This is a genomic window from Bradyrhizobium sp. CIAT3101 (assembly GCF_029714945.1).
GTDB lineage: Bacteria > Pseudomonadota > Alphaproteobacteria > Rhizobiales > Xanthobacteraceae > Bradyrhizobium.
In genome coordinates this window covers 5,945,689-6,061,031 of sequence record NZ_CP121634.1, presented here as the reverse complement: position 1 = coordinate 6,061,031, position 115,343 = coordinate 5,945,689, and the positions used below count along the sequence as shown (strand labels likewise).

Below are 115,343 nucleotides of genomic sequence, written 5' to 3'. Positions count from 1 at the left end.
CGCCGGTCTGCCCGCCGATCTGGCGGATCGCGAGCCGCGCCAGGATCAGCCCGGCAAGCGACAGCAGGACCAGGCCGACCAGCGCCTTGGCGGGTCCGAGCGCAAGGGCGAGGGCGAGCGTTCCAACTGCGAAGGCGATGGCCACGCTGCGGCCCGGTGGCGATCCGGCGCGCGCGGAGAGCCCGTCGGGACGTGCCGGGGCGACCAGCGACATGAAGGCCGGCAAGCCCGCGCGAGCCGCCGCATGCGCGGAGACGAGCGCCAGCATCACCGCCCATGGATTGCCGATCGCGGCCAACGCACTCCAGCGCAGGCCGAACGACAGGATCAGCGCGCAGACGCCATAGCTGCCGATCCGGCTGTCGCGCATGATCTCGAGCTTGCGTTCGCGCGTCCGTCCGCCGCCGAGGCCGTCGGCGGTATCTGCAAGGCCATCCTCGTGCAGCGCGCCGGTGACGAGAGTCGTTGCGGCGAGGGCGAGCAGGGCGGCCATGCCTGACGCCAGTCCCAATTTGCTTGTGAGCGCGTAGACCACAGCGCCCGCAAGGCCCACCAGCAATCCCGCGACCGGCAGCGCCCAGGTCGCGCGCGCGATGGCGCTATCGCCGGCCGGCTCTGACGAGGCCACCGGCAGGATCGTGACAAAGGATGCCGCGATCCTGAGGTCGGCAACGATGTCTTTTGGAATGTCGGCGCGCGGCGTCATTTCAGTTTCATCGGCAGGCCGGCGACGACGAACTCGACTTCGTCGGCGGCCGCCGCAAGGGTCTGGTTCATGAGTCCGGCGGCGTCGCGAAAGCTGCGCGCCAATGCGTTGTCGGGCACGATGCCGAGTCCAACTTCATTGGTGACGAAGACGACCGGGCTCGTGAGGCGGGGCAGCGCGGCGGCGAGCGCGGTGACCTCGCGTTCCCAGTCGCGCTCCGCATGCATCAGGTTGGAGAGCCACAGCGTCAGACAGTCGACGAGCCGCGCGCCGCCGCCGTCGGTAGCAGTCAGCGCGTCCACAAGATCGAGCGGCACCTCGCGCTCGATCCAGTCGGTTCCGCGGCGCGCGCGGTGTCTGGCGATGCGCGCGTCCATTTCCACGTCGAGCGCCTCGGCCGTCGCGACATAGACGGGCCGCCCCGGAAAGGCGCGCGTGCGCGTTTCCGCACGCTTGCTCTTGCCCGATCGCGCTCCGCCCGTGATCAAGATGACGGCCATAAAAGTCTCCTGTGAGGCTGACTAATCACCAATCGCGGCCAAAGACAAAGCCGAAATCAGGCGGGTAGGGGCTTGCGCTGGCCCCTCGCTTTGCGCAACAGGGGCGGGACAGGAGGCAGGCGTGGGCTTTGCGGGCGCGATGGTGGTGGCGATGGCGGTGGATGCCCTCACGGGTTGGCCAGCGCCGTTGTTCGCGCGGATCGGCCATCCCGTCACCTGGCTGGGCCGGCTGATCGCCGCCATCGACGCCGGCTGGAATCGCGAGTCTGACCCGCCGGCGCTCCGCCGCGCCGCCGGCGTTGCCGGCGCGCTTCTGGTGATTGCGCTCGCGGTTGCTCTTGGCTGGCTGCTCCAGTCCTTGCTTCGGTTCCTGCTTCCTTGGGGCTGGATCGGAATCGTGCTGGTCGGCATTCTGGCCTGGCCGCTGGTCGCCTTGCGTTCGCTGCATGATCACGTGGCGGCGGTCGCAAATCCTCTGCTGGGCGGTAACATCGCCGCTGCGCGCGAAGCGGTCTCGCGCATCGTCGGCCGTGATCCCGCCGCGCTCGATGAAGCTGGGATTGCGCGCGCGGCGATCGAGAGCCTCGCCGAAAATGCCTCCGACGGCATCGTCGCGCCGGTGTTCTGGGGCGCGCTGTTCGGCCTGCCGGGCATCCTCGGCTACAAGGCGATCAACACACTGGACTCCATGATCGGCCATCGCAGCGAACGCCACGAGGCCTTTGGCTGGGCGGCAGCGCGCATCGACGATGTCGCGAATTTCATTCCGGCTCGCCTGACCGGATTTTTGTTCGTGTTGCTCGCACAGCAGCGCTCCGAGGCGCTGTCATGCATGACGCGCGATGCGCGCCGTCATCGCTCGCCCAATGCCGGCTGGCCCGAAGCCGCGATGGCAGGCGGGCTCAGCGTGCGGCTGAGTGGCCCCCGCATCTATCACGGCAGCGCGACCGAGGAGCCCTGGCTCAATGAAGGCGCGCGCGATCCGCTTGCGGCCGACATCGTCGAGGGCTTGACCGTCTACCGCCGCGCCATGCTGCTGCTCGCTGGCGTCCTTGCGATCCTGGCCTTCGCGTGAAAGAACAGGGCATGCGCGAGCACGGTGGAAATCTCGATCTGGCCCAGCAGCGGTTTGGCGGACGCGCGGAGGATTGGATCGATCTGTCGACCGGGATCAACCGGCTGCCATATCCCGTGGGCGGGATCGACGCGCATCATTGGCAGGCTTTGCCATCGCGATCCGAGATCGAGGCCCTGCACCAAGCGGCCCGGCACGCCTATCGGACGAGCGAACCGATCGTTGCGTTGGGCGGCGCGCAAACCGCCATTCAAATGCTGCCGCAGCTTGCGCCGCGCGGCCGGGCGCGCATTCTCGCGCCGACCTACAACGAATATGCTCCCGTTCTCTCGACCGCGGGATGGGAGGTCGAGGAGGTGAGGGCGCTCGACGCGCTGGCGGGGGCGAACCTTGCCATCGTCGTCAATCCCAACAACCCGGACGGCCGCCGTTACACGCCGAAGGATTTGCTCGCGCTGTTGCCGCGCGTCGGTCACCTCGTCATCGACGAGAGTTTTGCTGACGCGGTTCCCGAGCTCTCGCTGGCCTCGGAAGCGGGACGGCCGGGGCTGCTGATCCTGCGCTCGTTCGGAAAGTTCTATGGTCTTGCCGGCCTGCGGCTTGGGTTCGTGATCGGCGACTCGGCCGACATCGGCAAGCTCGCGGCGGCGTCAGGTCCATGGCCGGTCTCCGGAGCCGCGATCGCGATCGGCTGCCGTGCCTTGCGTGACGATGTCTGGGCCAAGGCGACGTCGGAGCGGCTTGCGCATGACTGTGTTCGTCTCGACGCCATGGTGCAGCCTCACGGCTGGCGGCTGGTCGGCGGCGCGCCGCTGTTTCGTCTCTACGAAACGCCGGACGCGCTTGCCGCGCAGGAAAAGCTGGCGCACGGCCAGATCTGGTCCCGCGTCTTTGCGCAAAACCCCTCATGGTTGCGCCTGGGTCTTCCGGGCGCCGAGGCCGAATGGTCGCGCCTTGCCGAGGTCCTAGCGCGCTAGCGCGAGCAGGCCTTCGACGTCGAGATGCTGCTCGATGTGATCGGCCAGCGCATCGAGCGCGCTCTCGACCCTGGCGTGGTACGGCTCGTTGCCCACGGGAATGTCGAGCTGCGCGAGGTACGCCCTGCGAAACTCATCCGATGTGAACAGGCCGTGCAGATAGCTGCCTTGCACGCGCCCATCGCGCGAGATCGCGCCTTCCGGCTCGCCGTTCAGTTTGGCGAATGGCCGTGCGCGATCGGTCCCGTCGGTGCGACCGATGTGGATTTCGTAGGCCTGGATCGGCTGATCCGTCGCCGCATGCACGGCCGCGACACGCGTCAGCGTCTTCTGCGGGCTCATCACCGTCTGGACATCCAGAAGGCCGAGGCCCGGCGTGTCGCCCGCGGGCCCTTCAATGCCATCAGGATCGGCGACGCTGCGTCCGAGCATCTGGTACCCGCCGCAGAGGCCGAGCACGTGGCCGCCCCTGCGGTGATGCGCGAGCAGATCTATGTCCCATCCCTGCGCGCGCAGGAAGGCAAGATCGCCGCGGGTGGATTTTGAGCCGGGGATGATGACGAGCCTGACGTCGCCGGGAATCGCTTCGCCCGGACGCACCATCACGAGATCCACGCCCGGCTCGAGCTTGAGCGGATCGAGGTCGTCGAAATTGGCGATCCGCGACAGCGCGAGGCAGGCGATCTTGCATTGTCCGGGCTTGCGCGCGTCGCTCAGGCCGAGCGCATCCTCGGCCGGCAGCTCGCCGGCGCGCGGAAACCAGGGCAGCACGCCGAAGCCGCGCCATGCGGTCTTCTGCGCGATCAGCTTGTAGCCATCGTCGAACAGCGCGGGATCGCCACGGAATTTGTTGATGACAAACCCCTGGATCATCGCGGCATCATCGGGGTCGATCACCGTCCTGATGCCGACGAGTTGCGCGATGACGCCGCCGCGATCGATGTCGCCGACCAGCACGACGGGGACGTCCGCCTTGCGGGCAAAGCCCATATTGGCGATGTCGGCCTTGCGCAGATTCACTTCAGCCGGACTGCCGGCGCCTTCGACCAGCACCAGATCGGCGCGCGCCTTCAGGCGCTCGAAACTCTCCAGGACCGCGCCCATGAGTGACGGCTTCATCGCCGCATATTCGCGCGCACGTGCGGTCGCGATGCGCTTGCCATGCACGACGACCTGTGCGCCGACATCGGTCTCGGGTTTCAGCAGCACCGGGTTCATGTCGGTGTGCGGCTCGACGCCTGCGGCGAGCGCCTGCAGCGCCTGCGCACGGCCGATTTCGCCGCCATCGACGGTGACGGCGGCATTGTTCGACATGTTCTGCGGCTTGAACGGGAGCACGCGCAGGCCGCGTCGCGTGAACGCGCGCGCGAGGCCGGCGACGATGAGCGATTTGCCCACGTCCGAGCCGGCCCCCTGGATCATCAATGCGCGTGCCATGGTTTTTTCAGAGCTTGGCGTCGTCAGAACTCGACGCCGGCCTGCGCCTTGATGCCCGAGCGGAACGGATGTTTCACCAGCGTCATCTCGGTGACGAGATCGGCGATCTCGATCAGCTCGTCCTTGGCGTTGCGCCCGGTGAGCACGACATGCGTCATCGGCGGCTTCGAGGTCTTCAGGAAGTCGACGACCTCCGCGATGTCGAGATAGTCATAGCGCAGCGCGATGTTGATCTCGTCGAGCACGACCATGCGCAGATTGGCATCGAGGATCAGCTCCTTGGCCTTCTCCCAGCCGGCGCGCGCCGCCGCGATGTCGCGGGCGCGGTCCTGCGTCTCCCAGGTGAAGCCTTCGCCCATGGCGTGGAACTGGCAGAGCTCGCCGAAATGCCCGGTCAGCAGGCGCCGCTCGCCAGTGTCCCAGGCGCCCTTGATGAACTGCACGACCGCGCAGGGAAAGCCATGGGCGACGCAACGGACGATCATGCCGAACGCGGAGGAGGACTTGCCCTTGCCGGCGCCGGTGTGGACGATGACGAGGCCCTTTTCGCCGCTCTTGGTCGCCATGATCTTGTCGCGGGCGACCTTGATTCTCGCCATTTTCGCGGCGTGCTTGGCGTCGGTTTCCTCGGCCGTCTGGGTGTCCGGCTCAGGCTTCATCTGACAGGGTCCTTCGGCTTGACAAGAGGCGGCCGGGGGCAAATGGTGACCCGGCGTTGGTTCCTGTCCTATGACAGGCGAAGAGGGAATGCGATAGGGTCCGAATCGGCAAGATTTGGGTCCAAACTGCAGCCGCCCCCGCGACCGTGACCGGAGAGATGCCCAAAGCCACTGATCCTACTTGCGGATCGGGAAGGCGGGGATCGAAGGGGAAACCCTGCTCCGCAAGCCGGGAGACCTGCCAGCGCGGACGATTTTTGGACCGGCGGACGGGGTGTTCCGCGACGGGGAAACGGGCCTTCGCAGAGAAGGTTCGTGAGCCTCTTCGCCTCCCGCTGTTACTTCTGGAAGAGGCGATGACCGTCACACTGCATGTCTGCATCACCTGCCGCGCCGGCCAGACGCTTGGCGAGGGCGAGGTTACGCCCGGCAAGCGTCTGCATGGTGCGATCCTCGAGGCCGGCGTGCCCGACGGTGTCAATGTGGTTCCCGTCGAATGCCTGTCTGCATGCAGCCAGGGCTGCTCGGTCGCGCTGAGCGCGCCCGGCCGCTGGTCCTATGTCTATGGCCGGCTGTCGGATGCCAACGCGCAGGACGTGGTCGCGGGCGCTGTCGCCTATGCCGCCGCGCCCGACGGCCTCGTGCCCTGGCGCAGTCGGCCGGAAATCTTTCGCAAGCAGTCGCTTGCCCGCATTCCCCCCATTGCCGTGTTGCCGGAGGCCGCCGAATGAATTCGCTCGCAAAAGTCCCTGTGACGGTCGTCACCGGTTTTCTCGGCTCTGGCAAGACCACGCTGATCCAGCATCTGCTCAGCAATCCCAACGGCAAGAAGCTCGCGGTGCTCGTCAACGAGTTCGGCAGCGAGGGCGTCGACGGCGAGATCCTGAAGTCCTGCGCCGATGCGAACTGCCCGGAGGAGAACATCGTCGAGCTCGCAAACGGCTGCATCTGCTGCACCGTCGCCGACGACTTCATTCCGACCATGGAGAAGCTGCTGGCGCGGCCGGTGAGGCCCGATCACATCCTGATCGAGACCTCGGGGCTGGCTCTGCCGAAGCCGCTGCTGAAGGCGTTCGACTGGCCGGAGATCCGCTCGCGGATCACGGTCGACGGCGTGATCGCACTGGCCGATGCCGAGGCTGTCGCCGCCGGTCGCTTCGCGCCGGATCCGGTTGCTGTCGAAGCACAGCGCGCGGCCGACGAAAATCTCGATCACGAGACGCCGCTGTCGGAGGTGTTCGAAGACCAGATCGCCTGTGCCGATATCGTGCTGCTGACCAAGGCCGATCTGGCCGGCAGCGCCGGCATCGAGGCCGCCAAGGCGCTGATTACCGCCGAGATGCCGCGCCGCGTGCCGATGCTGCCCATCACCGACGGCGCGATCGACGCGCGCGTCATTCTTGGTCTCGGCGCCGCCGCCGAGAACGATCTCGCCGCGCGCCCCTCGCACCATGACGGCGAGGAAGAGCACGAGCACGACGATTTTGCTTCGGTCGTGATTGATCTGCCTGAAGTGACTGACGTCGATGCGCTGGTCGCATCCGTCCAGAAGCTGGCCCGCGAGCAGAACGTGCTGCGCGCCAAGGGCTACATCGCAGTGGCGGGCAAGCCGATGCGCCTGCTGCTGCAGGCGGTCGGCGAGCGCGTGCGCCACCAGTTCGACAAGCCCTGGGGCGCGGGCGGCAGGCAATCGAAGCTCGTCGTGATCGGCGAGCACGGCGATATCGATGAGGCCGCGATCAAGGCGGGATTGGGAGTCTGATGCACGTCGTCTTCCGCGAGAGCCGCGGTCTGGAAGAGACCGCGACGCCAAGGGACATCGGCCAGGACCCGGCCGATCTCGTGGTGCTCTCGTACTCGGATTCCGATCTGGCGGCGTTTGCGGCCGGCTGGCGGCGCGGCCGCAACAGCCTGCCGTCGCTGCGCCTGGCGAACCTCGCGGAGCTCCGTCATCCCCTCTCGGTCGATACCTATGTCGAGCGCACGCTGTCGCAGGCGCGCGGCATTCTGGTGCGGCTGATCGGCGGTGAGTCCTATTGGCCCTATGGCCTCGCGGCGCTCCAGCAGCTGGCAAGAGATCGCAACATCGTGCTCGCCGTGCTGCCGGCCGATGGTCGCGACGACACGCGGCTCGATGCGTACTCCACCTTGCCGGTCTCGACGCTGCGCCGGCTGAAAGTGCTCTGCGACACCGGTGGTCCCGTTGCGGCGCAAGCCGCGATCGCGCAGCTCGCGCTGGCCTCGGGTCTCTATGCCGGGCCCGTCGTCGGCGAGATGAACGTGCCCGAGATGGGTTTCTACGATCCCGCACGTGGCGTGATCGCCGCGCCGTTGACGGGCGAAGGAAAGCCGCGCGCGCTGGTGACGTTCTATCGCTCCTATCTCACCGCCGCGGACACCGGCCCGGTCGATGCACTGATCGCTGCTCTGCGCGAGAAGGGCTTTGACGCGCACGGCGTGTTCGTGACCTCGCTGAAGGCTGCGGGCGTCGCAGATTGGTTGCGGGACCATCTCGCCAAGAATCCTCCGGCTGCGATCGTCAATGCGACGGCGTTCTCGGCGATGGGCGACGACGGCACGACGCCGTTCGATGCCGCGTCATGTCCGGTGTTCCAGGTCGCGCTCTCATCGGCGCGCCGTGAGGATTGGGCGGAGTCGCTGCGCGGCCTGTCGCCCGGTGACCTCGCGATGCATGTGGTTCTGCCCGAGGTCGACGGCCGGCTGTTCGCGGGCGTGGTGAGTTTCAAATCGGCTGCCGCGCGCGATCCGGATCTGCAGTTCTCGCATCTGGCGCATCAGCCGGACGAGGAGCGCGTGAATGCCATCGCCGCCCGCGTTGCGGCCTGGCGGCGGCTTGCGGAGACACCGGCCGCCGAGAAGCGGCTGGCCATTGTGCTCTCGAACTATCCCGGACGTCCGCACCAGATCGCGCATGCGGTCGGTCTCGACGCGCTTGCCTCGGTCGAGGCGATGGTGGCCGATCTCGCTGAGGCCGGCTTCGATGTCGCGCCGGTCCGTGCGCTGGGCGAGACGTTGCTGAACCAGCATCTGAGCTGGAGCGTCGCCGCGTACCGCGCGATGCTCGCGCGTCTTCCTCAGGGCCTGCAGGACGATCTCGCGCAAGCGTGGGGCGCGCCGGAGAGCGATCCGAGCTGCCGCGATGGCGCATTCCACTTCGCCGCGATTGCCTGCGGCCAATCGATCTTCGCGGTCCAAGCCGAGCGCGGCGATGCGACGACACGCGATTCCGACTACCACGATCTCGCCCGCACGCCGCGTCATGCCTATGTCGCGTTCTATCTTTGGCTCCGCGGGCAGGGGTGTGATGCCGTCGTGCACATGGGGGCGCACGGCACGCTGGAATGGCTGCCGGGAAAATCCGTGGCGCTGTCCGCAAGCTGCTGGCCGGAAGCGCTGATCGGCGATCTGCCCGTCATCTATCCCTTCATCGTCAACGATCCCGGTGAGGCCGCGCAGGCCAAGCGGCGCATCGGCGCCGTCACCATCGGCCATCTGCCGCCGCCGCTCGCGCAATCCGCGGTGCCGGAAGGCCTGCGTCGGCTGGAACGCCTGCTCGACGAGTATTCGACCGCCGATGGTCTCGATCCCGCCCGTCGCCAGCGCCTGATCGCCGCGATCCGCGAGGAGGCGCGCGCAGCCGGCCTCGAAGACGATCTCGGGCTTGATGCCTCGGCGGCTCCGGCCGAAGCGATCCCGCGGATCGACCGCTTCGTTTGCGATCTCAAGGAAAGCCAGTTCGGCGACGGTCTGCATGTGTTCGGTCGCGGTGACTGCGGCGACGCCGAGCGGGACGCATTGCTTGCCGCGCTTGGGGGGCAGCGCGTTGCGCCCGGCCCATCTGGCGCGCCCTATCGCGGGCGTCATGACGTGCTGCCGACGGGACGCAATCTCTTTGCCGTCGATCCGCGCGCCGTGCCGACGCCGCCGGCGCATGCACAGGGGATAAAACTCGCCGAAGAGCTGTTGCGCCGCCATCTGCAGGATCACGGCGATTGGCCGAAGGGCCTCGTGGTCGATCTCTGGGGCTCCGCGACCATGCGGACCGCAGGCGAAGAATTCGCGATGGCGCTGCATCTCGCCGGTCTCGCGCCGCGCTGGGATCACGCCTCCGGCCGCGTCACCGGCTACGACATCATCGCGCCGGCCGAACTCGGCCGTCCTCGCATCGACGTTACGCTGCGCGTGTCAGGCCTGTTCCGCGATGTCTTCGCAGGCCTTGCGCAATTGTTCGGAGCCGCCACCGAAGCGCTGGCATCGCGCGAGGAGGAGGGCGAGGAAAATCCCTATCGCCACCGCGCCTCCCGCGTGTTCGCGCCGCGGCCCGGGCAATACGGCGTCGGCCTCTCGGCGATCCCCGATGCGTTCACGCCCGAGACGCGCGATGCCGCCGGCGAGGCCTGGCTGTCGGCATCGTCGTGGGCGTTCTCGGCCGATGGGGAGATCAAGCCCGATCGCGCCGGCATCGAGCAGCGGCTCGCATCCGCCGATGCGTTCGTTCACGTGCAGGATCTGCCGGAAACCGATCTGCTGCTCGCCGCCGACTATGCCGCGCATGAAGCAGGCATCGCGGCTGCTGCTGCCCATCTCGGTGCTGCCGGACCATCGCTCTATCATCTCGATACGACCCGCCCTGAGCAGCCGCATGCGCGCACGCTGACGGAAGAAATCTCGCGCGTGGTCCGTGCGCGCGCCGCCAACCCGGCCTGGATCGCCGGCATGATGCGCCACGGCTTTCGCGGCGCCGCCGAAATCACCGCAACGCTGGAGCACATGGCCGCCTTCGCCCATCTCGCCGGCGCGGTGCCGCCGCATCTGTTCGATCTCTACTATGACGCGACGCTCGGCGATGCCGAAATCCGTGCCTTCATGGCGCGCGAAAATCCGGCGGCGCTGGCCGCGATGGAGACCTGCTTTACGCGCCTGCATGAGGCCTCGCTCTGGCGAACGCGCCGCAACTCGATTGCGGCTGCGCTGAAGGAGGCGTCATGAGCGCGGCTTCGGTGAAGGGCTGGTGTCCCGGCGCGCTGCGGCCGATGCAATCGGGCGACGGGCTCGTGGTCCGCGTGCGCCCGTTCGGCGGCCGGATCGATGCGGCACAGGCCGCCGGGCTTGCGCATCTTGCCGAGCGCCACGGCAATGGTCTGATCGACGTGACCAGCCGCGCCAATCTCCAGATCAGGGGCGTCAGCGAGAGCAGCCACCGGCTGCTGCTTGATGGTCTGGCGCAACTGACGCTGCTGGACCCTGACGCCGACACCGAATCCCGGCGCAACATCCTGGTCACGCCGTTCTGGCGCGACGGCGACGAGACCCAGGCACTTGCGGCCGAGCTCGAAGAAGCGTTGGCAGACTCGATGCTCGAGCTGCCGACGAAATTCGGCTTCGCCATCGATGACGGCAAGTCGCGCGTGCTCGCCGGCAATTCCGCTGACGTGCGGATCGAGCGTGACGCCGTCGGCCGCCTCCTTGTGCGCCCGGACGGCGCCAGGTTCGGCCGCAGCGTTGCACGTGGCGAGGCCGTGGCGACCGCGCTTGCTGTTGCACGCTGGTTCGTCGCGTCCGGCGTCAGGGATGGACGAGGGCGGATGGCAACGCATCTTGCGGCCGGCGCGAAATTGCCCGAAGTGCTGCGTGGTGAGGCGGAGCCTGCGCCCATCATGGCAGCCGTGCGTCCCGGCCTTTATCCGCAAGGGGCCATGGTCGGCGTTGCCTTCGGGCAGATGCCACATGCGACGCTCAATCAGCTTTCCGGCTGCGGGCACGCGCTGCGGATGACGCCGTGGCGGATGGTCCTGAGCGAGGGCGAGCGGACGATGCCGTCCGCGTCCGGCCTGATCACGGAGGCCTACGATCCGGCGCTGCGCGTCATCGCCTGCAGCGGCGCGCCGCGTTGCCGCGAGGCGCATGCCGACACCCGCGCGCTTGCCGCGGCGCTGGCGCCGAACATCGGCGCAGCCTCGCGGCTTCACGTCTCGGGCTGCGCCAAGGGCTGCGCCCATTCCGGTGCAGCCGCGATCACGCTGGTCGCGACGGGCGCAGGATTCGATCTCGTGCGCGGCGGGTCGACGCGCGATGAGCCGATCCTGCGCGGGCTCGACCGTGACGACATCGTTCGCGATCCCTCCATCCTGATGGGAGGGCACTGATGCCGCACACATATGAGACCGACGGCGCGGCGATCTACCGGCAATCCTTCGCGACCATCAGGGCCGAGGCCGATCTGGCGCGCTTCGCGCCTGATGAGGAGCAGGTCGTGGTGCGGATGATCCATGCCGCCGGCATGGTTGGCCTGGAGACGTACATCCGCTTCACGCCGGGGATGGCCACCGCCGCGCGCGCGGCGTTGCAGAAGGGCGCGCCGATCCTGTGCGATGCGCGCATGGTCTCGGAGGGAATTACGCGCGCGCGGTTGCCCGCGGCCAACGCCGTCATCTGCACGCTTGGTGACGAGACCGTTCCCGCGCTGGCGCAGTCCATGCGCAACACGCGTTCGGCCGCGGCGCTGGAGCTGTGGCGGCCGCATCTCCACGGTGCGATCGTCGCGATCGGCAATGCGCCGACGGCGCTGTTTCATCTGCTCAACATGCTCGAGGACCGCGACTGTCCGCGGCCCGCGGCGATCATCGGCTGCCCCGTCGGTTTCGTCGGTGCGGCCGAATCCAAGGCTGCGCTGATGGCCGATCCGCCGGTGCCGGCACTGACGGTCGAAGGCCGCCTCGGCGGCTCCGCGATTACGGTCGCCGCCGTGAACGCGCTCGCAAGCCGGAGCGAATAGAGATGGGACGGATCATCTGCTGCGGTCTCGGCCCTGGCGATCCCGATCTGATGAGCTTGCGCGCCGATCGCACCGTGCGCGGCGCGAAGCACGTCGCCTATTTCCGCAAGAAGGGCCGGCCGGGTCAGGCGCGGCGCATCGTCGAGGGTATGCTGGCGACCGACGTCACCGAATATCCCATGGAATATCCGGTCACGACCGAGCTCGCTTTCGACAGCCCGGACTACGTCCAGCTGCTGGCCGGCTTTTACGACGAATGGGCCGAACGCCTCGCGCGACTGGCCCGCGCCGTCGATGTCGTCGTGCTCTGCGAAGGCGATCCCTATTTCTACGGCTCCTTCATGCATCTGCACACGCGCCTGCAAGGCCGCGTCGAGATCGAGGTGATCGCCGGTATTCCCGGCATGGTCGGCTGCTGGAACGGGGTGGGACAACCGATCGCGCTTGGCGACGACGTGACGACGGTGCTGATGGGCACGCTTCCCGAGGCCGAGCTCGAAAGGCGCATGCGCGATTCCGACGCGCTCGTGATCATGAAGACCGGCCGCAATCTCGCAAAGGTGCGCCGCGCGCTCGCGTCCGCCGGCCGGCTCGATGATGCCTGGCTGGTCGAGCGCGGCACCATGCCGGGCGAACGCGTCGCGCGGCTCGTCGAGATCGATGCCGCCGATTGTCCGTACTTCGCGATCGTTCTCGTGCACGGCAAAGGCCGGCATCCGGACGCTGCCGAATGACGGGAACGCTGACCATTGCGGGCCTCGGGCCGGGCAGTGATGCACTGGTGACGCCGGAGGTTTCCGCCGCGCTCGCCGCCGCGACGGATATTCTGGGTTACGCGCCCTATGTCGCGCGCGTTCCGCCGCGCCCCGGGCTCTCCCTACATCCGTCCGACAACCGCGAAGAGCTGCAGCGGGCGGCCGAGGCTCTGCGGCTTGCCGCCGCAGGCGGACAAGTCGTCGTCGTGTCCTCCGGCGACCCCGGCGTCTTTGCGATGGCCTCCGCCGTGTTCGAAGCGCTCGAGCAGGCGCCGCAATATCGGGAGCTGCCGATCCGTGTGCTGCCGGGGATCACCGCGATGCTGGCCGCGGCCGCGCGCGCCGGTGCGCCGCTCGGTCACGATTTCTGCGCGATCAATCTCTCCGACAATCTCAAGCCATGGGCCTTGATCGAGCAGCGCCTGCGGCTTGCCGCCGAAGCTGATTTTTCGATTGCGCTGTACAATCCTCGCTCGGCGAGCCGGGCGGAAGGATTTGGCCGCGCGCTCGCGGTGTTGAAGGAGGCCGGCTGCGGCGAGCGGCTGGTGATCTTCGCACGCGCGATCAGCGCAGCCGACGAGACCATCGTGACCGTGACGCTGAACGACGCAACGCCCGAGATGGCCGACATGCGCACGCTCGTCATCGTCGGAAATTCGCAGACGCGCCGTGTCGGGCGTTGGGTCTATGCGCCGAGGCGGTCGCCATGAGCGAGCCACTGCATCACTTCAGCGACGCTCTCCACCCGCAGCCGCTTCGGCAGCGTTGGTCGCGAGATCATGATCACGGGCAGGCCGAGCCTACGGGCGGCATCGATCTTGGCGCGCGCGCCGTCGCCGCCGGAATTGCGGGCGACGACCCAATCGATGCCGCGCTTGCGCATCATGTCGAGCTCGCCGTCGAGTGTGAACGGCCCGCGCGACACGAGTACATCGGCAGTGAAGGGCAGCGGCGCTTCGGGCGGATCGACGAAGCGCAGCGTGTAGGCGTGCTGCGTCTTCGCCGCGAACGGCGCGATGTGCTGACGGCCGATGGCGAGGAACACGTGTGCGGGCGCTTCGGGAAGGGCAGCGGCCGCGGCGTTGACATCCCCGGTTTCAATCCACTTGTCGCCAGGTGCGCTGGTCCAGGGCGCGCGCTCGAGCGCGATCAGCGGCGTGCCGGTGTTCGCGCACGCCTCAACGGCATTGCGGCTCATCTCGGCTGCGAAGGGATGCGTCGCGTCGATCACATGCGTGATGGCTTCGCGCCTGATGTAATCGACAAGCCCGCTCACGCCGCCGAAGCCGCCGATGCGGGTCGGCAGCGGTTGATCGGCAGGCATCCGTGTACGGCCGCCGTAGGAGTACACGGCGTCAATCCCCGCGTGCGCGATCTCGGCGGCGAGCAGGCTCGCATCGGCAATTCCGCCCAGAATAAGGGCGCGCATCATGGTTGATCCCTGGCTGACCATCATCGGTATCGGCGAAGATGGCCTTGCCGGGCTGTCGGAAGCAAGTCGAAAGGCGCTGGCTAACGCGGAAACCGTGTTCGGCGGCGAGCGTCATCTCGCGCTCGCGGATGTCGGCGACCGCGGCCGCGCGTGGCCGGTGCCGTTCGATGCTGACATCGTGCTGAGCTGCCGCGGCCGGCCGACGGCGGTGCTCGCTTCCGGCGATCCGTTCTGGCATGGCGCCGGAGCGGGCCTCGCCGAGAAATTGGCTGCTGGTGAGTGGATTGCGTACTCCGCACCATCGACCTTCTCGCTCGCCGCCGCGCGGCTGGGCTGGCGGCTCGAATCCGTTGTCTGCCTCGGGCTTCATGCTGCGCCATTCGAGCGTCTCGCGCCGCATCTGGCTCCGGGCGCGCGGATCCTTTGTCTTATGCGCGACGGCAAGGCTGCCGGCGATCTCGCAAGATGGCTGAGCGGTCGCGGATGGGGCGCCTCGGCATTCTGGAGCCTCGTAGCGCTCGGCGGGCCGCGCGAAAGTATTGCAGAGCATCGTGCGGACCGCCTTGTGGGCGATCTCGCGGGAAACCTCGTTGCGGTCGCAATTGAGGCGAGGGGCGGGCAGAGCATTCCTCGCAGCTCCGGACTTTCGGACGATCTCTTTGTTCACGACGGCCAGATCACCAAGCGGCCGGTGCGCGCGCTCGCGCTCTCGGCCCTGGCGCCGCGTTCCGGTGAGCGTCTGTGGGACATCGGTGCTGGTTCCGGCTCGATCTCGGTGGAGTGGGCGATGTGCGGAGGAACTGCGATCGCCGTTGAGATCCGAGAGGATCGCGTCGCGAACATCCGCAGCAATGCTGCGACGTACGGATTGGCGCATCGGATCACCGTCGTCACGGGACAGGCGCCGGAAGCGCTCGTAACGCTGGATGTGCCCGACGCCGTCTTCGTCGGTGGCGGTCTCGATCGTGCGATGTTCGATGCAATTTGGGCGCGGCTTGCGCCGGGCGCCCGGCTGGTTGCACATTCGGTGACGCTGGAGACGGAAGCGCTGCTCGGCGAGCTGCATCAGCAGTATGGCGGCGAGCTGATGCGGGTCGAGATTGCGCATGCCGCTCCGCTCGGCCGCTATCGCTCCTGGGAGGCCGTGCGGCCGGTGGTGCAGTGGAGTGCGGTCCGATGAAGGTCGCCGGGCTCGGATTCAAAAAAGATGTTACGCTCGCCTCGTTACGCGATGCGCTTGCGGCGGCGGGCGGTGCCGATGGCCTCGCGGCCGTGGCAACCGTCAGCGACAAGGCTGATGCCGAGGCACTGAAATTGCTCGCGCACGAGTGTGGCGTTCCAATCAAGGCCATCGCTGCCGACATGCTGGCCGGTATCGCGACGCCGACGCAGTCGCAGCTGGTCGCCGAAAAGTTCGGCACGGGATCGGTTGCCGAAGCGGCGGCGCTCGCCGCCGCCGGCCCACGCGCGCGGCTCATCGCACCGCGCGCGGTCTCGCAGGATCGCACCGCGACCGCGGCGATCGCGGAAGGAGACGGTCCATGACGGTGCATTTCATCGGCGCCGGGCCGGGCGCCGCCGATCTTCTCACCTTGCGGGGGCGCGATCTCATCGCGTCCTGTCCGGTCTGCCTCTATGCGGGCTCGCTGGTGCCCGAGGGCGTGCTGGCGCATTGCCCGAACGGTGCGCGCATCGTCAACACCGCGCCTCTGTCGCTCGACGAGATCATCGCGGAGATCACGGCCGCGCATGCGGAGGGCAAGGACGTCGCGCGGCTGCATTCCGGCGATCTCTCGATCTGGTCAGCGATGGGCGAGCAGCTTCGCCGCCTCCGTGCGCTCGGCATTCCTTTCACGGTGACACCTGGCGTGCCGTCGTTCTCGGCGGCCGCAGCGGCTATCGAGGCCGAGCTGACATTGCCCGGTCTTGCCCAGACGGTGGTGCTGACGCGCACACCGGGCCGCGCCAGCGCAATGCCCGAGGGCGAGAAGCTCGCAGCCTTTGCGGCGACCGGCGCAGTGCTGGCCATTCATCTGTCGATTCATCTGCTCGACAAGGTCGTCGCCGAGCTGACGCCGCATTACGGCACGGATTGCCCGGTCGCGATCGTCTGGCGCGCGAGCTGGCCGGATCAGCGCATTGTTCGCGCTACGCTGGCGACGCTCGATGCGGCCGTCGGCGTCGAGATGGAGCGCACCGCGCTCATCCTGGTGGGCAAGACGATTGGTGCGGCGGATTTCGACGAGAGTCGTCTCTATGCCGCCGACTACGACCGCCGCTATCGCCCTGTCGGCACTGAGCCGCGTTTTCCGGAGGCGTCGTGATGCCGGCGGGTCTCGTCATCTCCGCGCCGGCCTCCGGCGTCGGCAAGACCACGCTGACGCTGGCGCTGGCGCGCGCCTGGCGCAATCGCGGATTACGCGTGCAGTGCTTCAAGAGCGGGCCTGACTATATCGATCCCGCCTTCCATGCCGCAGCCACGGGGCGCGCCTCCGTCAATGTCGATAGCTGGGCGATGGATCGCGCCAGTATCGCGCATCTCATCAGCCGCGGCACTGATGCCGACATCGTGCTCACCGAGGGCTCGATGGGCCTGTTCGACGGCGTCGCCACGCGCGGTGTTTCCGGCACCGGCGCCACCGCCGACATCGCGGAGATGCTGGGCTGGCCGGTGGTGCTCGTGATCGATCCCTCCGGACAGGCGCAAACAGCCGCGGCGATTGCCGCGGGCCTGCGTGACTACCGCCCCGGCGTGCGCCTTGCCGGCGTGGTGCTTAATCGCGTTGCCAGCCCGCGCCACGAGGATCTTGTGCGGCGCGCGCTCAATGACGTCGGCATCGCTGTGTTCGGCGCGCTGCCGCGCCATGCCGAGATCAGCCTGCCGAAGCGGCATCTCGGCCTAGTTCAGGCCGAGGAACAGGCCGAGATCGGAAAACTGATCGACGAGGCCGCGCGCTTTGTCTCAGGGCACGTCGATCTCGACGCGGTGCTGCGAGCCGCAGCCGCGTGGTCCGTGCAACCAGCGACAAACGGCCTGAGCGTGACGCCGCCGGGCCAGCGCATTGCACTCGCCCGCGATGCCGCGTTTTCCTTCGTCTATCCGCATATGCTGGAAGCCTGGCGCGCGGCGGGCGCGGAAATCTCGACCTTCTCGCCGCTCGCCGACGAAGCACCCGACGCCAACGCCGACGTGTGCTGGCTGCCCGGCGGCTATCCCGAGCTTCATGCCGGCAAGATCGCCGCCAACGCGCGCTTCCGCAGTGGCCTGCGCGCCTTCGCCGAGACACGACCCGTGCACGGCGAATGCGGGGGGTATATGGTGCTGGGGACTGCCTTGACCGATGCCGACGGTCTCCGTCATGAGATGACGGGCCTGCTCGGACTGGAGACGAGCTTTGCCAAGCGCCGCATGCATCTCGGCTATCGTCTTGCCGCGCTCGCGGCGCCCATGCCGGGCCATCAGGTTGGAGCGCGCCTGCGCGGTCATGAATTCCATTACTCGACGATCGTCGCCCAGCCCGATACGCCGCTGGCGGTCGTGCATGATGCGACAGGCGCCGTCATCGCTGAGACCGGCTCGCGGCGGGACCACGCGACTGGCACCTTCTTCCATCTGATCGCGGAGGACCGGTGAGCGGCTTCGTCTCCTTCATCTCCGCCGGCCCCGGCGACCCCGAGCTTCTCACGCTCAAGGGCGCCGCGCGGCTGCGCGAGGCCGACGTCGTGCTCTATGACGATCTCGCCTCGGGCGCGATTCTCGATCTGGCGCGTCCGGGGGCCAATCTCGTCGCGGTCGGGAAACGGGCAGGGCGGCCGTCGACAAAACAGCATCACGTCAATCGCCTGCTCGTGGACTATGCCGCCACCGGCGTGCGCGTGGTCCGGCTGAAGTCTGGCGATGCCGGCATTTTTGGCCGGCTCGAGGAGGAGCTGGAGACGCTGCGCGAAGCCGGCATCGGCTATGAGATCGTTCCCGGCGTCACCTCGGCCTGCGTCGCCGCGGCGCAAGCCGGGATTCCCCTGACCCGTCGCCACACCTCGCGCCGGGTGCAGTTCGTCACCGGGGCCGACGTCACCGGCGAGTTGCCGCAGAATTTGAACTGGGCGGCGCTGGCCGATCCTGATGCGACGACCGTGGTCTATATGGGTCGGCGCACCTTTCCGGCGCTGGTCGCGAAATTGATCGAGCACGGGCTCTCGCCCGATACGCCGGCGCTGTTCGCGGAGTCCCTCGGCCGCGCCGACGAGCGGCTGGTGCGCACCACGATTGCCGAGCTTGCCGAGCAGCTCGCGCGTGGCGGTGCTGCTTCCACGGCGGCCGTAATCATGTTCGGCGCGCTGGCGGAGGACGGATCGTCATGATGACGCTCTCCCTGATCGGCATCGGCTGCGGCGATCCCGGGCAGCTCACGCGCGCTGCGATTGGCGCGATCAACGCCGCCGATCTTGTCCTGATCCCACGCAAGGGGACGGCAAAATCCGATCTCGCCGATCTCAGGCGGACCATCTGCGCGGATGTACTCGCCAACGGCACCACGCGCATCGCCGAGTTCGATCTGCCCGTGCGCGATGCCGGTGAGGCCGACTACCGCAAGGGCGTGGACGATTGGCATGACGCGGTCGCGGCGACCTGGTCGCGGTCGATCGTTGATCATCTCGGTGGTGACGGCAAGGTCGCGCTGCTGATCTGGGGCGATCCCTCGCTGTACGATTCCTCGCTGCGCATCGCGCGGCGGCTCAATCCGTTGCCAGAAATCGAGGTCGTGCCCGGCATCACCTCGATCCAGACGCTGTGCGCGGCGCATGCGCTGCCGCTCAACGACATCGGCGAGCCGTTTCTGGTCACGACGGGACGCCGCTTGCGTGAAGGCGGCTGGCCAGTGGGCGTCGATACGGTCGTCGTGATGCTCGACGGCGGCACGGCGTTCCAGTCGCTCGATCCGGCCGGACTTCACATCTGGTGGGGCGCCTATCTCGGCATGGCCGATCAGATCATCATGTCCGGCCGGCTCACCGAGGTCGGCCCGCGCATCGTTGCCGCACGACACGAGGCGCGCGAGCGGCATGGCTGGATCATGGACAGTTACATTCTCAAGCGCAGGCCGTAAGCGAGGCAGCATGCTCCCTGAATGGGTCACCCGGAAATGCCCCGAGATCTCCGTTGCGCATCGCGATGCGGCGATCGCGCGACAGACACAACTGACAAAGCCGACCGGCGCGCTTGGGCGGCTCGAGCAGCTTGCGATCGAGCTTGCCGGCTTGCAGGCGACTGAACGCCCTCGCGCCGCGCGCGTGCCGATCATCATCTTTGCCGGCGATCACGGCATCGTCTCGCAGGGCGTGTCGGCCTATCCGCAGGCCGTCACCATCGCGATGATGGCGAATTTTGCTTCGGGCGGCGCCGCGATCTCGGTGCTGGCGCGCGAGCTCGGTTCGAGCCTCGAAGTGGTCGACGCCGGAACGCTGGCACAAGAGGCGATGCCTGATATCGTCACCGACAAGCCACGCCCTGGCACGCGCGATTTCAGCGTCGAAGCTGCGCTCACGCCGGCGGAGCTGGCGTTCGCCTTCGAGGCGGGACAGCGCGCAGTGGTGCGGGCGAAGGCCGATCAGCCCGATCTCCTGATCTTCGGCGAGATGGGTATCGGCAACACCACGACCTCGGCGGCGATCGCCGCGAGCCTGCTCGGCGTCGCTGCCGAGGAAATTGCGGGCCACGGCACCGGCGTGGATGCGGCGGGCCGTGCGCACAAAGCGCGGGTGATCGATGGGGCGATCGCGCGTCATGGCGTTACGGGTGCGGCGCCCGAGAAGATCCTGTGCGCCGTCGGTGGCCTCGAGATCGCGGCGATCTCGGGCGCGATCATAGCGGCTGCGCAGGCGCGCATTCCCGTGCTGATCGATGGTTTTATCGTGTCGGTCGCGGCGCTCGCGGCGGTGCGGCTCAATCCGTCGTGCCAACCGTTCCTGCTGCCGTCGCATCAATCGGCGGAGCAGGGGCACCGGCTGGTGCTGCGCGCGCTGAACGTGCAGCCGCTGATCAGCCTCGATCTCAGGCTTGGCGAGGGATCGGGCGCTGCGATCGCGCTGCCGCTGGTGCGCTCGGCCTGTAGCCTTCACAACGACATGGCGACGTTCGCACAGGCCAACGTCCCGGACCGGCCGTCCTAGGCCACGCGCTGATTGACCGAGACGACGCGCCAGCCGGTCGCGAGCCGGTCGATCCGGGTCAGCGACAGCGGATCGACGACGAAGCGCAAGGCCGCGTGCGGCGTCAGATCCAGCGCGATGCACAACGCGGCGCGGATGGTGCCGGAATGCACGATCAGCGCTGCCTGACGAGCGACGATCCGCGCAAGGCCCAACCGCACGCGCGCGACTTGTTCTTCAAAGCTCTCGCCGCCGGGCGGCCGCCCGCACGCCGGATCGCTCCAGAATTGCGCATAGGCCTCGCCGCCGTTCGCTGCGAGCTCGTCATGGCGCCGGCCGGTCCAGTCGCCGAAATCCTGCTCGCTGAATTCGGGCAGCAGGTCAGGCTCGAGCCCCAGCGCGCGCGCCGTCTCGGCCGTGCGTCGCGAAGGGCTCGCATAGCTCGCCGCATCCCGTGGCAAGCACCGTCGTAGCTTCTCGAGCTGCACGCGATCGCCGAGATCTGCGGGCGCGTCGGCGGCGTGGATCGTCCCCTTGACGCCCTCGACCGGCGCATGCCGGATCAGCCAGAGGAAGGTCTCGCCTTCCATGCTTATCTCCAAAGAAGTTGGTCGCTGTGGCAATAACGCCGCAGCTTGTACATTGACTCTGTCTTGATCGTAACCCTAGATGACTTTGACGGTTTCCCCGAGAGGGGATGAAAAGGGAATGCGGTGCGGGGACATGGTCCCCAATGCCGCAGCTGCCCCCGCAACTGTAAGCGGTGAATCCTTCGTCACAAGCCACTGGGTCCTCGGTCCCGGGAAGGCGACGAAGCGGTCACGACCCGCGAGCCAGGAGACCTGCCGTCAGCCGTGGTCACACGCGAAGATGTCGGTCGGGGAGTACAGACATTCGGCTTCATCGGAGGGCTTACCAGCCGGAAGATGGGACCTTGGTTCGCGGTGACGTGCCACTGACGTCACACCGAGGTCCAAGACCGTGTCTTCCATCCGTATTGTACGATCACGCCGTTTCCTGCTGGCGTCCGCCGCTCTCACATCTTTTGCCGCCACCGACATGTCAGCTGCCTTGGCGCAGCAGGCTCGCGAGCCCCTGCCTGCGGTGGAGGTCTCGCCGCCGCAATCCCGTCAGCAGGCCAAGCCGGGCGGCCGGGACGCGGCAAGCGCACGCCGCACGGCCGCACGCAGGCCCGCCGCGGCAGCGGCCGCGCCAAAGCCGGTCGTGCCGAACGCCACAGTGCCGACACCGCTCAACAGCAATGCGGTCGCCGAGAGCGCCTCGCGTCTCGGCCTGACCGTGCGCGAGACCCCCGCGACCGTCGAGGTGATCTCGGCCGAAACCATCCGCGAGCAGGGCTACCGCACCGTCTCCGACGTCGCCCAGGGCGCGGTTGGCGTCACCGCCGGCGACAATCCGTCCGAGCCGTCGGCCTTCTCGATGCGCGGCTTCACCAACAGCCAAATCAACACGCTCTACAACGGCATCAAGATCGGCCCGCAGAACATGACCTCGCGGGTCATGGATACGGCCAATCTCGAAGCCGTCGAATTTTTGAAAGGCCCGGCCTCGCTGATCTCGGGCGAGGGTGCCGCCGGCGGCGCCATCAACTTCGTCACCAAGCAGCCGCACACGGGTGCGATCCAGAACGAAGCCGACTTCTCCTATGACTCCCTGAACTCGTTCCGCGCGCATTACGGCTCCGGTGGCAGCACCAACGTCCAGGGGCTGGACTATCGCTTCGACATCAGCCGCTCCTCGCTCAACGGCTTTGCCGACGACACCAACACCAAGACGCTCGACGTCTCCGGCCAGCTCAACTACCGGATCTCCGACAGCCTTAAGGTGTGGGGTGCGATCGAGTACCGCGAGGACCGCTCAAAAGCCTATTGGGGCGCGCCGCTGGTGCCGGTCGCCTTCAGCGGCTCGCACGCCACGGCAGGAATCGTCTCCGGCACCTATGTGTCGGATTTCACTAAATCGAACCTCGGTGCAATTACGATCGACGATCGCACCTTCAACACCAACTACAACGTCCTCGATAACCGCAACGTAGCGCAAGAGGTCTGGCTGCGTGGCGGCTTTGAGTTGAAACTGGCGCCTGACCTGACGCTGAAGAGCCAGGCCTATGGTTACGGCGCCGAGCGCAGCTGGTTCAATAACGAGGTCGAGGCGTTTGATTCCACAAAAAACCAGGTTTATCGCGAGCGCTTCTATGTTGCGCACAGCCAGCGCCTTGTCGGTAACATCACCGACCTGGTCTGGGACGCCAATATCGCGGGCTTCGACAATCGCATGGTCACGACGCTGTCGTCGAGCTATCTCGACTTCGTCAGGCCGGGTTCCGCAACTTTTCCGAATGATTTCGTCTCGCTGGTCGATCCCGATCGCGGCTTCTACGGCACGCTCCTGACCAAGCAGCAGACCGCGCGTATCGACAACGAGGCGCTGTCGTTCGAGGACCGGCTGAAGTTGACGCGGACCTTCTCGTTGATCGGCGGCCTGCGCGTCGAACATATCGGGCTCGATCGCAACTCGACCGACCAGTTCGGTCTGGAGAATGCAGGCTTTCCGTTCTCGAAATCATGGGCGCCCGTCACCGGCCGCATCGGCTACACCTGGGAGGCCGTGCCCGGCCTGACCTTCTTCAGTCAGTACGCCACCGGCGCCGACATCTCGGCCAACAACATCTTCCTGCTCTTGCCCACCCAGAACCTGGATCTCACGACCGCGCGCACCTATGAGACCGGCGTCAAGCACGTGTTGTGGGACAACAGGGCGGAGTGGTCGTTCTCGGCCTACGACATCGTGCGCAAGAACGTCTACGCGGCAGCCGGCGGCCAGACGCTCAACATCGCGGGACGGCAGGAATCGAAAGGTGTCGAGCTTGCCGGGGCGATCCGTCCGATCGAGTCTCTGCGGCTCTGGGGCAACATCGCCTATGTCGATGCGCGCTATGCCGACTATGATTTCGCCGGCGGCTCGTTCTCGGGCAACACGCCGCCGAACGTGCCGCGCATCGTCGCCAATGCCGGTGCGTCCTGGCGCTTCTTCACGCCGTGGCCGGTGGAGGTCGGCATCACCGGCCGCCATGTCGGCGACCGCTACAACACCGACGCCAACACCGTAACCATGAATGCCTACACCGTCGGCGATGTCTACGCCTTCGTCGATATCCCGAAGACCGTGTTCAACGCCGTCGACCAGGCCCGCCTGACTTTCCGGGTGCGCAACTTCACCGACAAGCGCTACGCAATCTGGGGCGACCCGTTTTATCCCGACCAGATCCTGCTGGGCGCACCGCGGACCTACGAAATCTCCGCGGCGTTCAAATGGTAGGGCGCTGACCACATGATGGGCGCGATCGTCCTGTTGCACCGCTGGCTCGGGATCGCGTTCTGCCTCCTGTTCGCGATGTGGTTCGCGAGCGGCATCGTGATGCACTTCGTTCCGTTTCCGTCGCTGACGGAAGCGGAACGCTTTGCCGGGCTTGCGCCGGTGCAGGGCGGAGCGTCGATCATTCCGGTTGCCGACGCAGTCGTGGCCAGCAGGATGAGCGACGCCATCCGCGTTCGCCTGATCCGGCGCAGCGACGGGCCGGTCTACGTCGTGTCGGGTCCATCGCGCGTGCGGGCGGTCCATGCGTCAGACGGGACGGACGCATCGGTGGAATTTCCCGATCTCGCGCTCGCCATTGCGCAAGACCATGCCCGCAGCCGTGGGCTCGATGCCGCGCGGGCCGGGATAGCTGCGCGTGCTGATTACGACCAATGGAGCGTGCCGAACGGTTTCGATCGCCACCGGCCCCTGTTCCGCATAGCTCTCCGCGATGCGGCCGGGACCGAGATCTATGTCTCGTCGCGCACCGGCGAAGTCGTGCTGGATACGAGCCGCGGCGAGCGTGGATGGAATTGGGTCGGCAGTGTCGTGCACTGGATCTATCCGACGGTTCTCAGGAGCAATTGGCCGCTGTGGGACCAGGTCGTCTCGACACTGTCGCTGGTGGCCTTGATCGCGGCGGTGCTGGGGGCGGTGCTCGGTGTCGTCAGGATCAGGATTCAAGGCCGCCGGATCTCGTCGCCTTATCGCGGCTGGCACGCCCTGCATCATATCATCGGGCTCGTCTCGACCGTTTTCGTGCTGACCTGGATTTTCAGTGGCTGGCTCTCGATGGATCACGGCCGGCTGTTTTCGCGCGGGCAGTTGACCCCGGCCGAGGCCGCCGTGACAAATGCCGTGCCCGACTGGCGCACGGCTCCATCAGTTGATCAGCGGCGCTTGTTGCCATCAGTCCTCGAAATCGAATGGTTTGCTTTCAACGGAGCGGTGTTTCGGCGCGACCGGACCGGCCTTGACAGTCAGACCTTGATGAAGGGCGGCGAGCCAGCCCGCGATCGGAAGATGGCGTTCGTTGATGAGCAGGACGTTCTCAGCCTGACGACGCGCCTGGCGGCCGACTGCGGCGCGGCGTTCCTTGTCGCAGATCACGATGACTATCCCGCGCAGTCCATCGTTCCCGGCGCGCCCGCCTACCGTTCCCGCTGCGGTGATCTCTGGTTCGACATCGACGGCGCCGACGGCAGCGTGTTGCAACGGCTGAATGCCTCGCGGCGGGCCTATCGCTGGTTCTACAGCGCGCTGCACACGCTCGATTTCCCGGTTCTCATGGCGCATCCGCGCCTGCGCGATGTCCTGATCGTCGGGCTTTGCGCGCTTGGCCTGGTGTTTTCCGTCACCGGCGTCGTGATCGGCTGGCGGCGTTTGCGGGCGACCTTTACCGCCTGAAACGCCTGGCGAACAGATGACATGCAGCCTGCAAAAATTGCGGGTTGCGCAGGCGCCAAGGGCCGAGGATGATCCTTTCCGGGGGGCGCAGCCGCGCGCGTCGTGGCAACGGAGTAATCGCGATCGATGTCAGTCCTGCGCAAGCGTCTCGGGATGATCACGCCGTCCTCCAATTCGGTGCTGGAGCCTGCGACCTGCGCCATGCTGCACGGCGTTGACGGCATTACCGCGCACTTCTCCCGTTTCCGCGTCACCGAGATCGCGCTCGACGCAGCAGCGCTGAGCCAGTTCGATGCCTCGGTGATGCTGCCGGCCGCCGACCTGCTGGCCGATGCCAAGGTCGACGCGATTGCCTGGAACGGTACGTCGGCGAGCTGGCTCGGCATCGGTCGCGACAGGAGCCTTTGCCAGGCCATCGCGGCGCGCACCAGCGTGCCGGCGACGACCTCGACGCTCGCCTGCATCGATGCCGCCCGCGCACTTCGCACCAAACGTGTCGGTCTGGTCTCGCCCTATACCGATGACGTGCAGCGGCGCATCGCCGATGTCTGGGCCGAAGAGGGCATTGCGCCGCATGCCGAGCGGCACCTCGGCCTGCGCGACAATTTCTCCTTCGGCGAGGTCGCGCCCGCGACGATCTCCGACATGATCCGCGCCGTGGCGGCGGAGGGCGCCGACGCAATCGTCATCCTCTGCACCAACCTCGATGGCGCCGCGCTTGCGGCTCCGCTCGAACGGGAGCTCGATATTGCCGTGCTCGACTCCGTTGCGGTCACGCTGTGGCGAAGCCTCAGCCTCGCCGGCGGCGACATCGCAGCGCTTGCGCCGTGGGGACGGATATTCCAGACCTCAACAATGATGAAGTGACGGAGACACCAGTGACGCAGCTCGATCTCGCCATTCGCGGCGGCACCATCGTGACGGCCAGCGACGAGTTTCGTGCCGATATCGGCATTCGCGACGGCCGGATCGTCGCCATTGCCGATCATCTCGAAGGTGCGGCGCGCGAAATCGACGCGTCGGGATTGCTGGCGCTGCCAGGCGGCATCGACAGCCACGTCCACATCTCGCAGGCCCAGGGCCCCGACGTCGTGATGGCCGACGATTTTGCCTCGGCGACACGGGCAGCCGCGGCCGGCGGCAACACCATGGTGTTGCCCTTTGCGCTCCAGGAGAAAGGGACGTCGCTGCGCACCTGCGTCGAAAACTACCGCAAGCTCGCGGAAGGCGAGTGCTACATCGACACCGCCTTCCACCTCATCATCTCCGACCCGACCGCCGTCGTGCTCGGGCAGGAGCTGCCGGCGCTGGTCAAGGACGGCTACACCTCGTTCAAGGTCTTCATGACCTATGATGACCTCGTGCTCAACGACAAGCAGCTGCTCGAAGTGTTCGATGTCGCGCGCCGCGAGGAGGCGCTGGTGATGGTCCATTGCGAGGGCTACGACGCCATTCGTTTCCTCACCGCCAAGCTCGAACGTGAAGGCCACATCGCGCCCTATTATCACGGCACTTCGCGACCCCAGGCCGTCGAACGCGAGGCGACGCATCGCGCCATCAGCCACGCCGAGGTGATCGGCGTTCCCATCATGATCGTTCATGTCTCGGGGCGCGAGGCGATGGAGCAGATCCGGTGGGCCCAGCAGCGCGGCCTGCCGGTGCATGCGGAGACCTGCCCGCAATACATCACGCTGACGGCCGACGACATGAAGGGGCTGAACATGGACATCACGGGCGCGAAGTACGTGTGCTCTCCGCCGCCGCGCGATGTCGAGAGCCAGCAGGCGATCTGGGAAGGCATCACGTCGGGCGTATTCCAGACCTTTTCGTCCGACCACTGCCCATTCCGCTACGACGATCCCAAGGGCAAGCTGACGCCGAATTCACGTACCTCGTTTCGCTGGGTGCCGAACGGCATCCCCGGCGTCGAGACACGGCTGCCGATCCTGTTTTCCGAGGGCGTCTCGAAGGGACGTATCACGCTGCAGAAGTTCGTCGAACTGACCGCGACCAACCACGCGCGCATCTACGGCCTCTATCCGCGGAAGGGCTCGATCGGTGTAGGCTTCGACGCCGACATCGTGTTGTGGGACCCGAAGCTCACGAAGCCGATTCGGCAGGCCGACCTGCACCACGGCTCCGACTACACGCCCTGGGAGGGTTTTGATGTCACCGGCTGGCCGGTCACGACGATCGCACGCGGGCGGGTGGTGTACGCGCAGGGCAGGATCGTCGGCGGCAAGGGCGCGGGCGAGATCCTGAGCCGTGGCAAGTCCAGCCTCGTGTGACGGCAGGCGGTCGCGCGCTGTGCTATTTTGTGGTCACGGCGCGCGCTGACAGCGTGACGACACACATCAGTGCAGCGAGCATCCAGAACGCCATCGGGAGTCCGGCGGCGTGGGCGATAAAACCGATGCCGGCGGGGCCAAGCAGAACACCGGCATAGCCGGCGGTGGTGATCGACGCCACTGCGAGCCCCGTGGGCATCGCGGTCTGCGTCGCCGCACCGCGGAACAATATCGGCACGAGGTTCGAGGCGCCGAGGCCGATGAGCAGGAAACCGGCGATGGCAATGGCCTTGCTCGGTGCGAGCAACAGCACGGCGAGGCCCGCGACGGCAAGCAGGCTTCCTCCGACCAGCGTGATGCGATCGCCGATGCGTGCGACGACGACGTCACCGCCGAGCCGGCCGACGGTCATTGCGATCGAGAACACGATGTAACCGATCCCGCCCTGCGCCTCGCTGACGAGGCCCGTGCCGATGACGAGCAGCGCGCCCCAGTCAAGCATCGCGCCTTCGATCAGGAAGGTGATGGCCGCCAGCAGCGCCAGCAACAGCACGATGCCATGCGGCAACACGAACAGCGGTCCCTCCTGCGCCTGTACCCTGCGCAGCAGGCGCGGCCAGGCGAGGGCCATCGCGATCAGCATCAGCACGGAGCAGATCGAGGCGCTCGCGAGCGGTCCAAGATGAAACGACAGCAGGGCCGTCATCACCGCGGATCCGGCGAATCCGCCAATGCTGAAGAGCGCATGAAAGCCCGACATCAGCGGCTCGTTCGCCGCGCGTTCGACCTCGACGGCATGGATGTTCATGGCGACGTCGATGGAGCCGAGCGCCGCGCCGAAGGCGAGGAGCGCCAGCGCCAATGTCATGGGCGTACCGGCGATGACCAACAGCGGCAAGACGAGGGCGAGGCCGATTCCGCCGCCGATGATGATAGGCTTGGTGCCGTAGTGTGCGCTCAAGATGCCGGTTGCGAGCATCGCGACCACCGAGCCGATGCCGAGGCTGAGCAGCAGCAAGCCTAGGACCGCGTCATCAACCGCGAGCCGCTCCTTCGCGAACGGCACCAGCGGCGCCCAGCAGGCGAGCCCGAAGCCGGCGACCAGGAACGAGAGGCGCGTGGCGAGCCGCGTCGCCGGCCGGTCGGCTGAAGTCATCGGTGAAACTCCGGGAGGGGAACGAAGCGCGCGATCGCGGGGAGGGTGGGTGCTTAGACCATCAACCAGGAGCGAATGCCAGAGTTCCGCCGTCGCAGCGCGTTGACGAATTATATCATCTTGATGTCGTTCCGCGCGCCGTCGCTGCGAGCGTGGCCGCTCCGCGCACTCAGAGTATTCCAATTTGCCGAAATTCGGATTTATCGTTATGTCGCCCATCCCGATCCATCCAAAATCGGTGGTCGTAACTTTGCGGAGCATTTTGGCGATGGGGCGTAGAACCGGGGGGCTGAGCTGACCGCTGTGCATAGCTCGTAGGCATCCGGCGACCCCGCACGGCCGCTTGACGCCTGCAAATTATACAGACGATTCCAAGGACTCCGATTGCAGTGCAGCGGATGTGACGATTTGCGCGGAAAAATCCGTGGTGCGCCGCACGTTTCTCGCGTGGGCTTCCCACATTCGCGTGCCCACTTCGCGGGCAATATGGCCGCCGAGCAGGAGGGACGATGTGACAGAACGGCACGAAAGCTGCTTGGGTGGAAAAACGGCGCGGGGCCGCGTTATGCTGCGCGCGCCGCCCCGCCATTGAAGCTGCGATCGCCAGCCTCGCCAAAAAAGTCGTCAAGAAATCAGGACATCGCTGATGCGTATCGTCACAGTTGCCGCCGCCCAGATGGGTCCGATTCAGAAGGCCGACAGCCGCGAGGCGGTGGTCAAGCGCATGATCGCGCTGATGGACGAGGCGAAAGCAAAAGGCGCGGATCTGATCGTCTATCCGGAATTGGCGCTGACGACGTTCTTCCCGCGCTGGTACGCGGAGGACCGCGCCGACTTTGACAGCTGGTTCGAGCGTGAAATGCCGAACGCAGCGACCAGGCCGCTGTTCGAACGCGCCGCGCAGCACCAGATGGCGATGAATTTCGGCTATGCCGAGCTGACGCCCGATGGCCACCACTTCAACACGGCCGTTCTGACCGACAAGGCCGGCAAGATCGTCGGGAAATACCGCAAGGTCCATCTGCCAGGCCATGTGGAATATGAGACGCATCGGTCGCACCAGCATCTGGAGAAGCGCTATTTCGAGCCGGGCGATCTCGGCTTCAATGTCTGGCGCGAGCTGGGCGGCATCATCGGCATGGCGATCTGCAACGACCGCCGCTGGCCGGAGACCTATCGCGTCATGGGCTTGCAAGGCGTCGAGATGGTGCTGATCGGTTACAACACGCCGTCGGTGAATGCGGAGCGAAGCGAAGAGGGCGTCGAGAAGCGCCTGTTTCACAATCGCCTCTCCGTGCAGGCCGGCGCGTATCAGAACGCGACTTGGGTGGTCGCGGTGGCCAAGGCGGGCGTCGAGGACGGCCACGCATTGTTTGGCGGCAGTCTGATCGTCGATCCCAACGGCGAGATCGTTGTCGAAGCGAGGACCGAAGAGGACGAGCTCTTGGTCTACCCATGCGACCTCGATGCCACCGCCTTCGGCAAAACCACGATCTTCAACTTTGCACAGCACCGCCGCATCGAGCATTACGGCCTGATCACCAGCCGTACCGGCGCGGTGCCGCCGGAGAAATGATGCCGATGGTCGCTCTGCAAACCGGCAATCATTTCGCTCAGGCCTATCACGGAGTGCCTCATGACTGAACCCACTTACGATCTGATCATCCGCGGCGGCCGCGTCGCCACCACCACCGATGTGTTCGAGGCGGATGTCGCCATCTCCGGCGAGACCATTGCGGCCATCGGCCGCGGGCTTCCGCCGGCCAAGCGCGAGATCGACGCACGCGGCAAGCTGGTGCTGCCAGGCGGCGTCGACAGCCACGCGCATATCGAGCAGCTGTCTGCCGCCGGCATCATGAATGCCGACACGTTCGAGAGCGCGACGGTGTCGGCGGCCTTCGGCGGCACCACCACGGTGATCCCGTTTGCGGCCCAGCATGTCGGGATGAAGTTGCCGCAAGTGGTCGAGGACTATCACGCGCTCGCCAGGAAGGGCGCCGTGATCGACTACGCCTTTCACATGATCGTTGCGGATGCGACCAGGGAGACGGTCGAAGAGCATATTCCCGCGCTGGTGAAGCAGGGCCACGCGTCGATCAAGATCTTCATGACTTATGACCGGCTTAAGGTCGACGACGAGCCGCTGCTCGACATTCTTCTCGCGGCTCGCCAGTCCGGCGCGATGCTGTGCGCCCATGCGGAGAACCACGGCATCATCGCCTGGATGGTGAAACGGCTGCTTGCGCGCGGCTACACTATGCCGAAGTACCACGCCGTTAGCCACGCGCGTGTGTCGGAAGCCGAGGCCTTCGCACGGCTGATCGGCATGGCGGCGCTGATTGACCAGCCAATCATGATCTTCCATGTCTCGACCGCCGAGGGCGCGAAGGTGATCCGCGAGTCACGTGGGCAGGGGCTGAAGGTTTTCGCGGAGACTTGTCCGCAATATCTGTTCCTCACGGCCAACGATCTCGACAAGCCCGGCGTGGAGGGAGCCAAGTGGATGTGCAGCCCGCCGCCGCGCACGCATTCGGACCAGGAGGCGCTGTGGCAGGCGCTGTCGCTCGGCGATCTCCAGACGATCTCTTCGGACCACGCGCCGTATCGTTACGATGAGACCGGCAAGCTGCGCGCCGGCCCCAATCCGAATTTCAAGCAGGTCGCGAACGGCCTGCCGGGACTGGAGCTGCGGCTGCCGCTGCTGTTCGACGCGATGGTGTCGAAGGGGCGGCTCGGCCTTGAAAAGTTCGTCGAGCTGACCGCGACGGCACCTGCGAAGATCTACAATCTGCATCCGCGCAAGGGCTCGATTGCGATCGGCGCGGATGCCGATATCGCGATCTGGGATCCCAATCGCGAGACAGTCATCGCGGACGAGATGATGCACGATCTTGCCGGCTACACGCCGTTTGCGGGCCGCAAGCTGAAGGGATGGCCGGTGTCGGTGCTCTCGCGCGGCCGCGTGATCGTCGACGGCGACAAGTGCCTCGCCAGCGCCGGTAGCGGTCAATTCCTGGCGCGGAGCGGCGGCGAGGCGGCAAAGCCGACCGGCCGGCTCGTGGCGGACATGGATCCCGAGCGGAATTTCGGAGCAAGACTGCTGTGATCGCGGACCCGGGGGCGCGATGAAGATCGTCGTCTTGGGTGCTCCTCGAACGGACCAGGAGCTCGCGCCGTCCTGGCGCGGTCTCGTCCGTGCTGCTGCGCAGCGACGGGCCAAAAGTCGATGAGAACCGGCTGGCGGACACGCGGTTACTGGCATACCATTTGCACGCTAATGGGCTCTGTTTCACCTGCCCTTGGCCAATGAACGGCCGGCATCACGGCATTACTGGGAGGAATTCATGGATCGCAGGACCGTATTGAAGGGACTGGCTGGCGCGGGCGGTCTGGCATTGTCGGGGGGCATCTCGGCGCCGGCGATCGCGCAAGGCGCTTCGGCCCGGACCCTGCGTTTCGTGCCGCAGGCCAATCTCGCCAATTTCGACCCCATCTGGGGCACCCAATATGTCGTGCGCAACGCGGCCGCGATGGTCTGGGACACGCTCTACGGCATCGATTCCTCGTTCCAGCCGCAGCGGCAGATGGTCGAGTCCGAGGAGGTGACCGACGACGGCACGACCTGGACGTTCAAGCTGCGGTCGGGGCTCAAATTCCATGACGGCGAGCCGGTGCTGAGCAAGGACGTTGTTGCAAGCCTCAATCGCTGGGCGGCGCGCGATCCGATGGGTCTGATGATCAAGGCGAACGAGCAGGCGCTCACGGCCGTCGACGACCGCACCTTCAAATGGGTGCTGAAGCAGCCTTTCCCGAAACTGCTGTTCGCGCTCGGCAAGAACAACGCGCCGGTTGCCTTCATCATGCCGGAGCGCATCGCGCAGACCGATCCGTTCAAGCAGATTACGGATTATATCGGTTCCGGTCCGCTGAAGTTCGTCAAGGGCGAGTGGGTCCCCGGCGCGAAAGCCGTGTTCGAGAAATTCGCGGACTATGTGCCGCGGCAGGAGAAGCCATCCTGGCTGGCCGGCGGCAAGCAGGTGATGATCGATCGCGTCGAGTGGATCATCATGCCTGATCCGGCAACCGCGGCGGCCGCGCTGCAGAATGGCGAGATCGACTGGTGGGAGAACCCGATCGCCGATCTGGTCCCGGTTCTGAAGAAGAACAAGAACATCAGCGTCGATATCGGCGACCCCCTCGGCAATATCGGCTCGTTCCGCATGAATTTCCTGTATCCGCCCTTCAACGACGTCAAGGCGCGGCGCGCGGTGCTGATGGCGATGAGCCAGGAAGACTACATGCGTGCAATCGTCGGCGACGACAATTCGCTGTGGAAGTCGCTGCCCAGCTTCTTCACGCCGGATACACCGCTCTACACCGAAGTGGGTGGCGATATCCTGAAGGGTAAGCGCGACCTCAGTGCCGCCAAGAAGCTGCTCGCCGAGAGCGGCTATTCCGGCCAGCCGGTGACCTGCCTCGTCGCGCAGGACCAGCCGATCACCAAGGCCATGGGCGACGTGACCGCGGACCTCCTGAAGCAGCTTGGCATGAACGTCGACTTCGTCGCGACCGATTGGGGCACGGTCGGCGCGCGTCGTGCGGTGAAGACGCCGCCGGGACAGGGCGGCTGGAACATGTTCCACACCTGGCATGCGGGCGCGGATTGCGTCAATCCTGCGCCCTACACGGCCATTCGCGCCACCGGCGACAAGGCCTGGTTCGGCTGGCCCACCAGCGCGGGCACCGAAAAGGAAGTCAGCTCGTGGTTCGAAGCCAAGAACCTCGACGAGGAGAAGGCCGCCATCGGTCGTCTCAACAAGGCGGCGATGGATGACGTCGTCTACGCGCCGACCGGCTTCTTCCTGGGCTACACCGCGTGGCGCAAGAACGTCTCCGGCGTTACCAAGGGACCTGTGCCCTTGTTCTGGGGCGTGTCGAAGTCCGCATGATCCTGCGCTGAGGCCAGATGCTCTCCTATATCCTCCGGCGCATCGTCTCCACCTTGCCGGTGATGGCGATTGTCGCACTGTTCGTGTTCAGCCTGCTCTATATCGCGCCGGGGGATCCCGCCGTGGTGATTGCGGGCGACCAGGCAAGCCCGGAGGATGTGGAGCGCATCCGCCAGGGCCTCGGCCTCGACCGTCCCTTCCTGGTCCAGTTCGGAAGCTGGGTCTGGCGCATCCTGCACGGTGATCTCGGCACTTCGATCTTCACCAACTTGCCGGTGTCTGCGATGATCGGGCAGCGTCTCGGACCGACGCTGTCGCTGATGACCGTCACGCTTCTGCTCACGATCGTGGTCGCGGTGCCGCTGGGGGTGCTCGCGGCATGGAAGGCGGGAAGCTTCATCGATCGCGCCATCATGGCGTTCGCGGTGTTTGGCTTCTCGTTGCCGGTCTTCGTCGTCGGCTATGTCCTGGCCTATGTCTTCGCGCTGGAGCTCGAATGGCTTCCGGTGCAGGGCTACACGCCGCTCACGGAGGGCTTTTGGCCGTGGCTGCAAAACCTGATCCTGCCGGCGATCGCGCTCGGCTGTGTCTACATCGCGCTGGTCGCGCGCATCACCCGCGCGACCATGCTCGAGGTCCTGCAGCAGGACTACATCCGCACCGCACGCGCCAAGGGGATGGGGCAGGGTGGTATCCTGTTCATTCACGCACTCAAGAACGCGGCGGTGCCGATCGTGACCGTGATCGGGATCGGCATCGCGCTCCTGATCGGCGGCGCGGTCGTGACGGAGAGCGTGTTCGCGATCCCCGGTCTCGGCCGTCTCACGATCGATGCGATCCTGCGGCGCGACTATCCCGTCATCCAGGGTATCGTGCTGCTGTTCAGCTTCGTCTACGTCCTCGTCAATCTGATGATCGACGTCACCTACACGCTCGTTGACCCGAGGATCCGCTATTGACCGATACGACCGTTAACCCGCAGTCGCTTCCTGCCGGCCTCGTCCTCGCGCCGCAACTGCCCGACATCCTTCGGCCGGTGCGGATCCGGCGCGGTTTCCTCGGCTTCCTGCGTGGCCATCCAACGGTCGCGATCGGTGGTGCGCTGCTGCTCGCGCTGATCCTGATTGCGGTGTTCGCGCCCTATCTCTGGACGGTCGATCCGACTGCGCTCGCACCAGCCAAGCGCACGCGCGCCCCGTCTGCCGCTTTCTGGTTCGGCACCGACGTGCTTGGCCGCGATATCTATTCGCGCGTGCTGTTCGGTGCGCGGGTTTCGCTCACGGTCGGCCTCTCGGTGGCGGTGCTTGCCTCGGCCGCCGGGCTCGCCATCGGCATCGTCTCCGGCTTCATCCGCTGGGCCGACGGCATCTTGATGCGTTTCATGGACGGGTTGATGTCGATCCCGCCGATCCTGCTGGCGATCGCGCTGATGGCCTTGACGCGCGGCAGCGTCGGTAACGTCATTCTGGCGATCACCATTGCAGAGATCCCACGTGTCTCGCGCCTGGTCCGCAGCGTGGTGCTGTCGCTGCGCGAGCAGCCCTATGTCGACGCCGCGGTGGCCTGCGGCACGCGCACACCGATGATCATCCTGCGCCATATCCTGCCCAACACGCTGGCGCCGATGCTGGTGCAGGCGACCTATATCTGCGCCAGCGCCATGATCACCGAGGCGATCCTGTCGTTTATCGGCGCCGGCACGCCGCCGACCATACCGTCCTGGGGCAACATCATGGCCGAGGGCCGCGCCCTGTGGCAGGTCAAGCCCTACATCGTGTTTTTCCCGGCGGCGTTCTTGTCCGTCACCGTGCTCGCCGTCAACCTGCTCGGCGATGGTCTTCGCGATGCGCTCGATCCGCGCATGGCCAAGAGCCTGTGATGCTGCGGAGCTGATGGCGATGGCGTTGCTCGAAGTCGAAAACCTTCAAACCCACTTTCGTACCCCCAGCGGCATCAACCGCGCGGTCGATGGCGTGTCGTTCCATGTCAACGAAGGCGAGACGCTCGCCATCGTCGGCGAGTCCGGCTGCGGCAAGTCGGTGACCTCGATGTCCCTGATGCGGCTGATCCCCGAGCCGCCGGGCAGGATCGCAGGCGCCATTCGCTTCGCGGGCAAGGATCTCCTAAAGCTCTCGGATCGCGAGATGCGCGCGATCCGGGGCAACGATATCTCGATGATCTTTCAGGAGCCGATGACGAGCCTCAATCCGGTGCTGACGGTCGGTCGCCAGATCCGCGAGACGCTGATGATCCATCAGGGTCTGGACCAGCAGGCCGCCGAGGCGCACGCGATCGAAATGCTGACGCTCGTCGGCATTCCCGAGCCGAGGCGACGCGTGCGCGAGTACCCGCACCAGCTCTCCGGCGGCATGCGCCAGCGCGTGATGATCGCGATCGCGCTGGCCTGCAATCCCAAGCTTCTGATCGCGGACGAGCCGACGACCGCACTCGACGTCACCATCCAGGCGCAGATCCTGAAGCTGATGCTCGATTTGAAACGCCGCGTCGGCGCGGCGATCATTCTGATCACCCACGATCTCGGCGTGGTCGCCGAGATCGCCGAACGGGTCATGGTGATGTATGCCGGCCGCAAGGTCGAGGAGGCACCGGTGGCCGAGCTGTTTCGTTCACCGCGCCATCCCTACACGCAAGGCCTCCTCGGTGCGGTGCCGAAGCTCGGATCCTCTCTCGCCGGTACGGCGACGCGGCTCGCCGAAATTCCCGGGCAGGTGCCCGATCTGCGCAAGCCGATCACCGGCTGCGTCTTCGCCGGCCGCTGCGCGCTCGCAACCGACCTCTGCCGGCAATATGCGCCGGGGCTCGAGGAAAAGGGGCCACGCCACATCGCCGCCTGCCATTACGCGGCCAAGGGAGCCATCGCGGCATGAGCCCTCCGCTGCTCCAGGTCAACGACCTCAAGAAGCATTTCCCGATCAACAAGGGCCTGTTCGGGCGACAAACCGAATATGTCTACGCCGTCGACGGCGTGTCGTTCGAGATTGCGCGCGGCGAGACCCTGTCGCTGGTCGGCGAGTCCGGCTGCGGCAAGTCGACGGTCGGCCGCGCCATCCTGCGGCTGTTCGACGTGACATCCGGCCAGGTGATCCTCGACGGCCAGCGTATCGACGACGCGCATCCGAGCACGATGCGTCAGCTGCGGCAACGCATGCAGGTGGTGTTCCAGGATCCGTTCTCGAGCCTCAATCCGCGCATGCGCGTGCGCGACATCCTGGCCGAGCCGATCCGCAATTTCGGCCTCGCCAAATCGGCGGCCGATCTCGAGACGCGCGTGACGGCGCTGATGGACACGGTGCGGCTGCCGCGGGAAGCGCTCAACCGCAGACCGCACGAATTCTCCGGTGGCCAGCGTCAGCGCATCGGCATCGCGCGGGCGCTCGCAGCCGAGCCGGAGCTGATCGTCTGCGACGAGGCGGTCTCGGCGCTCGACGTCTCGGTCAAGGCGCAAATCGTCAATTTGTTGCAGGATCTTCAGCGCGAGTTCGGGCTGGCATTGCTCTTCATCAGCCACGATCTCGCGATTGTCGAGCACATGACCCACCGCGTCGCGGTGATGTATCTCGGCAAGATCGTCGAAGTTGCGCCGCGCCGGGAAATCTTTGCGGCACCACGGCATCCCTACACCAAGGCCTTGCTCTCGGCGGTCCCGCTGCCGGAGCCCGGCGCTCAGCGCAATCCCATCATCCTCGGTGGCGACGTGCCAAGCCCGATCAATCCGCCGAGCGGGTGCCGTTTTCACACCCGCTGCCCGTACGTGTTTGATCGCTGCCGGACAGAGGAGCCGCAGCTTCGTTCCGCCGAAGGCGAGCAATGGGTGGCGTGCCACCTCGATGCGCTGCCGGCGGCATGAAGCGCTAGCCGATACTGCCCAGCGCCCGGCGGATCGCGGCAAAGATGTCGCCGATCTGCTCCTCGGTGATGATCAGGGGCGGCGAGATCAGCAGCGTGTCGCCGCTGCTGCGGATCAGGATGCCGTCCTCATAGCAGCGGTTGGCACATTCGGCGCCGCGCGCACCCGGCGCGCCCTCGCGCGGCTTCAGGTCGATTGCAGCCAGCAAGCCGATGTTGCGGATGTCGACGACATGGGGCAGGTCGCGCAAGCCATGCGCATGGTTCTCCCATGCCGGCGCGAGGCGGTGCGCGCGCTCGAACAGGCCGAGATCCTGGTACACATCGAGCGCGGCGAGACCGGCCGCGCAGGCGAGCGGATGGGCCGAATAGGTGTAGCCGTGGAACAGCTCGATCGTGTTGTCCGGCCCCTGCATCAGGGCGTCATAGACCTTGCCGCTGGTGATGACGCCGCCCATCGGCACGGCGGCATTGGTCATGCCCTTGGCGCAGGTGATGAGATCGGGCGTCACGCCGAACGCATTGGCCCCGAAGGCGGCACCCAGACGGCCGAAACCGGTGATGACCTCGTCGAAGATCAGGAGAATGCCGTGCTGGTCGCAGATTTTTCGCAACCGTTCGAGATAGCCGACGGGCGGTGGTAGCACGCCGCCCGAGCCGGTGACGGGCTCGACGATGACGGCGGCAACGGTTGAGGGATCATGGAGCTGCAAGAGTCTTGCGAGTTCGTCGGCAAAATGTGCGCCCCATTGCGGCTGTCCGCGCGAGAAGGCCGCATGCTCCGGATCAAGCGTATGCGGGAGGTGGTCGACCTCCGGCAGCAGCGGACCGAAATCCCTGCGGTGGCGCACGATGCCGCTGACGGAGAGGCCGCCCCAGCCCATGCCGTGATAGGCCTTCGCGCGCGAGATGAAGCGGATGCGGCCGGCCTCGCCGCGGGCGCGGTGATAGCCGCGCGCGATCTTCAGCGCGGTGTCGACCGATTCCGAGCCGGAATTGGTGAAGAAGACATGGTCGAGCCCTGCCGGGGCGATCTCGGTGATGCGGCGCGCGAGCTCGAAGGCCGCCGGATGGCTCATCTGGAACGAGGAGACGAAATCGAGTTTTGCGGCTTGCGCCTGGATCGCCTCGACGATCCTCCGCTGTCCGTGCCCTGCGTTGACGCACCACAGCCCGGCCATGCCGTCGAGAATCCGCCGGCCGTCGCCGGTGACGTAATGCATGCCTTCAGCGCCGACGAAGATGCGCGGCTTCGCCTTGAATTGCCGGTTCGGCGTCATCGGCAGCCAGAATGGCTCCATGGCCTCGCGGGTGAGGGGGCTGTTGGAGGAGGCGAGGTCGCTCATGGTCATGACAACTCTTGTACGTGATCAGGTGGTTTTGGATGGAGCGGAGCTGGACGGGTTGCGTTTGAGTTTGGCGGCACTTTCGAGGTGTCGGCGCAGCAGCGCTGCAGCGGCCTCGTTCTGACCGGCTTCGAGCTGGTCGAGAATGGCGAGATGCTCGCGGCAGTTCACGACCACGCGCTCATAACCGAAGGTCCAATCATAATTGCCGAAGCGGCGCAGCCGGTTCTGCTGCTGAACGGCGACCAGCAGATAGCGGTTGCCGGATGCGGCCGCGAGGCCTTCATGGAAGGCCGCGTTCATCTCGTAGAGCGCGATGCTGAGCGTGTCGCTCCACGGCATCGCCAGCATGTCCTGATGGCGGCGGCGCATCTCGGCGGCCCAGGCCTGATCGAGCCGGAAGCCCGGCTCGATCAGGCCGGCGGGCTCGATCAGCAGGCGGTAGCGATAGCTTTCGTCGCGCGCCTGGGTATCCCCGAGCGTCGGCTGGAAGCGCCAGCCATGCCCCGGCTTGCGCTGCACGGCGGCGACTTCGGCGAGCTTGGCGAGCACGCGCTGCACGACGGGCCTCGTCGCATCATAGCGCTGCATCAGATCGCGCTCGGACACCTCGTCGGGCAGCCGCTTGGCCCGGCGATCGCGCGCGATCGCCAGGAACAGGCGGTCAGTCTCGTCGGGGTTCGGCTTCGGCGGCGCCTTGTGCGGAACGGGGGGCGTGTCGGCGACGAAATAACCACGGCTCTCGCCGGCACGCACGAGCTTGCGCCGCGCCAGCAACTTCAACGCCGCGCGCACCGGCGTGCGGGAGACCTGGAGGCGCTCGGCAAGTGCGACCTCGGCAAGACGAGTTCCTGGCGCAAGCCGTTCGCTTCGGATCAGGTCGATGATCCCTGCGGACAATTCGCGCTGAAGCCGGCTTGGCGGCGCCTTTTCCAAGGCAGATTTCGCGGTCGAAGATTTTTGTTTCATGTCATCACAAAGTACATTAGGCTTCCCGCGAAAGCAAAAGGAACTTCAAAAGGAACCTGGCGTCCCATGGTCGAGCCCTTTCCCCTAATCGAAATCTCCGGTCCACCGCGCGAACGTGGACGCCAGTACGGGCAGAAGGCGGTGGCCCGTATCAAGAAAGGGACCACGCACTACTTCGCGCAGCTGAAGGAGCTCTCGCTCGATGCGAAGGGCGTGGCCGAGCTGGTGCGGGATTATCTGCCCGTCATCGAAGCCTTCGAGCCGAGCTATATCGAGGAGATGCGCGGCATCGCCGAAGGTGCCGATGTCCCGTTCGAGGATATCGTCCTGCTCAACGCCCGCACCGAGATCATCAAGCTCGCAAACCCTGCGATCCGCGCGCGCCTGAAGACGCCGGAAGATCCGGATGGCTGCACGGGGGTCGTCGTGCTGCCGCAGGCGACCGCCAGCGGTCGGCTGATCCATGCCCAGAACTGGGACTGGAAGCGCGAATGCGCGGAGACGGCCGTGGTGCTGAAGGTGCGGCGCGACGACGGTCCTGATCTCATGACCTTCACCGAGGCCGGCGCGCTCGGCCGCTGCGGCTTCAATTCCGTCGGCATTGCGATCACCGCGAACTATCTCGAAAGCGACCGCGACTATCGCCAGGTCGCCGTGCCGCTGGCGCTGATCCGCCGCAAGGTTCTCGAGAACGAGCATCTCGCGCTGGCGATGCGTGCCGTCTATTGCACGAAAAAGTCAGCGGCCAACAACATGATCGTCAGCCATCGCGAGGGTGTCGCGATCGACTTCGAATGTGCGCCGGACGAGACGTTCCAGGTGCATCCGCAGAACGGTCTTCTGGTCCATGCCAATCACTTCGTCAGCCCCGTAGCGCTCGGCAAGCTGAAGGACACCGGCATATTCAACACGCCGGACAGTCTCTACCGCGACATCCGCGTCCGCGACTTGCTGCAGCCGCACATCGGCAGCATCACCTTCGACACCGTCAAGAGCGCGCTGTTCGACGAGTTCGCCTATCCCTGGTCGGTGTGCCGTCCACCGCGCCGCAATCTCAGCAACAATCTCAGCGCCACCGTGGCGATGATCCTGATGGAGCCGGCGAGCGGGCTGATGCAGGCGGCGCCGCTGCCCGCGCTCAATCGTGAGTTCACCGAGTATCGGCTGGAGATCGACGAGGTCGGGCGGGCCGCATTCGAGCGGTCGGCTGCGGCGGGGGCGGCGTGATGCGGCGGCGTCGGCCAGCGCCGGCATGGGCGGTCGGTCTGGCCGCATTTGCCCTGTGGGCCATGCTGGGCAAAGCCGGCGCCGAGACATTGTTGAGGGCGCGGATCAACGCCGATATCCGCTCGACCGATCCCGGCACCAACCGCGATGCGAATACGGATGCGGTGGTCGCGCACATCGTGGAAGGGCTGGTCGCCTTCCGCGACGATACCTCGATCGGCCCGATGCTGGCCGACAGCTGGGCCGTTTCGAACGAGGGCAAGACCTACACGTTCCGCCTGCGGCAGGGCGTCAAGTTCCACAACGGCGCGACCATGACCGCCGATGACGTGGTCTGGTCGCTGAAACGCTGGCTCGACCCGGCGACGCAATGGCGCTGCCTGTCCGAGTTCAGCGCCAGCGGCATCGCGCGGATCGAGAAGATCGAGGCGCCGGACGCGCAGACCGTGGCCATCACGCTCGATCAGCCGACGGCGTTGTTCCTCCCGACCATCGCGCGGCCCGATTGCGGCCAGACCGCTGTCATTCACCGCGATTCCGTCGGCGCAGACGGCAAATGGATCGGCCCGATCGGCACCGGCCCGTTCAAGCTCGCCGAGTGGAAGCGGGGGCAATATGTCGATGTCGTCCGCTTCGACGGCTACGTCTCGCGTAGCGAGCCGCGCACGGGCTATACCGGCGCCAAGGATGTCAAGGTCGACCGCGTGCGCTTCAACGTGATCCCGGACAGTTCGGCCGCGAAGGCGGGGCTGCTCAGCGGTTCGCTCGACGTGATCACGGCACTGTCCATCCCGGATCTCGAGGATCTCAAGTCACGTCCCGCGGTGCAGCTGAGCATCACCCCGTCGCTGAGCCTCACCGGCATCCTGTTCCAGACCAGGGATCCGCTGCTGAAGGATGTGCGGATCCGCCGCGCCATCGCGCTGTCCATCGACACCGCGCAGATCGTCGACGCCGTGATGCTCGGCACGGCACGTCCTAACAATTCAGCACTGCCGATCGGCAGCCCGTTTTACGGCGAAGCGCAATCGCATGGCTACGAGCAGAACATCGCGGAAGCCAAGAAGCTGCTGGTGGAGGCCGGCTATCGCGGCCAGCCGATCAAGATGATCACCAACAAGCGCTACAGCTTTGTGTTCGATGCGTCCGTGCTGGTCCAGGCGATGGCGCAGGGCGTCGGCATCAATATCGAGTTGGAGGTGATGGACTGGGCGGCGCAGCTCGACCGATACAACCGCGGCGACTACCAGTCGATGGCCTTCGTCTATTCGGCGCGGCTTGATCCCTCCCTGAGCTTCGAGATGCTGACCGGGCCGAAAGCGACGCAGCCGCGCAAGGTCTGGGACAATCCGGAGGGGCAGGAGATGCTGCGCCAGTCGATGATGATCGACGACGCCGCGAAGCGGCAGGCGCTGTTCGACGACATGCACAAGCGCTTCATCGCCGACGTGCCGATGATCGTGCTGTTCAACGGTGCCGAGCTGACCGCGCTGCGCAACGGCGTCAAGGGCTATGCCGGCTGGCTCTATCCTCAGCCGCGGTTCTGGGGCGTCACGGTCGAGTAGGCAAGGGCACTGCATGCTGGGTTATCTCGCAAGACGGCTGCTCATGACGATCCCGACCTTGCTGCTGGTCGCGATCGGGGTGTTTGCGCTGGTCCGGCTCATTCCAGGCGACCCCGTGCAGGTGATGCTCGGCGATGCCGCCGATCCCGCGCAAGCGGCGCAGTTGCGCGCCCAACTCGGGCTCGATCAGCCGATCCCGGTTCAGTTCATGCACTGGATCGCAAAGCTTGCGACCGGCGATTTCGGGCACTCCATCACCAACAACCTCGCTGTGTTGCCGCTCATTCTCGAGCGTTTCCAGGTCAGCGCCGTCATCGTGCTGGTGGCGGTTGCGGCGGCCGCCTGCATCGCAGTCCCGGCCGGGCTCGTCGCGGCCTGGAAGCAGAACAGCCTGCTCGATCTCTCCGTCGTCGGCGGCGCCACGCTGCTATTATCGATCCCGAGCTTCTGGCTCGGGCTGCTGCTGCTGTTGCTGTTCGGGCTCAAGCTGAAATGGCTGCCGGTGATCGGCTATGTGCCGTTCACCGAGAATTTCTGGCAGGCGGCGAGCTTCATCGTCTTGCCGATCGCGACGCTGACCATGGTCGAGATCGGCGTGCTCACGCGCATGGCGCGGGCCGCGTCTATCGAAGTGCTGCGGCTCGAATATGTCACGCACGCGCGCGCCAAGGGCGTGCCGGAGTGGCGGGTGCTCGCGCGGCACGTCCTGCCCAACGCCTTCGCCCCGACCTGGACGCTGATCGGTCTCGTGCTCGGCCATCTCCTCGGCGGCATTGCCGTGATCGAGACGGTGTTCACGCTGCCCGGTCTCGGCCGGCTGCTGGTCGATTCCATCTTCGCGCGCGATTATCCGGTGGTGCAGGGCTGTCTCCTGTTTACAGCCGTGATCTATGTCGTGGTCAATCTGGTCGTCGATCTCTGCTATCCGCTGTTCGATCCGAGGGTGACGGTGGCATGAGAGTGCGCGCCAACACCGCGATCGGCGGCGTCCTGATGGCGTTCCTGCTCGGCGCTGCCATCACCGGAGCGTTCTGGACGCCGTTCGACCCGCTGCGCATCAATCTGCGTGCGCGGCTGCAAGCGCCTTCGTCGCTGCATTGGTTCGGCACGGACGAATTCGGCCGTGACGTGTTGAGCCGCGTCATGGTCGGCGCCGGCGCCAGCGTCGTGATTGCCGTGCTCACGGTGGTGCTCGCGGTTACACTCGGAATGATGATCGGCTGCACGGCCGGCTACGTCAGGGGCTGGGTCGATCGGATCATCATGGCCGTCACCGATGCGCTGCTTGCTTTCCCCGGCATCTTGCTCGCGCTCGCCGTCATGATCGTCGTCGGCGCCAACAAGACCGGCCTGATCCTCGCGCTCGGTCTTGCCTACATTCCGTCGGTGGTCCGCGTAATGCGCGGCACCGTGCTGTCGATCCGCGAGAAGGAATATGTCGAGGCCTCGCGCGTCATCGGCAATTCGGAAGTCTATTCGATGATCCGCCACGTGATGCCGAACGCGATCGCGCCGGTCGCGGTGCTCGCGACCAGCATGTTCGGCTGGGTGCTGCTGGCCGAGAGCGCACTGAGCTTCCTGGGCCTCGGCGTGCCGCCGCCGGCCCCGACCTGGGGCAACATGCTCGCGGCAAGCCGTCCGTTCATGGAAACCGCGGCCTGGCTCTCGATCGCGCCGGGCCTCTGCATCGCGCTGACGCTACTCGGCATCAATCTGCTCGGCGATTCCTTGCGTGATCGCCTCGATCCCAGGATGGCGCACGGATGACGCTGCTGTCGGTCGAGAATCTGCGCATCGAGGCGTCGGCCAACAAGGCCGCGATCGTCGACGACGTCTCCTTCACCGTCGATCGCAGTGAATTCCTCGCCGTCGTCGGCGAATCCGGCAGTGGCAAGACGGCGGCTGCACGTGCCGTGCTCGGGCTGTTGCCACCAGGTCTTCGCAAGGCTGGCGGCCGTATCGTGCTCGACGGCATCGACCTTGCGACCACATCGGCGCGCCAAATGCGCGGACTGCGCGGTCCCGTCGTCGGCATGGTGTTCCAGGAGCCGATGGTCTCGCTCAATCCCGCCATCAGCGTCGGTGCGCAAATGGCGGAGGGGCTTGGCCTGCACGAACGGCTGGGAAAGCGGGAGATCCGCAGCCGCTGCCTCGATATGCTCGCGCGCGTACAGATCCGTGATCCCGAGCGGACTTTCGATGCCTATCCGCATGAATTCTCCGGTGGCATGCGTCAGCGCATCATGCTGGCGTCGGTGATGCTGTTGAAGCCAAAGCTGCTGATCGCGGACGAGCCGACCACGGCGCTCGATACGCTGACGCAGCGCGAGGTGCTCGATCTCATGGTCGGGCTCGCCCGCGACCACGGCACGTCGGTGATGCTGATCACCCACAATCTCGGCCTGGTGTCGCGCTACGCGCAGCGCGCGCTGGTGCTGCGCCAGGGCAAGATGGTCGAGACCGGGACGACGCGACAGATCCTGTTCTCGCCGCAAGAAGCCTATACCAGGCGGCTGGTCGAGGCCCTGCCGCGCCGCGGCGATACGACAAAAGCGCGACAGGCCGGCGAGCCGCTCGTCAGCGTGCGAGGCCTCAAGGTCGGCTTCGGTGGGCGCCAGCGGTTGTTCCGGCGTGATGCGGGCGTCTCGGCGGTCAACGGCGTCGACCTCGACATCGGCGCGGGAGAGACGGTCGCCGTGGTCGGTGGCAGCGGCTCGGGCAAGACGACGCTTGGCCGCGCCATGCTGCGGTTGATCCCGACGTCAGGCGGCGAGATCCGGTTCCGGGGCAGGGACGTGACGGCCACCATCGATCGTGACTTCCGCCTTGCTTCGCAACTGGTGTTCCAGGATCCCTATTCCTCGCTCGATCCTCGCATGCGCGTCGGCGAGATCGTGGCCGAGCCGCTTCGTCACGTCGCACATTTGGCGGCCGATGAACGCGATCGGCGTGTCGAGGCAATGCTGGATGAGGTCGGCCTTGCCGGCCTCGGCAAGCGCTGGCCGCACGAATTGTCGGGTGGCCAACGGCAGCGGATCGCGATTGCGCGCGCCATCGTGCGCGAGCCGGCCTTTGTCGTCGCGGACGAACCGGTCTCGGCGCTCGACATGACCATCCAGGCGCAGGTGCTGAAGCTGTTCGAGCGGCTTCAGCTGCAATATGGATTTGCCTGCCTGTTCATCAGCCACGATCTCGCGGCCGTCGAGCAGGTGGCCGACAGGGTCGTGGTGATGCAAGGTGGCCGGATTGTCGAGCAAGGCTCGCGCGACGACATCTTCGATCGTCCGCAGCACGATTATACGAAAGCGCTGCTCGCGGCGGCACCCGTGCTGGACTTGAGGGAACAGCGGCCGTGCGCGCTTCGGGTTGAACGGGCGCAAGAGGGGAGCAGCGCTCCCCTCTTGTAACGGACCGGGCGAAATTACCGGGCGACGCGGCGGCCGCGGCCGGGTTCGAGCGTGCCGATCCGCCGCGACGCTTCGCGATCGTCCACGAGACGGCTGATGATCCGGAGAATCTCGGATCGCGTGTCGATGTCGGCAAATTCGTCGGCCATTCGCGAGGCACGCATGCGGTAGGCAGGGCGGTCGAGCACGGTGCGCACCGCCTCTCGGATCGCGTCCGGCGTTGGCTCGTTGGTCGCGAGATTGATGCCGACGCCGGACCATGCGACGCGTGCGTTGACGTCGGCCTTGTCTTCGGTCATGCCCGCCGTGACCAGCGGAATTCCGAAGCTCATGGCCTGGTTGACACTGCCATAGCCGCCATTGCTGACCAGCACGTCGACGCGAGGCAGCAGCCATTCGAACGGTAGATAGGTGGCAAGTCTTGCGTTTGACGAGACGGGTGCGGGGATCGCTTCGACCGGGCGACCGCCGGTCGTCGCCACCACCAGCACGTCCGGCTCGTTGGCAAGCCCGATAAGCGTCGGTGCTATCAGTAGCCCCAGATTGTGGTTGGCCACGGTGCCCTGCGTCACCAGCACGACCTTCCGCGACCCATCGAGCTCTTGCGCCCACGACGGCAGGGGCGCCTGGCGCGGAATGATCGGCGGCGTTCCGACGAAGTGCACATTGGATGGAAACGGCCTGGGGAATTCGAAGCTTGGCACAGACAATTGCATATAGGCGTCGGCGAACTCGATGACTGAATGGAACATCGGCTTCGACAGCGGACCGACGCCGAAGCTCTTCAGCACCCTATTCAGGTTGCGCAGGACCGGCTGGTCGACATCAGCATCATACTCACCCGCGATGACCGCATATTGCTGGCGCTGCTCTTCCGTGGACGCAGGCGGCAGGCCGAGAAAGTTTGGCGCGCCGTCATCGCGCTCCCAGTGCAGAAACGACGTTCCGCACAGTACAACTGGCGGCCGCATCTCGCGCGGTCCGAGCAGCATCGGAAAGATGCCGAACAGCATGTCGTCGCCGATGATGATGTCGGCCTGAAAGTGTTCCAACGCCTCGTACAGGCCCTGGTTTTGTGCCGGGATGGAGTCGACGAAGATGCGCTCGCAGGCGGTACGTAGCCAGTCGGGCCCCGGAGGAAGGCTCTTCAGCTCGGGGACCACCGAGAGAATATCGCGCAGATCGAAATCCGCGCCCTCCGGAAGCGGGAAGAACTGCGCGCCGCTGGCTTCGATGCGAGCTCGAAATGCGGTCCCTGTCAGGAAGGCAATCTCGTGGTTCTCGGCGACGAGAATGCGCGCAATGGCGAGCAGCGGGTTGAGATGGCCCGTCGCAGGTGTCGAAGCGATGAGAATCTTCATGGAATAGGTCCTCTGATTGTCGAGCATCGGCCGTGGGCGGTCGATGAGCAGAGGGAGAGTGCTGGGATGGTCGTTACGGCAGAACTTCCACGCTGCGCCAAATTGGTTACGGCGGCAATTCATCGTGGCGTTGCGGCGGCGATGGACATCGGTACGCCGATCGGGGCGAACCCTGGTCCTGTTACAACGGTAACTCACGCCGCCAACGCTGAAACAGCGCGGTAGTCCCGTCCTCATAGTTACGAAAATCGCTCCTTTCGAGTTCGCGAGGACGAGCATGCCGAATATTGTCAGTCTCATTCTACTGGTGGCTCTTGCGGCATTCATGGTCTGGTTCGGTTGGCGTGCACTGCAGGTCCGGTCGCGCGTCTTGAGATGGAGCGGTGTGGGGCTGGCGGCCATCTTGACGATCCTGGTGTCGTCGGTCGGCGCGCTGACTGCGACAGGTCTCGGCAGGCAACACGCGCGTTCCGCGCCTCTTCCAAGCGTCAAGGTCGAACTCACGCCCGAGCGGGTCGCGCGCGGCAAGGCCGTGACCGCCAGCTTTTGCAGCGGATGCCACAAGGCGACGTTGACCGGTGGTGGCAATCTCGCCGAGGATCTTCCGATCAATATCGGCTCGTTCGTGGCCGCCAATCTCACGCCCGCCGGACCACTGAAGCGGTGGTCGGATGGCGAGATTTTTCGCGCCATTCGCAACGGCGTCGATGCGAACGGAGGCTGGCTCACGATCATGTCCTTTACCAACGCGAGCCGGCTGAGCGACGACGACACCGTTGCGGTGATCGCCTATCTTCGCAGTCTCCCGGCCGCGGGCGCGCCCACGCCGGGGCAGCTCGATCGATTCAACCTCGTCGGCCTGGCGATGCTGGGGGCCGGGATGTTGCCGGACGCGAAGCCGGTGACGGCCGCGCGCATTGCTGCGCCCGCAAAAGGGCCGACGGCCGAATACGGCGAGTACCTGCTATCCTATCAGGACTGCCGCGAATGCCACGGCAAAGATCTCAGTGGAGGCGTGCCCGGCCAGTTGCCGCCGCTCGGTCCCGACCTCGGCATTGTCGCGCAGTGGACCTGCGACGAATTCATCGCCACCATGCGCTCCGGCGTTGATCCGAATGGGCACCAGATCGGGGAGAAAATGCCGTGGCGTCCGATCGGACGGATGGACAACGACGAGCTTGCGGCCATGTATCAATATCTGACGCAGTCACGGCACCCGTAGTATGTCGCGCGGCATCCACAAGCCCGCGAAATGACGTCGACTCATCATCAGGTCATGTCACTTCGGCAGCTGCGCCCGTGCGCTGTCCGATTTTAGAATCGTTCTGAGTTAACTGAACAACGCCGACACTGCTGGTCCGTCGAGGCGATGTTCACCTGGGTAGTAAATCATCTACATCACAATTCATCACGTATCGGAGATTTTGCCGAGTATGACGGCAAAATGACCTATTCGGCTGACATTGAAGGCAACATCTATATTTGTCGTTCGCGCATAAGAAGGCAGGTCGTCGGCACATGACAACGGATTTCAACCGGGTGCCGCCGGCTTCAAAGGAACTCATTTTCGCATCAGCCGAAGCCGGCACGACAAAGTCGGCTAAGGCAAGTTTGAGAGATCAAATATGTTGGCAGACGCCGGCCATGTCATCGTTGTCGATGACGATCCCACCTTGCGGCAAATGGTGATCAAATATCTGGAAGAGCATAATGTACCGGGGAGGGCTGCATCCAACCGTGCCGAATTGCATCGGCATCTCGAGGGCGCGCAACCCTGCTTGATCATTCTCGACCTGCGCCTCGGTCAGGAGGATGGGCTTGACCTGCTGCGGGAGATCCGTTCTCACTCCGATGTGCCCGTGATCATCACGACCGGGCACCGTCCCGATGAGATCGACCGTATCGTCGGTCTTGAGCTGGGCGCCGATGATTACATCATCAAACCGTTCAGCCTCCGGGAACTGTTGGCCCGCGTCCGTGCGGTGTTGCGGCGTCAGGAAATCGGACGGGCCGCTCGCGCGCGGGATCCCGAGCGCGGCGGCTATCGGTTCAACGGCTGGAAGCTCGAGCGCCGCGGCCGCAAACTGGTCGACGCCAGCAACGCGCCGGTTCCCCTGAGCAAGGGCGAATATGCCCTGCTGCTGGCCTTCCTCGAGGCGCCCGAACGCCCGCTCAGCCGTGAGCACCTGCTCCAGGCGACCCGCATCCACGAAGACATCTTCGATCGCAGCATTGACGTTCAGGTGTTGCGGCTGCGACGCAAGCTGGAGAACGACCCGAGCGCGCCGCGCATCATCCAGACCGAGCGCGGTGTGGGCTACGTCTTCACCGTGCCGGTCGAGCCGTTCTAGGGCGGCTGATGTCGTGATGGTGAAAGCGTGGCAACGGCCGGCTGCAATCGTAACTGTTTTCTGCGCAACAGTGATCCCGGTGTAACAGCCGGACGTCAGGGTGTCTCCTGCAAGCATTGCGTTGGAGAACTCGTCGCATGTTGAAACAGAACTTGCCCTCAAACGTGGTCCGCGTGGTGCGGCCTCTCGAGATGGAAGCCGGCCGCATCGCGGATATTTCGGATCGCCGCAGAAGCGATCGGCGCGACCGTGCGGTGCGGCCCGGCACACTGGGGGATGCACCAAGACCGCTAAAGCCGTCGGCGGAAGCAGACCGTCCGACCAGTTGGTGGTCTGCGGTCTTGCTATCCGTGATGGAGGGATTTGCCCTCTATGGCGCGGCGCTCCATCCGAACGCGACGTTTCCGGTAGAGGCGATGCCGCGCACCGTGCCTCCAGGTTCGCCGCGTCCGGACGTCAGCGCACGGATTGATTTGAACGCCCGGCGCCACTGGAGCTGGTGGTCTGCCCTCGGCGAAACGACCGCGGTGCTCTGGAAGCATTGGCGGCGGGAGCGGGAGATCAGTCGAGCCGTCGTGGCCCTGTCGAGCTACGACGATCGCACCTTGCGGGATCTCGGCATCAACGGCCGGGCCGACATCGAGCGGGTGGTGAGGTATTGCCGTGATTGCTGACGCCGTTTTCCTCGCAGTTGCCGGACTTGGCTTCTATCGCGCGACCGTGCGCTCCATCATCTTGCGCAGCCGCAGGAGCGGCCTGATCGTAGCGATTCGACATGGCCGCCTCTAAGGAGTGATCGGTGCGGCGGCGGGAGGCTGCCGTATCGATCAATAAGACTTGAAGGGTGACGGCCCGATCCGTCGTGGCCCCGCATTGCCGAACCGTAATGCGAAACCTATGTGCAAGGCTTGTCCGGAATCGCTCAGACCAGGATCTTCCGTAAGTTGAAGCGTTGGCGCTCTGTCGTGGCGATCGGCGCGCTGCTCCTGGTCTGTCTGCACCCGTCTCAAGCACCGTCTCTCGCCCCGTTCCAGTTGTCGCCGCAGGCGCCGGCGGTGCGCAGTGCGGAAGAGCCCATCACGCCGATGCCTCCGGCTCTGGAGATCGATCCTCGCAAGGTCGAGCTCGGTGAGCGCCTGTTCAACGACGCGCGGCTGTCGGTTGACAATTCGCGGACCTGTTCGTCGTGTCATGACATCCGCACGAACGGGGCAAGTGCGAAGCGGCGCGACCTTGGCCGCGATGGCGCCGAGCTGCCGCTGAACACGACCACCGTCTTCAACTCGACGCTCAATTTTCGCTACGGCTGGGAAGGAAAATATCGCTCCGTTGAGGCAGATGTCTCGGCGTCGCTGGTCAATCCGCAGATCATGGGAAGCAGTCTCGCCGGTATCGCCGCAAAGCTGGATCTCGATCCAGGCATGCGGACGGCCTTTGTCGCTGCTTACGGTCACCGGCCGGACCCGGGCAATATCGTCGATGCGATCGCAAGCTTTCAGCGGACCTTGGTCACGCCCGGCAGCCGGTTTGACCGCTGGCTCGCCGGAGACAGGTCCGCACTGTCGGACAAGGAGCTGGACGGATACAGGCTGTTCAAGTCGCTCGGATGCGCGTCATGCCATCAGGGGGTGAATGTCGGCGGCAATCTGTTTCAGCGTCACGGTATCTTTCATCCGTTGGCGTCGCCAGATCCCGCGATCCTGCGGGTGCCGAGCCTGCGTAATGTCGCGACGACTGCACCCTATTTTCATGATGGCAGCGCGCCCACGCTCGACGATGCAGTCCGCAAAATGGGCTTCGCGCAATTGAATGCGACATTGACCGATCAGCAGGTGGAGGCGCTGGTCGCCTATCTCAACAGCCTGACCGGACAATATCGCGGCGTGCCTGTCGGAGGTGGACCATGAAAGTCGCTCCTGGTGCGGTCGGCGTGTCCTTTTTGCTGGCGCTGCTGACCTGGCTTCTCTTCAACGGCCTCAACCTGAATTCGGACCGCTATGATCGCCAGACGCAGGCTCTCGCGGATTTCACCCGATTCGAACGCGGCATGAGCCGCGAAGTCCTGACATCGCGCGCCGGTCTGTCACGAAACTATGACGCCCTGGTGCGGATGGTCGAGGCCTATGACGCCGCGGTGGTGCGGTTGCGCGAAGCCGCGGGCTCGGACAGGGAGGAGAATGCCGCGATCGACATCCTGGCCGAGCGCGCCCGCCGGCAGGAGGAATTGATCGAGCAGTTCAAGAGCCAGAATGCGCTGCTGCAGAATTCCTTTGCCTATTTCGGCATGTTCAGCGCCCGTCTTTCCGCGTCGGATGACAAGCCGCTGGTCGCGGGCGTCTCCGCGCTTGCGGCTGCCATGCTGCAGTTGACGATCGATACATCCAGTGCCGGTGCCGGTGAGGTGCAGGGCCAGCTCGACAGACTGGCCCTGCTGCAGGCGCCGCCCGACGAGGCGGGCTCGATACACGCGATCATTGCGCACGGCCAGTTGTTGCATGACCTGCTTCCGGCGGTGGATGGCATTCTGAAAGCCGTGGTCGCCGAAGCCAGCAACCGCGAACAGGACGCTGTTCACGCCCTGATCATCAAGCGCCAGCTCAGCGCGCGAGCGGCAGCGCGCAAAAATCGTCTTTTGCAGTATCTCACCTCGCTGCTGCTGCTCGGTGGCCTGGTGTATTTCGGTCTGTTGTTGCGCGCGCGTGCCAGGGCGCTACGACGTCGTGCCGCCTTCGAGCATGTGATCGCAAATATCTCGATGCGTTTCATCTATTCGCACGGAGACGAGCTCAGGGATCATGTCGAGCACGCACTGGAGGAGCTGGCGGGGTGCATCGGTGCAGACAGGGCTTATTTCGCTTGGCGGTCAGCGACCAACGGGAATGTCTACAGATGGTCCCGCGACGGCGTGCGCCTTGACGAGGGGTGGCCGGAGCGGGCGCTTGGCTTGGCCCAGCGGTTCGACGGCGGCGAGGACGTCATCATCTATATTCCCAAGGTCAGACCGTCACATCCCCACGATGTGATGAATCTCCTCGAACAAGCCGGTATTCGCGGCTGGCTTTGCATCAAGACCCTGTCGGGACAACAACAGGGAGCCATTCTCGGCTTCGAGGCGGTGCAGGCCTCGGCGCTGAGCCAATGGGCCGAGTTTGCGCTCTTCCGCATGGCGTTCGATGCCATCCGCAATGCCGTGCGGCGCGTGAAGCTGGAGCAGGAGAAGGAGCGGCTCGAGGCAAGCCTGCAACAGGCGCGGCGGATGGAAACGATCGGTACGTTCGCAAGCGGCATCGCGCATAATTTCAACAACATCGTCGGCGCGATCCTCGGTTATGTCGAAATGGCCGATAGCGGGATCAAGCCGGGAAGCCGGCCTGCGGCGAGCCTTGCCGAAATCCGCAGGGCCGGCGAGCGGGCACGCGAACTGGTGGGGCAGATCCTGACCTTCGGCCGGCGTAGCCGGGGCAGGCAGGAACGCGTACGCGTCGAGGTGCTGGTTGCGGAGACTGCAGCTCTTCTCGCCGCATCCTTGCCATCGCACGTCAAGCTCACGATCAGCCAGGGCGTTGAGACCGCGACCGTATCGGGTGAACCGGAACAGTTGCAGCAGGTCATTCTCAATCTCTGCAACAATGCAGCGCAGGCATTGGAGGAGCCGGGCTTCGTTGACCTGCGCATCGCCGAGCGCGAAGTCATCCATCCGCTGCGGATCGGACGGACCGACCTGGGATCGGGCCGCTTCGTCGTTATCTCGGTCTCGGACCCCGGGCCCGGGATGGACGATGCCACGCTGGAGCGCATTTTCGAACCGTTTTTCACGACGCGCATCGATGGCACCGGTCTTGGGCTGGCAACGGTTCGCGAGATCGTCGAACAGCATGGTGGCGCAGTCGCCGTGCAGAGCGCGCCGGGTGAGGGGACCCGCTTCGATGTATGGCTGCCGTCCGATGGTTCGCGCGAACCGGTGTCGCTGCAACAGGCACCGCCTCTCGCGTTTCGGGGCGCAGGCGAGACGATCCTGGTGCTCGAGACCGATCGCAGGCGCTTGTTGCGCCACGAGGAGATCCTGGCGGCACTCGGCTACGAGCCGGTCGGTTTCACAGGGCTTGCTGAGGCCGAGGCGGCGTGCCGGTCGGCTCGGGCGCGCTTCGACGCAGCACTGGTGTGTCACTTGCCGGGTGGTTCTTCGCTCGATCTCGCGGCATCGCTGCACAGGGCGGCACCGGGCTTGCCGATCATCCTCGCAAGCCCGTCGACGCACGATCTCGCCGCGCACCTTCTGGCCGCGTCCGGAATCACCGGGATGGTTCACCACCCGCTGATGTCGTCCGAGCTCGCCATGACGCTTGCACGATGTCTGGCCACAACGCCGGCCGGCAGTGGATTGCGACAGATCGCGACTGCTCGCTAGCGCAATTTGTCGGCTCGCGATCGGGCAGTTTCACCGGTAACGCGATCTCGCGGACACGAAGTCACTATGTAGCGCGCAGCTTCTATCGATTGCCCTCGGTTGTTCATCTGAGAACGACCGATCGTGATTGCGATAGGAGAAGGATGATGTCGAAAAGACTTGGCTTGATCAGCGTGGCTACCTCGCTTTTGTTGGGCTCGGCGCCTGTCGTCGCCGGCAGTGCCGACATGACAACCCATCGCTTCGCCCTCAGTTTGCCGGGGCAGGCTCCCGTTGGTCATCGCCAGCCGCGCCTCAGCGACGTGGCCGGAGCGACGCAATTGTCATCGTCGGATCTGGAGCTGCGGCGGCTCGACGCGGAGATCGATCGCAAGCTAGTCATCTGTCGCGGCTGTTGAAGGCCTCACAGCGCATTTGCGTAAGGTCCACTGATGACCCAATCCTTGTCCGGCGAAAGCCTGCGCCGCGGCAGGCTTTCAGGCTCGGGCCGTTCGTTCCTGGCGGCGGCGCGCCATCGCGCCGGCGTCTGGCCGCTGATGCGCTTGAACACGGTCGAGAAATGCGCCTGGGTGCTGAACCCGACGGCAAGTGCGATCTCGGCCAGCGGGCGCTGCGTCGTCGTCAGCAGCGACTTTGCATGCTCGATTCGATGATTGAGCAGGTATTCGCGAGGACGGTATCCGGTCGCTGCACGGAACTGTGCGGCGAAATGCATCCTCGAGAGACCCGCAACATTGGCGAGCTCGGACAGGCTGATACTGCGTTCGAAATGAGCGGCGATATGTTGCTCGACGCGCCGCAGGCGCCATTTCGGCAGAGCATTGACCTTGGCGCGCGGCAATTCCGGCCGGGCCAGATGCATGGCGAGAATCTGGCCAATGCAATGGGCAAATCGGTAACCGGCGGCGTCGCCTTGCTCGGCGAGCGCCTTGGCAAGGCCCGCGGCGAGCGGATCGCGCAACAGAACGAGGTCGTCGAGCCCTTCAGCTGCTCCCTGCGCCCATCGTGTCGGGAAATGCTCCGCAGAGATGTGGACGTGCAGGAAAGCGCAGGGCGCCTGGAATTGGGCGCTCAGCTGTCTCGACGGTGCGCTGACGTACAGGGTCCCTGACGGCATGGTGCCGTCGAAGATGATCCGGCGCTCCCTGGTCAGGATGGCACGCGTCGTCTTCAACGCTATGCCGACGAAATATCGGTCGGACGGCGTCGTCGCTGCGTGCCACGAGGCCTCCCGTGGGTCGTCCCATCGCGAGATCGTGACATCGTCCAGGGCAGCCTGCCCGCTGCAAACGATCTGACGCCACTTGGCTTCCCGGGCGATTGCCTGCGCCACGTGAGGTCCTTCGTGATCTCTCGGGCCGGCCGGGAGATCGATCCGGGCGTGGGTCTCGTGCAATTCGGTCAGCATCGCTTATTCCTTCTGAGCTTTGCGGTCGTTCGCTATGACCGGTGAACTCGCATCCTCGGTATGCTGGCAGGATAGGCGCGAGCAGGCTTGGAAGCCCGTTAGGGGTGATTAGGATGTGTTAGATTGTGTGGGAGCGGACGTGGTGCGGCAGCTGGTCGCGGGAGGCTGGATTCTTGCCAATATTTCAAAGGTTTGGATCAGGCGCAGGGCGGTATTGCCGTGTCCGTCATTGCTGCGTCCCGTTCCATGACGCAGATGTTGCTCGTGCTCGCGTCGATCGAGTTTGCCCCGTGAACCGCAAGTGACCGAGCTCCCCTTGGAAAATGCCCCTCGTGGCAAAGGTTTCGCGAGCCTCGATCTCGACGCGGTTTCGTTCGGGCCGTTCTCCCTGCGGTCGCGCCTGCTCGAGCGCGACGGTGTGCCGGTCAAGCTGGGTAGCCGCGCGATGGACATCTTGCGCCTGCTGATAAGCCGGGCCGGCGAGGTCGTGCCGAAGAACGAAATTCTGGCTTTTGCCTGGTCCGGTCTGGCCGTCGAGGAGATCAGCCTGCGGGTCCACGTCGCCGAGCTTCGAAAGGTTCTGGGCGACGGCAAGGACGGCGCTCGCTACATCACGAACATCCCGAGCCGCGGCTATTGCTTCGTCGCGACGGTGGAACGTGGCGAGATCCGGCCGGCGTCGAAGCCTGCGCCGCAGGTTGCCGGAAGCGTGGCGTCGCCCTTGTCCTTGCCCCATCGCCTGGACAGGATGATCGGCCGGGAGGACGTGCTGCCGGAGCTGGCATCGCGCCTGCTCAGTGAGCGCTTCGTCACGCTCAGGCGCCCCGGCGGCATCGGCAAGAGCACTGTCGCGATCGCACTGGCGCACGAGATGTGGGAGACGTTCGAGGGCAGCGTCCATTTTCTCGACCTCGGCCCTTTGAAGGACGCGGCGCTCGTCGCCAGCACTTTGGCCGCCGCGCTGGGTCTCGTCGTCCATCATTCCGATCCGACCGGCAGTGTCGTCAGCTTTCTGCGCGGCCGCCGCCTGCTGCTGATCCTCGACAGTTGCGAGCATGTGATCGACGAGGTCGCACGCCTCGCAGAGACCATTCACCGCGAGGCTCCGGGCGTCAGCCTTCTCGCGACCAGCCGCGAGTCGCTGTTGGTGGAAGGCGAACAGATATTCGAGCTCGTTCCGCTGCCGGGCCCGCCGCAGGGGGCCGGTCTCAGCGCAAACGAAATGGTGAATTATCCGGCGGCACGCCTGTTCATGGAGCGCGCCGCCGCGGCCGGTCACAGGTCCGACGTCCCCGATGAGGACGCGGAGATCCTTGCTGAGATCTGCGGCAAGCTGGATGGCATTGCCCTCGCGATCGAGCTCGCCGCCGCGCGCGTGGGTGTGTACGGGTTGCGGGAGATGGCTGCGCTGCTCGACAGTCGTTTGAAGCTCGAATGGCGCGGCCGGCGCACGGCGCCGCCGCGGCAACAGACCCTCGGCGCGACGCTTGACTGGAGTTTTGGTCTGATCGGGGAGGCCGAGCGGATCGTGCTTCAGCGCCTCGCCGTCTTTGCAGGCTCCTTCACGCTTCAGGACGCGATCGCGGTCGCGGCCGCCGAGAACGAGCCGGTCGAACGTGTCGTCGATGCGCTGGAGCAACTGGTGGCCAAGTCGCTGGTGTCGACACGGCCGGAGGGCGCTTCGCGCCGCTACCGCCTGCTCGACGCCACGCGCGTGTATGCTCTCCAGAAGCTGGTCGAAGCCGGCGAGGCGCAAGCGGTTGCACGCCGGCATGCCGGCTACGTTCAGCGCTCGCTGGAAGCCAGCATGATGGAGGTGGCGGGCGGCGATCAGGCCTCGCGTTCGCAAAGCCGCGCGAGCCTGCTCGCCGATGCCCGTGCCGCGCTGGAATGGAGCTATGCCAACGATCTTGGCGCCGATCTGCGCGTGCTGCTGGCGGGGAGTTGCGCCCGGCTGTTCGTCGAACTCAATCTGCTCAACGAGGCGCGGCTGTGGTCCCAGCGCGCGCTCGCGATGCTCGACGACACCAGCCGCGGCAGCAGATGGGAGCTCGAGCTCCAGTCCGCGCTCGGCCACGCCTTCATGTTCACCGAACGCAACAGCGAGCAGGCCGAGAGCGCGCTGAAGCACGGTCTGGAGATCGCGGATGCGCTCGGCGACCACGCCAACAAGTTCAGGCTGCTGTCGCGGCTCAACATGTTCTATCGCCGAACCGGCGATTTCCGGCATCTGGTCCCGATCGCGCTGGAGGCCGAGCGGGTCGCGCGTCTGATCGGCGATACCGCGGGCATCGCCGGCAGCAAGGCCCTTGTCGGCGTGTCCTATCATCTCGTCGGCAACCAGACCGAGGCGCAAGCCCATTTGGACGAGGGCGTGCGCGACGACGCGGCGCTGCGCGGGGCGCAACCTGGACATTTTGCCTATTCGCGCACGCCGCAGATTCCATTGGCGCGGGTGCTGTGGTTGCGCGGCTTCCCCGACCGTGCGGTGGAATGCGTCCGTCCGCTCGTCGGCGCGGCTGCGCCACGCGACGTCGTGATGCATTGTATTGCGCTGTGCTGGTCGGCCTCGGTGTTTGGCTGGGTCGGCGACTGGGCCACCGTCGAGGCGTTGACCGGGCGGCTCGCGACGCATGCCGGCATGCATGGGCTCGCGCCTTACGAGGCCGTCGCGGCCGGCTTTCGGGCCCAGACCATGATCGCCCGCGGCAATGTGAGGGAGGGGATCGACTTGCTGCGAACCGCGCTGCCACGCCTGCACGCGGATCGTTACGAACTCTACGCATCGGCCTTCATTGCGGAACTGTCGCAGGGGCTGGCTGCGCTCGGTCAATCGGCGGAGGGACGTGCTGTCCTGCAAGAGATGATCGCTCGCATCGGGCCCGAGGGCGCGGCTTTCGACATGCCGGAGCTCCTGCGCCTGCGCGGCGAGCTTGAGGCGCGCGGTGACGAACTGGACGCTGCAGAAGCAAGTTTTGCCGCGTCGATTGCGATGGCCGAGCGGCAGGGGGCCCTGTCCTGGCGGTTGCGAAGTGAGATGTCGTTGGCGCGGCTGCGGCGTCGTCAAGGCGTTCGAAATCCGCTCGACGATCTCGCCAAAACCCACGCGCGCTTCTCGGAAGGATTTGAGACCGCCGATTTAAGAGCGGCGCGGGCGATGCTGGACGAGGGCTGAAGGGATGATTTCTCAGTCGAACCGGACATCCGAGAGGTCGATCGACACCATCAGCGCATCGCGCATCGGCATCAGATCGTCGTCGCGGAGATAGATTCGCCGACGCGTCGGAGTCGTGATCCCGCCGATCGTGACGGGATCAGACGCATATTGCGTGGCGGGAAAATGTCCGGCGATTTCGACTCGATAGTCATGCCGCCGGATCAGCATGTCCGAGCCGAAATAGAAGTCCTGCTCGAGGCTGTGACTTGCGATCGCTGCCGGAAAGCTCGCGCGCAGTCCGCGCCAGATCTCGGCACCTTCGCGCCAGGGCGCGATCTCGCGCACCTCGAATCCGTCCATGGCGAGCAGGAAGGGCGTGGTCAGATAGGTCCATAGCGCGTAGCCGTTGAAATAGGCGCGGTGCAGTGGATCCCAATGCGTCCGCATGTCGTGCCGTGCGAACGAAGCGCGTGGGTTCTTCCGCTCGGCCACGATACGTCCATCCGCGGTGACGATGGCGATGCGGTCGGGGTTGAACTCGGTGCGCTGACCGGGCTTCGCGAACGGCTCGAGCGATGCCCACTGGCGATGCAGATCGATCCGCATCGTGCGCGGATCCTGATCCTGATCGAGGCCTTTCAACGCCCACAGATCCCCTCCCGTCACGATCGTGGCGGTGAGGCGCCTGTGTGCGTTCCATCGGCTCAGGCCACCATGGGCTTCGATCGCATTTGCCAGCAGCGGAATCATCCTGGCCGTTCCCTCTCGCATGGGTGATGTCACTCCATAGCGATAGGCCCGAACGCAGGCGGCCGCCCGTTAAGCGTTGTTAAGCGCCGTTGAGCTGCCGGCGGGGCGCATCCCGGGCGGCACCGTTGGGCGCGCGGTGCTAATGGCCGTCGAGCCGCGCCAGGAAGTCGCGGACGAGCGACGCGATCTCATCGGTTGCCTCGTCCAGCGCGAAATGGCCGGCTTCCAGGATATGAACCTCGGCATCGGGCACGTCGTCGCGATAGGCGGTGGCGCCGGCAACGGTGAAAGACGGATCATATTTACCCCAGACGACCAGCGTCGGCGGCTTGGTCTTGCGCAGCCACTCCTGCCACTTCGGATAGGACGCGACATTGGTGCGATAATCGAGGAACAGCGTGGTCTGGATTTCCGGCTGTCCGGGACGGGTCAGGAACGCATATTCGTCGGTCCAGGTGTCGGGGTCGTAGCGCTCCGGGCGCGGGCTCGCGCCGAGGTGCCGCTGCCGCGTCGCTTCGAGGGACGTAAAGTTGGCTTTGAGCGCTTCGAGCTCGTGCGCCGGATCGGCCCAGTATTTCCGCCGCGCAGCCCAGAGCGGGCTGAGGCCTTGCTCATGCGACACCGCATTCTGGATGACGATGGCGCGGACGCGTTCGGGGTGCGCCAGCGCCATCCGGAAGCCGACAGGACCGCCGTAGTCCTGCATGAACAGGACGTAATTGCTCAGGCCAAGCTTGCCCGTCAGCTCGCCGATCACACCGGCGATGTTGTCGAACGTGTAGTCGAAACCAGATGGTGGCGGTGCGCTGCTGTTGCCGAAGCCGGGATAATCGGGCGCGATGAGATGGTACTTGTCCGCAAGCAGCGGCAGCAACGGCTCCCACATCCGCGAGGAGGAGGGAAAGCCGTGAAGCAGCAGCACGGTCGGTGCATCCGCCGGCCCGGCCTCGCGATAGAAGATCTTGAGGCCCTGGACGTCGACCGTGTGATAGCTGATCGAGCGCCGGCTGGACCGCAGGTCTTGGGCAGAGGCGGGCAGCGCCATGCCGACAAGAGTGGCCGAGAGGGTGAGCAAGGTCGGGATGTTCATGGCGCTGCGCCTTTTGTATTTGGAGAGATGGGTCGGGGAGCCGTGTTATCCAGCGGCCACCATGATGGACTTGAGGCCGAGGTCGCTTATTCCCTCACGGCCGTGCCGGGCAGCCTCCGCGCGGCGGACGACATCTGTCAGCTCCGGCGTAAAGCTCTCGTCGCCGTCCTCGATATGCCCGGTCAATCGCGCGGTGACCTCCTGGAATACCCAGCCATTGCCAGCGATGGAGTTGCGCGCGTTTCAATTTTGAAGGGGATGGAGAGGTGCTCGTTGCACCTCTCCTGGAGCGCGTGCTTAGGCGGCCGACTTGGCCTGCTGGGCCAGTGCAGCGAGCAGTGCCTGTGCCGCCGGACCGGACGAGTGCGGGTTCTGGCCGGTGATCAGGAGGCCGTCCTTGACGACGTGAACGCCCCAATTGGCGGTCTTCGAGAAGACGGCACCGAGCTTGAGCATCTCGTCCTCGACGAGGAAGGGCACGACCTTGGTGAGCCCCACCTCTTCCTCTTCACCGTTGGTGAAGCCCGTCACTTCCTTGCCTTCGACCAGCAGCTTGCCGTTCGGCGCCTTGACGTGGCGTAGCGCGCCGGTGGAGTGGCAGACCACCGCGATCGTCTTGCCGGCGGCGATGAAGGACTCGATCAGCTTGGCCGAATCCTTGTCCTCGGCGAGATCCCACATTGGGCCGTGGCCGCCGGGATAGAACACGGTGTCGAAGTCTTCCTGCCTGACGCTGTCGAGGCGAACCGTCTTGTCGAGCTGTGCTTCGGCGGCAGCGTCCTTCTCGAAGCGGAGCGTGAGGTCCGTGCGGAACTCGGGCTCGTTGCTCTTGGGATCGAGCGGCGGACGACCGCCCTTCGGCGAGGCGAGTGTGATCTCGGCCCCGGAATCCTTGAAGACGAAATAGGGCGCCGCAAGCTCCTCGAGCCAGAAACCGGTCTTGCGTCCGGTGTTGCCCAACTCGTCGTGCGAGGTGATGACCATCAATACTTTCATAGCTGTCTCCCGTGATTGCGTTCGCTGGATGACGCAGCCCGTCGCGACGGAACTGCGCCGGCGTAGGTCTCGTTCGAGCCCGCAACGTTGTTCGCTGCTGGTGAGACGCAATCTGCACCCGGGCCGGGCTGTTAGCCCGTTATGTATTGTTAGGTGGTGAGAGGGCCGTGTTGGTCAGGCTTGTTGCCGTTCGCGTCGTTATTCGAAGACGGCGTCGAAGATTTCGACGTCGATCAGCACTGGCTTGGCGACGACCGCGCCTTCGGGTTGCAGCGTCAGCGTGCGCCGAAGGGTTGGAACCACGATGCCGTTGAAGCTCTCGTGGGCCCAGGAGTAGTGCGCGACACGTGCGCCAAGCAGATCGTGATCGGTCCGTCTCTGCAACGCGCTGCCGTCGAAATAGAAGACTTGCTCGGACGCGAAGCTGATCAGGCCCGGCGGGAATTGCGCGCGTAGGCGCCGCCAGGTCTCACTGTTCTCCTGCCACGGCGGCAGCTCCTCGATCGCGACGTCGGGACGGGCGAGGAGGAACGGCGTGGTGAGATAGTTCCAGATCTGGACGCCGCAGAAGAAGACCAGATGCAGTTCGTCCGCCAGCGCGTGTGTGCCATTGGTCGGGAAGGCAAGACTGGGGTTGCGCCAGGTCCGCAGCACCTGGCCATCGAGGCTTTCGATCGTGATCGCGTCGGGCGCAAACGCGCCGGACCGCTCGCCGCCGGTGATGCCGGTGAAGCGGACCGATTGCGTCCGCGTCGATCCCTCCGCGGTGACGTCCTTGAATTCGCGCGCATGTCCGGCGTCGGAGAACAGGGCCCCACCAACGGAAAGATGCAGCGTGAACCGGCTCAAGCTGTTCCAGCGGGCCAAGCCCCCGCAGGCGTCGATCGCATCGTCAAGAAGTGCCATGTCTCACTGCATCCACCATGAATTGTCGTCACCATGGCGGGGCGGGGGCGGCTTGGCGTGTTAGAAGTTGTTAGGAGTTGCAAGAGCCCAGTGGCACGGTATCCCGTTGAAGATGCTCCTAATTCAGCGCGTTCAGGAGCCCCTTGGCCGCGACCAGGTCGCGGCTCGACAGGCCTTCCTGATATTGCCCGACCAGCGGCGCGAGCAGGGCCTGCGCATCGCCCTTTCGTCCGGCCCGCTGCCAGACGCGGGCGAGGCTCATGGCCCCCCGCAGCTCCCAGCCGCGCGCGCATTGCCGGCGCGACAAGGCAAGCGATTGCTGGAGACAGGTTTCGGCCTCCGTTGCCCTCGCGGATTGGACCAGGATGTCCGCCTTGACCCGGAGCATTTCCGGCATGTCGAAGGATTCGCCGTGATCGCCGATTTGGGCGATGGCTTCGTCGATCGTGCGCAAAGCCTCCTCGGACTCGTTCTGGGCCGCCAGGCCTTCCGCGAGCGCCGTTGCAAACACTGTGGTCATGATCCGGTGCCGCGTGGCGTACAGGGTCGCCTGGCTGCGGCGGAGATGCTCGATGCCGGTGGCGATGTCCCCGCGGCGGAGCAGGAGTTCGCCCTTCTGGCCAATGCCGACGGCGTGATAAGGGCCGAGGAAGTGCCGTGCGGAATGGTCGATCAGCCGATCGATCAGGCTTTCGGCGCTGGCCCAGTCGCCGACCCACAGAAACACGTAGATGGTCCAGATCAGGGAAATGCCGAGCGTCAGGGGTTGCTCGAGCTGCTCGGCCTGGCGCACCGTGTATCGCGCCGCCTCGATGGCACGATCGGGCCGGCCGCTGAGCCAGAGCCCACGCGCCAGGGCGACCAGCGCGACAATGCGGTCGTCATAGCCGAGATGGCCGATATTCAGTCGCTGCGAGCCCGGATTGTGCACCATCGCGCTCTCGCAAAACTGAACGGCCTTGTCCTGATTCCCGATCAGATGATGCGCCACGCCCAGCATCCATTCGACGTTTAGGGTGCTGGTGGGGTCGTTCAGCTTCCTGGCGACGCCTTCGCCCTGTATGCCGGTGCCGAGCGCGCCGTGAAAATCTCCGACGCGGGTCAGGTAGATGTGCAGTCCGCGCAATAGCCAGAGCTGCCAGTGCAGGTCGTCGAGGGCCTCGGCCAGTTGCAGGCTTCGCGTGAAGGCCGACCGGACGCCGTCCGTATTGCCTTGCGTGAACATCACGGAGACGCCGAGCGCCGCCTGCAAAGTCATTTCCTTGCGACTGTCGAAATGATCGGCCGAGGCGAGGGCCTGCTGGGTCCAGCTATGGCATTCCGTCAGCAATGTCAGCTCGAGGAAGAACTGCGCGGCCGAAGCGGCCAGGTCGACGGCGAGCGCGCGGTCGCCGTGCTCCGAGAAGCTCCAGGTTAGCGCGGCCCGCACATTCGGCAGATGGTCGGCATAGGGCAGGAAGCCGCCCGCGCTCTGCATGCCCGTCGATTTCACGGAAATGTCGTGCAGGAAGTCGCGGAAATATTCCGCGTGGGCGCGCGCCACGCGGGCCGCTTCTCCGCTCTCGATGAGCTTGTCGCCCACGAAGGCGCGGGTCGTATCGAGCAGGCGGTATCTCAGACGTCGTTCTGCCGGCGACGTCGCAATCAGGGATTTCGACAGCAAATTCGAGATCGCCTCGACCGCTTCGGCCTCGTCGATGCCCTGAGATGCGGCGACCGCGAGCGCAGCTTCGAGCGTGAACGGCCCGACGAATGCCGACAGGCCGCGCAATGTCGCGCTCTCGGCCTGGGGCAGGAGGTCGTAGCTCCAGCTCAGCGCCGCGCTCAGCGTCTGGTGCCGGGGTATAGCGGTGCGGCGCCCCCGCCACAGAAGCGAGAAACGGCTGTCGAGCAGCGAGGCCGTGCCGGCGATCCCGTAGGCATTGACCCGTCCGGCGGCAAGCTCGATCGCAAGGGCAATGCCGTCCAGACGCCGGCAGATATCGGCGACGAGCGGCGCATCCTCTTCACTGAGCTCGAATTCGCTGAGGCTTTCGGCAATCCGCTCGACGAAAAGCTGGCTCGCCGGATAGGCCAGAATGTCGGCCATGCTGAGCCCGTCGCGTTGCGGCGGACAATCCAGCGGAAACAGCCGGTACACCCGTTCGCCCTCGGTGCGAAAGGACTCGCGGCTGGTGGCGAGAACATGCAGTCCCTCGGCTTCCCGCACCATGCGCTCCGCCAGCGGAGCGAGCTCGTCGATGATGTGCTCGCAGCTGTCGAGGACGAGCAGCGTCCGGCGGTTGCGCAATGACGTCAGCAACCCCGGGATCGGGTCGTCGGAATTGACGGTCAGGCCAAGCGCGGCGGCAATCGTGCCGGGAACGAGCCGCGGCTCCGTCAGCGCGCCGAAATCGACAAAGCAGACCTGCCCCTCGAATTCCGTATGCTGACCATGCGCGACCGCAAGTGCGACCGAGGTCTTGCCGATGCCGCCGGGGCCGACGATGGTGACGAACCGATGCAGGGACAATTCAGCCGCGATCTTCTCGACGGCGTCGTCTCGGCCGATCATCCTCGCGAGCGGGGCAGGTATGGACCGGACCTGGGACACTGGCGCGTGTGGCCGGCTCTCCGCAGGCGCGGCGCGAAGCAGCGGCGCGGCGAAACAATAGCCGCGGCCGGGCACGTTGACGACGTAACGGGAGCCTTCGCCGCCATCGCCCAGCGCTTTGCGCAGGGACGTGATGTGAAAACGCAGGCTGCCCTCATCGACATTCACATCGGCCCAGATCCGCTTGACCAATTCCCGCTTGTCGATCACCTCGCCGGCACGTTCCGCGAGAAAAATCAGGATGTCGAGCGCACGTCCGCCAAGATGAAGCGGCACGCCATCCTTCTCGAGCAGCCGCGCCCGGGGAAGCAGCCGAAAGGCCCCGAAGGAAATGGCTGAGTCCTGGTCGTTGGTGTCCGGCACGCGCCATGATTCCGATGAAAGGAAAGTGCTTCTGTCTGTTTGATCTACCAGAACGAGACCGTGAGTAAATCGGTCGAAAGCGGCGAAATCGAGCAACACACGCAGGATTGCTCGAACGAAACGCTACAAATTTCGCTTAAACGCGAACGGCTTATGCCGTGATCGGGAAAAGTCCGTCAGTGTCGGAATGCTCCAAGCAGCAGTCATGTTTTGCCGCCGTCATGCGCAGGCGATCATAACACAATCTTGCAACGTCTAACGAGCGTGAGCCGCGCGACTGTATCAGTATAGTTCTCGAGTTAGGCCTATTTCCAACGGGGGAGGCTATCATGCCCGAAATCAGCTCTCGGACGAACGACCGGCGCGTTCGATCTCACTTTGTCGCCAGTCTCGACGATGTCTCGCGTGATTGGGAACTCGTGCTGCGCGAGTCGCACCATCGCATGAAGAACACCCTGACGCTCCTGGGTGCGTCAGTCCGCCGCGACTTCACGCGGGCGGGGACCAGGGACATGTCGGTCGCCGTTGACCGGCTGGAGCGGCGCATCGTTGCCTTCGGCCGGCTCTACCAACTTCTGTCCGACAATGACGATCTTGCGATGGTCTCCATCGAGGCTTTCTTCGGAGGGCTTTGCGGAGCACTGTCGGAGGCGGTGCTGGAACCGGCGGGTGTCCGCTGCGAGGCATCGATCGAGAGCGGCGCCCTGCCGGCTTGGCAGTGTCACCGGCTTGCACTGATGCTGACGGAGCTGGTCACGAATGCGGCAAAGCATGCCTTTCCGAACAAGAAGGGTGCGCTGATCCGCATCGAGGTGGCGAGCCGCGAGGGCGGTTGGCTCTGCGCGGTCACCGACAATGGTGTCGGCGCGACCGGGCCGCTTCAGGGTGCCGGCAGCCGGATCCTGGAAGGCCTGGCGCGCAGCATCGATGCCCGGATGCAGGGCGAGGCCGGGCAGGGCGGCACACGCGTGACGATAGCAATGCCGCTCGCTGTCGCCTGAGGAAGCGGCCGCGCTCGCAATCGCTAACGAGCAATAACATCCCATAACGAGCATTATTCCCGAACTTTCGCGAAAGTCGTGGTCTCAGAAGCGGGTCTCGGTCGCGAGCCCGTACCTCAAATCAGGGAGTTCGACATGACCACCACCGAGATCAATCGTCCCGCCGACGCCCAGTCAGCGAAATCGCGCACAGTCGACCTCAAGCTCGAGGTCGTCGTGATCCCCGTGTCGGATGTGGATCGCGCGAAAGCCTTCTATGCGAATCTGGGCTGGAGGCTGGATGCCGACTTCGCCTCGGGAGACGGTTGGCGCGTGATCCAGTTCACGCCGCCGGGCTCGGCCTGTTCGGTGATCTTCGGCAAGAATGTCACGCCAGCGGCGCCCGGTTCGGCGCAAGGCTTGTATCTGATCGTCTCCGATCTCGAAGCGGCACGGCAGGATTTGCTCGCGCGTGGCGTCAAGATCAGCGAATCCTTCCATGGTGGCGGCGATGTTCACGCCGGAACGGACGAGCCGTATCTCTTCGGCACTGTCCGGCTCAACGGCGCTGATCCGAAACGCGGCAGCTACAGCTCGTTTGCTTCTTTCAGGGATCCCGACGGCAACGGTTGGCTATTCCAGGAAATCACCACGCGGCTGCCCGGTCGTATCGATACGACGGACACCACATTCACCTCGTCAAGCGAACTTGCGCGCGCGTTGCGCCGCGCGGCGGCGGCGCATGGTGAGCACGAGAAGCGCACCGGCGTGCACGACGAGAACTGGCAGGACTGGTACGCCGATTACATCGTGCGCGAGCAAGCGGGCCAGCCGCTGCCGACCTAAATCGCGAGCATGGATGGCTGGATCGATGGTCACGGCGCGCGATGGTTCATCGCGCGCCGTGATGCGTTTAGGTCCCGAAGATCGTCCCTCGTCAACTTGCAGCGCTGCGGCACGGCGACTCGCAACGGCTAACGCAGCCTAACAATCCATAACGAGCCAACGGCCGGTGTCTGAGCCAATCTGTTTTTCAGGACGAACCGATTTGTCGATCTCGAATTTCGGTCAACGTCACAGACCAGAGCCAGGGAGATCCAAAATGACGATGCAAACACGAGCCGACATGATGAACCCCGACCGCCGTCAACTGCTGGGCCAGGCCGCGATGATAGCTGTTGCAGCAAGCACGGCGAGCCTGTTTCCGACGCATCCGGCGAAGGCCGCCGCAAGCGGCGCAATCCGTCCATTCCACGTCAACGTGCCTGAGGAAGATCTGCTCGATCTGCGCCGCCGTCTCGCAGCGACACGCTGGCCGGATCGCGAGATCGTCACCGACCAGTCGCAGGGCGTGCAGCTCACGACCGTCCAGCAACTCGTGCGCTACTGGCAATCCGACTATGACTGGCGCAAGATGGAAGCGCGGTTGAATGCCTTGCCGCAATTCGTCACCGAGATCGACGGCGTCGACATTCACTTCATTCACGTGCGTTCCAGGCACGAGAATGCCTTGCCGATGATCGTGACCCATGGCTGGCCGGGCTCGGTCATCGAGCAGATGAAGATCGTCGGCCCGCTGACCGATCCGACCGCACATGGGGCCAAGGCCGCGGACTCGTTCGACCTTGTGATCCCCTCGCTGCCCGGTCATGGCTTCTCCGGCAAGCCGTCCGAGCTCGGCTGGGATCCGCAGCGTGTAGCACGCGCCTGGGTCGTGCTGATGAAGCGGCTCGGCTACAATCGCTACGTTGCGCAGGGCGGCGATTGGGGTAATGCGGTGACGGAGCAGATGGCGCTGCTGGCGCCGCCGGAGCTGCTCGGCATTCACACCAACATGCCGGCAACCGTTCCCGACGACATCGCCAAGGCGCTTCAGCCCGGCGGGTCGAAGCCGTCCGGTCTCTCTGCGGACGAGAATTATGCCTACGATCAGCTCGACGATTTCTACAAGCACGGTCTGGGCTACGCGATCGAGATGTCGAACCGGCCGCAGACGCTCTATGGCCTCGTCGATTCGCCGGCCGGCCTGGCGTCATGGATGCTCGATCACGACGCGCGCAGCACCGCGATGATCGCGCGGGCCTTCGACGGCAAGGCCGAAGGGCTGTCGCGGGATGACGTCATCGACAACATCACGCTCTACTGGCTCACCAACACGGCGGTCTCGTCGGCGCGTTTGTACTGGGAAAACAAGCTGGTGTTCTTCGCGCCCAAGCACGTGAACATCCCGGTCGCCGTCAGCGTCTTCCCGGACGAGATCTACGCCGCACCGCGTAGCTGGGCCGAGAAGGCTTATCCCAAGCTGATTCACTACAACCGCCTCGACAAGGGCGGCCACTTCGCGGCCTGGGAGCAGCCCGCGCTGTTCTGCGCCGAAATGCGCACGGCGTTCCGTCCATTGCGGCAATCGATCTGAGGCAAGCAGGACGCACGGGGCTACGCGCGTCTTCGCCCTTCAAGACCACATCAGGAGTGCACATCATGAATCGTCCCGAACGCACCTTCACAACAGACCAGATCCGACTGGAGCGGCGCCTGCCGACATATTGGCGCGTCACCTTCGACATGCCGCCGGTGAACATCTTTGGTCCGAAGCACCTGCCATTGCTCAACGACATCATCACCGCGATCGAAACCGATCCGCAGGTGAAGGTCGTAGTGTTCGACAGTGCTGTCGAAGGCTTCTTCATCACGCATTACGACTTCTTGGCGCCGCTGGAGGACTCTCTGAGCATCCCGCCGGGGCCAACCGGGCTCCAGGCGTTGCCCGACATGCTGGTGCGCCTGAGCCGTGCACCGGTGGTGTCGATTGCCTCGATCCGGGGCCGCGCGACCGGTGTCGGCAGTGAGCTCGCGCTCGCAAGCGACATGCGCTTTGCCAGTCGCGAGAAGGCGATCCTGTCGCAATGGGAGGTCGGTGCGGGCCTGGTGCCTGGCGGCGGGCCGATGGCGCGGTTGCCGCGCTTGATGGGCCGCGGCCGTGCGCTGGAGGTCCTGCTGAGCGCCGACGACATCCATGGTGATCTTGCCGAACGCTATGGTTACGTGAACCGGTCGATGCCGGATACGGAACTCGATGGCTTCGTCGAGGCGCTCGCCATGCGTATCGCCACTTTCGACAAGGACGCGATTACGGAGACCAAGCGTCTGGTCGATGTCGCAAGCCTGCCGCCGGATGAGGAAATCAAGCCGGAGTGGGGCGCGTTCATGGGAGCTCTTGGTCGCGCCGCGAGCCAAACCCGGATCAAGGCGCTCATGGCGCGTGGTTTTCATCGCGCGGGCGATGTCGAAAACCGGCTGGGCTTCCACGTCGGACAGATCGGCATCTGATGGAACCGCTGCGGCGTTCGACCGCTTGGAGGGCGACACGGCAGTGACGCCGGGCTAGCCTTCCACCGGTGCGGAGCGCCGCCAAACGACGACAAGCAATCAAGGAGAAAACAGATGATCCGCAAGGCAAAAGCAGTATGGCAGGGCACCGGTCGCGACGGCACCGGCCACCTATCGAGCGAATCCGGCGTGCTCGCCGAGACGCCGTATTCGTTCAAGACGCGCTTCGAGAACGAGAAGGGCACCAATCCCGAGGAATTGATCGCAGCCGCCCACGCCGGCTGTTTCACCATGGCGCTGGCCTTCGGTCTTCAGCTCGCGGGCTTCACGCCGACTGAGCTCTCCACGGAGGCCGCGGTCACCCTCGATCCCGATGGGAAGGGATTCAAGATCAGCAAGTCGGCGTTGACCCTGCGCGCCAAGGTGCCGAACCTCGACGATGCCGGGTTTGCGAAGACCGCCGGCGAGGCCGAGAAGAACTGTCCGGTATCGAAAGTGCTCAACGCGACGATCACGCTCGACGCGAAATTGACCTAGCCAACCCGCGGAGACGGCATCATGCCACGCCAGCATCAACCAGATGAAGACAGGTTCCGGGCGATCCTGCCCGAGGATATCGACTGGAAGCCGTTTCCAGCATTTCCGCCTGGGGCGCGGCTTGCCGTCATGGTCGGTCATCCCACCGAGCCCGGCCCCTATGTGGTCCGGGTGAGGGTGCCCGGCGGCACCAAGCTGATGCCGCACAAGCATCCGGAGGACCGGATCTATACGGTCGTGTCGGGCGTCTTCTACATCGGACTCGGTGAGAGCTTCGATGGCGATCGGGTGAAAGCCTATCCTCCGGGCAGCGTGATTGTCCTGCCCGGCGAGACCTGGCATTTTCATTGGGCGAAGTCCGGCGAATACATCACGCAGGTGTCGGCGATCGGACCGCTTGGTCTGGAGTATCACGATGATCATGATGACCCTCGCTTGCACACGGCGACGCAGTAAGGTCAGATCATCCGAATTGACGAGATGGAGCATCAAATGACGACAGAGCGCGCAGTTTTGGCCGGAGGCTGCTTCTGGGGCATGCAGGATCTCATCCGCAAGCAGCCCGGCGTGATCTCGACGCGGGTCGGCTACACCGGCGGTCGGGTGAAGAACGCCACCTATCGCAATCACGAAGGTCATGCCGAAGCGATCGAGATCATGTTCGATCCCGCGAAGACCAGTTTTCGCACCATGCTGGAGTTCTTCTTCCAGATCCACGACCCCACCACGCTCAACCGCCAGGGCAATGATCGGGGCACGAGCTACCGCTCTGCGATTTTCTACACGTCGGACGAGCAGAAGCGCGTCGCCGAAGACACCATTGCCGATGTCGAGGCATCGGGTCTGTGGCCCGGCAAGGTGGTGACGGAAGTCGCCCCCCTTGGCGAACTCTGGGAGGCTGAGCCTGAGCATCAGGATTATCTCGAACGCTATCCTGACGGCTACACCTGTCATTTCATCCGGCCCGACTGGAAGCTGCCGCGACGCGCGGTGGCCGCGGGGAGCTAGCGATGGCCAAGGGATACTGGATCACCCTCTATCGCTCGATCTCTGATCCGGAGGCGTTGGCGGCCTATGCGAAGCTCGCAGGTCCGGCCATCATCGCCAATGGTGGCCGGTTCCTCGCCCGTGGCAATGCGGCGAAGGTGTATGAGCAGGGCATCGCGCAGCGCTCCACTGTGACCGAGTTCGACAACCTCGAGCTCGCCGTCGCGGCGCACGACAGCCCCGCCTATCAGGACGCGCTCAAGGTGCTCGGCAATGCCTGCGAGCGCGACGTCCGCATCGTCGAGGGATTGGGCTGAACCCAAGGACATGTTGCCGAGCGATGACCGAAGCTTGTGAGATGAACATTCCCCGCTGGCATTCGTCGTTGCGGTTGGCCGTGCCCCCGTCTGTCACCCGCAAATCACATCCACCGCCTTGCGGGCAAGCTCCCTCAGTTCGGCGCGGGAGGTACCGGCGCGGGCCCGGATTGCGATCGTATGCATCGTGGCCGCCGCCAGGATGGCGAGCGCCGCGGGATCGGCATCGCGCTTCAGTTCGCCCTTGTCCTTTGCAAGACGGAATCGTGCCTCGAAATCAGCGTCGATCGCGCGAAGTCCTGTCGCAACGCTCTTTCGGATCGCCGCATCTTCTGCGGTCTCGGTAACCGCAGTTCCGAGGACAAAGCAACCACGGGCGTGTCCCTTGCCCGAAAAGTAGATGGAAAGGGCCGCGTCGTAGGCAAGCATCAGCGCTTCGTTTAGGGGGTGCTCCCCCGCGAGGGCGTCGCGCGTGGCGGCGAGGCTGATGTCCCAATAGCGGGCGAGCGCCTCGAGGTAGAGTGCGTGCTTGTTGCCGAAGACTGCATAGAGGCTCGGCGGGCTCATGCCGGTGGCCGCCGCGACCTTGTCCAGCGAAGTTCCGGAGTAGCCGGTCTTCCAAAAGGTTTCGGTTGCTCGCTTGAGGGCCGTTTTAGCGTCGTAGGCGGGTGGCCGTCCGCGGCGTGCAGGACTCGTTTCGCTGGTTTTTCGCGCCATATCGTCAAGACCCCGGTTGTCGTGCCTGGTTACAGATATTTGTATGGACCGTTATAAAAATCAAGATGCGGAGGCTTGATTGCCGGTTCAGGGGACCGTATTTGTAACGAACGTTAGCTAATTGAAGGCGAGGATTTCGATGCGTTTCAATTTCGCGCCAATCGCCGGCTGGTGGGGCGATCGCATGAGTTTCGGCGGGAGCGAAGCTGTTGGCCAGTCGGTCCGAGCGGAACTCGGGACGCGGCTGCGCCGGCCCTTGATGCTGGCCGTGCCGATCATTGTGGCCGTGTTCGGCGCCTCACTGTATCTGGCCCAGGAGCAATACGTTTCGACCGACGATGCATTCGTTCGAGCCGCGAAAGTGACCATCAACGCCCGGGTTTCCGGTCAGGCGATTGAGATCGCAGTGCGCGACAACGAGCGCGTTCATCAGGGGCAGGTCCTGTTTCGGATCGATCCGGAGCCCTATCAGATCGCCGTCGATCAGGCGGAGGCCCGGCTTGGCAGCGCGCGGCTCCAGATCGAATCTCTCAAGGCGACCTACCGTCAGCAGCAGTCGGAGTTGCAGTCCGCAAAGGATTCGGCTGCCTTCGACGAGCGCGAGTTCGACCGCAAGAAAATGCTCGTGGCTTCCGACTTCACGCCGCGCGCAGTCTACGAGCGGGCCGAAACGGATATGAAGGTCGCCCGCCATCGCACGGCGTCGATCGAACAACAGATCGCCAACACGATCGTCGCGCTCAGCGGCGATCCCGATATCGACGTCGATCGCCACCCGACGGTTCGCGCGGCAAAGGCGCAGCTCGATCGCGCGCGGCTCGATCTCTCTTATGCCAGCGTGACAGCGCCCGACGACGGCATCGTGACGAAGGTCGATGATTTGCAGATCGGCGGCTTCGTCAATGCCGGCGCGCCCACATTCTCCCTGCTGTCGAGCCGACATGTCTGGGTCGAGGCGAATTTTCGGGAAACCGGTCTGACCCACATGCATCCCGGTCAAGAAGCGACGATCGACGTCGATGCTTATCCTGATCGCAAGTTCAAGGCGCATGTCGACAGCATGAGCCCCGGCACCGGATCGGACTTCTCGGTGCTGCCGCCCGAGAATGCAACCGGGAACTGGGTCAAAGTCGTTCAGCGTTTGCCGGTGCGTCTCGAACTCGATGATCTCGATCCGACCCGTCCCCTGTTTTCGGGCATCAGCGTGACGGCGCGGGTCGATACCGGCTATCGCCGCACCTGGCTGCATCTGCTCCGACCCGCGTTCGCGACGGAGGGCAAATGAGTACGACAGTCCCGTCAGCCGCCGCCAACGGAAGGCATCACACGATCGCCGCGGCTGCTCTCTTGGCGACCTACATGCAGGCCGCCAACATCTCGATACCGAACGCCGCGCTGCCGCACATTCAGGCGACGCTCTCGATGGCCAATGACGAGGTCGGCTGGGTCTTTTCGTCCTATATCGCCGCGAGTGCCGTGACCATGTCGATCGCGCAGTGGTTGGCGGCACGTTATGGCCGAAAGCAGGTCTATCAGGTCGCCGTGGCGATCTTCGTGCTTGGCCTAGTGCTCGATACACTCGCGACCACGTCCATCCAGTTTGTGCTGGCCCGGATCCTCCAGGGCGCGGCGAGCGGGCCGCTTGCGCCGCTTTCGCTGGCGATCCTGCTCGAGGTGACGCCGCCGGCGCGACATGCCCGCATGAGCCTGGCATGGACCGTGTGTTCCTTGTTCGGCATCAGCAGTGGCCCCGGCATTGGCGGTTGGCTCAGTGAATATCAGGGTTGGCCGTCGATTTTCTATTTCAGCCTGCCGATGACGGCATTCATCTTCCTGACGATGGCCCAATCGCTGAGCGAGAAGCGGGCGGAGCGGAGCCAGTCCTTTGACTTCTTCGGTCTGACAACCTTCTCCGTCGGCATGATCGGGCTGCAAATGCTGCTTGACCGCGGCGAACGCCTCGAATGGTTTGCCTCGACGGAGATCTGGGTCGAAGCGATCGCCTCGGTCCTTGGATTCTATCTCTTCATCGTCCACGTCATGACGACCAGGGAGCATTTTCTTCGCACGGCACTGTTCAGGGACCGCAATCTCGTGCTCTCGACGGTGATCTCATTTGCGCTTGGCTTCGTCCTGCTGCCGACCCTGGCCTTGACGTCCCCGATGCTCGAGGAATTGCTCAACTACCCCGTCGATACCACGGGCTATATGACCATTCCGCGCGGTGTGGCGCTTGTGGGGGCGCTGGTGCTGACGAGCCTGGTTCCAGCGCAGGTTGATAGCAGGCCGTTCCTCATCGGGGGAATGACGCTGGTGGTCTATGCCAATTGGCTGATGCTCGGCTATTCACCGGCGATGGATTGGCGGCCGGTGGTCGAGGCAGGCCTGCTCCAGGGCGCCGGTATCGGCATGTTGCTGCCGACGCTCGCCAGGGCCGCGTTCGGCACGCTCGATCCGAAACGTCGTCCGGAAGGCAGCGCGCTGATCAACCTGTCGCGCCTTTATGGCAGCACCATCGGCATCGCCGTGGTCCAACTGTTCTTCTACGCCAACACGCAGGCCGTGCACGTCGCACTCGCCAAGAACCTGACGCCCTATCGTGTCGCCGCTTATTTCGGAGGCTCGATCGGCAAGCCGGGCCTTGCTGCGCTCAACGGCATGGTGACGCGGCAGGCGGCCACAGTCGCGGTCATCGACCAGTTCGAGATCCTGATGTTCGCCATGCTCGTCGTGATCCCGCTCGTGTTCTTTCTCCGCAAGCCGCGGCCCGCCGGTTAACGCCGGGGAACTGTGAAATGACATCGCATCGTCAATTTCGATCACCTCGTGCCGCTTGTGCATAAGCCGAGGCCAAACAAAGGAGCATCAGCATGACGTCGTCCGATTCACTTCGTTATACGAAGATTCCAACCCATGGGTCCGGTGCGATTCCCGCCGTGGGATTTGGCACGCTCATTCCGGATCCGCTCGTGACCAAGCAGGCCACCAAGGCTGCACTGGAGGCGGGATTTCGACACCTCGATTGTGCCGAGCGCTACCGCAACGAAGCGGCGGTTGGCGATGCGTTGCGGGAGGCGTTCAAGGCGGGGAATCTTCAGCGCCAAGACCTGTTCGTGACGACGAAGCTATGGAACACCAATCACCGGCCGGAACGAGTCAAGGCTGCCTTCGACGCCAGCCGCCGGCGGCTGCAACTCGACGATATCGACTGTTACATCATCCATACGCCGTTTGCCTTTCAACCCAGCGACGAGCAAGACCCGAGAGACGAGCGCGGTCAGGTCATCTATGATTCAGGCGTGACGTTGGCGGAGACATGGGGAGCGCTGGAGCGCCTTGTCGACGAGGGCCACTGCAAGTCGATAGGCCTGTCGGATATCACCCTGGAGAAGCTGCGCGAGATCGTTGCGGTTGCGCGGATCAGGCCAGCCATGGTGCAAGTCGAATCGCATCCGTATCTGCCCGAATGGGAGCTGCTCGACTTCTGTCGCGAGCATGGGATCGTGCTCCAGGCGTTTGCAGCGCTGGGACACGCCATGAAGCCGAACCTCCTGGCCGACCCGGTGATCACCACCATCGCGGAGCGCCTCGACAAGACACCGGCTCAGATTGCTCTGGCCTGGGCTGTCCAGCGCGGCACCGCTTTCCTGACGACTTCGACCAATCCTCGGCGTATCCGGGAAAACTTCGATATTTCGACGCTGCCTGAAGACGCCATGCGGGAGATACGGGCCGAGATCACGACAAACGTCAGGTTCAACACGGTGGTCGAAACCGGCGTGCCCGGATTCATTCCCCGGGCGGGATGACGCGAGGAATGCGGAGCCGCGTTCTGCGAACGGGACGCGGCGAGGGGCTTGGGGCGAACCCTTGGATCGTGGACGCGTGGGTCAGGAGCGCAATTGCGCGATGAGGCCCTGGGCGATCCGCATGTCGGCGATACCCGATCCCTCGGTCATCGCGGCGCAGGCCTTCTCCAGAACCGCAAGCGCCTCTGCGCGCTGGTCGCGTCCGATCCTGAGTTGCGCGATGCTGATGGCGCATCGCAACTGCCAGAAGTCGGCGCCCTGCTGCGCCGCCAGATCCATCGCCTCGTGAAAGCATGCGTCGGCGGCTTCCGACTGGGGTGTCTCTCTCAGCATCAGCTCACCCTTGATGCGGAGCAGCTCCGGCAGATACCAGCGTTCCTGCCTGTCGTTGCAACGTGCCAACGCGTTCTCGATCGTGTCGAAGCCATTATGGATCTGGTTGGCCTGTCCGAAACACGCCGCCAACTCGCCGAGCAGGGGAAGAAAGCGCGGCAGGAAACGCGCATCGCCAGCGCGATTGAGCTCGTCGCGCAGCAGCGGCAGGCCTGTCTCGACGTCCGTGCGCCTGGCGATGACCAGGGCATTGAAAGCGCGCGCCCACAGGCTCCAGAGTTTTATGGCGTGGCGATCGGTATGTTCGAGCAACTCGGCTCCGTAGCGCTCGGCAGCATCGTAGTCCCCGGCCAGAAAGGCGATCGGACAGCCGGACTGTCCGAGCACACTGCAGAATGTCAGCGCGTGGCCATTGGCTCGGCCTTCATGGATGTTCTGCTCGGCGAGTGCCAGGGCCTGATCCGCATGACCCTGCAGCCACAGGATGCGGGCACGGAAATACTGCGTCGATAGCCTGACATCGAGCGGAAAGATCTTTGGCTTTTCGGCCAGCACATGCAGGGAGGCATTCACCCGGTCGATGCGAATCCGGGCTCCGTTCTGGTCGCCGAGATAATGCAGCGCCACGGCGGTCAACCGGTCGGCCAGCATGAGATCGGTCTTGTCGGGTGAACTCGCGGCGGCCTCGGCGAAGCGATCGGCCAGCACGCGCGCCTTGCCGAACGCGCCGTTGTTGAACTGGTCGATGCACAGGCCCCAGAGCGCCCGCAGCCGGAAATCCTTGTCGTCGAGCCTGTCCGCCAGCTCCAACGTGGCCTCGAGGATCGGGCGCGCCTCGCGCGCGCGTCCTTCCCCATACATCAGCGACCAGCCGAGCGCCGCCAGCAGCTGCATGCGTACCCGCTCGTCGCCGTGGTCTCCCAGCGCGGCGAGTGCGGTTCTGGCGCGCTCGCGACACTCCGAGAACAGCGATAGGCGAATCCAGAGCGTGACCGCGACCGCCGTCAGCGCGATGCCGAGCTGCGCATCGCCATCCGGCGAAAAGGCCCAGTCCAGCGCGGCGCGCAGATTGTCCAGCTCCGCGCCGTAGACGCCAAGCCAGTCCGACAGCGGCGCGGATGTTTCGGCCTCAGCCCGCTCGAACAGGTCGCGAAAGTATTCGGCGTGCCGTCGCGCGATCCGCTTTGCTTCGCCGGCCTCGTTCAGCTTGCCGAGCGCGTAGGTGCGCGTGGTATCGAGCAGGCGATAACGCAGTGTCCGCGCGCCGGACGGTGCAATCAGCGATTTCGTGACGAGATTGTCGATCGCCTCCATGGTCGCCGTTGCACTGAGCCCATCGCCCGACGCGACGGCGGCAGCCGCCTCCGGCGTGAACGGGCCGACGAACACCGACAATCTTCGCAAGATCGCGCTCTCGGGTGCGGGAAGAAGGTCGTAGCTCCAGTCCAGCGCGGCGCTGAGCGTCTGGTGTCGCGGAATGGCCGTGCGGCGGCCGCGCCATTGCAGCGAAAACCGGCTGTCGAGCAGGGACGCCGTGCCGGCGATACCATAGGCATTGACGCGCCCCGCCGCGAGCTCGATCGCGAGCGCGATGCCGTCAAGGCGGCGGCAGATGTCTGCCACCAACGGTGCTTCTTCCGCGCTGAGCTGAAATGGTCCGGAGCTCTGTGCGATACGTTCGATGAAGAGCTGGGCTGCCGGATAGGCGAGGATGTCGGCCACGGCGAGATCGTCGCGCCGGGGCGGGCAGTCGAGCGGAAACAGTCGAAAGATCCGTTCGCCTTCGCTGCGAAAGGATTCGCGGCTGGTGGCGAGCACATGCAGTCGCGGTGCCTCGCGAACCAGACGTTCGACCAGCGGCGCGAGGGTCTCCAGCACGTGCTCGCAGCTGTCGAAGATCAACAGCGTCGGTTTCGCCTGCAGATGCGTCAGCAGCGCCGGGACCGGATCCTCCGCATTGATGGACAGCCCCAGTGTCGATGCGATGGTGATGGCGGCGAGTTCGGGCTTCCTCACCGGCCCGAAGTCGACGAAGAAGACGTTGCCGTCGAAATGGGCCAGCCTGCGATGGCCCACGGTCACGGCCACCGCGGTCTTGCCGATGCCGCCGGGGCCGACGACGGTGACGAAACGATGCAGTGCCAGCCCGGTCGAAATCTTCTCGATGACGTCGTCGCGCCCGATCACCCGTGCGAGCGGCGCGGGAAGCGAGCGGGGCAGGGAGACATCAATCGGGGCAGCAGGAAGAGCGGGAGCGACCTGGGCGAGCGATGCGACGAAGCAATAGCCGCGCCCGGGGACGTTGACGACATAACGGGCGGATTTGCCGGTATCGCCGAGGGCCTTGCGCAGCGCTGCGATGTGGAAGCGGAGGCTGCCGTCGTCGACATTCACGTCGGCCCAGACGCGTTTGACCAGCTCGCGCTTGTCGACGACTTCGCCGGGGCGCTCGGCCAGGAAGATCAGGATGTCGAGCGCGCGGCCTCCGACGTGAAGATGCGCGCCGTCCTTCTCCAGGAGTCGGGACTTCGGAAACAGTCGAAATGGCCCAAAAGAAATGGCCGAGTCATGGTTGTTATCGTCTGGCACGCACCATAGCCCCCTCGGCAGGGAGTCAAATATGTTTGACTTTGTCTATCAGAACGAAGCGTACAGTAAACTGGACGAAAGCAGCGGGTGTGGCTTCTGGTCCGCGCGATGCCGCTTCGATCCACTCTGTTCGTTTGAAATATCGCTTTAAGATGAATGGCTTAGGCTGGTGGATGAAGTCGGCTCATCTGTTCAGCTGTCAGCTCTACGCAGGGGACCATACCGAAAAACGGATGGGGACTCTCACTTTGCCCACAAGCCTTGGTTGCCCCGCCGTTTGCGGTGCCATTGACGATGGCGGCGTCCTGCTGCGAATGGTTTCTTGGGAGCCGGTCCCGCCACTGATCAAAGATACTTTGGGAATAGGACATGCCCTCCCTCTCGCGGCGAGACTTCGTCAATGCGGCCGCGTTTGCCGCGACGGTCGCCGGATTTCCACGTTGTGGAAACGCGGTTGATTATCCCTCCAGGCCGATCCGGCTGGTGATCCCGTATGCGGCTGGCGGCCCAGGCGATCAGATCGGACGTCCCTGGGTCGAGCGAATGTCATCGCAGCTCGGTCCGAGTTTTGTCGAGAATATCAGCGGTGCGGGTGGCGCCATCGGGACGGCATCGGTCGCACGCGAGAAGCCCGACGGCTATTCGCTTCTGCTGGGAAATGGCAGCACGCAGGTCATCGTCCCGCTGACGACGCCAAATCCCGCCTACGCCGTTGACGATTTCCGCGCCATCTATCGCTTGATCAACAGTGCGCTGGTATTCGCTGTCAGCCCCTCGCTGCCGGCAGCCAATCTGCAAGACCTGATTGCGTACGCGAAGGCCAACCCCGGCAAGTTGTCCTATGGGACGCCAGGTATCGGCACCGGCAATCACCTCGTCGGCGAATTGTTCAAGCAGCAGGCAGGCGGACTTGACATCGTCCATGTTCCCTATCGAGGGAGCTCGCAAGCGACCAATGACGTCGTCGCCGGTCAGATATCTCTCGTTGTTGCCGTCATGTCGGTTCAATTGCAGCAACTCGGCCGTGCCGGCAGAATACGGCTGCTGGCGGTCACGACCGAACGGCGCTTGAGCGGCGCGCCCGACATTCCGACCGCAATTGAATCCGGCATGCCGGATCTCAGCTATGAGGGCTGGTTCGGCCTGTTCGCGCACAAGATGACGGACGATGCGATCATCGACCGGATCGCGCAGGCGACACGGGCAGCGATGTCCGATCCCGGATTGCAAGAATCGTATCGCTCTCAGGGCATGGAACCGGACGGCGATTCCAGCCCGGACAAGTTTCAGCGAATTGTCGATGCCACTACGGCAAGCCTTGCTCCTGTGATCAAGACGATCGGGCTCAAATCGCAGTAAGCCGACGCTGTGCCGAAGCAATCGAGACGCCTTCTGCGGTAGGTCGTTATCGCGAGCCCAGCTCAGAACCGCTTCGCCATCTCGGCAAGGCGGCGGTGGGCGGTGTCGCGGGCGGCGCGGATCGGCTCGGCTGGGCCCGCCGTCGGGCCGATCGGCACAAAGCGCACGTCGCTGACGCCGATGAAGCGGAGTGCCTCGCGCAAGTACGGCGTCGCCATGTCGATGCGGCCGCGGTTCATGCCGGTGGCGAAGTCGCTGCCAGAGGCGAGAATGACGATGGTCGGCCGGTCCTTGAGGAGCGGAAGATAGCCCTGCGCCGGATCGAAGCGGAACGTCAGGCCCGGCTGGATGACGATGTCGAACCACTGCTTCAGCTTGTAAGGGATGCCGAAATTCCACATCGGCGTCGAGATCAGCACGCGTTCGGCCAGCGAGAAGCGCAGCGCCATCCGCTCGGCTTCCGCAAAACTGTCCCGCTGCGCGTCGGTGAAGGCCTCCGCTTTCATCCGTGCATATTTGGCCTCGACGATGGGGCCGGCAAACTCCGGCATGCGCTCGTGCCAGAGGTCGACGACGTCGATGTCCCAATCGGGGCGGGCCTGTTGAAAGCGGTCAAGGAACAGTCGTGCACCGGCGCTCGACTCGGAATCGGCACGCGGGGAACAGGAAAGGTGCAAGAGCTTTGCCACCGCTCATCCCAGCGCTCTGATGACGGCGTCCGCGCGGGTGACGACGGCGACGTTCTGCATGGCAAAGTTGATCGAGGCCGAGTGCCAGTCGGCATTCATGGTCGAGCAGCAGTCTTCCGGCACGATCATGAAATAGCCCTTGTCGGCCCCGGTGCGTGCGGTGTGCTCGACCGACATGTTGGTCCATGCGCCGGTGTTGATGATCATATCGCGGCCGGTGGCTTTGAGGATCGTCTCCAGCCGCGTGCCTTCCCAGGCGCTCATCCGCATCTTCTCGACCACGAAATCGCCGGGCCGCGGCTCCAGACCAGACACGGGCGCTGCCCCCCAACTGCCACGCACCATCGCCTTGCTGTCGACGAGACCCTCGAACAGTGGTGCGTTCAGCGTCACGCCCGGCGCGCCGGGCTCGACCACGAACCAGACATGGATGATGGTGACGCCGCGCGCGCGCGCCGTTTCCGCCAGGCGACGGACGTTCTCGACGACGTGCTGCTGCTTGGCATGACCGGGCGCGCCGGATTCGGCGAACGCGCCGCCATCCATGATGACGTCGTTCTGGAGGTCCTGGATGATCATGGCGCAGCGGTTCGGATCGAGGCGTAACTCGCCGTCGACCAGGATCGGCGCCGCAGCTGCAGGGCCGGCGCTCGCGGCGCCGCCACCGCTGCGCCTGCCGCTCATATAGGGTTCGTGGCGCGGTCCGGCCTTGGTCGGGATGGCGTAGACCGAATGCGTCGAGGTCAAATAGAGCGTGCGGAAATCCGGTCCGCCCCAGGCGAGGTTGGCGACGAGCTCGGGCACGCGAACCTTTCCGAGCAGCTCGCCGCGCGGCGAATAGACCCAGACGCCGCCGGGCGCGGTGACCCAGACATTGCCGTGCTGGTCGCACTTCATGCCGTCGGGCAGGCCGGGCTCCAATTCGGAGCGGATGCCGCTTGCGAACACCCGCGCGTTCGACAGCGTGCCATCGGCATTGACGTCGAACACGCGGATCAGCGCCTGCACGGTGTCGTTGACGTAGAGCAGTTTCTCGTCGGGCGAGAAGCACAGTCCGTTCGGCTGGTCGAACAGATTGCGGTCGACCACGAGCGTCGGCTCGCTGCCGGGCACGACGCGATAGACGCCCTGGAAGCCGAGCTGGCGCGGCCGCTCGACGCCATAGACCGGCATGCGGCCATACCAGGGATCCGAGAAATAGATCGCGCCTGATGAGTGCACGCAGACATCGTTGGGGCTGTTGAGCTCCTGTCCCCCAAAGTGCGAGGCGAGCACCTCGCGCCGTCCGTCCGGGCGTTCGCGGATCAACGATGAGGTCGCGTGCTCGCAGACGATCAGATTGAGCTCGGCGTCGTAGGTCATGCCGTTGCATTTGTTCGACGGACGCTTGATCTCGGTGACGCCGCGCCGTGCATCCCAGCGCCGGCGCACGTCGCCCGGCATGTCCGAGAACAGGAGGTAATGATCGACCGGATGCCAGATCGGCCCTTCCGTGAAATCAAAGCCTGTTCCGACCTGCGCAACGGGTGCGTAGGGATCGATCAGCGTTTCGAATTCGGAGCGCAAGGTGACGTGGGTCATCGGTCGGATCCTTCGAACACATCAGGCGGGGAACCAGTTGCGCGCGGGCAGGGACTGCACGACGGGGCCCGGGACCTGATCGTGGAGCCGGCCGACGACGTTGCCGCCTTCGATCTTGGCGGGGCGGTCATGCACCGGCAGCAGATAGCGCGAGTTGCTGAGGAGCTTTTTGATCGACGCTTTCTCGGCGCGCTTGCTGGTGCCGTGATTGCCGGTGGTGCGTGGCTCCGCGTCGTGGATCTCGTTGAAAGGCGTGACGATCTGGTCGTTGAAATCGTAGATCACGTCGCCACAGATGGTGGCGATGCCGTCGGCGGTCTCGACGATGATATTCATCGAGCCCTCGGTGTGGGCGTTGGCCGCGTCGCAATAGACGCCGGGCATGAGCTCGACGGGGCCGGTGATCTCCAGGTCGAGGAAACGCAGCGCGCTCTTGGTGTGCAGGCGGTCGATCAGATGCTTGATGTCGGGCGCGGGGTATTGCGGATGCATCAGGCCGGAGACGGAGTATTCGAGCTCCTTGCGGTTGACGACGACCGTCGTGTTCATCGGGAACAGATCGTCCTTTCCGGCGTGGTCGATGTGCAGATGCGTGTGACAGACGAAGCGCACGTCGCCCATACGCACGCCGTGGCGGGCAAGCTGGTTCTCGATCATGTGCTCGTGGTACTGCAAGCCGCGCATGCCCAGCGTCTCCATGATCTGGTTGGAGCGATAGCCGGTGTCGACCACGACCGGATATTTGCCGCCGAGGATCAGAAAGCCCAGCGTGAGGACGCGGCGGGTGCGACCGCAGTCGCGACCGAGCACCAGGAAGCTCGATTCCAGCTCGATATCGCCGTAGTCCAGGATCTTGATCTCCAGCGCCATTCGTTTCCCTCCCTGTTCCGTTTTCATCCATCAAAGCCGATAGACGCGCGTTGCGGTGCCTCTGAAGATCGCATCCCGTTGCTCGGGGTTCAGCCGGGCTGTCGCGGCACGAAATGCGTCGACGAGCTCGCGGTAGCTGGTCCACAATTTCTCGATCGGGAAATTGGAGCCGAACAGGCAGCGCTCGGCACCGAAGATCGCGACGGTGTCGGCGACCACGGCAGCGATATGCGCGGGGTCGTTGCGATGAATGAACGTGCCGAGCCCTGAGAGCTTCGAGACCACGTTCGGGCAGGTCGCGAGCCGGGCCATGCCGGCGCGCCAGGCGGCGCGTCCTGCCGGCGACGCGTCTTCGAGCATGCCGGCATGCTGAAGGATGAAAGTCACCTTGGGGCAGGAGTCCGCGAGTTCTGCGGCGTCCGGCATCTGCGGCGTGAACACCTGCAGGTCGAAACTCCAGCCGTAATCGGCGAGCCGCGCGACGTTGCGCCGGACCATGGGATCGATGCAGAGATCGGGCTTGGCGGCGAAGCGATAGAGCGGGTTCTCGTGCCAGTGCAGCTGCATCCGCACCCCGCGCACCAGCGGATAGCGCTTCAGGCGGTCTAACTGCGGGCGGACGTCGTCCACGGCGAAATCGGCGTAGGCAACGATCGCGTGCGGCCAGCCGTGCTTGTCGGCGATCTGCTGCACCCAGGCGGCTTCGTCTTCGAAACGGTCGTTGGCCCAATTGGTCTGGACGTAGACCGAGCGGGTGACGCCGCTACCCCTGAGGTCGTCGAGATATTCCTCGATCGGATAGTCGCGCCGAATGGCTTCGTAAGGTCCAAAGATGCGGGGCTGCATCGGGCCGACCAGCCAGGGCAGGTCGGCCTGCCGCCAGATATGATGATGGCCGTCGACAATCTCGGTCACGCAACTCTCCTTCGTCCCAATGCCAGTACATGCGCGACGATCGACGCGCTCGATCCGCCGTCGACGAGATCGTCGACGAAGCGCTCGATGGCGATGAGCGCCTCGGTTTGCGGGCGAAAGCCCGGGCCGGCCGCGAGGGGCGTCAGCCAGCTCACGCGCCAGGCTCGCCGCGACAGCCTTGCGACCGCGTCGCGCAACGCGTCCGGCGCGCCGCGCTCCAGTCCGTCCGAGACGACGACCACGGCCGCCCCGCGGGCGTACCCGCCGAAGCGGGGGACAGCGAGGAAGGCCTGCAGCGCATCGCCGATACGTGTACCGCCGTCCCAGTCGCTGACGAGATGGGCTGCCGCACTCAGCGCCTGCTCGCGTCGCTTCAGCCGCAGCGCACGGGTGACGCGGGTCAGCCGCGTGCCGAAGGTGAAGACCTCGACGTTCGGCGCCGCCTGCATCAGCGCATGGGCCAGCTTCATGTTGTCTTCAGTCCGGCTCTTCATCGAGCCGGAAACGTCGATCAGCAGCAGGAGCTTTCGCGGACGATGGCGACGCTTCATATGGCCGAGCCGCAAAATCTCGCCGTCGCTGCGGACAGAGTCGCGCAAGGTGCGGCGAAGATCAGCAAAGGGACCGCGGCGGGCCCGCATGCGGCGATGGCCACGCCGCCGCGGCAGCCGCCGGGGAGCCTCACGCGACAGGCGGCGAAGTGCATCTGTGGTGGAAAGCTGCGCGAAGCGGCGCTCAACCAGCGCCTCGGTGCGGGTCGCGGAGAGGCCGGATTCATTGGCGTCGTCGGAGAACAGCGGCTCCTCGTCGCCGCGGCCTTCCTCCTGCAGGCGGACGGTCTCGTCGTCCTCGCCATCGTCGGCGCGCTCCAGCGCTTCGCTGCCGCGGAAGTGGAGATCGAACAGGCGATCAAAACTCGCGCGACGTTCGGGCGGCGGGGCGAGGGTGGCCAGTGCCGCGTGCCTGATATCCCGGAGGTCGCGCGGGCCGAGCAGTTCGATCGCGGTGAGGAATGCGGTGGTCTGCTCCGGGGCGACGGCAAAGCCGTTGGCGCGCAACAACGCAACGAAGGAGACGAAGATGCGCGCGGCGCGCGGAAGCTCTGGCTCGGTGCTCATGCGGTTGCCTCCGCGAGCATGGCGTCGAGCCGGGGCGAGATGAAGTGCAGGTCCTCCTCATCCTTGAGTGCCACGCCGATCGAGCGCTTGAACGCGTCGGGCCAGCGCGCGCCGCCCTTGTGCAGGAGCGTTGCGGCCTCGGCCCAGTCGACGGCCTCGGCGATGCCGGGCGCCTTGCTGAGCGGCTCGCGACGGAGCTTGCCGACGGCTGCGACGACGGCGCGGGCGGTGGCCTCTGCAACGCTGGAGGCCCGCAGCATGATGATGCGCGCCTCGCGCTCTTCGGTGGGATAGTCGATCCAGTGATAGACACAGCGGCGGCGCAAGGCTTCGTGCAGATCGCGCGTGCGGTTCGACGTCAGCACGACGACGGGGCGTTCGGCGGCGCGTACCGTGCCACGCTCGGGGATCGAAATCTGGAAGTCGGACAAGAATTCGAGCAGGAAGGCTTCGAACTCCTGGTCGGCGCGGTCGATCTCGTCGATCAACAGCACCGTCGAGTCGGGCGCGCGCAACGCCGCCAGCATAGGACGCTCGATCAGGAACGTCTCGCCATAGATATCGATGCTCTCGTCGCCGGCCTGGCGGATCGCCAGCATCTGGCGCGGATAGTTCCATTCGTAGAGCGCGGCGGAGGCGTCGATACCCTCGTAGCATTGCAAGCGGATCAATCGGCGGCCGAGCACGGCGGCGATGGCTTTTGCCGCTTCCGTCTTGCCGACACCCGGCGCGCCCTCCAGCAGCAGCGGCTTGCCGAGCGCGAGGCCGAGATAGGCGGCGGTCGCGAGGCCCTCGTCGGCGAGGTAATAGGCCGCGCGCAACGCTCTCTCAAGCGCCTCCGGGCTGTCGATGCCGACGATGTTGCTGCGGACCGCCATCAACCGAAACCTCTAGCGCCGCGCCTGCGGCCGCGCGCCGCCCTGGGCTTTGATCGCGCGCAGCACTTTTTCCGGCGTAATCGGCAGATCGTCGATACGCACGCCGACCGCGTTGAAGATCGCGTTGGCAACCGCCGGCAGCACGGGGTTGGCGCACATCTCGCCGGGACCCTTGGCTCCGAATGGCCCATCAGGCGCGGGGCGCTCCAGCACGGCGATATCGTGCGGGCAGATATCGCCGGGGCCGGGCATCAGATATTCGACGAAATCGCGCGGGCCGTGTACGGGCTCGGGATAGTAAGGTTCGGGCGTTTCGTAGAGTGCATGGCTGACACCCATCCAGGCACCGCCGACCAGCTGTTGCTCGACCAGGCGTGGATTGAGGGCACGGCCGAGCTCGTAAGCGGAATCCATCCGCACCATCGCGACCTCGCCGGTCTCGTCGTCGACATCGACCTCGGCGACGAGGCAGGCGTGGGCGTAGCAGGTTGCGGGCGACATCTCGCCCGTCTCCGGATTCACTTCGGAGAGCGGCACCAGGAAGATGCCGCGGCCGGAGATGGTCTTGCCCTGCTTGAACTGCGCCGCGATCGCGACGTCCTTGGTCGAGATCGAGCGATGCGGCGCGCCCTTGACGTGGATGTTGCCGCGTCCGTCGGTTTCGAGATCGGCGGCGTTGACTTCCAGTTCCTCGGCGGCGGCTTCCATCATCACGCCGCGGGCCTCGCGGGCCGCCGCCATCACCGCGTTGCCGACGCGATGCGTCCCGCGTGAGGCGAACGAGCCCATGCAATGTGGGCCGGTGTCGGAATCCGCGGTGTCGACATAGACATCCTCGACCGGCACGCCCAGCGTCTCCGCGCAGATCTGCCGCGTCACCGATTTCATGCCCTGGCCGAGATCGATAGACGACAGCGCCACCGTGAACTTGCCGCTCGGGTTGGAATGCACCAGCGCCTGGCTGGGGTCGCCGCCAAGATTCATGCCGATGGGATAATTGATCGACGCGATGCCGCGTCCGCGGTGCCGGGCCATCTAGCGCCTCCTGGTGCCAAAGACGGAGGAGAAACGGGTCGCGCCATGCGACGGCGCAGTCGGCCGCGGCGCGGGCGGCGGAGGAGCCGGTGGTGGCGGCTCTCGCGGCGGTTCGCGCGTAACGCTCGGCGGCAACCGATCGTAGCTGGTGCGCTGCTGCGCCGGGGCGGTAGGCCGTGCGCGCGACGAATCCGTGGGGGTCGGCGGGATGACGGCGCGGCTACCGCCGCCGTCCTTGCGCGAGGAGGCCCGCTTGAACTCCTCGCGGAGCGGCCATTTTGCTTTTTCGGCCGCGACCTGGACGCATTCGATCAACGCGGTGTTCTTGGCTTCGCGCCGGTGCGCCTTCATGTCGCCGTCGCGATAGGCGTTGAGGATCCGGAACTCCATCGGATCCATGTTGATGATGTGAGCCAGCTTGTCCATCTGGCACTCGATGGCAAAGTCCATCGCGGTCACGCCGAAACCGCGCATGGCGGTCGCTGGCGTGCGGTTGGTGAAGACGCAATAGACGTCGCCATAGACGTTTGGAATGGTGTAGGGGCCCGGCAGATGCGCGGCGCATTTCACCGCGGCGTAGCTCGATAGCCGCGTATAGGCGCCGCTGTCGAAATAGGCGCGGATCTTGCGCGCGACGATGCGGCCGTCACGCATCACGCCATCCTTGATGTAGATGCGTTCGGCGCCGCGTGGCGGCCCATATTGCATCTCCTCCTCGCGTCCGAACACGTAGCGCACGGGCCGCCCGGTCAGCATCGCACCGAGGATGGCCAGCGGCTCGGTCAGCGTATCGACCTTGCCGCCAAAACCGCCGCCGACGGTGCCGCCGATGAAGTGGAAGGTGTTGGACGGCACGTCCAGGATCTTTGCGCAGGTGTCGACCGAAAAGAACAGCGCCTGCGTGGAGGTGTAGACGACATAACGGCCGTTGGTGTCCGGGGCTGCGATCGCGCCATTGGTCTCGGTCGGTGCATGCTCGATCGGCGACATCTGGTAGCGCTGCTCGAGCACGTGGTCGGCGGTCGCCAGCGCCGCGTCGGCGTCGCCGAAGCGCAGCCGCTGGTGGTCGTAGGTCTCGTGATAGGTGAAGGTGTTCTTGGGATAGGTCTCATTGACCACGGGCGCACCGGGCTTCAGCGCGTCCTCGACGTCGAACACGGCCGCGAGCGGTTCGTAATCGACCTTGACCTTGGCGATCGCTTCAAAGGCCTCGCGCTCGCTGTCGGCAACGATGGCGACGATCGGCTCGCCCTTGTAACGGACCTTGTTGACGGCAAGCGACGGCTCGTCGTCCTTGCCGAAATTGATCAGGCTCAAAAGCGTGTTGAGGTTCACCGGCACGTCGGCGCCGCGGATGATCCGGCGCACGCCGGACGAGCGCTCGGCCTCGGCCGTGTCGATGCGACGAATCCTCGCATGCGCCTGCGTCGAGCGGACGACTTTCAGATGCAGCATGCCCTGCAGCTTGTGGTCGTTGAAATAGCTGGACGTGCCCGTGACGTGACCGAGCATGTCCTGACGTTGCGTGCCTTTGCCGATCTCCTTCAGATTGTCGTCGCGCTCGTCGGCGAAGATGTCCTTGCGAAGTTCCAGCATGGTCGCGTTCCCTTAGGCGCTGACCCGGCCGCCAGCGGCGGCGAGGATGGCATTGATGATCGGCTCGTAGCCGGTGCAGCGGCAGATGTTGCCGGAGATGGCTTCAATGACCTCATCGCGGCTCGGCGAGGGATTGCGATCGAGCAGGGCTTTTGCGGCCATCAGCATGCCCGGCGTGCAATAGCCGCACTGAGCGGCAAATTGGTCGGCAAAGGCGCGCTGCAGCGGATGCAGGTTCGGGCCCTGCTTCATGCCGTCGAGCGTCTCGACGGAGCGGCCGGCGACGGTCTCCGCCAGCGTCAGGCAGGAGAGGTGAAGCTCGCCGTCGATCAGCACGCTGCAGGTGCCGCAGCCGCCCTGGCCGCAGCCGAATTTCGGCGTCATGTCGCCGATCAGCTCGCGCAGCGCGACTAGGAGATTGGTGCCGCCATCGACGAAGATCGCGACGTCGCGGCCGTTGTGTCGGAATTGCAGGGGAATTTTGGACATGACCGCTTATTCCTGTCCCGACAGCAGGCGGCGCAGGTGGACGCCGACGATCTCGCGGCGATACCAGGCGCTGCCGAGCGCGTTGTCGGATGGCGATGTTCCCTCGGTGGCGGCGGATGCGGCCGCCGCAATGGTCGCGGCGTCCAGCGAGCGGCCCTCCAGTGCCCGCTCGGCGGCGCGGGCGCGGATCTGGGTCGGTGCCATCGAACCCAATGCGATCCGCGCGCCCGCGATCCGGCCGCCGCTGATCGGTAGATGCGCAGCCAGCGTGATGACCGAGCCGCCCTTTGGCTTGATGCGGGCAATCTTGCGATAGCGGAATGCCTCGCTGCTTGCCGGCCGGGTGCAGGAGACCGACAAGACTAACGTTCCGGCCTGTCGCTCGCGCGCCTGCAAGAATTCTTCGATCGGGATATCCCGCGAGCCGAAGCCGCCTGCGACGGCCACGGTGGCATCGAGTGCCAGCAACGCGACGGTGAAATCGCCATAGGGATTTGGCGCGAAGAGATTGCCGCCGACGGTGCCCATGTTGCGCACGGCAGGGCCGCCGATCGAACGGGCGGGGGCGTGGAGGAAGCCGAGGTCGCGTTCGGCAAGGACGCGTGCGAAGGTGACGCCGGCGCCGAGCGTGATGCGCGGGCCGGAAGCATCGATCCGGGTTAGCGCCTGGTCCTGGGCGCGGACGACCGTCGAGATCGACACATCGCCCTCGTTCAGCGCCCGCATCACCAGCGTGCCGCCGCCGAGATATCGCGCGGTGCGGTCCGAGGACAGCGCGCCGGCCGCCTCGCTGGCACTGGCGAAAGTCTTCACTGTCACGGCCATCTAGGCGGCCTCCTTCAGATGCTGGCGGATTGCTTCGAACCCGGCCTGGTAAATGTCTTCGGCGACCATGTGGGTGATGCGGTCGCGGTCTTCGGGCTTGGTCGTGAATCGCGACTCCCAGTGCCAGAAGGTGCGGTCGCCGTCGGTGACCGGCAGCAGGCGGACATGCGCGACGTAGTTGAACATCGGGATCGGCGTATCGAGCAGGCAATAGCTGAAGCTCTGTTCGAGGTCGGACAGTGCCAGCAATTGCTCGCGCAGCTCGGCGCCATCCCTCAGTTTGAACCGCCTGACGCAACCGATCTTGTCGGAGGATTGCGCGCGCTCGATCGAGGAGGTCGCAACCGCGGGATGCCAGCGATCGTGCCCGTTGAAATCACGCAACATGGCCCACGCCGCATCGGTCGGCGCGTCCAGGATCGTGCTTTTGACGATATGCGGCACGGATCAACCTCCGAACACGCGCTTGAGTGCGTCAAACCCGCCCTGGAACACGCCGCCGCCGATGTTGCCGACGAGCTCGTTCTCGCGCTCCGGCGCGCAGTCGAACTCGGCAGTCCATTCCACAAAGGTCTGGTCGCCGTCGGTGACGGGCGTCAGCCGTAAGGTCGCAACGTAGTTCTCGACGCCCATCGGGGATTCCAGGATCGAGTAGGTGCAGAACATGTCGTAGTCGGACAGGCCCAACAGCTTCTCGCGGATGCGGTCGCCGTTGCGCAGACGGAAATCCCTCACACAACCGATCTTGTCCGAGGGCTCGCCGCCTTCAATGCGGCTCTCAGCAATCGCGGGATGCCAGTTGGGGAGGCCGTTGAAATCACGCACACGCGCCCAGACGCGATCGTTGCGCGCATTGACGACGGTGGAGACGTAGACGCGGGGCATGGATTTGACCTCAGCTCTTCTTCCGCGGACCGCGCTCGGCCGACGGCTCGCCACCGCCCTCAGCTGCAGGCGGCGACGCCGCCGGCTTGTCGCCGCCTCCGCCACTCTTGCGCGCGGACTCCTTGATGCCCTGCATGTCGCGGGCTTCGCGGATCAGGCCCGGCATTTTGGCGAGATTTCCGCCCTCGACGCCGATGTCGGCTAGGAGGGAGTCGATTAGTGGCGCCTGCACACGGTAGCGCAGCGCCGAGTCGATCACCTCGTCGGTGGCGCTGCGGCCGCCATTGCCCCCGCCGCCGTTGCCGTTGAGGCCGTCGACCTGGAGGATGCGGATGCCCTCGATCTTCTCCATCGGCTTGACGCTCTCGCGCACGATGCCCTCGATGCGGTCGAGCAGTTTTCGGCGGAACAGCGAGTAGCGCGCCTGATCGGTGAGCACGTTCTCGGCCTCGTTGAGCATCCGCTGCGCCTCGGCCTCGACAGCCGCGCGGATACGTTCGGCCTCGGCGGCAATTCGCGTCTCCTCGGCCTGTTTCTCCGCGATCATGACTTCGACCGTCCTGCGACGCTTTGCGATCTCGCTCTCGCGCGCCGTGATGACGCGTTCGGTCGCTTCGGTGGCCCGCATCCGCGCCTCCTCAGCCATCGCCTTGGCGGCGGACTCTTCGAGCGACTTCTGATGGATCGCGATTGCCTTCTCCATCAGGACCGTCTCGACCTCCTTCTCACGATTGACCTCGAGCTTGCGCAACTCGCGCTCTCGGCCGATTCGGGCCTCGTCGAGGCCGCGGTCGGAGGCGATGCGTGCGCGCTCGACCTCCTCGCGGGAGGCGATCTCGGCCTCCTGGAGCGACTGAACCCGGGCGACCTCGAGCTGCTCGATCGCACGGCGGCGTTCCAGGCGGGCGGCTTCCAGCGCCTGCTCGCGGGAGACGTCGGTGGTCTCGACCTCCTTGCGAGCAACGATCTCGGCCTGCCGGACCTGGCGGTCGGCATCGATCCGCTCGGATTTCTTGGCGGAGAGGGCGATGACGCGGTCCTCATCAGCGATCTCGATCGCCTTCTTCTGCTCGATATTGAGCACCTCGCGCTTCTTCGAGGAGTTGATCCGTTCGGCCTCCAGCGCGAGATCGACCACGATGCGCTGGCGCTCGATGGCGTCGCGCCGCTTCAACTCGGCGGCTTCCAGAATGCCGGTGCGTTCGATTTCGAGCGAGCGGGTGTCGCGCTCGGCCTGGATACGCTCGGCGGCGACGGTCTTCTCCTGCGCGATACGGGCTGCCTCGATCGCCTCGCGCGAGGCGATGTCGGCCTCCTCGACGGCGCGGTTGCGAGCGATCTCCAGGGAGCGGACACGTTCCTCCTGCGCGATGCGGGAGGCCTCGGTGGTCTCACGCGCTGCAATGCCGGCAACTTCGAGGCTCTGGTTGCGCTCGATTTCGAGCTGCCGCGTGTTTTGCTCGGCGGCGATGCGCTCGGCGGCGAGCGTCCGTTCGCGGGCGATGCGGGCAGCCTCCACGGCGCGCTGCGCCTCGATTTCAGCTTCCTGGATCGAGCGCACCTGCTGGATCTCCAGTGCGCGGGTGCGCTCGTCCGAGGAGATGCGCTCGACATTGACGATCAGCGTCTGGGCGATGCGCGCCTTCTCGGTGGCTTCGCGGGCCGCGATCTCGGCCTCGTCGACGGCGCGGGTGCGCTCGATCTCGCGGCGCCGCGTCTCCTCTTCATTGGCGATGCGGGCATCGGTGACGACGCGGTCCTGCTGAATCCGGGCCTTCTCGATCGCCTCGCGTGCCGCGATTTCGGCTTCTTCGACCGTGCGCATCCGCTCGATCTCGTGCTGGCGGACCTCGCGTTCCGACGCGATGCGTGTCGTGTCGATCGAGCGCTGGTTGGCGATCCGGGTCTTCTCGATATCCTCGCGGGCGAGCAGTTCCTTCTCTTCGATGGTGCGGGTGCGCTCGATCTCCTTCTGGCGCGTCTCGCGCTCGGAAGCGATACGGGCCTCGGCAATCGCCTGATCGTTGGCGATCCGGGAGCGTTCGATCGCCTCGCGCGCCGAGATCTGGGCCTGCTCGGCCTCGGTTTCGCGCAGCGCTCGTTCGCGGGCGACTTCGGTGCGCTGAAGCGCGCGGCGCATCTCGATATCGCGTTCCTGCTCCAGCCGCGCGGTCTCGCTCTCGCGCTCGATCTCGAGCGCCTGACGCTCGGCTTCCAGATTGCGGGTGCGGATCTTGATCATCGAGTCCTGCTCGATGTCGTTGCGCAACTTGCGCCTGGCCTCGATGTCCTCCATCAGCCGGGTCAAGCCTTCGGCGTCGAAGCGGTTCGAGGGATTGAAGAATTCGAGATCGGTCTGGTCGAGATCGGTGATGGCGACGGATTCGAGCTCGAGGCCGTTCTGGGCGAGCGCTTCGGCGGCATTGGTCTTGACGCGTGTGACATAGTCGCCGCGGCGTTCGTGCATCTCTTCGAGGGTCATTTCGGATGCGACCGATCGGATCGCGGAAATGAACTTGCCGGCCAGCAGCGCGTGGAGCTGTTCCGGCTCCATGGTGCGGCGGCCGAGCGTCGCGGCGGCGATCGAGACGGCTTCGCGGGTGGCCTGGACCCGGACGTAGAAGTCGGCCTCGATGTCGACGCGCATGCGGTCGCGGGTGATCACGGCGTCCTGCCGCGAACGCACGATGCCCATCGGCAGCACGTTCATGTTCACAGGCGTGTAGTCGTGGATGAACGGCAGCACGAAGGCACCGCCGTTGATCACCACGCGCTCGCCGAGGAAGCCGGTCCGGACGAACGACACCTCCTTGGAGGAGCGGTGATACAGCCAGTTGACGATGTAGACGCCAACCACGATCACGATAACAGCGACGATCAGCCAGAGGATGAACTCGCCGACCAGGATCCCTGACATGTTTCCCTCCCTCAATCTGACAGGCGTTAGGGCGCGCCAATCGCCTTGAATTTGCGTACCTGTTCCGTCAAAGCCCGCTCTACCGGCAGCCGCTCCATCGAGGAGGCGCCGTAGAAGCCGTGGCAGTAACGGGTGTTCTTCATGATGAAATCGGCATCCGCCGGATCCGCGATCGGGCCGCCATGAGCGAGCACGAGGATGTCCGGGTTGACGCTGAGCGCGGCCGACGCCCAAATGTCGATGCGCGCCGGACAGTCCTTGAGCTTGGGCGCGGTCTGCGCGCCGATCGTACCGCCGGTGGTGAGCCCGAGATGGCAGACGATGATGTCGGCGCCGGCGATGGCCATCGCGGCGGCTTCCTTCTCGCTGAAGACATAAGGCGTCGTCAGCAAATCCTTCTCGCGTGCCTTGGCGATCATGTCGATCTCCAGCGCGTAGGACATGCCGGTTTCCTCGAGGTTCGCGCGGAACACGCCGTCGATCAGGCCGACGGTCGGAAAGTTCTGCACGCCGGCGAAGCCGAGCGACTTGAGCTGGTCGAGGAACACATCCATGTCGCGGAATGGATCGGTGCCGTTGACGCCGGCGAGCACCGGCGTCTTGCTGACGACGGGCAACACTTCACCGGCCATCTCAAGCACGATGGCGTTAGCGTCGCCATAGGGCATGAGGCCTGCGAGCGAGCCGCGACCCGCCATGCGATAGCGGCCGGAATTGTAGATCACGATGAGATCGACGCCGCCGGCTTCCTCGCATTTGGCCGACAGGCCGGTACCGGCACCGCCGCCGACGATCGGCTCGCCGCGCTTCGCCATCTCACGAAACCGTTTCAACAGGGTCGCGCGTTCAAACCGGGCCATCGGTCACCTCGCTAGTCTCCGGCGCGCCCCGGCGCGTCCGAACAATGTTCGGAACGCAGCTGTGATGGTCGAGGCGAACTCGGGATCGTTGATGTTCTGCTTGACGCGGATCAGTTGGCGGTTGCCTGTCGAACGTACCGTGCGCTCCAGCGCGCGGAACAGGGCGGCGTCGGCCTCTGGGTCCCAAAACGGCTGGCTGCGGGCATCGAGCGCGGAGACGCCGCCCTCGGGCAGGAAGAAGCGCACGGGTCCGTCCATCTGGTTGAGCCGTTCGCCGATCCAGCGGCCCATGCGCTCATTCTCCTCCACTGTCGTCCGCATCAAGGTCACCTGCGGATTGTGGACGTGGAATTTGCGGCCGCGATAGCGCTCGGGGATGGTGTCGGGGGCGCCGAAATTGACCATGTCGAGGGCGCCGACCGAGCCGACATAGGGCAGGCGGCTGCGAATGACGGCACCGAAGCGGTCCTCCGTCGCGGGAAATACGCCGCCCATCAGGAGGTCACAGATCTCGGTGGTCGTGAGATCGATGACGCCGGCGATCTGGCCGGAGTCGACCAGCTTCTCCATCGAACGGCCGCCGACGCCGGTGGCGTGGAAGACGAGGCATTCAAAGTCGTCGCGCAGATCGGCTGCGATCTTCTGCACAGCCGGCGTGGTGACGCCGAACATGGTGATTCCGACTGACGGCAGTCCGGCGCTCGCCGCTCGCTCCTTGGCCTCGCGCTGATCGAGCCGGGCCTTGACCATGCCGGTGATCGCATTGGCGCCATTCGACAGCACACCGCGCGAGATCGAATTGAGGCCCTGCACGTCGGTGACCGAGTACATCATGGTGATGTCGGCAGGGCCGACATAGGGCGCGACGTCGCCGGAGGCGACCGAGGAGATGATCAGTTTTGGCACGCCGACGGGGAGGGTGCGCATGCCCGGCGCGACCAGTGATGCTGCACCCGAGCCGCCGGCGGAAATCACGCCGGCAACATTGCCCTGCCGCTTGATCCAGTTGGCGAACGCGTCGGCCATTGCGGTGACTGCAGTACCGCGGTCCGGGCCGAACACGGCCGAGCCGCCGCGGCCGTGGTTCAGCGCGATTTCCTGCGCGGAGACATCGCAGGTTGCATGCTTGCCGCTGGTGGAGACGTCGACGAGACGTGTGCGCAGGCCGCTTTCGGCAATGATGTCGCGGATGAAGCGCAACTCCGTGCCTTTGGTGTCGATCGTGCCGACGACCAACACGACCGGCGGTCCGGAGGTTTGCGCCGTCACCGGCTCTCGCTTGCGCCGTGCGGTTTCGTCGAGGCGCGCGACCTGCGTCGAGAGCGTACGTGCAGCGGCCTCGATGCGTCCGATCGGGACCGGCTGCGACCACCGTGTCGGCGGTGTCGGATTGGAGATGTAGATCCGGATCGGTCCGCCGGTACGCGTCGGTTGCGGGAGCGGCTTCATTTCACCGCCGGCGGTGGACCCATCGATGTCGGGTTCGAGCTCGGCGTGGAGCCCGACGCCGAGCAGGCGCTGCTGCAGCCCGCGATCGGCGGACAGCCGGCCAGAGTCGATGATGCGGTTGATGCGGCCGTTGACCATGATCGCGACATTGCGCGAGACCGCGGTGGCGACGCCGATGTTCTGCTCGATTACGAGCACGGACATGTCGCCGTCCTCGCCGAGCTGCAGCAGCATTTCCTCGACCTGGGCGACGATGACGGGCGCAAGCCCTTCGGTCGGCTCGTCCATGATCAGCAACTGCGGATTGGTCAGCAGCGCACGCGAGATTGCGAGCATCTGCTGCTCGCCTCCGGAGAGTTGGCCGCCGCCATGGTCCTTGCGCTCGGCGAGCCGCGGAAACGTGTCGTAGATGCGCTCGACGGTCCAGGCGCCGGAGCGTATGCCCCCGGCGAGCCGCAGATGTTCGTCGACGCTCAGCGAGCGCCACAGCCGGCGTCCTTGCGGCACATAGCCGACGCCGAGCCGCGCGATATGCGCGGGTGGCCGCCGTGTGATGTCCTCGCCGCGGACGCGGATCGAGCCGCCGCTGACCGACACCAGGCCCATGATCGCCTTGCACAGCGTGGTCTTGCCCATGCCGTTGCGGCCGACGACCGAGAAGACGCCGGTGTCGAGCGAAAGGTCGACGCCCTGCAGCGCGTGTGAATGGCCGTAATAGACGTCGAGGCCTCGGACCTCGAGCGCTGCGGCGGAGCGGCGGACCTCATTCATGGCCGCCTCCGAGATAAAGCTCCTGCACCTCGGGGTCGGACTGGATCTCCTCCGGCACGCCTTCCTTGAAGATGCGGCCGTTATGCATCATCGTGACGCTCTCGACGACGCGCAGCGCCACGTCCATATCGTGCTCGATGACGATGTAGCCGATATGCGCCGGCAGCGAGGTCAGGATCTCGACTAGTTCGGCCCGTTCAGTCGGTGAGAGACCGGCGGCAGGTTCGTCGAACAGCACGAAGCGCGGCGCGCCGGCGAGCGCCAGCGCGATTTCGAGCTGGCGCTGCTGGCCATGTGCGAGCTCGGCGACGCGCTGATCCTTCACCGCGGTGAGGTGCACGGCCTGCACGAGACCGTCGGCCGCGTGCATCAGCGCATCGTTCTGGCCGGGACGCAGGAACGAGAACCGTCCGCGCGAGACGCCACGGCAGGCGAGGTAGACATTGTCCTGCACCGTGAGGCCGGGGAACAGTGCGGAGATCTGATAGGTCCGCCGCAACCCGCGGCGGATACGTTCATAGGGCGGGAAGTGCGTCACGTCCTCGCCGAAGAAGCGGATCGTGCCCGATGTCGGCGGAAAGTCGCCGGTGATGCAGTTGAACAGCGTGGTCTTGCCGGCGCCGTTGGAGCCGAGCACGGCGCGCCGCTCGCCGGGCCGCACGGTGATGGTGACGTCGGTCAGCGCCGCCAGCGCGCCGAACAGCCGGGTGACACCGCGGAGCTCGAGGGCCGCGCCGGCGCCGACGGCGGAGAGGCGCTGGGCGACGCTATCCATGGCCGCGCCCTCCGCCCGGGCGATCTGACGAGGGACGTTGGCTCTGGCGCCAGCGTTGCCACAGGCCGATCACGCCATCTGACGACCAGAACACGATGGCGAGGAAGCCAAGTCCGATCAGCAGCCGGAAACGGTTGCCGTCGAGTCCGATCTTGACCAGGAAATCCAGCGCGAAGGTGCGCAGGAGCACGAACACCAGTGCACCGATGTAGGGGCCGACCGGCCGGGTGATGCCGCCGACGACAGCAATGATGAGGATATCGATGCAGGCGCCGACACTGACCGAGCCGGGCGAGATCTGGCGATAATTCCAGACCTGGAGCACGCCCGCGAGCCCGGCGATGAAGGACGCGACCGCATAAGCGGCGACGCGGTGGGCATTGACGTTGAAGCCGAGCGCGGCCATGCGGCGCGGATTGTCGCGCACGCCCTGGAGCGCGAGCCCGAACGGCGCCCGGGAGATGTAGTCGACCGCAAAATAGCAGAGCGCGGCGACTGCAAGCACGATGTAATAGAAGGGGATGTCGGCGCGCCAGTTGACGCCCCAGAAGCGCGGCGTCCCGACGTTGTTGATGCCGGTGTGGCCGTTGAAGATCGCCCAGTTCTGGTTGGTGAAGTAGTAGAAGGCTGCGCCGATCGCGAGCGTGATCATGATGGTGTAGATGCCCTCGGTGCGCACCGCGAGTGCGCCGCCGAGCGTGCCGAAGATGGTTGCGAGTGTCAGCGCCATCGGTACCGCCAGCCACCACGGCCAGCCCAGGCTGATATTGGCGTTGTCGCTGGTGCCGAACACCGCGACCATGTAGGCGCAGAAGCCTGCGATGGTGAGCTGCATCAGGCTGACCATGCCGCCGTAACCTGCCAGGAACATCAAGCTGAGCGCGATGGTGCCGAGGATCAGCGTGGTCGCGAAGATCTCGATCAGGAAGAAGCCGTTGGCGATCAGCGGCATGATCAGGAGGATGACCGCCACGATCCAGGCCGCGGGATTGTTGACGTCGGGCCAGCCGCGTACGGCCGGCCGCTGTGCCGTCGGGGCGGGCTTGTGAATCTGGACGCGGGCATCGTGGGTGACGGACATGTCAGCGCCTCGCGAGCAGGCCCTGCGGCCGAAGCGCCAGCACCAGCACCATGATCAGGAACGTCACGACGATGGCATAGGTCGGGATGTAGACCGAGCCGAGTTGCTCGGCGAGGCCGATGATCAGCGCGCCGAGCGCGGCGCCTGGTATCGAGCCCATGCCGCCGACGATCACGACCACGAGGGATGCGAGCAGGAAACGGATGTCCTCACCGGGGGAGAGTGACTGGAAGGTGCCGCCCACGACGCCTGCGATGCCGGCAAGCCCGGCGCCGAGCGCGAAGACCAGCACGAAGACGATCTGGATGCGCACGCCAGTCGCGGCAAGGATGTCACGATCGTCGACACCGGCGCGGATGATCATGCCGATCCGGGTGCGGTTGAGCGCGAGCCACATCGCGATGCCGATGATCACGGAGGCCAGGAAGATCACAAGCCGCACCAGCGGATAGCGCAGATAGACCGGTTCGCCCGAGGATTTCACCGCGGTGATCAGTGGCAGCTCGATGGGGCCGATCAGCCAGTTCGGGGTCTGGATCTGATAGAAGTCGCCGCCGCAGGCCCACAGCATGAGATCGGCGAACACGATCGAAAGCCCGATCGTCACCATGGTCTGGCGCAGATCCTGGCCCTCCATGCGGCGGAACACCAGAACCTGAAGCAGGACGCCGACCAGCGCCGTCAGGATGAAGGCAACGATGAAGGACAGGATCCAGGAGCCGGTCGAGGCGCTGATGGCGTAGCCGACATAGCCGCCGAACAGATAGAGCGAGCCGTGCGCGAGGTTGACGTTGCGCATCAGGCCGAAGATCAGCGTGAAGCCGCTGGCGACGAGGAAATAGAGACCGCCGAGCGTGATGCCGTTGAAGACCGCGTTGAGGAACACGCGCTTGCGACCGATCGCCTCTTCAAGCCCCAGGGGCCATACGGCGAAGATCAGCCACAGCGCGACTGCGACGGCGATGATGACAATCAGCGCCCATGCCGGATGGCGTTCGACAAAGCGGGTCATGATCGCCGCTCCATCGTCACGTCCCTCCAACCCTCTGCGTTCAAGCGAGGTGAGGGGGCACGCAGACCGTTGCCGGCCGCAAGCCCTGCCATGAACATGCGCTCCCTATCGACCGCGATCCTCTAGTCGGGATCGCGTTCTGCGCATCCTAATGGGACGCACGGGAGGGCATTTGATCGTGAGTATCTTTTCGCGCGTTCGTCAGCCGCGCAAAACCTTGGCCGCGCGGCGATAATCGGTCGGCGCCATCCCGACATTGGCGGCGAAGAAACGGGTGAACCCGCTCTGCGAGGAGAAGCCGAGATCGAAGCCGATATCGGCGATCGGCGCTTCGCTCGCCACCAGCGCCTCCAGCGCCTGCTCCATCATCAGCGTGTTGAGATAGAGGTGAGGGGTAACGCCGGTCTGGGTGCGGAACAGCCGGTAGAAATGCGGTCGCGACAGGCCGGATTCGCGCGCGATGGTATCGAGCTCGATCTCGGCGCCGGGGCTCTCCGACATCATCTTGATGCACTTGCGAACGCGAAAATCGGTGACGGAGCCATTCGCGCGCGGATCCCGCGTGAGCTCGGCCTGCTGCCAGCTTTCGTCGTAGCAGATGTCGATCAGGCTTCTCAGCTCGCCATCGAGGCTATTCAGCGAGGGTGCGCCGCACACAAGGGCCGCTGCGTGCCGGATATGCTTGTCCAGTGCGACCGATCGCGCGAACTGGGTGCGTCCGAAGCGCAGGCGGTCGGCGCCGGGCGCATCGGGCGCGAACCACTCCGCATTGACATAGAGCACGAAGAAGACCGCGCCGCCGTCGAGATCAGACGGGAGGAAATTATGCGGCTCCCACGGATTGACCGCGACGACGGAGCCTTCGGTGAGCTCGTAACGTCCATCGTTGACATCGATACATGCGGGACGGCCCCCGACATGGAAGATCAAATGACCTTCGCGATGTGCGTGGATGTTGAAGGGGCGGTTCAACTGATAGACCGTCGCCCGGCCGAAGCGGCCGTGGAAGACGGCGAGCGCCCGGCTCATGCCTTCTCTCCCGGAAGCTTTTGTCTTTTTTGATAGCGTTCAACAACCGGGGAGAGAATGCAAGGGCGCACGTGTCGCGCTCTTCGCAAATCTCTCCCCGATCAGTCATGGCGTCGCTGATGCGACTACGTCAGTACTTCTTACATTCCGGTACTGTACGGCTTGGCAAGCCGATCTTGGCGAACACGGCGGGGTCGTAGCCCAGCGTCTGGTTCACGTTCGGGATCACCTTCACGACCTTCGAGAACAACGCGCCCTTGCCGTCGTCGACGACTTCGGTGACGAAGTTGGTGCCGATCGCCTGACGGTTGGCGTCGAGCTTGATCTTGCCGTTGGGCGCATCGAGCTCGATCTTCGCCAGCGCGGCCTTGTACTTGGACTGGTTGTCGCTGAGATCGCCGTTGACCTGACGCAGCGCCAGAATCAGCGCCATGGTCGAGCCGTAATAATTGGTGGCGAGCAGCGACGGACTCGGGAACCGCTTGTTCGGTGGGAAGGCGTCCTGGTAGTCCTTCACGAACTTCTGCCAACCCGGATCCTCCCAGGTATCGGCCTGACCGCTCGCGGCGAGCGTGCCGACCAGCGCGTTCTTGGCGTTGCCCTTGGACGACAAAATGGTCTGGTCGATCATGATCGAGCCGCCCATCAGATGGGCCTTGCCGCCCGCCTGCTGGTACTGGTTGAGGAAGTTGACGGCGTCGGCGCCGCCGAGGCCGAGATAGATCGCGTCGACGTCGTCAGGCAGCGCGGCGATGACCGAGGCAAAATCCTTGGTGCCGAGTGGCACCCATTGCCGGTTGGTGACCTGTCCGCCGGCGCCGCAGAATTCGAGCACGAGGCCGAACACCTGGGTGTAGATGAAGGAATAGTCCTCGCCGACGGTCGCGATCTTTCGATACTTCTTTTCGTCATAGGCATATTTGCCGAGGCCGACCTGCCACTGCGCGCCGTCCATGTTGTAGCGGAAGAAGTTCGGGGCTGGATCGACATAGGTCGTTTCCTGCGCGCCGGAGGCGGCGTTGATGAAGGTCAGCTCGGGATGGGTCTTGGCAAAATTCTTGACCGCGATGCCCTCGTCGCCTGACAGCGGAGACAGCAGGATCTGCACCTTGTCCTGCTCAATCAGCTTGCGCACGGCGCGAACCGCGGAATCGGGCGTCGCATTGGTCGAGGCAATGACGAATTCGAGTTCCTTGTCGCCGACCTTCTTGCCGAGCACGTTGAGTGCGGTCTGGAAGCCGCGGATGCCGTCCTCGCCGAGCACGGTGTAGGTGCCTTCGAGCGTCGCGGTGACGCCGACCTTGATCTTCTCCTGCGCGAAGGCCGTGCCCGACAACAACAGGCTGCTCAACGCGATCAGTCCTAGACTGCCTTTCAACATTGCTCTCCTCCCTGGGACGTTCTTGTCGCTGTTTTTCGCCGCGCTCTCGCGCGTCCGCCGCGCGGTGCGACGGTTTTGCAAGACCAACGGTTCTTGAGGTGGAGGCTAACCGAACTCGGATACGACGCACGGGTGGGAGCCCTGTGCGGCTTAACAGGCAGTCTCATTTTGAATGGTGCGTCGCAAATCGTTCCGCGGTGCAACGTCGCGCGCCGACGTCGTGATCAGCATCGTCGCCCATCGTTCATGCAGTCACGGCAGCGCGTGGTCTCGGCGACCCGCCGCGATCAAGATGCTGCTCTGCGCTCGGTCGCTTGGGGCAACCGCAACCAGCACGTGCACGGTCAATCCGGCAAACCGAAATCTTCGAGGTGCCGGCCGAGTTCGCCACCTGGGAGCGACCGAGGGCCGACCGGAGGCAGCGCTCAATTCAGCCGGCGACAACACGCGATCGGCCATTGACAGGTCGCCCGAGGTGATAGAATTATAACAAGATAAGTTGCAAAAATAACAATATGTCACCATCGTACCAGCGTCTCGCAGGGCGACGGGAGGAAAGTTTGGAATTGTCCGGTTCGGGTACAGCAGAGCCAGGGACGTCGACCTCGCTTGTGATGGTCAGTGGCATCAACAAGCGTTTTGGCGGCGTGCGGGCGCTACGCGACGTCAACCTCGAGGTCCGTGCCGGCGAGGTACATGCGCTGCTGGGCGAGAACGGCGCGGGAAAATCCACGCTGATCAAGATCCTCAGTGGTGTGCATGCCCTCGACAGCGGCACGATCGAGATCGCCGGCAGGCCGGTGGAATTCGACAGCCCGGCGAAGTCGCGCGAGGCGGGGATCGCCGTCGTCTATCAGGACCTCAGCCTCGTCGAATCCCTGAGCGTCGCGGACAATCTGTTGCTCGGCCGTGAGCCACGCGCTGCGCTAGGCTTTGTCCGCCAGCGCGCGCTGATGGCGAGGGCCGAGGCGTTCCTCAACGAGCTCGGCATTCCCCTGGATACCAAAGCGACTGTCGGCTCGCTGCCTTTCGCCTATCGCCAGATGACGGAGATCGCCAAGGCCTTGATGGGCGAGGTCCGGCTTCTGATCCTCGATGAGCCGACCTCCTCGCTGACATCGGATGAGGTTCGGATTCTGTTCGATGCGATCGGGAAGGCGACGCGTCGCGGCGTCGGCGTGATCTATGTGACCCACCGGCTCAACGAGGTGTTCGAGATCTCGCAGCGCGTCACGGTGCTGCGTGACGGCGCCAATGCGGGCACGTTTGTGACCGCCGAGACCGACATGAAGCGGCTGGTGAACGCGATCGTCGGAACCGATCGATCCGCGCCCACCGGCCCGCGGTCCGAACCTGTCGCGAAGCGCGACGTGGATCCGTCGTCGGTTTTGGCGTTGTCGGACGTGTCCAACGACCGGCTCCGCGCCGTCGATCTGTCCGTGCTGAAGGGTGAGATCCACGGCCTCGCCGGATTGATCGGCAGCGGACGCACGGAGATTCTGGAGACGGTGTTCGGTCTCCGGCCGATCGAAAGCGGCGCGATCGAGATCGAGGGCCGGCGATGGCTGCCGGGAGGGCCCGCCGATGCGATCGAGCAGGGTATCGCGCTGGTGCCGGAAGACCGGCACGTGCAGGGCCTGGTCCTGGATCATTCGATCGAACGCAACGTCACCTTGCCGCGGATTCCCCATTTCTCGCGCTGGGGCTGGATGCAGCAACGCGCTGCGGCGAAGCGCGCGGAAACCGCGGTTGCCAGGCTTTCGGTGAAAGCGCCGGGCGCGTTCAGCCTGGTGAGGACGCTCTCCGGCGGCAACCAGCAAAAGGTCGTGTTCGGAAAATGGAATGATCCGCGGCCGCGCGTGCTGCTCCTGGATGAACCGACGGTCGGCGTCGACGTCGGCGCACGCGAGGAAATCTATGCCGTGATCCGGAATGCCGTCCGCGACGGCAGCGGAGTCCTGGTCGTCTCGTCCGACCTCGTCGAATTGATCGAGCTCTGCGACCGGATCTCCGTGATCGTCGACGGCCGTGTGGCGCGCACGCTGTCGCGCGGCGAGATCGATGATGCCGAAGAGCTGCATCATCTCCTCCAGATGTACCAGGCCTCCGGGCCAGGCCACTTGCAAGAGCTTCCCGCATGACCGAACTGACTGCTCCCAACATGGTCGCCGCGTCGACCCGATCCGATCGCCGCCGCAGGATTCTTCAGAATCTGCTGCGGGGCGAGCGGCCGTACATGCTGTACATCGCCTTCGTGATCCTGCTGGTGGTGTTCAGCCTGTCCTCGCCATGGTTCCTCTCGGTCGATAATTTCCTGAACATCGGGCGCCAGACCACGCTGGTGTCGATCATCGCGGTCGGCATGACCTTCATCATCATCGCGCGACAGATCGATCTGTCGGTTGCCTCGACGTTGGCGCTATCGGGCATGGCGGCCGCGCTCGCGATGAGCCAAATCAACAACAGCTGGATCGTGGGTGCCGTGGCCGGCCTCGGCACCGGCGCGCTGGTCGGGCTGATCAACGGCATCCTGACGACGCAGCTGTCGATCCCGTCGTTCCTTGTGACGCTCGGCTCGCTGAGCATGGCGCGGGGACTGGCGATGATGGTGACCAACACCAAGCCTGTCATCATCACCAACGAGACCTATTTCGCGATCTTCGGCGAAGGCACGTTCCTCGGCATACCGGTTCCGATCGCCTGGACATTGGCGGCGATGATCGTCGGCATCCTGCTGCTGCATTATAACGTGTTCGGCCGGCGCATTTATGCGGTCGGCGGCAATCCGACCGCGGCGCTCTACTCCGGCATCAACACCAAACGGATCACGACGGCGGCCTTTGTTCTGACCGGCACGCTCGCCGGATTGGCGGCGCTGGTGCTGTCGGCGCGTTCACATGCCGCGCGGCCAGATGTCGTGCAGGGCATGGAGCTCGACGTCATCGCCGCTGTGATCCTTGGCGGTTGCAGCCTGTTCGGCGGGCGCGGCTACATCCTGGGAACGCTGTTCGGCAGCCTGATCATCGGCACGCTCAACAATGGACTCGTTCTGCTCGGCGTGAGCTCGCCGATGCAGCTCGTGATCAAGGGCGCGATCATCGTTGCCGCGGTTGCTTTCACAAAACGCTAGTCGAAGTCAGGCGCAGCGCATGACCAACAAGTTCATTGCGCGGCGCGGGTAGGGGCAAGGTCGCTGGCCCTCCGGTGAATCGGCGACCAAAAAATGGAGGAAACAATGAAGCCAATCTTGCGACAGACCTTGCCTTTGACTGCGTTGGCGGCCGCTGCCGCCCTTTCGATGATCCCGTCGGCTCGCGCCGAAGTGCCCGCGACCTGCGTCAAGGGTGTCGATCTCGCCAAGCTCGGGCCGAAGTCGATCGTCGGCCAGGGACCCCACGGCGAGAAGGCGGCTTCCCCCGAGGTGCTCGCGCTGTCGGAGGCGGATGCCGCGAAGATCAAGGAGAAGAACTTCAAGGTCGGCATCTCCATGCAGACGGTCAACCTCGACTGGTCGCAGCTCCAGATCCAGGGCATCACCGATACGCTGAAGAAGTACGGCGTGACGGTGACGGGCGTCGCATCCGCCGAATATCAGGTGGACAAGCAGATCGCCGATATCGAGAACACCATCCAGCAGCATCCGGACGGAATCATCTCGATCCCGGTCGATTTCACCGCAACTGCCCCGACCTACAAGAAGATCGCCAAGGCCGGCATCAAGCTCGTGCTGATGGACAGCATCCCGACCGGCCTGAAGCATCCCGAGGAATACGCGACGATGGTCTCGGCGGACAGCCAGGGCAACGGTCAGATCGCGGCGCAGATCCTGGCGTCCTGCATGCCGCAGGGCGGCACCATCGGTCTCGTCAATTTCGGTGTCGACTATTTCAGCACCAACGAGCGCACCAAGGGCGTGCGGGAGTGGATGAAGGCGAACCGGCCCGACATCAAGATGAAGCAGGTCGACTTCACCGATCCGCCGAAGGTCTCGCAGATCGCGGGCGACTTCCTGACCGGCAATCCGGACGTCAAGGGACTCTACGCGGTGTGGGATCAGCCGGCACTCGATACGCTGAGCTCGATGCGCGCCCAGGGCATCGATATTCCCATGACGACGGTCGACCTCGGCCTGCAATCGGCCATCGAGATCGCCAAGGGCGGTCCGCTGAAGGCGACCGGCTCGCAGCGTCCTTATGATCAGGGCGTCGCCGAGGCGATGGCGATGATGAATGCGCTGCTGGGCAAGGAAACGCCCGGCTGGGTCGGTGTGCAGTCGCTGCCGGTGACGCAGTCGAATGTGCTGGAGTCCTACAAGACCGTGTTCAAGAAGGATCCGCCGGCCGAACTGACCGATGCCTGCAACAAGGCGAAGCCCGCCTGCAACTAGCCTGCAATAGCGATGCGCGGTTCTGCGGGACCGCGCATCGTTCCGGCCGACCTGATCCGGGCGAACCAGCCCCCGTCCGGATCAGGCTGCGCTGGTGACGTATTCGACGGGGAGGCTGCGGAAGTGCTTGCGCGTGTCTGCCGACACGGAGCCACCGACGATGATCCGCGAGAACGAGCTGACGTCGGAGAAGAACGCCGGCTTGAGGCTGCCGAGCTTGCTGGCGTCGACCACGAGGATGCTCTCCATCGCGGTCGCAATGACGGCCTGCTTGATGGCGACTTCGTGAAAATTCGAGCAGCTCGCGCCGCGGGTCCAATGCAGGCCGCCGGCCGAGACGAACGCCTTGTTGACCCCGAGCCGCCGCAGATAGGACAGGCCGTCATCCGACGAGAACGACTGCGAGGACGGATGGTAGAGCCCGCCCATCAGCATCACCTGCGTCGCCGGACGGTGGGTGACGATCGAGGCGACGTTCAGCGAATAGCAGATCACCGAGAGCGGCATGTCCTCAGGCAGGCAATCCGCCAGCGACTGCATCGTGGTGCCGCAGTCGATGAAGATGGTGTCGCCTTCCTTGATCGAGGCGGCTGCGGATCGGCAGGCGAGGCGCTTGTCCTGGGTGTGCTGGTCGATTTCCTGCTCGAACGTGTACTTGATCCCGGTCGGCGACGCCGCGTTGACGACGTAGCCGCCGAGCAGGGCGAGCGCCGCCTCGGGTCCGGCAAGGTCGCGCCTGACCGTCATCTCCGACACCTTCAGCAGCTCTGCGGCGTCCTTCAGATGCAGTGCGCCGCTCGTCTCGACGGCGCGACGCAGCCGCTGCAACCGCTGGACGCGGGTCTCACTGGGTCGTGCAACCGGTGTTTCAGTCATTTTCGTCACCGAGCCTGCTTATCCGGTTGACAATGATCTTACAATGATGTGAGTTTAGCAACGTCAATTTGTTACAATAATAACATCTGGTCCGAAGGGCGTTTCGCTGTCCGCGATGGCAGGCAGCAGAAGCTCCAGCGGGCAAGGGATGGGAGGGTCGCATGTTGCAATCGGCACATTCAGTCTATCTGCCGTTTCAGCCGATTCGCTAGCATCGCACGGGCGTACCGATGGCGCAGGGCGTCTTGATATCAAATCCATCCGCGGTGCCGGCGCAGCCTCATGCGCGGGATCACAATCATCTGCATCCGATCGCGCGCAACAGCGGCCGCGCCCTCGAGATGGACTGGGTCGACGAGATCAGGATCAATCTGTCGGCCGTCGAGCGCCGCGTTGCGAGCCTGCCGGGCCGACGCACAGTCAAGAAGGACGCGCAGGCAGCTTGGTTGCTGAAGGCGATCACCTGCATCGACCTGACGACACTCAACAGCGACGATACAGCCGAACGCGTGAAGCGGCTCTGCGCCAAGGCGAGGGCGCCGTTGCGAAGCGACCTGCTCGAGGCTCTCGGCTTTGCCGGGCGCGGGCTGCATACCGGCGCGATCTGCGTCTATCACCGCTTCGTCGCAACCGCGGTCGAAGCGCTCGATGGGTATGACATTCCGGTCGCTGCAGTTTCGACCGGATTCCCTGCGGGACTCATACCCCACGATCTCAAGCTCAAGGAGATCGAGGCGTCTGTCAGGGACGGTGCGCAGGAGATCGACATCGTCATCACCCGTGAGCATGTGCTGACCGGAGATTGGCGCGCGCTCTACGCCGAGGTCCGGGACTTCCGCGCCGCCTGCGGTGATGCGCATCTCAAGACGATCCTGGCAACCGGCGACCTCAAGACGCTGCGCAACGTCGCCAAGGCGTCGATGGTCTGCATGATGGCCGGCGCCGACTTCATCAAGACCTCCACCGGCAAGGAGGGTGTCAATGCCACGCTGCCGGTGACGCTCGCGATGCTGCGCATGATCAGGGTCTATGAGGAGCGCACCGGCTTCAAGATCGGCTTCAAGCCGGCTGGCGGAATTTCGACGGCGAAGGATGTGCTCAACTACCAGTTCCTGATGAAGGAGGAGTTGGGACGCGATTGGCTCGAGCCGGAACTGTTTCGCGTCGGCGCCTCGAGCCTGCTCGCCGACATCGAGCGCCAGCTTGAGCATCACGTTACCGGCCGCTACTCGGCCTTCAACCGTCACCCCGTGGGCTGAGCATGAGCATCGCACATTACTACGAGACCATGGATTATGGTCCCGCTCCCGAGGCGGATGGTGAGGCGCGCGCCTGGCTGAAGCGGCACGAGGCGACGTTCGGGCATTTCATCGCGGGCAAATTTGCCGCGCCGGCCTCGGGCAAGCATCTGACGACGATCGAGCCGGCCACCGGAAAGACGCTGGCCAAACTCGCGCAAGGCATCGCGGCCGATGTCGAGGCCGCCGTCGGCGCCGCGCGATCGGCGCAGCCGCAATGGGCAAAACTCGGTGGCCACGGTCGTGCCCGTCACCTTTATGCGCTGGCGCGCATGCTGCAACGTCATGCCCGTCTGTTCGCGGTGCTGGAAGCGATCGACAATGGCAAGCCGGTCAGGGAAACCCGCGATCTCGACGTGCCACTCGCTGCGCGCCACTTCCTGTATCACGCCGGCTGGGCGCAATTGCAGGAGCGCGAATTCGCCGACCATGTCCCGGTCGGTGTGATCGGCCAGATCATCCCCTGGAACTTTCCGCTGCTGATGCTGGCCTGGAAGATCGCGCCGGCGCTGGCGACCGGCAACACCGTGGTGCTGAAGCCGGCGGAATTCACCTCGCTCACTGCGCTGCTGTTCGCCGAGCTCGCGGCGGAAGCCGGCCTGCCGCCCGGTGTGTTGAATGTGGTGACGGGCGATGGCGCCACCGGCGCGTTGCTCGTCGAAAACCCCGATGTCGACAAGATCGCCTTCACGGGATCGACCGAGGTCGGTCGCTTGATCCGTCAATCGACCGCAGGCAGTGGCAAGTCGCTGACGCTCGAGCTCGGCGGCAAGTCGCCGTTCATCGTGTTCGACGACGCCGATATCGATGGCGCTGTCGAAGGCGTGGTCGATGCGATCTGGTTCAACCAAGGCCAGGTCTGTTGCGCCGGATCGCGGCTGCTGCTGCAGGAGGGGATTGCAGAGACATTCCGCAAGCGCCTGATCCGCCGCATGGAGACGCTGCGTGTTGGTCCGCCGCTCGACAAGGCGATCGACATGGGCGCGGTGGTCGCACCGGTGCAGCTCGAGCGGATCAAGGCGCTGGTCGAAACCGGCGTCAAGGAGGGTGCCGAGAAGTATCAGGCGCCGGGGGCGATCCCCGCGGAAGGCTGCTTTTATCCCCCGACCTTGCTTTGGAATGTGCATCCGTCCTCGACCGTGGCGATCGAAGAGATCTTCGGCCCCGTGCTGGTCGCGATGACGTTCCGCACGCCTGATGAGGCGGTGATGCTCGCCAACAACACGCGCTATGGCCTTGCCGCCAGCGTGTGGAGCGAAACCATCGGGCTCGCGCTCGACATCGCGCCAAAGCTTCAGGCCGGCGTGGTCTGGGTCAATGCGACCAATTTGTTCGACGCCAGCGTCGGTTTCGGCGGCTACCGCGAGTCCGGGTTCGGGCGCGAGGGCGGCCGGGAGGGCCTCACCGAATATCTCAAGCCGAAGGCGTGGAGTGGGCGGAAAGCGCGAGCCAAGCTGGCGCCACCGCCTGAAGCCTCGCCCGAGAGTGCCGGGTTTGGCACGCCGTCGATCGACCGAACCGCCAAGCTCTTCGTTGGCGGCAAGCAGGTCCGCCCCGATGGAAATTATTCGCGTGCGGTGCTGTCGCCGAAAGGCCGGCACCTCGGCGAAACCGGCGAAGGCAATCGCAAGGACATCCGTAACGCGGTGGCCGCCGCGCGCTCCGCCGAGGGCTGGGCGCGGGCGACGGCGCATAATCGCGCCCAAATCCTCTACTACCTTGCCGAGAATCTGTCCGCGCGCGGCGACGAGTTCGCCCGGCGCATCGGCGATATGACCGGCGTCTCGCCCACAAAGGCGCGCGCGGAGGTCGAGGCGAGTATCGAACGGCTGTTCAGCTATGGGGCCTGGGCCGACAAATACGAGGGCACGATCCACGCACCGCCGTTGCGCGGCGTGGCGCTTGCCATGCATGAGCCGATCGGCGTGGTCGGGGTGGCCTGCCCGGACGAGGCCCCGTTGCTCGGCTTCATCAGCCTGGTGGCACCGTTGATCGCGATGGGCAACCGTGTCGTCACCGTGCCGAGCGAACGGCATCCGCTTGCCGCGACCGATTTCTATCAGGTGCTGGAGACGTCGGACGTGCCGGCGGGCGTCGTTAACATCGTCACCGGCGAGCGCGATGCGCTTGCAAAGGTCCTTGCCGAGCACGACGACGTCGATGCGCTCTGGGTGTTCGGTTCGCAGGAGGCCTCGACGGCCGCGGAGCGGCTGTCGGTCGGCAACCTCAAGCGCACGCTGGTCGATCACGGCCTGGCGCTCGATTGGTACGACAGGGCGGCGAGCGAAGGTCCAATCCTGCTTCGTCATGCAGTGCAGGTGAAGAACATCTGGATTCCCTACGGGGATTAAAGACGTCACCTCGTGGTGATATGGGTTGGCATCCGGACCGTCAGAGTTCGGAGGATTTGAAGACAAGAGAGGGACGCAACATGCTCAAGGGCATCAATCCACTGCTCAATGCCGACGTGCTGTATGCCTTGCGCGCAATGGGGCACGGCGACCGCCTCGTGGTGTGCGACACCAATTTCCCGGCCGACTCGATCGCGCGCCAGACCGTGTTCGGCGAGCTGCTTCGCATCGACAACGTCAGTACGGCCAAGGCGATCGAGGCCATTCTCTCGGTGATGCCGCTCGATACGTTCGTCGACGATGCCGCGATCCGCATGGAGATCGTCGGCCAGCCGCAGGAGGTGCCGCCGGTGCAGCGGGAGGTGCAGGCCGCGATCGACCGCGCCGAGGGACGCTCCTGGCCGCTGGTCGGGGTCGAGCGCCATGCCTTTTATGAGAAGGCCAAGGCAGCCTACTGCGTGATCGCCACCGGTGAGCGGCGCTTCTACGGCTGCTTCCTGTTCTCCAAGGGCGTCATCGCGCCGGACGGAGAGTAACGACCATGAGCAAGACTGGCGTCGCAGTGCTCGGCATCTTCGTCGTCGATCTGGCCTTCCGGGCCGGCAACATGCCGGCGATCGGCGAAACCATCGCTGGCTCAGGATTTGCCATGGGACCAGGCGGCAAGGGATCGAACCAGGCCGTGGCCGCCGCACGCGCGGGCGCGGATGTGACCTTCATCTCCCGGATCGGCCGTGACGCCTTCGGTGATCTCGCCATCAAGACCTGGGAAACCGAAGGCATCAAACCGCGCGTCGCCAGGGCTGCGGATGCGCCGACCGGCGCTGCCTTCATCTATGTCCACGAGACGCGCGGCGACAACGCCATCATCGTGGTGAGCGGAGCGGCCGACGGTCTTAGCCCCGCCGACGTCGACGCGGCGGCGGATGCGATTCGGACCAGCCGCGTCTTCGTGACCCAGCTCGAGCAACCGGTTGCGGCTGCGCAGCGCGGTCTCGAGATCGCGCGCGCCGCGGGTAGCATCACCGTATTCAACCCGGCTCCTGCGCTCAAATTCGACGATGGCCTGTTTGCCTTGTGCGACTACGTCGTTCCCAACGAGACCGAGGCGGAAGCGCTGACCGGGATCGCGGTGAGCGATCTTGACGGCGCCCGCCGCGCCGGAGATGCGTTGCTGGCCAAGGGCGCGGGGACCGCGCTGATCACGCTCGGCGAACGCGGGGCGCTGTTTCACGGGCGAGATCGCTCGCTGCACGTGCCGCCGTTCGCCGCCGGCAAGGTGGTCGAAACCGCGGGCGCCGGCGATGCGTTCGTCGGCGGCTTCGCGGCGGCTCTGGCGGGCGGCGCCGATCCGCTGGAAGCGGCGCGCTTCGGTTCGGCCACGGCCGGGATTTCCGTGACGCGCGCGGGAACTGCGCCCGCCATGCCGCGGCGTGCCGAGATCGAAGCCCTGTTGAAGCGATGATCTGCCCATGATGCGGAACGATCCGATCAAGCATGTCTTCATCTGGCCGGCGGTGCTCGTCGTGCTGGCGATCTCGATCTTTCCACTGATCTACTCGTTCACCACGAGCTTCCTCAGCTATCGTCTGATACCGCCGATCCCGCCGCGGGTCGTGTGGTTCGGTAACTATGCGACGCTCTTGCAGGAACCGCGCTTCTGGAATGCGATCTTCACGACGACGCTGATCGCGTTCATCGCCGTCGGGTTGCAATATGTGATCGGGTTTGGCGTTGCACTCGCGCTGAACGCGCGCGTTCCGGGCGAGCGGCTGTTTCGCGTGGCCTTGCTGCTGCCCATGCTGCTGGCCCCGGTTGCGGTCGCCCTTGTTGCCCGCATGATCTTCAATCCGACCATGGGTCCGCTCAACCAGTTCCTGTCCATGTTTGGCCTCTCGAACCTGCCATTCCTCACCAACGGCCATTGGGCGCTCGCCTGCATCATCGCGGTTGAGATCTGGCAATGGACCCCGTTCGTCATCCTGATGATGCTGGCCGGCCTGCAAACGCTCCCCGAGGATGTCTACGAGGCGGCGGAACTCGAGAACGCCAGCGCCTGGCAGCAGTTCTGGGGCATCACCTTTCCGATGATGCTGCCGATCTCGGCCGCGGTCGTCTTCATCCGCCTGATCGAAAGCTACAAGATCATGGACACCGTATTCGTGATGACGGGCGGCGGGCCGGGCGTGGATACCGAGACGCTGACGCTGTTCGCCTATCAGGAGGGCTTCAAGAAGTTCAATCTCGGCTACACCTCGGCGCTCAGCTTCCTGTTCCTGATCGCGATCACGATCATCGGCGTGACCTATCTGGCGCTGCTGCGCCCGCATCTGGAGAAGCGCCGATGAGCGGGCAGGGGCTTACCGGACTGTCGAGTTGGAGCCGCCGCCTGGTCGCGGCCGGTGTCTTCGCGTGGTGTCTGATCACGGCGTTTCCGCTCTATTGGGTGGTGGTGACGGCGTTCAAGACTCCGCCGGGCGTCGTCGGCGGCCCGACCTATATTCCGTTCGTCGATTTCACGCCGACCCTGCAGCCCTTCATTGATCTCTATCAGGGTATCCGTGGCGAGTTCTTCCGGACCTTCCTGAACTCGACGATCGTCGGCCTGTCGGCCGCGGCGATCGCGACTGCCGTCGGCGCGATGGCGGCCTATGCGCTGGTACGGTTCGAGTTCAAGGTGCGCTTCGGCGCGGGCCTGATCTTCTTCCTGCTCGCGCTCGGCGGCTATCTGCTGTTCAACAATTCGCTCGGATTCACCCGCGCGCAGGCGCTGCTGCTTGCGTTCCCGATCGCGCTTGCCGCTGCCATCCTGGCCAATCGCCTGCCGCTGCCGGGGCCGGTCCTCGGCAATGAGGACATCCTGTTCTGGTTCGTCAGCCAACGCATGTTTCCGCCGATCGTCACGGCTTTCGCGTTGTATCTGCTCTACAGCGAAATCGGCCGGCTCGGCTTCCAGCTCATCGACAGCTATGTCGGCCTGACGCTGTGTTACGTCGCGTTCTCGTTGCCGATCGTGGTCTGGCTGATGCGCGACTTCTTCGAGGCCATCCCGATCGAGGTCGAGGAAGCCGCGATGGTCGACAACGTGCCGAGCTGGCGCATCTTCCTCGGCATCGTGGTGCCGATGTCGATGAACGGACTGCTGGCGACCTTCATGATCACGCTGGCGTTCGTCTGGAACGAGTTCCTGTTCGCGCTGTTCCTGACCAATTCCAGATGGCAGACGCTGCCAATCTTGGTGGCGGGGCAGAACAGCCAGCGCGGCGACGAATGGTGGGCGATCTCGGCCGCGGCGCTCGTCGCCATCATTCCGATGATGATCATGGCAGGCCTGCTCAGCCGCATGATGCGGTCGGGCCTGCTGCTCGGGGCAATCAAATAGCAAAAACTCATCTAGGGAGGACTGGACGATGTTGCGACGGACGTTTCTGATGCTGACCACCTCGCTCGCGATGGCTTGCGCTGCGAGCCAGGCGAACGCTGCCTGTAGCCCGGATTACTCCGGCGTCACCCTGACGGTGGCGTCGCAGACCGGACCGTATATCGCCTCCGCGCTCAAGCTCGGCGCGGACGAATGGACCAAGAAGACCTGCGGCAAGGTCAATGTGGTCGAGTTTCCGTGGTCGGAGCTCTACCCGAAGATTGTTACGTCGCTGACGGGATCTGACGCGACGTTCGATCTGGTCAGCTTTGCGCCGGCCTGGCTGCCCGACTTCGTCTCCTATCTCAGCGAGATGCCGAAAGAGATGCAGTCCGGCAAGGATTGGGACGATGTCGAGCCGGCCTATCGCGAGCGCCTAATGGTGTGGGAAGGCAAGATCTATTCGCAGTCGATGGACGGTGACGTTCACACCTACACCTATCGCACCGACCTGTTCAGCGATCCCA

101 protein-coding genes and 2 riboswitches (2 of these 103 only partly in view) are annotated in these 115,343 nt (G+C 65.1%); of the genes, 61 read left to right on the top strand and 40 right to left on the bottom strand.

Annotation, left to right across the window (positions count from 1 at the left end):
* Both cobS and cobU read right to left on the bottom strand, forming a co-directional pair.
* Positions 1-706: the 5' portion of an adenosylcobinamide-GDP ribazoletransferase gene (cobS, locus tag QA645_RS28720; protein ID WP_283044812.1), read on the bottom strand. The gene continues 80 nt to the left of window position 1, outside the view; 706 of the gene's 786 nt are visible here — the first part of the coding sequence; its start codon is at positions 704-706; its stop codon lies beyond the left edge, outside the window.
* The gene (gene cobU, locus QA645_RS28715; protein WP_283044811.1) at positions 703-1,206 is read right to left on the bottom strand and encodes a bifunctional adenosylcobinamide kinase/adenosylcobinamide-phosphate guanylyltransferase; all 504 of its coding nucleotides are present in this window, start codon (positions 1,204-1,206) and stop codon (positions 703-705) included. The genes cobS and cobU overlap by 4 nt, the downstream gene beginning before the upstream one ends.
* Before the next feature lie 121 nt (positions 1,207-1,327).
* Between cobU and cbiB the strand changes: the two genes are divergently transcribed.
* Together cbiB and cobD are read left to right on the top strand one after the other, a co-directional pair.
* Positions 1,328-2,281, top strand: coding sequence for an adenosylcobinamide-phosphate synthase CbiB (gene cbiB, locus QA645_RS28710; protein ID WP_283044810.1), 954 nt, complete (start codon positions 1,328-1,330; stop codon positions 2,279-2,281).
* Between the two features lie 11 nt (positions 2,282-2,292).
* Positions 2,293-3,258 (top strand): threonine-phosphate decarboxylase CobD, encoded by a 966-nt coding sequence (gene cobD / locus QA645_RS28705; RefSeq protein WP_283044809.1) that lies wholly within the window; start codon positions 2,293-2,295, stop codon positions 3,256-3,258.
* Here the strand turns inward: cobD and QA645_RS28700 are convergent.
* A complete protein-coding gene (locus tag QA645_RS28700) occupies positions 3,247-4,695 on the bottom strand; it encodes a cobyric acid synthase (RefSeq protein WP_283044808.1) in 1,449 nt (482 codons plus the stop codon). The genes cobD and QA645_RS28700 overlap by 12 nt on opposite strands.
* 23 nt (positions 4,696-4,718) lie before the next feature.
* Entirely contained in the window at positions 4,719-5,354 is a 636-nt protein-coding gene (gene cobO / locus QA645_RS28695) for a cob(I)yrinic acid a,c-diamide adenosyltransferase (RefSeq protein WP_254192878.1), read from the bottom strand.
* 40 nt (positions 5,355-5,394) lie between these two features.
* Positions 5,395-5,615: riboswitch (cobalamin riboswitch) on the top strand.
* Between the two features lie 95 nt (positions 5,616-5,710).
* Between cobO and QA645_RS28690 the strand changes: the two genes are divergently transcribed.
* The 7 genes from QA645_RS28690 to cobJ are packed head-to-tail and all read left to right on the top strand — an operon-like array spanning position 5,711 to position 13,615.
* Positions 5,711-6,085 carry a DUF1636 domain-containing protein gene (locus tag QA645_RS28690; protein WP_283044807.1) on the top strand — a complete coding sequence of 125 codons (375 nt, stop codon included), beginning with the start codon at positions 5,711-5,713 and terminating at the stop codon, positions 6,083-6,085.
* Entirely contained in the window at positions 6,082-7,116 is a 1,035-nt protein-coding gene (cobW, locus tag QA645_RS28685) for a cobalamin biosynthesis protein CobW (RefSeq protein WP_254130337.1), read from the top strand. The genes QA645_RS28690 and cobW overlap by 4 nt, the downstream gene beginning before the upstream one ends.
* Positions 7,116-10,364, top strand: a complete 3,249-nt coding sequence (gene cobN, locus QA645_RS28680) for a cobaltochelatase subunit CobN (RefSeq protein WP_283044806.1) — start codon at positions 7,116-7,118, stop codon at positions 10,362-10,364. Before cobW ends, cobN begins: the two co-directional genes overlap by 1 nt.
* Positions 10,361-11,521: a precorrin-3B synthase gene (cobG, locus tag QA645_RS28675; protein ID WP_283044805.1), complete on the top strand. Its 1,161-nt coding sequence runs from the start codon at positions 10,361-10,363 to the stop codon at positions 11,519-11,521. The genes cobN and cobG overlap by 4 nt, the downstream gene beginning before the upstream one ends.
* Entirely contained in the window at positions 11,521-12,150 is a 630-nt protein-coding gene (locus tag QA645_RS28670; protein ID WP_283044804.1) for a precorrin-8X methylmutase, read from the top strand. Before cobG ends, QA645_RS28670 begins: the two co-directional genes overlap by 1 nt.
* Before the next feature lie 2 nt (positions 12,151-12,152).
* Positions 12,153-12,884 (top strand): precorrin-2 C(20)-methyltransferase, encoded by a 732-nt coding sequence (locus tag QA645_RS28665; protein ID WP_283044803.1) that lies wholly within the window; start codon positions 12,153-12,155, stop codon positions 12,882-12,884.
* The gene (gene cobJ, locus QA645_RS28660) at positions 12,881-13,615 is read left to right on the top strand and encodes a precorrin-3B C(17)-methyltransferase (RefSeq protein WP_283044802.1); all 735 of its coding nucleotides are present in this window, start codon (positions 12,881-12,883) and stop codon (positions 13,613-13,615) included. Before QA645_RS28665 ends, cobJ begins: the two co-directional genes overlap by 4 nt.
* Here cobJ and QA645_RS28655 read toward each other — a convergent pair.
* Positions 13,591-14,337 (bottom strand): cobalt-precorrin-6A reductase, encoded by a 747-nt coding sequence (locus QA645_RS28655; RefSeq protein WP_283044801.1) that lies wholly within the window; start codon positions 14,335-14,337, stop codon positions 13,591-13,593. The two genes, cobJ and QA645_RS28655, sit on opposite strands and share 25 nt — an antisense overlap.
* On the opposite strand from QA645_RS28655, the gene cbiT reads away from it, so the two are divergent.
* Genes cbiT through cobT form a run of 7 tightly spaced genes read left to right on the top strand, consistent with a single transcriptional unit; the run spans position 14,336 to position 20,508 of the window.
* On the top strand, positions 14,336-15,517 hold the full coding sequence (gene cbiT / locus QA645_RS28650; RefSeq protein WP_283044800.1) for a precorrin-6Y C5,15-methyltransferase (decarboxylating) subunit CbiT: 1,182 nt from the start codon (positions 14,336-14,338) through the stop codon (positions 15,515-15,517). The two genes, QA645_RS28655 and cbiT, sit on opposite strands and share 2 nt — an antisense overlap.
* Positions 15,514-15,882 carry a cobalamin biosynthesis protein gene (locus QA645_RS28645; RefSeq protein ID WP_283044799.1) on the top strand — a complete coding sequence of 123 codons (369 nt, stop codon included), beginning with the start codon at positions 15,514-15,516 and terminating at the stop codon, positions 15,880-15,882. Before cbiT ends, QA645_RS28645 begins: the two co-directional genes overlap by 4 nt.
* The gene (cobM, locus tag QA645_RS28640) at positions 15,879-16,661 is read left to right on the top strand and encodes a precorrin-4 C(11)-methyltransferase (protein ID WP_283044798.1); all 783 of its coding nucleotides are present in this window, start codon (positions 15,879-15,881) and stop codon (positions 16,659-16,661) included. Before QA645_RS28645 ends, cobM begins: the two co-directional genes overlap by 4 nt.
* The gene (locus QA645_RS28635; RefSeq protein WP_283044797.1) at positions 16,661-17,971 is read left to right on the top strand and encodes a cobyrinate a,c-diamide synthase; all 1,311 of its coding nucleotides are present in this window, start codon (positions 16,661-16,663) and stop codon (positions 17,969-17,971) included. Before cobM ends, QA645_RS28635 begins: the two co-directional genes overlap by 1 nt.
* The gene (gene cobA, locus QA645_RS28630) at positions 17,968-18,699 is read left to right on the top strand and encodes a uroporphyrinogen-III C-methyltransferase (protein ID WP_254130348.1); all 732 of its coding nucleotides are present in this window, start codon (positions 17,968-17,970) and stop codon (positions 18,697-18,699) included. Before QA645_RS28635 ends, cobA begins: the two co-directional genes overlap by 4 nt.
* Positions 18,696-19,445 carry a precorrin-6A synthase (deacetylating) gene (gene cobF / locus QA645_RS28625; protein WP_283044796.1) on the top strand — a complete coding sequence of 250 codons (750 nt, stop codon included), beginning with the start codon at positions 18,696-18,698 and terminating at the stop codon, positions 19,443-19,445. The genes cobA and cobF overlap by 4 nt, the downstream gene beginning before the upstream one ends.
* 10 nt (positions 19,446-19,455) lie before the next feature.
* Positions 19,456-20,508, top strand: coding sequence for a nicotinate-nucleotide--dimethylbenzimidazole phosphoribosyltransferase (cobT, locus tag QA645_RS28620; protein ID WP_283044795.1), 1,053 nt, complete (start codon positions 19,456-19,458; stop codon positions 20,506-20,508).
* On the opposite strand, the gene QA645_RS28615 is transcribed toward cobT, so the two are convergent.
* Positions 20,505-21,077 carry a histidine phosphatase family protein gene (locus QA645_RS28615; RefSeq protein WP_283044794.1) on the bottom strand — a complete coding sequence of 191 codons (573 nt, stop codon included), beginning with the start codon at positions 21,075-21,077 and terminating at the stop codon, positions 20,505-20,507. The two genes, cobT and QA645_RS28615, sit on opposite strands and share 4 nt — an antisense overlap.
* Before the next feature lie 72 nt (positions 21,078-21,149).
* A riboswitch (cobalamin riboswitch) is annotated at positions 21,150-21,352 on the top strand.
* Positions 21,353-21,468: 116 nt separating this feature from the next.
* On the opposite strand from QA645_RS28615, the gene QA645_RS28610 reads away from it, so the two are divergent.
* The 4 genes from QA645_RS28610 to hydA (QA645_RS28595) all read left to right on the top strand — a co-directional run bounded on the left by QA645_RS28610 (position 21,469) and on the right by hydA (QA645_RS28595) (position 27,560).
* Positions 21,469-23,826, top strand: a complete 2,358-nt coding sequence (locus QA645_RS28610) for a TonB-dependent receptor (protein ID WP_283044793.1) — start codon at positions 21,469-21,471, stop codon at positions 23,824-23,826.
* 12 nt (positions 23,827-23,838) lie between these two features.
* Complete coding sequence (locus QA645_RS28605; RefSeq protein WP_283044792.1) at positions 23,839-25,272, top strand: PepSY domain-containing protein; 1,434 nt, start codon at positions 23,839-23,841, stop codon at positions 25,270-25,272.
* Between the two features lie 126 nt (positions 25,273-25,398).
* On the top strand, positions 25,399-26,139 hold the full coding sequence (locus QA645_RS28600; protein WP_283044791.1) for an aspartate/glutamate racemase family protein: 741 nt from the start codon (positions 25,399-25,401) through the stop codon (positions 26,137-26,139).
* An 11-nt stretch (positions 26,140-26,150) separates the two neighbouring features.
* Positions 26,151-27,560, top strand: a complete 1,410-nt coding sequence (gene hydA / locus QA645_RS28595; RefSeq protein WP_283044790.1) for a dihydropyrimidinase — start codon at positions 26,151-26,153, stop codon at positions 27,558-27,560.
* Between the two features lie 22 nt (positions 27,561-27,582).
* On the opposite strand, the gene QA645_RS28590 is transcribed toward hydA (QA645_RS28595), so the two are convergent.
* Complete coding sequence (locus tag QA645_RS28590; RefSeq protein WP_283044789.1) at positions 27,583-28,716, bottom strand: MFS transporter; 1,134 nt, start codon at positions 28,714-28,716, stop codon at positions 27,583-27,585.
* A gap of 646 nt (positions 28,717-29,362) precedes the next feature.
* Here QA645_RS28590 and QA645_RS28585 point away from each other — a divergent pair.
* The 7 genes from QA645_RS28585 to QA645_RS28555 all read left to right on the top strand — a co-directional run bounded on the left by QA645_RS28585 (position 29,363) and on the right by QA645_RS28555 (position 37,533).
* The gene (locus QA645_RS28585) at positions 29,363-30,292 is read left to right on the top strand and encodes an N-carbamoyl-D-amino-acid hydrolase (RefSeq protein ID WP_283044788.1); all 930 of its coding nucleotides are present in this window, start codon (positions 29,363-29,365) and stop codon (positions 30,290-30,292) included.
* A gap of 60 nt (positions 30,293-30,352) precedes the next feature.
* Positions 30,353-31,822 carry a dihydropyrimidinase gene (gene hydA, locus QA645_RS28580; protein ID WP_283044787.1) on the top strand — a complete coding sequence of 490 codons (1,470 nt, stop codon included), beginning with the start codon at positions 30,353-30,355 and terminating at the stop codon, positions 31,820-31,822.
* 238 nt (positions 31,823-32,060) lie between these two features.
* Positions 32,061-33,665: an ABC transporter substrate-binding protein gene (locus QA645_RS28575; protein ID WP_283044786.1), complete on the top strand. Its 1,605-nt coding sequence runs from the start codon at positions 32,061-32,063 to the stop codon at positions 33,663-33,665.
* Between the two features lie 17 nt (positions 33,666-33,682).
* Entirely contained in the window at positions 33,683-34,624 is a 942-nt protein-coding gene (locus tag QA645_RS28570) for an ABC transporter permease (protein WP_254130360.1), read from the top strand.
* Positions 34,621-35,544 (top strand): ABC transporter permease, encoded by a 924-nt coding sequence (locus QA645_RS28565; protein WP_283044785.1) that lies wholly within the window; start codon positions 34,621-34,623, stop codon positions 35,542-35,544. The genes QA645_RS28570 and QA645_RS28565 overlap by 4 nt, the downstream gene beginning before the upstream one ends.
* A 19-nt stretch (positions 35,545-35,563) precedes the next feature.
* Positions 35,564-36,553: an ABC transporter ATP-binding protein gene (locus QA645_RS28560; protein ID WP_254130362.1), complete on the top strand. Its 990-nt coding sequence runs from the start codon at positions 35,564-35,566 to the stop codon at positions 36,551-36,553.
* Positions 36,550-37,533: an oligopeptide/dipeptide ABC transporter ATP-binding protein gene (locus tag QA645_RS28555; protein WP_283044784.1), complete on the top strand. Its 984-nt coding sequence runs from the start codon at positions 36,550-36,552 to the stop codon at positions 37,531-37,533. Before QA645_RS28560 ends, QA645_RS28555 begins: the two co-directional genes overlap by 4 nt.
* A gap of 4 nt (positions 37,534-37,537) precedes the next feature.
* Here the strand turns inward: QA645_RS28555 and QA645_RS28550 are convergent, their stop codons facing one another.
* Both QA645_RS28550 and QA645_RS28545 read right to left on the bottom strand, forming a co-directional pair.
* Positions 37,538-38,884 (bottom strand): aspartate aminotransferase family protein, encoded by a 1,347-nt coding sequence (locus QA645_RS28550; protein WP_283044783.1) that lies wholly within the window; start codon positions 38,882-38,884, stop codon positions 37,538-37,540.
* A gap of 18 nt (positions 38,885-38,902) precedes the next feature.
* Positions 38,903-39,814 (bottom strand): GntR family transcriptional regulator, encoded by a 912-nt coding sequence (locus QA645_RS28545; RefSeq protein WP_283044782.1) that lies wholly within the window; start codon positions 39,812-39,814, stop codon positions 38,903-38,905.
* A 99-nt stretch (positions 39,815-39,913) separates the two neighbouring features.
* Here QA645_RS28545 and QA645_RS28540 point away from each other — a divergent pair, with 99 nt between their 5' ends.
* Genes QA645_RS28540 through QA645_RS28520 form a run of 5 tightly spaced genes read left to right on the top strand, consistent with a single transcriptional unit; the run spans position 39,914 to position 46,046 of the window.
* The gene (locus QA645_RS28540; protein ID WP_283044781.1) at positions 39,914-41,074 is read left to right on the top strand and encodes a C45 family peptidase; all 1,161 of its coding nucleotides are present in this window, start codon (positions 39,914-39,916) and stop codon (positions 41,072-41,074) included.
* Positions 41,074-42,639, top strand: coding sequence for an ABC transporter substrate-binding protein (locus tag QA645_RS28535; RefSeq protein WP_283044780.1), 1,566 nt, complete (start codon positions 41,074-41,076; stop codon positions 42,637-42,639). The genes QA645_RS28540 and QA645_RS28535 overlap by 1 nt, the downstream gene beginning before the upstream one ends.
* Positions 42,640-42,652: 13 nt before the next feature.
* Entirely contained in the window at positions 42,653-43,597 is a 945-nt protein-coding gene (locus tag QA645_RS28530) for an ABC transporter permease (protein ID WP_254192898.1), read from the top strand.
* Positions 43,594-44,406, top strand: coding sequence for an ABC transporter permease (locus QA645_RS28525; protein ID WP_254130368.1), 813 nt, complete (start codon positions 43,594-43,596; stop codon positions 44,404-44,406). Before QA645_RS28530 ends, QA645_RS28525 begins: the two co-directional genes overlap by 4 nt.
* Entirely contained in the window at positions 44,403-46,046 is a 1,644-nt protein-coding gene (locus QA645_RS28520; protein WP_283044779.1) for an ABC transporter ATP-binding protein, read from the top strand. The genes QA645_RS28525 and QA645_RS28520 overlap by 4 nt, the downstream gene beginning before the upstream one ends.
* A 14-nt stretch (positions 46,047-46,060) precedes the next feature.
* Here the strand turns inward: QA645_RS28520 and QA645_RS28515 are convergent, their stop codons facing one another.
* Positions 46,061-47,809 carry a nucleotide disphospho-sugar-binding domain-containing protein gene (locus QA645_RS28515; RefSeq protein WP_349253141.1) on the bottom strand — a complete coding sequence of 583 codons (1,749 nt, stop codon included), beginning with the start codon at positions 47,807-47,809 and terminating at the stop codon, positions 46,061-46,063.
* A 1-nt stretch (position 47,810) separates the two neighbouring features.
* Here QA645_RS28515 and QA645_RS28510 point away from each other — a divergent pair, with 1 nt between their 5' ends.
* The 6 genes from QA645_RS28510 to QA645_RS28485 all read left to right on the top strand — a co-directional run bounded on the left by QA645_RS28510 (position 47,811) and on the right by QA645_RS28485 (position 54,564).
* Positions 47,811-48,629, top strand: coding sequence for a cytochrome c (locus QA645_RS28510; RefSeq protein WP_283044778.1), 819 nt, complete (start codon positions 47,811-47,813; stop codon positions 48,627-48,629).
* 403 nt (positions 48,630-49,032) lie between these two features.
* Positions 49,033-49,758 (top strand): response regulator, encoded by a 726-nt coding sequence (locus QA645_RS28505; RefSeq protein ID WP_254130372.1) that lies wholly within the window; start codon positions 49,033-49,035, stop codon positions 49,756-49,758.
* Positions 49,759-49,895: 137 nt separating this feature from the next.
* Positions 49,896-50,432: a DUF1127 domain-containing protein gene (locus tag QA645_RS28500; protein WP_283044777.1), complete on the top strand. Its 537-nt coding sequence runs from the start codon at positions 49,896-49,898 to the stop codon at positions 50,430-50,432.
* Positions 50,433-50,702: 270 nt separating this feature from the next.
* Entirely contained in the window at positions 50,703-51,665 is a 963-nt protein-coding gene (locus tag QA645_RS28495; RefSeq protein ID WP_283044776.1) for a cytochrome c peroxidase, read from the top strand.
* 23 nt (positions 51,666-51,688) lie between these two features.
* Positions 51,689-54,166, top strand: a complete 2,478-nt coding sequence (locus tag QA645_RS28490) for a two-component system VirA-like sensor kinase (protein ID WP_283053382.1) — start codon at positions 51,689-51,691, stop codon at positions 54,164-54,166.
* A 146-nt stretch (positions 54,167-54,312) separates the two neighbouring features.
* A complete protein-coding gene (locus QA645_RS28485; protein WP_254192905.1) occupies positions 54,313-54,564 on the top strand; it encodes a hypothetical protein in 252 nt (83 codons plus the stop codon).
* Positions 54,565-54,569: 5 nt separating this feature from the next.
* Here QA645_RS28485 and QA645_RS28480 read toward each other — a convergent pair whose 3' ends face one another.
* The gene (locus tag QA645_RS28480; RefSeq protein WP_283044775.1) at positions 54,570-55,574 is read right to left on the bottom strand and encodes an AraC family transcriptional regulator; all 1,005 of its coding nucleotides are present in this window, start codon (positions 55,572-55,574) and stop codon (positions 54,570-54,572) included.
* Positions 55,575-56,019: 445 nt separating this feature from the next.
* Between QA645_RS28480 and QA645_RS28475 the strand changes: the two genes are divergently transcribed.
* Complete coding sequence (locus tag QA645_RS28475) at positions 56,020-58,749, top strand: winged helix-turn-helix domain-containing protein (protein ID WP_283053380.1); 2,730 nt, start codon at positions 56,020-56,022, stop codon at positions 58,747-58,749.
* Between the two features lie 12 nt (positions 58,750-58,761).
* Here the strand turns inward: QA645_RS28475 and QA645_RS28470 are convergent, their stop codons facing one another.
* From QA645_RS28470 to QA645_RS28445, 6 genes are all read right to left on the bottom strand, one after another.
* Positions 58,762-59,502 (bottom strand): hypothetical protein, encoded by a 741-nt coding sequence (locus QA645_RS28470; protein WP_283044774.1) that lies wholly within the window; start codon positions 59,500-59,502, stop codon positions 58,762-58,764.
* A 118-nt stretch (positions 59,503-59,620) separates the two neighbouring features.
* Positions 59,621-60,571 carry an alpha/beta hydrolase gene (locus tag QA645_RS28465; RefSeq protein WP_283044773.1) on the bottom strand — a complete coding sequence of 317 codons (951 nt, stop codon included), beginning with the start codon at positions 60,569-60,571 and terminating at the stop codon, positions 59,621-59,623.
* A gap of 45 nt (positions 60,572-60,616) precedes the next feature.
* The gene (locus tag QA645_RS28460; protein ID WP_254130380.1) at positions 60,617-60,757 is read right to left on the bottom strand and encodes a hypothetical protein; all 141 of its coding nucleotides are present in this window, start codon (positions 60,755-60,757) and stop codon (positions 60,617-60,619) included.
* Positions 60,758-60,868: 111 nt separating this feature from the next.
* Entirely contained in the window at positions 60,869-61,567 is a 699-nt protein-coding gene (locus tag QA645_RS28455; protein WP_283044772.1) for a type 1 glutamine amidotransferase domain-containing protein, read from the bottom strand.
* Between the two features lie 198 nt (positions 61,568-61,765).
* Positions 61,766-62,473 carry a hypothetical protein gene (locus tag QA645_RS28450; RefSeq protein ID WP_283044771.1) on the bottom strand — a complete coding sequence of 236 codons (708 nt, stop codon included), beginning with the start codon at positions 62,471-62,473 and terminating at the stop codon, positions 61,766-61,768.
* Positions 62,474-62,591: 118 nt separating this feature from the next.
* Entirely contained in the window at positions 62,592-65,429 is a 2,838-nt protein-coding gene (locus QA645_RS28445) for a winged helix-turn-helix domain-containing protein (protein WP_283044770.1), read from the bottom strand.
* Between the two features lie 329 nt (positions 65,430-65,758).
* On the opposite strand from QA645_RS28445, the gene QA645_RS28440 reads away from it, so the two are divergent.
* The 8 genes from QA645_RS28440 (at position 65,759) to QA645_RS28405 (ending at position 71,580) form a co-directional block, all read left to right on the top strand.
* Entirely contained in the window at positions 65,759-66,430 is a 672-nt protein-coding gene (locus tag QA645_RS28440; protein WP_283044769.1) for a sensor histidine kinase, read from the top strand.
* 135 nt (positions 66,431-66,565) lie between these two features.
* Positions 66,566-67,255 carry a VOC family protein gene (locus QA645_RS28435; RefSeq protein ID WP_254192912.1) on the top strand — a complete coding sequence of 230 codons (690 nt, stop codon included), beginning with the start codon at positions 66,566-66,568 and terminating at the stop codon, positions 67,253-67,255.
* A gap of 256 nt (positions 67,256-67,511) precedes the next feature.
* Positions 67,512-68,825 (top strand): epoxide hydrolase family protein, encoded by a 1,314-nt coding sequence (locus tag QA645_RS28430; protein ID WP_283044768.1) that lies wholly within the window; start codon positions 67,512-67,514, stop codon positions 68,823-68,825.
* A gap of 65 nt (positions 68,826-68,890) precedes the next feature.
* Complete coding sequence (locus QA645_RS28425; RefSeq protein WP_283044767.1) at positions 68,891-69,739, top strand: enoyl-CoA hydratase/isomerase family protein; 849 nt, start codon at positions 68,891-68,893, stop codon at positions 69,737-69,739.
* 114 nt (positions 69,740-69,853) lie between these two features.
* A complete protein-coding gene (locus tag QA645_RS28420) occupies positions 69,854-70,276 on the top strand; it encodes an OsmC family protein (RefSeq protein WP_283044766.1) in 423 nt (140 codons plus the stop codon).
* A 21-nt stretch (positions 70,277-70,297) separates the two neighbouring features.
* Positions 70,298-70,732: a cupin domain-containing protein gene (locus QA645_RS28415; protein WP_283044765.1), complete on the top strand. Its 435-nt coding sequence runs from the start codon at positions 70,298-70,300 to the stop codon at positions 70,730-70,732.
* A gap of 36 nt (positions 70,733-70,768) precedes the next feature.
* Positions 70,769-71,284 (top strand): peptide-methionine (S)-S-oxide reductase MsrA, encoded by a 516-nt coding sequence (gene msrA, locus QA645_RS28410; RefSeq protein ID WP_283044764.1) that lies wholly within the window; start codon positions 70,769-70,771, stop codon positions 71,282-71,284.
* 2 nt (positions 71,285-71,286) lie between these two features.
* Entirely contained in the window at positions 71,287-71,580 is a 294-nt protein-coding gene (locus QA645_RS28405; RefSeq protein ID WP_283044763.1) for a DUF1330 domain-containing protein, read from the top strand.
* Between the two features lie 93 nt (positions 71,581-71,673).
* Here the strand turns inward: QA645_RS28405 and QA645_RS28400 are convergent, their stop codons facing one another.
* Positions 71,674-72,297 (bottom strand): TetR/AcrR family transcriptional regulator, encoded by a 624-nt coding sequence (locus QA645_RS28400; RefSeq protein WP_283044762.1) that lies wholly within the window; start codon positions 72,295-72,297, stop codon positions 71,674-71,676.
* A gap of 139 nt (positions 72,298-72,436) precedes the next feature.
* On the opposite strand from QA645_RS28400, the gene QA645_RS28395 reads away from it, so the two are divergent.
* From QA645_RS28395 to QA645_RS28385, 3 genes are all read left to right on the top strand, one after another.
* The gene (locus QA645_RS28395) at positions 72,437-73,582 is read left to right on the top strand and encodes an HlyD family secretion protein (RefSeq protein ID WP_283044761.1); all 1,146 of its coding nucleotides are present in this window, start codon (positions 72,437-72,439) and stop codon (positions 73,580-73,582) included.
* The gene (locus QA645_RS28390; protein WP_283044760.1) at positions 73,579-75,075 is read left to right on the top strand and encodes a DHA2 family efflux MFS transporter permease subunit; all 1,497 of its coding nucleotides are present in this window, start codon (positions 73,579-73,581) and stop codon (positions 75,073-75,075) included. The genes QA645_RS28395 and QA645_RS28390 overlap by 4 nt, the downstream gene beginning before the upstream one ends.
* Before the next feature lie 92 nt (positions 75,076-75,167).
* Positions 75,168-76,106: an aldo/keto reductase gene (locus QA645_RS28385; protein ID WP_283044759.1), complete on the top strand. Its 939-nt coding sequence runs from the start codon at positions 75,168-75,170 to the stop codon at positions 76,104-76,106.
* A gap of 81 nt (positions 76,107-76,187) precedes the next feature.
* Here the strand turns inward: QA645_RS28385 and QA645_RS28380 are convergent, their stop codons facing one another.
* A complete protein-coding gene (locus QA645_RS28380) occupies positions 76,188-79,028 on the bottom strand; it encodes a winged helix-turn-helix domain-containing protein (RefSeq protein WP_283044758.1) in 2,841 nt (946 codons plus the stop codon).
* Between the two features lie 369 nt (positions 79,029-79,397).
* Here QA645_RS28380 and QA645_RS28375 point away from each other — a divergent pair, with 369 nt between their 5' ends.
* On the top strand, positions 79,398-80,387 hold the full coding sequence (locus QA645_RS28375) for a tripartite tricarboxylate transporter substrate binding protein (RefSeq protein WP_283044757.1): 990 nt from the start codon (positions 79,398-79,400) through the stop codon (positions 80,385-80,387).
* Between the two features lie 62 nt (positions 80,388-80,449).
* Here the strand turns inward: QA645_RS28375 and QA645_RS28370 are convergent, their stop codons facing one another.
* The 20 genes from QA645_RS28370 to QA645_RS28275 all read right to left on the bottom strand — a co-directional run bounded on the left by QA645_RS28370 (position 80,450) and on the right by QA645_RS28275 (position 102,543).
* A complete protein-coding gene (locus QA645_RS28370) occupies positions 80,450-81,076 on the bottom strand; it encodes an NAD(P)H-dependent oxidoreductase (RefSeq protein WP_283044756.1) in 627 nt (208 codons plus the stop codon).
* A 3-nt stretch (positions 81,077-81,079) separates the two neighbouring features.
* Entirely contained in the window at positions 81,080-82,657 is a 1,578-nt protein-coding gene (locus QA645_RS28365) for an isochorismatase family protein (protein ID WP_283044755.1), read from the bottom strand.
* Between the two features lie 21 nt (positions 82,658-82,678).
* Complete coding sequence (locus QA645_RS28360; RefSeq protein WP_254130399.1) at positions 82,679-83,527, bottom strand: N-acyl homoserine lactonase family protein; 849 nt, start codon at positions 83,525-83,527, stop codon at positions 82,679-82,681.
* 30 nt (positions 83,528-83,557) lie between these two features.
* Positions 83,558-84,442, bottom strand: coding sequence for an amidohydrolase family protein (locus tag QA645_RS28355; RefSeq protein ID WP_283044754.1), 885 nt, complete (start codon positions 84,440-84,442; stop codon positions 83,558-83,560).
* The gene (locus tag QA645_RS28350; protein ID WP_283044753.1) at positions 84,439-85,560 is read right to left on the bottom strand and encodes a VWA domain-containing protein; all 1,122 of its coding nucleotides are present in this window, start codon (positions 85,558-85,560) and stop codon (positions 84,439-84,441) included. Before QA645_RS28350 ends, QA645_RS28355 begins: the two co-directional genes overlap by 4 nt.
* Positions 85,557-86,438, bottom strand: a complete 882-nt coding sequence (locus QA645_RS28345) for a MoxR family ATPase (RefSeq protein ID WP_254192926.1) — start codon at positions 86,436-86,438, stop codon at positions 85,557-85,559. The genes QA645_RS28350 and QA645_RS28345 overlap by 4 nt, the downstream gene beginning before the upstream one ends.
* Positions 86,439-86,450: 12 nt before the next feature.
* A complete protein-coding gene (locus QA645_RS28340; RefSeq protein ID WP_254130403.1) occupies positions 86,451-87,473 on the bottom strand; it encodes a molybdopterin cofactor-binding domain-containing protein in 1,023 nt (340 codons plus the stop codon).
* A complete protein-coding gene (locus tag QA645_RS28335) occupies positions 87,474-89,069 on the bottom strand; it encodes a molybdopterin cofactor-binding domain-containing protein (protein WP_283044752.1) in 1,596 nt (531 codons plus the stop codon). It abuts the gene before it with no gap.
* A gap of 12 nt (positions 89,070-89,081) precedes the next feature.
* Positions 89,082-89,558, bottom strand: coding sequence for a (2Fe-2S)-binding protein (locus tag QA645_RS28330; RefSeq protein WP_254130405.1), 477 nt, complete (start codon positions 89,556-89,558; stop codon positions 89,082-89,084).
* Positions 89,559-89,564: 6 nt separating this feature from the next.
* Positions 89,565-90,383 (bottom strand): FAD binding domain-containing protein, encoded by an 819-nt coding sequence (locus QA645_RS28325; protein ID WP_254192928.1) that lies wholly within the window; start codon positions 90,381-90,383, stop codon positions 89,565-89,567.
* Positions 90,384-90,827, bottom strand: coding sequence for an SRPBCC family protein (locus QA645_RS28320; protein WP_283044751.1), 444 nt, complete (start codon positions 90,825-90,827; stop codon positions 90,384-90,386).
* Positions 90,828-90,830: 3 nt separating this feature from the next.
* Positions 90,831-91,268, bottom strand: a complete 438-nt coding sequence (locus QA645_RS28315; protein ID WP_283044750.1) for an SRPBCC family protein — start codon at positions 91,266-91,268, stop codon at positions 90,831-90,833.
* Between the two features lie 10 nt (positions 91,269-91,278).
* A complete protein-coding gene (locus QA645_RS28310; protein WP_283044749.1) occupies positions 91,279-94,185 on the bottom strand; it encodes a flotillin family protein in 2,907 nt (968 codons plus the stop codon).
* A gap of 26 nt (positions 94,186-94,211) precedes the next feature.
* Positions 94,212-95,045, bottom strand: coding sequence for a phosphoenolpyruvate hydrolase family protein (locus QA645_RS28305; RefSeq protein ID WP_283044748.1), 834 nt, complete (start codon positions 95,043-95,045; stop codon positions 94,212-94,214).
* 3 nt (positions 95,046-95,048) lie between these two features.
* A complete protein-coding gene (locus tag QA645_RS28300) occupies positions 95,049-97,265 on the bottom strand; it encodes an ABC transporter permease (protein WP_283044747.1) in 2,217 nt (738 codons plus the stop codon).
* Positions 97,258-98,040 carry an ABC transporter ATP-binding protein gene (locus QA645_RS28295; RefSeq protein WP_283044746.1) on the bottom strand — a complete coding sequence of 261 codons (783 nt, stop codon included), beginning with the start codon at positions 98,038-98,040 and terminating at the stop codon, positions 97,258-97,260. Before QA645_RS28295 ends, QA645_RS28300 begins: the two co-directional genes overlap by 8 nt.
* Positions 98,033-99,121 carry a branched-chain amino acid ABC transporter permease gene (locus QA645_RS28290; RefSeq protein WP_283044745.1) on the bottom strand — a complete coding sequence of 363 codons (1,089 nt, stop codon included), beginning with the start codon at positions 99,119-99,121 and terminating at the stop codon, positions 98,033-98,035. Before QA645_RS28290 ends, QA645_RS28295 begins: the two co-directional genes overlap by 8 nt.
* 1 nt (position 99,122) lies before the next feature.
* Entirely contained in the window at positions 99,123-100,133 is a 1,011-nt protein-coding gene (locus QA645_RS28285) for a branched-chain amino acid ABC transporter permease (protein ID WP_283044744.1), read from the bottom strand.
* A gap of 201 nt (positions 100,134-100,334) precedes the next feature.
* The gene (locus QA645_RS28280) at positions 100,335-101,162 is read right to left on the bottom strand and encodes an AraC family transcriptional regulator (RefSeq protein ID WP_254192934.1); all 828 of its coding nucleotides are present in this window, start codon (positions 101,160-101,162) and stop codon (positions 100,335-100,337) included.
* A 130-nt stretch (positions 101,163-101,292) separates the two neighbouring features.
* Positions 101,293-102,543 (bottom strand): ABC transporter substrate-binding protein, encoded by a 1,251-nt coding sequence (locus QA645_RS28275; protein ID WP_283044743.1) that lies wholly within the window; start codon positions 102,541-102,543, stop codon positions 101,293-101,295.
* A 560-nt stretch (positions 102,544-103,103) separates the two neighbouring features.
* Between QA645_RS28275 and QA645_RS28270 the strand changes: the two genes are divergently transcribed.
* The 3 genes from QA645_RS28270 to QA645_RS28260 all read left to right on the top strand — a co-directional run bounded on the left by QA645_RS28270 (position 103,104) and on the right by QA645_RS28260 (position 106,930).
* Complete coding sequence (locus QA645_RS28270; RefSeq protein ID WP_254192935.1) at positions 103,104-104,684, top strand: sugar ABC transporter ATP-binding protein; 1,581 nt, start codon at positions 103,104-103,106, stop codon at positions 104,682-104,684.
* On the top strand, positions 104,681-105,673 hold the full coding sequence (locus QA645_RS28265; protein WP_254130415.1) for an ABC transporter permease: 993 nt from the start codon (positions 104,681-104,683) through the stop codon (positions 105,671-105,673). The genes QA645_RS28270 and QA645_RS28265 overlap by 4 nt, the downstream gene beginning before the upstream one ends.
* Positions 105,674-105,778: 105 nt before the next feature.
* Positions 105,779-106,930, top strand: coding sequence for a substrate-binding domain-containing protein (locus QA645_RS28260; RefSeq protein WP_254130416.1), 1,152 nt, complete (start codon positions 105,779-105,781; stop codon positions 106,928-106,930).
* 81 nt (positions 106,931-107,011) lie between these two features.
* Here the strand turns inward: QA645_RS28260 and QA645_RS28255 are convergent, their stop codons facing one another.
* Complete coding sequence (locus QA645_RS28255; protein ID WP_283044742.1) at positions 107,012-107,806, bottom strand: DeoR/GlpR family DNA-binding transcription regulator; 795 nt, start codon at positions 107,804-107,806, stop codon at positions 107,012-107,014.
* 341 nt (positions 107,807-108,147) lie between these two features.
* Between QA645_RS28255 and deoC the strand changes: the two genes are divergently transcribed.
* The 7 genes from deoC to QA645_RS28220 form a co-directional block, all read left to right on the top strand.
* Complete coding sequence (deoC, locus tag QA645_RS28250) at positions 108,148-109,065, top strand: deoxyribose-phosphate aldolase (RefSeq protein WP_283053378.1); 918 nt, start codon at positions 108,148-108,150, stop codon at positions 109,063-109,065.
* Between the two features lie 2 nt (positions 109,066-109,067).
* Complete coding sequence (locus QA645_RS28245; protein WP_283044741.1) at positions 109,068-111,455, top strand: aldehyde dehydrogenase family protein; 2,388 nt, start codon at positions 109,068-109,070, stop codon at positions 111,453-111,455.
* An 80-nt stretch (positions 111,456-111,535) separates the two neighbouring features.
* On the top strand, positions 111,536-111,991 hold the full coding sequence (locus QA645_RS28240) for an RbsD/FucU family protein (RefSeq protein ID WP_254130419.1): 456 nt from the start codon (positions 111,536-111,538) through the stop codon (positions 111,989-111,991).
* Positions 111,992-111,996: 5 nt separating this feature from the next.
* Positions 111,997-112,920, top strand: a complete 924-nt coding sequence (rbsK, locus tag QA645_RS28235; protein WP_283044740.1) for a ribokinase — start codon at positions 111,997-111,999, stop codon at positions 112,918-112,920.
* Between the two features lie 7 nt (positions 112,921-112,927).
* Positions 112,928-113,803: a sugar ABC transporter permease gene (locus QA645_RS28230; RefSeq protein ID WP_254130421.1), complete on the top strand. Its 876-nt coding sequence runs from the start codon at positions 112,928-112,930 to the stop codon at positions 113,801-113,803.
* Positions 113,800-114,837, top strand: a complete 1,038-nt coding sequence (locus QA645_RS28225; protein WP_283044739.1) for a carbohydrate ABC transporter permease — start codon at positions 113,800-113,802, stop codon at positions 114,835-114,837. Before QA645_RS28230 ends, QA645_RS28225 begins: the two co-directional genes overlap by 4 nt.
* Before the next feature lie 49 nt (positions 114,838-114,886).
* Positions 114,887-115,343: the 5' end (the start) of an extracellular solute-binding protein gene (locus tag QA645_RS28220; RefSeq protein ID WP_309144885.1), read on the top strand. The gene runs 983 nt beyond the window's last position; 457 of the gene's 1,440 nt are visible here — the first part of the coding sequence; it begins with the start codon at positions 114,887-114,889; its stop codon lies off the right edge, out of view.

Excerpts from the sequence above, each read along its gene's own strand:
- cobU (WP_283044811.1), bottom strand. The coding sequence starts at position 1,206 with ATGGCCGTCATCTTGATCACGGGCGGAGCGCGATCGGGCAAGAGCAAG.
- cobD (WP_283044809.1), top strand. The coding sequence starts at position 2,293 with ATGCGCGAGCACGGTGGAAATCTCGATCTGGCCCAGCAGCGGTTTGGC.
- QA645_RS28700 (WP_283044808.1), bottom strand. The coding sequence starts at position 4,695 with ATGGCACGCGCATTGATGATCCAGGGGGCCGGCTCGGACGTGGGCAAA.
- cobO (WP_254192878.1), bottom strand. The coding sequence starts at position 5,354 with ATGAAGCCTGAGCCGGACACCCAGACGGCCGAGGAAACCGACGCCAAG.
- QA645_RS28690 (WP_283044807.1), top strand. The coding sequence starts at position 5,711 with ATGACCGTCACACTGCATGTCTGCATCACCTGCCGCGCCGGCCAGACG.
- cobW (WP_254130337.1), top strand. The coding sequence starts at position 6,082 with ATGAATTCGCTCGCAAAAGTCCCTGTGACGGTCGTCACCGGTTTTCTC.
- cobN (WP_283044806.1), top strand. The coding sequence starts at position 7,116 with ATGCACGTCGTCTTCCGCGAGAGCCGCGGTCTGGAAGAGACCGCGACG.
- cobG (WP_283044805.1), top strand. The coding sequence starts at position 10,361 with ATGAGCGCGGCTTCGGTGAAGGGCTGGTGTCCCGGCGCGCTGCGGCCG.
- QA645_RS28670 (WP_283044804.1), top strand. The coding sequence starts at position 11,521 with ATGCCGCACACATATGAGACCGACGGCGCGGCGATCTACCGGCAATCC.
- QA645_RS28665 (WP_283044803.1), top strand. The coding sequence starts at position 12,153 with ATGGGACGGATCATCTGCTGCGGTCTCGGCCCTGGCGATCCCGATCTG.
- cobJ (WP_283044802.1), top strand. The coding sequence starts at position 12,881 with ATGACGGGAACGCTGACCATTGCGGGCCTCGGGCCGGGCAGTGATGCA.
- cbiT (WP_283044800.1), top strand. The coding sequence starts at position 14,336 with ATGGTTGATCCCTGGCTGACCATCATCGGTATCGGCGAAGATGGCCTT.
- QA645_RS28655 (WP_283044801.1), bottom strand. The coding sequence starts at position 14,337 with ATGATGCGCGCCCTTATTCTGGGCGGAATTGCCGATGCGAGCCTGCTC.
- QA645_RS28645 (WP_283044799.1), top strand. The coding sequence starts at position 15,514 with ATGAAGGTCGCCGGGCTCGGATTCAAAAAAGATGTTACGCTCGCCTCG.
- cobM (WP_283044798.1), top strand. The coding sequence starts at position 15,879 with ATGACGGTGCATTTCATCGGCGCCGGGCCGGGCGCCGCCGATCTTCTC.
- QA645_RS28635 (WP_283044797.1), top strand. The coding sequence starts at position 16,661 with ATGCCGGCGGGTCTCGTCATCTCCGCGCCGGCCTCCGGCGTCGGCAAG.
- cobF (WP_283044796.1), top strand. The coding sequence starts at position 18,696 with ATGATGACGCTCTCCCTGATCGGCATCGGCTGCGGCGATCCCGGGCAG.
- cobT (WP_283044795.1), top strand. The coding sequence starts at position 19,456 with ATGCTCCCTGAATGGGTCACCCGGAAATGCCCCGAGATCTCCGTTGCG.
- QA645_RS28615 (WP_283044794.1), bottom strand. The coding sequence starts at position 21,077 with ATGGAAGGCGAGACCTTCCTCTGGCTGATCCGGCATGCGCCGGTCGAG.
- QA645_RS28605 (WP_283044792.1), top strand. The coding sequence starts at position 23,839 with ATGATGGGCGCGATCGTCCTGTTGCACCGCTGGCTCGGGATCGCGTTC.
- QA645_RS28600 (WP_283044791.1), top strand. The coding sequence starts at position 25,399 with ATGTCAGTCCTGCGCAAGCGTCTCGGGATGATCACGCCGTCCTCCAAT.
- QA645_RS28590 (WP_283044789.1), bottom strand. The coding sequence starts at position 28,716 with ATGACTTCAGCCGACCGGCCGGCGACGCGGCTCGCCACGCGCCTCTCG.
- QA645_RS28585 (WP_283044788.1), top strand. The coding sequence starts at position 29,363 with ATGCGTATCGTCACAGTTGCCGCCGCCCAGATGGGTCCGATTCAGAAG.
- hydA (WP_283044787.1), top strand. The coding sequence starts at position 30,353 with ATGACTGAACCCACTTACGATCTGATCATCCGCGGCGGCCGCGTCGCC.
- QA645_RS28575 (WP_283044786.1), top strand. The coding sequence starts at position 32,061 with ATGGATCGCAGGACCGTATTGAAGGGACTGGCTGGCGCGGGCGGTCTG.
- QA645_RS28570 (WP_254130360.1), top strand. The coding sequence starts at position 33,683 with ATGCTCTCCTATATCCTCCGGCGCATCGTCTCCACCTTGCCGGTGATG.
- QA645_RS28560 (WP_254130362.1), top strand. The coding sequence starts at position 35,564 with ATGGCGTTGCTCGAAGTCGAAAACCTTCAAACCCACTTTCGTACCCCC.
- QA645_RS28555 (WP_283044784.1), top strand. The coding sequence starts at position 36,550 with ATGAGCCCTCCGCTGCTCCAGGTCAACGACCTCAAGAAGCATTTCCCG.
- QA645_RS28550 (WP_283044783.1), bottom strand. The coding sequence starts at position 38,884 with ATGACCATGAGCGACCTCGCCTCCTCCAACAGCCCCCTCACCCGCGAG.
- QA645_RS28540 (WP_283044781.1), top strand. The coding sequence starts at position 39,914 with ATGGTCGAGCCCTTTCCCCTAATCGAAATCTCCGGTCCACCGCGCGAA.
- QA645_RS28535 (WP_283044780.1), top strand. The coding sequence starts at position 41,074 with ATGCGGCGGCGTCGGCCAGCGCCGGCATGGGCGGTCGGTCTGGCCGCA.
- QA645_RS28530 (WP_254192898.1), top strand. The coding sequence starts at position 42,653 with ATGCTGGGTTATCTCGCAAGACGGCTGCTCATGACGATCCCGACCTTG.
- QA645_RS28525 (WP_254130368.1), top strand. The coding sequence starts at position 43,594 with ATGAGAGTGCGCGCCAACACCGCGATCGGCGGCGTCCTGATGGCGTTC.
- QA645_RS28520 (WP_283044779.1), top strand. The coding sequence starts at position 44,403 with ATGACGCTGCTGTCGGTCGAGAATCTGCGCATCGAGGCGTCGGCCAAC.
- QA645_RS28515 (WP_349253141.1), bottom strand. The coding sequence starts at position 47,809 with ATGGCCGCCAGCCCCACACCGCTCCATCTCAAGACGCGCGACCGGACC.
- QA645_RS28505 (WP_254130372.1), top strand. The coding sequence starts at position 49,033 with ATGTTGGCAGACGCCGGCCATGTCATCGTTGTCGATGACGATCCCACC.
- QA645_RS28500 (WP_283044777.1), top strand. The coding sequence starts at position 49,896 with ATGTTGAAACAGAACTTGCCCTCAAACGTGGTCCGCGTGGTGCGGCCT.
- QA645_RS28485 (WP_254192905.1), top strand. The coding sequence starts at position 54,313 with ATGTCGAAAAGACTTGGCTTGATCAGCGTGGCTACCTCGCTTTTGTTG.
- QA645_RS28480 (WP_283044775.1), bottom strand. The coding sequence starts at position 55,574 with ATGCTGACCGAATTGCACGAGACCCACGCCCGGATCGATCTCCCGGCC.
- QA645_RS28475 (WP_283053380.1), top strand. The coding sequence starts at position 56,020 with ATGGACATCTTGCGCCTGCTGATAAGCCGGGCCGGCGAGGTCGTGCCG.
- QA645_RS28470 (WP_283044774.1), bottom strand. The coding sequence starts at position 59,502 with ATGCGAGAGGGAACGGCCAGGATGATTCCGCTGCTGGCAAATGCGATC.
- QA645_RS28465 (WP_283044773.1), bottom strand. The coding sequence starts at position 60,571 with ATGAACATCCCGACCTTGCTCACCCTCTCGGCCACTCTTGTCGGCATG.
- QA645_RS28455 (WP_283044772.1), bottom strand. The coding sequence starts at position 61,567 with ATGAAAGTATTGATGGTCATCACCTCGCACGACGAGTTGGGCAACACC.
- QA645_RS28450 (WP_283044771.1), bottom strand. The coding sequence starts at position 62,473 with ATGGCACTTCTTGACGATGCGATCGACGCCTGCGGGGGCTTGGCCCGC.
- QA645_RS28440 (WP_283044769.1), top strand. The coding sequence starts at position 65,759 with ATGCCCGAAATCAGCTCTCGGACGAACGACCGGCGCGTTCGATCTCAC.
- QA645_RS28435 (WP_254192912.1), top strand. The coding sequence starts at position 66,566 with ATGACCACCACCGAGATCAATCGTCCCGCCGACGCCCAGTCAGCGAAA.
- QA645_RS28430 (WP_283044768.1), top strand. The coding sequence starts at position 67,512 with ATGACGATGCAAACACGAGCCGACATGATGAACCCCGACCGCCGTCAA.
- QA645_RS28425 (WP_283044767.1), top strand. The coding sequence starts at position 68,891 with ATGAATCGTCCCGAACGCACCTTCACAACAGACCAGATCCGACTGGAG.
- QA645_RS28420 (WP_283044766.1), top strand. The coding sequence starts at position 69,854 with ATGATCCGCAAGGCAAAAGCAGTATGGCAGGGCACCGGTCGCGACGGC.
- QA645_RS28415 (WP_283044765.1), top strand. The coding sequence starts at position 70,298 with ATGCCACGCCAGCATCAACCAGATGAAGACAGGTTCCGGGCGATCCTG.
- msrA (WP_283044764.1), top strand. The coding sequence starts at position 70,769 with ATGACGACAGAGCGCGCAGTTTTGGCCGGAGGCTGCTTCTGGGGCATG.
- QA645_RS28405 (WP_283044763.1), top strand. The coding sequence starts at position 71,287 with ATGGCCAAGGGATACTGGATCACCCTCTATCGCTCGATCTCTGATCCG.
- QA645_RS28400 (WP_283044762.1), bottom strand. The coding sequence starts at position 72,297 with ATGGCGCGAAAAACCAGCGAAACGAGTCCTGCACGCCGCGGACGGCCA.
- QA645_RS28395 (WP_283044761.1), top strand. The coding sequence starts at position 72,437 with ATGCGTTTCAATTTCGCGCCAATCGCCGGCTGGTGGGGCGATCGCATG.
- QA645_RS28390 (WP_283044760.1), top strand. The coding sequence starts at position 73,579 with ATGAGTACGACAGTCCCGTCAGCCGCCGCCAACGGAAGGCATCACACG.
- QA645_RS28385 (WP_283044759.1), top strand. The coding sequence starts at position 75,168 with ATGACGTCGTCCGATTCACTTCGTTATACGAAGATTCCAACCCATGGG.
- QA645_RS28375 (WP_283044757.1), top strand. The coding sequence starts at position 79,398 with ATGCCCTCCCTCTCGCGGCGAGACTTCGTCAATGCGGCCGCGTTTGCC.
- QA645_RS28365 (WP_283044755.1), bottom strand. The coding sequence starts at position 82,657 with ATGACCCACGTCACCTTGCGCTCCGAATTCGAAACGCTGATCGATCCC.
- QA645_RS28360 (WP_254130399.1), bottom strand. The coding sequence starts at position 83,527 with ATGGCGCTGGAGATCAAGATCCTGGACTACGGCGATATCGAGCTGGAA.
- QA645_RS28350 (WP_283044753.1), bottom strand. The coding sequence starts at position 85,560 with ATGAGCACCGAGCCAGAGCTTCCGCGCGCCGCGCGCATCTTCGTCTCC.
- QA645_RS28345 (WP_254192926.1), bottom strand. The coding sequence starts at position 86,438 with ATGGCGGTCCGCAGCAACATCGTCGGCATCGACAGCCCGGAGGCGCTT.
- QA645_RS28340 (WP_254130403.1), bottom strand. The coding sequence starts at position 87,473 with ATGGCCCGGCACCGCGGACGCGGCATCGCGTCGATCAATTATCCCATC.
- QA645_RS28335 (WP_283044752.1), bottom strand. The coding sequence starts at position 89,069 with ATGCTGGAACTTCGCAAGGACATCTTCGCCGACGAGCGCGACGACAAT.
- QA645_RS28330 (WP_254130405.1), bottom strand. The coding sequence starts at position 89,558 with ATGTCCAAAATTCCCCTGCAATTCCGACACAACGGCCGCGACGTCGCG.
- QA645_RS28325 (WP_254192928.1), bottom strand. The coding sequence starts at position 90,383 with ATGGCCGTGACAGTGAAGACTTTCGCCAGTGCCAGCGAGGCGGCCGGC.
- QA645_RS28315 (WP_283044750.1), bottom strand. The coding sequence starts at position 91,268 with ATGCCCCGCGTCTACGTCTCCACCGTCGTCAATGCGCGCAACGATCGC.
- QA645_RS28310 (WP_283044749.1), bottom strand. The coding sequence starts at position 94,185 with ATGTCAGGGATCCTGGTCGGCGAGTTCATCCTCTGGCTGATCGTCGCT.
- QA645_RS28305 (WP_283044748.1), bottom strand. The coding sequence starts at position 95,045 with ATGGCCCGGTTTGAACGCGCGACCCTGTTGAAACGGTTTCGTGAGATG.
- QA645_RS28300 (WP_283044747.1), bottom strand. The coding sequence starts at position 97,265 with ATGAATGAGGTCCGCCGCTCCGCCGCAGCGCTCGAGGTCCGAGGCCTC.
- QA645_RS28295 (WP_283044746.1), bottom strand. The coding sequence starts at position 98,040 with ATGGATAGCGTCGCCCAGCGCCTCTCCGCCGTCGGCGCCGGCGCGGCC.
- QA645_RS28290 (WP_283044745.1), bottom strand. The coding sequence starts at position 99,121 with ATGTCCGTCACCCACGATGCCCGCGTCCAGATTCACAAGCCCGCCCCG.
- QA645_RS28285 (WP_283044744.1), bottom strand. The coding sequence starts at position 100,133 with ATGACCCGCTTTGTCGAACGCCATCCGGCATGGGCGCTGATTGTCATC.
- QA645_RS28280 (WP_254192934.1), bottom strand. The coding sequence starts at position 101,162 with ATGAGCCGGGCGCTCGCCGTCTTCCACGGCCGCTTCGGCCGGGCGACG.
- QA645_RS28275 (WP_283044743.1), bottom strand. The coding sequence starts at position 102,543 with ATGTTGAAAGGCAGTCTAGGACTGATCGCGTTGAGCAGCCTGTTGTTG.
- QA645_RS28265 (WP_254130415.1), top strand. The coding sequence starts at position 104,681 with ATGACCGAACTGACTGCTCCCAACATGGTCGCCGCGTCGACCCGATCC.
- QA645_RS28260 (WP_254130416.1), top strand. The coding sequence starts at position 105,779 with ATGAAGCCAATCTTGCGACAGACCTTGCCTTTGACTGCGTTGGCGGCC.
- QA645_RS28255 (WP_283044742.1), bottom strand. The coding sequence starts at position 107,806 with ATGACTGAAACACCGGTTGCACGACCCAGTGAGACCCGCGTCCAGCGG.
- deoC (WP_283053378.1), top strand. The coding sequence starts at position 108,148 with ATGGACTGGGTCGACGAGATCAGGATCAATCTGTCGGCCGTCGAGCGC.
- QA645_RS28245 (WP_283044741.1), top strand. The coding sequence starts at position 109,068 with ATGAGCATCGCACATTACTACGAGACCATGGATTATGGTCCCGCTCCC.
- QA645_RS28240 (WP_254130419.1), top strand. The coding sequence starts at position 111,536 with ATGCTCAAGGGCATCAATCCACTGCTCAATGCCGACGTGCTGTATGCC.
- rbsK (WP_283044740.1), top strand. The coding sequence starts at position 111,997 with ATGAGCAAGACTGGCGTCGCAGTGCTCGGCATCTTCGTCGTCGATCTG.
- QA645_RS28230 (WP_254130421.1), top strand. The coding sequence starts at position 112,928 with ATGATGCGGAACGATCCGATCAAGCATGTCTTCATCTGGCCGGCGGTG.
- QA645_RS28225 (WP_283044739.1), top strand. The coding sequence starts at position 113,800 with ATGAGCGGGCAGGGGCTTACCGGACTGTCGAGTTGGAGCCGCCGCCTG.